The sequence below is a fragment of the Paenibacillus sp. FSL F4-0100 genome (assembly GCF_037993005.1).
GTDB lineage: Bacteria > Bacillota > Bacilli > Paenibacillales > Paenibacillaceae > Paenibacillus_AQ.
Genome location: NZ_CP150303.1, coordinates 2759900 through 2875242 on the forward strand (window position 1 = coordinate 2759900; position 115343 = coordinate 2875242).

General features: G+C 46.3%; 105 protein-coding genes and 3 pseudogenes (2 of these 108 running past the window's edge). 81 read left to right on the forward strand and 27 right to left on the reverse strand.

Features of this window, described 5'->3' with window-relative positions; genetic code table 11:
• Together MHH48_RS12315 and MHH48_RS12320 are read right to left on the reverse strand one after the other, a co-directional pair.
• Positions 1-1987, reverse strand: partial view of a PAS domain S-box protein gene (locus MHH48_RS12315; protein WP_076321044.1) — the 5' portion only. 1028 nt of this gene lie to the left of the window's left edge; the window shows 1987 of its 3015 coding nt (coding positions 1-1987); the start codon lies at positions 1985-1987; its stop codon lies beyond the left edge, outside the window.
• A gap of 214 nt (positions 1988-2201) precedes the next feature.
• Entirely contained in the window at positions 2202-2483 is a 282-nt protein-coding gene (locus MHH48_RS12320; RefSeq protein WP_076321045.1) for a GNAT family N-acetyltransferase, read from the reverse strand.
• 133 nt (positions 2484-2616) lie between these two features.
• Between MHH48_RS12320 and MHH48_RS12325 the strand changes: the two genes are divergently transcribed.
• The 4 genes from MHH48_RS12325 (at position 2617) to MHH48_RS12340 (ending at position 4798) form a co-directional block, all read left to right on the forward strand.
• Complete coding sequence (locus tag MHH48_RS12325; RefSeq protein ID WP_076321046.1) at positions 2617-2937, forward strand: hypothetical protein; 321 nt, start codon at positions 2617-2619, stop codon at positions 2935-2937.
• Positions 2938-3065: 128 nt separating this feature from the next.
• Positions 3066-3521 (forward strand): VOC family protein, encoded by a 456-nt coding sequence (locus MHH48_RS12330; protein WP_076321047.1) that lies wholly within the window; start codon positions 3066-3068, stop codon positions 3519-3521.
• Positions 3522-3546: 25 nt separating this feature from the next.
• Positions 3547-4137, forward strand: coding sequence for a TetR/AcrR family transcriptional regulator (locus MHH48_RS12335; RefSeq protein ID WP_076321048.1), 591 nt, complete (start codon positions 3547-3549; stop codon positions 4135-4137).
• Between the two features lie 121 nt (positions 4138-4258).
• Entirely contained in the window at positions 4259-4798 is a 540-nt protein-coding gene (locus MHH48_RS12340) for a DUF6022 family protein (RefSeq protein WP_076321049.1), read from the forward strand.
• Between the two features lie 151 nt (positions 4799-4949).
• Here MHH48_RS12340 and MHH48_RS12345 read toward each other — a convergent pair whose 3' ends face one another.
• Together MHH48_RS12345 and MHH48_RS12350 are read right to left on the reverse strand one after the other, a co-directional pair.
• A complete protein-coding gene (locus tag MHH48_RS12345; protein ID WP_076321050.1) occupies positions 4950-5897 on the reverse strand; it encodes an aldo/keto reductase in 948 nt (315 codons plus the stop codon).
• 23 nt (positions 5898-5920) lie between these two features.
• Positions 5921-6916, reverse strand: coding sequence for a Gfo/Idh/MocA family oxidoreductase (locus tag MHH48_RS12350; RefSeq protein ID WP_076321051.1), 996 nt, complete (start codon positions 6914-6916; stop codon positions 5921-5923).
• A 122-nt stretch (positions 6917-7038) separates the two neighbouring features.
• Here MHH48_RS12350 and MHH48_RS12355 point away from each other — a divergent pair, with 122 nt between their 5' ends.
• Entirely contained in the window at positions 7039-7875 is an 837-nt protein-coding gene (locus MHH48_RS12355; RefSeq protein WP_076321052.1) for an AraC family transcriptional regulator, read from the forward strand.
• Between the two features lie 173 nt (positions 7876-8048).
• Positions 8049-8639, forward strand: a complete 591-nt coding sequence (locus MHH48_RS12360; protein ID WP_076321053.1) for a hypothetical protein — start codon at positions 8049-8051, stop codon at positions 8637-8639.
• Positions 8640-8727: 88 nt separating this feature from the next.
• Here the strand turns inward: MHH48_RS12360 and MHH48_RS12365 are convergent, their stop codons facing one another.
• The gene (locus MHH48_RS12365) at positions 8728-9426 is read right to left on the reverse strand and encodes a hypothetical protein (protein ID WP_256720400.1); all 699 of its coding nucleotides are present in this window, start codon (positions 9424-9426) and stop codon (positions 8728-8730) included.
• 303 nt (positions 9427-9729) lie between these two features.
• Positions 9730-10350: a DUF1796 family putative cysteine peptidase gene (locus MHH48_RS12370; protein ID WP_076321054.1), complete on the reverse strand. Its 621-nt coding sequence runs from the start codon at positions 10348-10350 to the stop codon at positions 9730-9732.
• Positions 10351-10793: 443 nt separating this feature from the next.
• Between MHH48_RS12370 and MHH48_RS12375 the strand changes: the two genes are divergently transcribed.
• The 4 genes from MHH48_RS12375 to MHH48_RS12390 all read left to right on the forward strand — a co-directional run bounded on the left by MHH48_RS12375 (position 10794) and on the right by MHH48_RS12390 (position 13475).
• On the forward strand, positions 10794-11597 hold the full coding sequence (locus MHH48_RS12375) for an extracellular solute-binding protein (protein ID WP_076321055.1): 804 nt from the start codon (positions 10794-10796) through the stop codon (positions 11595-11597).
• A 38-nt stretch (positions 11598-11635) separates the two neighbouring features.
• Positions 11636-12124: a hypothetical protein gene (locus MHH48_RS12380; RefSeq protein WP_076321056.1), complete on the forward strand. Its 489-nt coding sequence runs from the start codon at positions 11636-11638 to the stop codon at positions 12122-12124.
• An 86-nt stretch (positions 12125-12210) separates the two neighbouring features.
• A complete protein-coding gene (locus MHH48_RS12385; protein WP_076321057.1) occupies positions 12211-12756 on the forward strand; it encodes a sigma-70 family RNA polymerase sigma factor in 546 nt (181 codons plus the stop codon).
• A gap of 59 nt (positions 12757-12815) precedes the next feature.
• Positions 12816-13475, forward strand: a complete 660-nt coding sequence (locus MHH48_RS12390) for an anti-sigma factor (protein WP_256720402.1) — start codon at positions 12816-12818, stop codon at positions 13473-13475.
• 359 nt (positions 13476-13834) lie between these two features.
• Here MHH48_RS12390 and MHH48_RS12395 read toward each other — a convergent pair whose 3' ends face one another.
• Positions 13835-14974, reverse strand: coding sequence for a helix-turn-helix domain-containing protein (locus MHH48_RS12395; RefSeq protein ID WP_144023404.1), 1140 nt, complete (start codon positions 14972-14974; stop codon positions 13835-13837).
• A 208-nt stretch (positions 14975-15182) separates the two neighbouring features.
• Between MHH48_RS12395 and MHH48_RS12400 the strand changes: the two are divergent.
• Positions 15183-16343: pseudogene (locus MHH48_RS12400) on the forward strand (glycoside hydrolase family 3 N-terminal domain-containing protein); the annotation flags it as partial.
• Between the two features lie 6 nt (positions 16344-16349).
• Here MHH48_RS12400 and MHH48_RS12405 read toward each other — a convergent pair.
• Together MHH48_RS12405 and MHH48_RS12410 are read right to left on the reverse strand one after the other, a co-directional pair.
• Positions 16350-17144, reverse strand: coding sequence for a TIM barrel protein (locus MHH48_RS12405; protein ID WP_076321060.1), 795 nt, complete (start codon positions 17142-17144; stop codon positions 16350-16352).
• 29 nt (positions 17145-17173) lie between these two features.
• Positions 17174-17917, reverse strand: a complete 744-nt coding sequence (locus MHH48_RS12410; RefSeq protein WP_076321061.1) for a phytanoyl-CoA dioxygenase family protein — start codon at positions 17915-17917, stop codon at positions 17174-17176.
• A 153-nt stretch (positions 17918-18070) separates the two neighbouring features.
• Between MHH48_RS12410 and MHH48_RS12415 the strand changes: the two genes are divergently transcribed.
• On the forward strand, positions 18071-18901 hold the full coding sequence (locus tag MHH48_RS12415) for an AraC family transcriptional regulator (protein ID WP_076321062.1): 831 nt from the start codon (positions 18071-18073) through the stop codon (positions 18899-18901).
• 136 nt (positions 18902-19037) lie between these two features.
• Here the strand turns inward: MHH48_RS12415 and MHH48_RS12420 are convergent.
• Positions 19038-19130, reverse strand: a pseudogene (locus MHH48_RS12420) (DUF817 domain-containing protein); the annotation flags it as partial.
• 4 nt (positions 19131-19134) lie between these two features.
• Between MHH48_RS12420 and MHH48_RS12425 the strand changes: the two are divergent.
• The 4 genes and pseudogenes from MHH48_RS12425 to MHH48_RS12440 form a co-directional block, all read left to right on the forward strand.
• Positions 19135-19215, forward strand: a pseudogene (locus tag MHH48_RS12425) (GNAT family N-acetyltransferase); the annotation flags it as partial.
• Between the two features lie 154 nt (positions 19216-19369).
• The gene (locus tag MHH48_RS12430) at positions 19370-20773 is read left to right on the forward strand and encodes a hypothetical protein (protein ID WP_076321063.1); all 1404 of its coding nucleotides are present in this window, start codon (positions 19370-19372) and stop codon (positions 20771-20773) included.
• A gap of 98 nt (positions 20774-20871) precedes the next feature.
• Positions 20872-21453: a glycoside hydrolase family 38 C-terminal domain-containing protein gene (locus MHH48_RS12435; RefSeq protein ID WP_083659548.1), complete on the forward strand. Its 582-nt coding sequence runs from the start codon at positions 20872-20874 to the stop codon at positions 21451-21453.
• A gap of 68 nt (positions 21454-21521) precedes the next feature.
• Positions 21522-21902, forward strand: a complete 381-nt coding sequence (locus MHH48_RS12440) for a glycosyl hydrolase-related protein (protein ID WP_076321064.1) — start codon at positions 21522-21524, stop codon at positions 21900-21902.
• 573 nt (positions 21903-22475) lie between these two features.
• On the opposite strand, the gene MHH48_RS12445 is transcribed toward MHH48_RS12440, so the two are convergent.
• Both MHH48_RS12445 and MHH48_RS12450 read right to left on the reverse strand, forming a co-directional pair.
• A complete protein-coding gene (locus tag MHH48_RS12445; RefSeq protein ID WP_076321065.1) occupies positions 22476-24239 on the reverse strand; it encodes a beta-galactosidase family protein in 1764 nt (587 codons plus the stop codon).
• Positions 24240-24260: 21 nt separating this feature from the next.
• Positions 24261-25535, reverse strand: coding sequence for a Gfo/Idh/MocA family oxidoreductase (locus MHH48_RS12450; RefSeq protein ID WP_076321066.1), 1275 nt, complete (start codon positions 25533-25535; stop codon positions 24261-24263).
• A 447-nt stretch (positions 25536-25982) separates the two neighbouring features.
• On the opposite strand from MHH48_RS12450, the gene MHH48_RS12455 reads away from it, so the two are divergent.
• The 14 genes from MHH48_RS12455 to MHH48_RS12520 all read left to right on the forward strand — a co-directional run bounded on the left by MHH48_RS12455 (position 25983) and on the right by MHH48_RS12520 (position 45748).
• Entirely contained in the window at positions 25983-28433 is a 2451-nt protein-coding gene (locus MHH48_RS12455; protein ID WP_076321067.1) for a glycoside hydrolase family 2, read from the forward strand.
• Positions 28434-28526: 93 nt separating this feature from the next.
• On the forward strand, positions 28527-29402 hold the full coding sequence (locus MHH48_RS12460; RefSeq protein ID WP_237566369.1) for an ABC transporter permease subunit: 876 nt from the start codon (positions 28527-28529) through the stop codon (positions 29400-29402).
• Between the two features lie 25 nt (positions 29403-29427).
• The gene (locus tag MHH48_RS12465; RefSeq protein WP_076321069.1) at positions 29428-30321 is read left to right on the forward strand and encodes a carbohydrate ABC transporter permease; all 894 of its coding nucleotides are present in this window, start codon (positions 29428-29430) and stop codon (positions 30319-30321) included.
• A gap of 65 nt (positions 30322-30386) precedes the next feature.
• Positions 30387-32012 (forward strand): extracellular solute-binding protein, encoded by a 1626-nt coding sequence (locus MHH48_RS12470; protein WP_076321070.1) that lies wholly within the window; start codon positions 30387-30389, stop codon positions 32010-32012.
• Positions 32013-32105: 93 nt separating this feature from the next.
• Positions 32106-33692 (forward strand): response regulator, encoded by a 1587-nt coding sequence (locus MHH48_RS12475; RefSeq protein WP_076321071.1) that lies wholly within the window; start codon positions 32106-32108, stop codon positions 33690-33692.
• The gene (locus tag MHH48_RS12480; RefSeq protein ID WP_076321072.1) at positions 33689-35413 is read left to right on the forward strand and encodes a sensor histidine kinase; all 1725 of its coding nucleotides are present in this window, start codon (positions 33689-33691) and stop codon (positions 35411-35413) included. The genes MHH48_RS12475 and MHH48_RS12480 overlap by 4 nt, the downstream gene beginning before the upstream one ends.
• 90 nt (positions 35414-35503) lie before the next feature.
• The gene (locus tag MHH48_RS12485; protein WP_083659549.1) at positions 35504-37819 is read left to right on the forward strand and encodes a family 43 glycosylhydrolase; all 2316 of its coding nucleotides are present in this window, start codon (positions 35504-35506) and stop codon (positions 37817-37819) included.
• 195 nt (positions 37820-38014) lie between these two features.
• On the forward strand, positions 38015-38596 hold the full coding sequence (locus MHH48_RS12490) for a hypothetical protein (protein ID WP_076321073.1): 582 nt from the start codon (positions 38015-38017) through the stop codon (positions 38594-38596).
• 256 nt (positions 38597-38852) lie between these two features.
• The gene (locus MHH48_RS12495) at positions 38853-39356 is read left to right on the forward strand and encodes a sigma-70 family RNA polymerase sigma factor (RefSeq protein WP_076321074.1); all 504 of its coding nucleotides are present in this window, start codon (positions 38853-38855) and stop codon (positions 39354-39356) included.
• A gap of 1 nt (position 39357) precedes the next feature.
• Positions 39358-40227, forward strand: a complete 870-nt coding sequence (locus MHH48_RS12500) for a DUF3298 and DUF4163 domain-containing protein (protein WP_076321075.1) — start codon at positions 39358-39360, stop codon at positions 40225-40227.
• 263 nt (positions 40228-40490) lie between these two features.
• On the forward strand, positions 40491-42281 hold the full coding sequence (locus MHH48_RS12505; RefSeq protein WP_076321076.1) for an acyltransferase family protein: 1791 nt from the start codon (positions 40491-40493) through the stop codon (positions 42279-42281).
• A 215-nt stretch (positions 42282-42496) separates the two neighbouring features.
• The gene (locus MHH48_RS12510) at positions 42497-43921 is read left to right on the forward strand and encodes a polysaccharide deacetylase family protein (protein ID WP_076321077.1); all 1425 of its coding nucleotides are present in this window, start codon (positions 42497-42499) and stop codon (positions 43919-43921) included.
• 565 nt (positions 43922-44486) lie between these two features.
• Positions 44487-44810 carry a hypothetical protein gene (locus MHH48_RS12515; protein ID WP_144023406.1) on the forward strand — a complete coding sequence of 108 codons (324 nt, stop codon included), beginning with the start codon at positions 44487-44489 and terminating at the stop codon, positions 44808-44810.
• Between the two features lie 611 nt (positions 44811-45421).
• Positions 45422-45748: an ATP-binding protein gene (locus tag MHH48_RS12520; protein ID WP_306023784.1), complete on the forward strand. Its 327-nt coding sequence runs from the start codon at positions 45422-45424 to the stop codon at positions 45746-45748.
• A gap of 108 nt (positions 45749-45856) precedes the next feature.
• Here the strand turns inward: MHH48_RS12520 and MHH48_RS12525 are convergent, their stop codons facing one another.
• Complete coding sequence (locus MHH48_RS12525; RefSeq protein WP_076321079.1) at positions 45857-46615, reverse strand: SIS domain-containing protein; 759 nt, start codon at positions 46613-46615, stop codon at positions 45857-45859.
• A gap of 339 nt (positions 46616-46954) precedes the next feature.
• Here MHH48_RS12525 and MHH48_RS12530 point away from each other — a divergent pair, with 339 nt between their 5' ends.
• Genes MHH48_RS12530 through MHH48_RS12545 form a run of 4 tightly spaced genes read left to right on the forward strand, consistent with a single transcriptional unit; the run spans position 46955 to position 52019 of the window.
• Complete coding sequence (locus MHH48_RS12530; RefSeq protein ID WP_144023407.1) at positions 46955-47740, forward strand: SDR family NAD(P)-dependent oxidoreductase; 786 nt, start codon at positions 46955-46957, stop codon at positions 47738-47740.
• A gap of 34 nt (positions 47741-47774) precedes the next feature.
• Positions 47775-49256, forward strand: coding sequence for an FAD-binding oxidoreductase (locus MHH48_RS12535; protein ID WP_076321080.1), 1482 nt, complete (start codon positions 47775-47777; stop codon positions 49254-49256).
• 10 nt (positions 49257-49266) lie between these two features.
• The gene (locus MHH48_RS12540) at positions 49267-50697 is read left to right on the forward strand and encodes an FGGY family carbohydrate kinase (protein WP_076321332.1); all 1431 of its coding nucleotides are present in this window, start codon (positions 49267-49269) and stop codon (positions 50695-50697) included.
• Between the two features lie 14 nt (positions 50698-50711).
• Positions 50712-52019, forward strand: coding sequence for an MFS transporter (locus MHH48_RS12545; RefSeq protein ID WP_076321081.1), 1308 nt, complete (start codon positions 50712-50714; stop codon positions 52017-52019).
• 94 nt (positions 52020-52113) lie between these two features.
• On the opposite strand, the gene MHH48_RS12550 is transcribed toward MHH48_RS12545, so the two are convergent.
• Positions 52114-52248: an ATP-binding protein gene (locus MHH48_RS12550; protein ID WP_256720403.1), complete on the reverse strand. Its 135-nt coding sequence runs from the start codon at positions 52246-52248 to the stop codon at positions 52114-52116.
• Here MHH48_RS12550 and MHH48_RS12555 point away from each other — a divergent pair, their 5' ends adjacent.
• From MHH48_RS12555 to MHH48_RS12590, 8 genes are all read left to right on the forward strand, one after another.
• Entirely contained in the window at positions 52249-52452 is a 204-nt protein-coding gene (locus MHH48_RS12555; protein ID WP_256720404.1) for a hypothetical protein, read from the forward strand.
• Positions 52453-52840: 388 nt separating this feature from the next.
• Positions 52841-54223, forward strand: coding sequence for an MFS transporter (locus MHH48_RS12560; protein ID WP_076321334.1), 1383 nt, complete (start codon positions 52841-52843; stop codon positions 54221-54223).
• A 233-nt stretch (positions 54224-54456) separates the two neighbouring features.
• Positions 54457-56715: a helix-turn-helix domain-containing protein gene (locus MHH48_RS12565; RefSeq protein WP_076321082.1), complete on the forward strand. Its 2259-nt coding sequence runs from the start codon at positions 54457-54459 to the stop codon at positions 56713-56715.
• Between the two features lie 335 nt (positions 56716-57050).
• Complete coding sequence (locus tag MHH48_RS12570) at positions 57051-58004, forward strand: ABC transporter permease subunit (RefSeq protein ID WP_076321083.1); 954 nt, start codon at positions 57051-57053, stop codon at positions 58002-58004.
• A 10-nt stretch (positions 58005-58014) separates the two neighbouring features.
• Positions 58015-58917 (forward strand): carbohydrate ABC transporter permease, encoded by a 903-nt coding sequence (locus MHH48_RS12575; RefSeq protein WP_076321084.1) that lies wholly within the window; start codon positions 58015-58017, stop codon positions 58915-58917.
• 62 nt (positions 58918-58979) lie between these two features.
• Positions 58980-60578: an extracellular solute-binding protein gene (locus MHH48_RS12580; protein ID WP_076321085.1), complete on the forward strand. Its 1599-nt coding sequence runs from the start codon at positions 58980-58982 to the stop codon at positions 60576-60578.
• A 151-nt stretch (positions 60579-60729) separates the two neighbouring features.
• The gene (locus tag MHH48_RS12585) at positions 60730-61122 is read left to right on the forward strand and encodes a DUF302 domain-containing protein (protein ID WP_076321086.1); all 393 of its coding nucleotides are present in this window, start codon (positions 60730-60732) and stop codon (positions 61120-61122) included.
• A 431-nt stretch (positions 61123-61553) separates the two neighbouring features.
• Positions 61554-62939, forward strand: a complete 1386-nt coding sequence (locus tag MHH48_RS12590; protein ID WP_076321087.1) for an MATE family efflux transporter — start codon at positions 61554-61556, stop codon at positions 62937-62939.
• 114 nt (positions 62940-63053) lie between these two features.
• Here MHH48_RS12590 and MHH48_RS12595 read toward each other — a convergent pair whose 3' ends face one another.
• Entirely contained in the window at positions 63054-64706 is a 1653-nt protein-coding gene (locus tag MHH48_RS12595; RefSeq protein WP_076321088.1) for a CoA-disulfide reductase, read from the reverse strand.
• Between the two features lie 258 nt (positions 64707-64964).
• Here MHH48_RS12595 and MHH48_RS12600 point away from each other — a divergent pair, with 258 nt between their 5' ends.
• The 10 genes from MHH48_RS12600 to MHH48_RS12645 all read left to right on the forward strand — a co-directional run bounded on the left by MHH48_RS12600 (position 64965) and on the right by MHH48_RS12645 (position 72565).
• Entirely contained in the window at positions 64965-65225 is a 261-nt protein-coding gene (locus MHH48_RS12600) for a metal-sensitive transcriptional regulator (RefSeq protein WP_076321089.1), read from the forward strand.
• Between the two features lie 138 nt (positions 65226-65363).
• Entirely contained in the window at positions 65364-65591 is a 228-nt protein-coding gene (locus tag MHH48_RS12605; RefSeq protein WP_076321090.1) for a sulfurtransferase TusA family protein, read from the forward strand.
• Between the two features lie 88 nt (positions 65592-65679).
• Entirely contained in the window at positions 65680-66165 is a 486-nt protein-coding gene (locus MHH48_RS12610; RefSeq protein ID WP_076321091.1) for a DsrE/DsrF/DrsH-like family protein, read from the forward strand.
• Positions 66166-66208: 43 nt separating this feature from the next.
• Positions 66209-66568 (forward strand): rhodanese-like domain-containing protein, encoded by a 360-nt coding sequence (locus MHH48_RS12615; protein ID WP_076321092.1) that lies wholly within the window; start codon positions 66209-66211, stop codon positions 66566-66568.
• A gap of 27 nt (positions 66569-66595) precedes the next feature.
• Entirely contained in the window at positions 66596-66892 is a 297-nt protein-coding gene (locus MHH48_RS12620; RefSeq protein ID WP_076321093.1) for a rhodanese-like domain-containing protein, read from the forward strand.
• 109 nt (positions 66893-67001) lie between these two features.
• Positions 67002-67577 (forward strand): sulfurtransferase TusA family protein, encoded by a 576-nt coding sequence (locus MHH48_RS12625; protein ID WP_076321094.1) that lies wholly within the window; start codon positions 67002-67004, stop codon positions 67575-67577.
• A gap of 111 nt (positions 67578-67688) precedes the next feature.
• On the forward strand, positions 67689-68816 hold the full coding sequence (locus MHH48_RS12630; protein WP_076321095.1) for an MBL fold metallo-hydrolase: 1128 nt from the start codon (positions 67689-67691) through the stop codon (positions 68814-68816).
• Between the two features lie 169 nt (positions 68817-68985).
• Entirely contained in the window at positions 68986-69762 is a 777-nt protein-coding gene (locus tag MHH48_RS12635; protein WP_076321335.1) for a sulfite exporter TauE/SafE family protein, read from the forward strand.
• A 198-nt stretch (positions 69763-69960) separates the two neighbouring features.
• Complete coding sequence (shc, locus tag MHH48_RS12640) at positions 69961-71850, forward strand: squalene--hopene cyclase (protein ID WP_076321096.1); 1890 nt, start codon at positions 69961-69963, stop codon at positions 71848-71850.
• A gap of 106 nt (positions 71851-71956) precedes the next feature.
• A complete protein-coding gene (locus tag MHH48_RS12645) occupies positions 71957-72565 on the forward strand; it encodes a class I SAM-dependent methyltransferase (protein ID WP_076321097.1) in 609 nt (202 codons plus the stop codon).
• A 14-nt stretch (positions 72566-72579) separates the two neighbouring features.
• Here MHH48_RS12645 and MHH48_RS12650 read toward each other — a convergent pair whose 3' ends face one another.
• Positions 72580-73383, reverse strand: coding sequence for an AraC family transcriptional regulator (locus tag MHH48_RS12650; protein ID WP_076321098.1), 804 nt, complete (start codon positions 73381-73383; stop codon positions 72580-72582).
• Between the two features lie 255 nt (positions 73384-73638).
• Between MHH48_RS12650 and MHH48_RS12655 the strand changes: the two genes are divergently transcribed.
• The 4 genes from MHH48_RS12655 (at position 73639) to MHH48_RS12670 (ending at position 78193) form a co-directional block, all read left to right on the forward strand.
• Positions 73639-75099, forward strand: coding sequence for a sulfatase (locus tag MHH48_RS12655; RefSeq protein WP_076321099.1), 1461 nt, complete (start codon positions 73639-73641; stop codon positions 75097-75099).
• An 83-nt stretch (positions 75100-75182) separates the two neighbouring features.
• Positions 75183-76166: a formylglycine-generating enzyme family protein gene (locus MHH48_RS12660; protein WP_076321100.1), complete on the forward strand. Its 984-nt coding sequence runs from the start codon at positions 75183-75185 to the stop codon at positions 76164-76166.
• A 184-nt stretch (positions 76167-76350) separates the two neighbouring features.
• Positions 76351-77133: a DeoR/GlpR family DNA-binding transcription regulator gene (locus tag MHH48_RS12665; protein WP_076321336.1), complete on the forward strand. Its 783-nt coding sequence runs from the start codon at positions 76351-76353 to the stop codon at positions 77131-77133.
• Between the two features lie 58 nt (positions 77134-77191).
• Positions 77192-78193, forward strand: a complete 1002-nt coding sequence (locus MHH48_RS12670) for a phosphotransferase (RefSeq protein ID WP_076321101.1) — start codon at positions 77192-77194, stop codon at positions 78191-78193.
• Positions 78194-78301: 108 nt separating this feature from the next.
• Here MHH48_RS12670 and MHH48_RS12675 read toward each other — a convergent pair whose 3' ends face one another.
• Positions 78302-78898: a YjgB family protein gene (locus MHH48_RS12675; RefSeq protein WP_076321102.1), complete on the reverse strand. Its 597-nt coding sequence runs from the start codon at positions 78896-78898 to the stop codon at positions 78302-78304.
• Positions 78899-79169: 271 nt separating this feature from the next.
• Here MHH48_RS12675 and MHH48_RS12680 point away from each other — a divergent pair, with 271 nt between their 5' ends.
• A complete protein-coding gene (locus tag MHH48_RS12680) occupies positions 79170-79967 on the forward strand; it encodes a formate/nitrite transporter family protein (protein WP_076321103.1) in 798 nt (265 codons plus the stop codon).
• 37 nt (positions 79968-80004) lie between these two features.
• On the opposite strand, the gene MHH48_RS12685 is transcribed toward MHH48_RS12680, so the two are convergent.
• Positions 80005-80532: a GNAT family N-acetyltransferase gene (locus tag MHH48_RS12685; protein WP_076321104.1), complete on the reverse strand. Its 528-nt coding sequence runs from the start codon at positions 80530-80532 to the stop codon at positions 80005-80007.
• 243 nt (positions 80533-80775) lie between these two features.
• Here MHH48_RS12685 and MHH48_RS12690 point away from each other — a divergent pair, with 243 nt between their 5' ends.
• Together MHH48_RS12690 and MHH48_RS12695 are read left to right on the forward strand one after the other, a co-directional pair.
• Positions 80776-81783, forward strand: coding sequence for an ABC transporter substrate-binding protein (locus MHH48_RS12690; protein WP_076321337.1), 1008 nt, complete (start codon positions 80776-80778; stop codon positions 81781-81783).
• A 109-nt stretch (positions 81784-81892) separates the two neighbouring features.
• Positions 81893-83521 (forward strand): AraC family transcriptional regulator, encoded by a 1629-nt coding sequence (locus MHH48_RS12695; protein ID WP_076321105.1) that lies wholly within the window; start codon positions 81893-81895, stop codon positions 83519-83521.
• A gap of 163 nt (positions 83522-83684) precedes the next feature.
• On the opposite strand, the gene MHH48_RS12700 is transcribed toward MHH48_RS12695, so the two are convergent.
• Positions 83685-85523: a UbiD family decarboxylase gene (locus MHH48_RS12700; protein ID WP_076321106.1), complete on the reverse strand. Its 1839-nt coding sequence runs from the start codon at positions 85521-85523 to the stop codon at positions 83685-83687.
• A gap of 480 nt (positions 85524-86003) precedes the next feature.
• On the opposite strand from MHH48_RS12700, the gene MHH48_RS12705 reads away from it, so the two are divergent.
• Positions 86004-86543, forward strand: coding sequence for a sigma-70 family RNA polymerase sigma factor (locus tag MHH48_RS12705; protein WP_256720405.1), 540 nt, complete (start codon positions 86004-86006; stop codon positions 86541-86543).
• Positions 86530-87672 carry a DUF4179 domain-containing protein gene (locus tag MHH48_RS12710; RefSeq protein ID WP_076321107.1) on the forward strand — a complete coding sequence of 381 codons (1143 nt, stop codon included), beginning with the start codon at positions 86530-86532 and terminating at the stop codon, positions 87670-87672. The genes MHH48_RS12705 and MHH48_RS12710 overlap by 14 nt, the downstream gene beginning before the upstream one ends.
• A gap of 207 nt (positions 87673-87879) precedes the next feature.
• On the opposite strand, the gene MHH48_RS12715 is transcribed toward MHH48_RS12710, so the two are convergent.
• On the reverse strand, positions 87880-88107 hold the full coding sequence (locus MHH48_RS12715) for a helix-turn-helix transcriptional regulator (protein ID WP_076321108.1): 228 nt from the start codon (positions 88105-88107) through the stop codon (positions 87880-87882).
• Between the two features lie 109 nt (positions 88108-88216).
• Here MHH48_RS12715 and MHH48_RS12720 point away from each other — a divergent pair, with 109 nt between their 5' ends.
• Genes MHH48_RS12720 through MHH48_RS12735 form a run of 4 tightly spaced genes read left to right on the forward strand, consistent with a single transcriptional unit; the run spans position 88217 to position 90509 of the window.
• The gene (locus MHH48_RS12720; protein ID WP_076321109.1) at positions 88217-88504 is read left to right on the forward strand and encodes a hypothetical protein; all 288 of its coding nucleotides are present in this window, start codon (positions 88217-88219) and stop codon (positions 88502-88504) included.
• Positions 88473-88709 (forward strand): bacteriocin immunity protein, encoded by a 237-nt coding sequence (locus MHH48_RS12725; protein WP_076321110.1) that lies wholly within the window; start codon positions 88473-88475, stop codon positions 88707-88709. The genes MHH48_RS12720 and MHH48_RS12725 overlap by 32 nt, the downstream gene beginning before the upstream one ends.
• On the forward strand, positions 88706-90007 hold the full coding sequence (locus tag MHH48_RS12730) for a PQQ-binding-like beta-propeller repeat protein (RefSeq protein WP_076321111.1): 1302 nt from the start codon (positions 88706-88708) through the stop codon (positions 90005-90007). The genes MHH48_RS12725 and MHH48_RS12730 overlap by 4 nt, the downstream gene beginning before the upstream one ends.
• Before the next feature lie 49 nt (positions 90008-90056).
• A complete protein-coding gene (locus tag MHH48_RS12735) occupies positions 90057-90509 on the forward strand; it encodes an immunity 63 family protein (protein WP_076321112.1) in 453 nt (150 codons plus the stop codon).
• Between the two features lie 192 nt (positions 90510-90701).
• On the opposite strand, the gene MHH48_RS12740 is transcribed toward MHH48_RS12735, so the two are convergent.
• The 5 genes from MHH48_RS12740 to MHH48_RS12760 all read right to left on the reverse strand — a co-directional run bounded on the left by MHH48_RS12740 (position 90702) and on the right by MHH48_RS12760 (position 93209).
• On the reverse strand, positions 90702-90980 hold the full coding sequence (locus MHH48_RS12740; protein ID WP_076321113.1) for a YxcD family protein: 279 nt from the start codon (positions 90978-90980) through the stop codon (positions 90702-90704).
• A gap of 3 nt (positions 90981-90983) precedes the next feature.
• The gene (locus MHH48_RS12745) at positions 90984-91430 is read right to left on the reverse strand and encodes a hypothetical protein (RefSeq protein ID WP_076321114.1); all 447 of its coding nucleotides are present in this window, start codon (positions 91428-91430) and stop codon (positions 90984-90986) included.
• A gap of 56 nt (positions 91431-91486) precedes the next feature.
• Positions 91487-92065 (reverse strand): PadR family transcriptional regulator, encoded by a 579-nt coding sequence (locus tag MHH48_RS12750; protein ID WP_076321115.1) that lies wholly within the window; start codon positions 92063-92065, stop codon positions 91487-91489.
• Between the two features lie 204 nt (positions 92066-92269).
• On the reverse strand, positions 92270-92839 hold the full coding sequence (locus MHH48_RS12755; RefSeq protein ID WP_076321116.1) for a carbonic anhydrase: 570 nt from the start codon (positions 92837-92839) through the stop codon (positions 92270-92272).
• A 40-nt stretch (positions 92840-92879) separates the two neighbouring features.
• On the reverse strand, positions 92880-93209 hold the full coding sequence (locus tag MHH48_RS12760) for an iron-sulfur cluster biosynthesis family protein (RefSeq protein WP_076321117.1): 330 nt from the start codon (positions 93207-93209) through the stop codon (positions 92880-92882).
• Positions 93210-93340: 131 nt separating this feature from the next.
• On the opposite strand from MHH48_RS12760, the gene MHH48_RS12765 reads away from it, so the two are divergent.
• The 7 genes from MHH48_RS12765 to MHH48_RS12795 all read left to right on the forward strand — a co-directional run bounded on the left by MHH48_RS12765 (position 93341) and on the right by MHH48_RS12795 (position 101130).
• The gene (locus tag MHH48_RS12765) at positions 93341-94858 is read left to right on the forward strand and encodes a carboxypeptidase M32 (RefSeq protein WP_076321118.1); all 1518 of its coding nucleotides are present in this window, start codon (positions 93341-93343) and stop codon (positions 94856-94858) included.
• A 172-nt stretch (positions 94859-95030) separates the two neighbouring features.
• Complete coding sequence (locus MHH48_RS12770) at positions 95031-96035, forward strand: ABC transporter substrate-binding protein (RefSeq protein WP_076321119.1); 1005 nt, start codon at positions 95031-95033, stop codon at positions 96033-96035.
• Between the two features lie 41 nt (positions 96036-96076).
• A complete protein-coding gene (locus tag MHH48_RS12775) occupies positions 96077-96850 on the forward strand; it encodes an ABC transporter ATP-binding protein (RefSeq protein ID WP_076321120.1) in 774 nt (257 codons plus the stop codon).
• A 5-nt stretch (positions 96851-96855) separates the two neighbouring features.
• Positions 96856-97686: an ABC transporter permease gene (locus tag MHH48_RS12780; protein WP_076321121.1), complete on the forward strand. Its 831-nt coding sequence runs from the start codon at positions 96856-96858 to the stop codon at positions 97684-97686.
• A gap of 310 nt (positions 97687-97996) precedes the next feature.
• Complete coding sequence (locus tag MHH48_RS12785) at positions 97997-99211, forward strand: MFS transporter (protein ID WP_076321122.1); 1215 nt, start codon at positions 97997-97999, stop codon at positions 99209-99211.
• A gap of 262 nt (positions 99212-99473) precedes the next feature.
• Complete coding sequence (locus tag MHH48_RS12790) at positions 99474-100454, forward strand: GNAT family N-acetyltransferase (protein ID WP_076321123.1); 981 nt, start codon at positions 99474-99476, stop codon at positions 100452-100454.
• A gap of 31 nt (positions 100455-100485) precedes the next feature.
• Complete coding sequence (locus MHH48_RS12795; RefSeq protein WP_076321124.1) at positions 100486-101130, forward strand: MBL fold metallo-hydrolase; 645 nt, start codon at positions 100486-100488, stop codon at positions 101128-101130.
• A 238-nt stretch (positions 101131-101368) separates the two neighbouring features.
• On the opposite strand, the gene scfB is transcribed toward MHH48_RS12795, so the two are convergent.
• Complete coding sequence (gene scfB / locus MHH48_RS12800) at positions 101369-102745, reverse strand: thioether cross-link-forming SCIFF peptide maturase (protein WP_076321125.1); 1377 nt, start codon at positions 102743-102745, stop codon at positions 101369-101371.
• Between the two features lie 103 nt (positions 102746-102848).
• A complete protein-coding gene (scfA, locus tag MHH48_RS12805) occupies positions 102849-102998 on the reverse strand; it encodes a six-cysteine ranthipeptide SCIFF (RefSeq protein WP_076321126.1) in 150 nt (49 codons plus the stop codon).
• Between the two features lie 247 nt (positions 102999-103245).
• On the opposite strand from scfA, the gene MHH48_RS12810 reads away from it, so the two are divergent.
• The 9 genes from MHH48_RS12810 to MHH48_RS12850 all read left to right on the forward strand — a co-directional run.
• A complete protein-coding gene (locus MHH48_RS12810) occupies positions 103246-104226 on the forward strand; it encodes an aromatic acid exporter family protein (RefSeq protein WP_076321127.1) in 981 nt (326 codons plus the stop codon).
• 128 nt (positions 104227-104354) lie between these two features.
• A complete protein-coding gene (locus tag MHH48_RS12815) occupies positions 104355-104921 on the forward strand; it encodes an outer spore coat protein CotE (RefSeq protein ID WP_076321128.1) in 567 nt (188 codons plus the stop codon).
• A gap of 107 nt (positions 104922-105028) precedes the next feature.
• On the forward strand, positions 105029-106279 hold the full coding sequence (locus MHH48_RS12820) for a hypothetical protein (RefSeq protein WP_076321129.1): 1251 nt from the start codon (positions 105029-105031) through the stop codon (positions 106277-106279).
• 251 nt (positions 106280-106530) lie between these two features.
• Positions 106531-109299: a DNA mismatch repair protein MutS gene (gene mutS, locus MHH48_RS12825; RefSeq protein ID WP_076321130.1), complete on the forward strand. Its 2769-nt coding sequence runs from the start codon at positions 106531-106533 to the stop codon at positions 109297-109299.
• A gap of 37 nt (positions 109300-109336) precedes the next feature.
• Complete coding sequence (gene mutL, locus MHH48_RS12830; RefSeq protein WP_076321131.1) at positions 109337-111322, forward strand: DNA mismatch repair endonuclease MutL; 1986 nt, start codon at positions 109337-109339, stop codon at positions 111320-111322.
• 17 nt (positions 111323-111339) lie between these two features.
• Complete coding sequence (locus MHH48_RS12835) at positions 111340-112119, forward strand: class I SAM-dependent methyltransferase (RefSeq protein ID WP_076321132.1); 780 nt, start codon at positions 111340-111342, stop codon at positions 112117-112119.
• Positions 112109-113056, forward strand: coding sequence for a tRNA (adenosine(37)-N6)-dimethylallyltransferase MiaA (miaA, locus tag MHH48_RS12840; protein WP_076321133.1), 948 nt, complete (start codon positions 112109-112111; stop codon positions 113054-113056). The genes MHH48_RS12835 and miaA overlap by 11 nt, the downstream gene beginning before the upstream one ends.
• Before the next feature lie 53 nt (positions 113057-113109).
• Positions 113110-113349, forward strand: a complete 240-nt coding sequence (gene hfq / locus MHH48_RS12845) for an RNA chaperone Hfq (RefSeq protein WP_076321134.1) — start codon at positions 113110-113112, stop codon at positions 113347-113349.
• Positions 113350-113533: 184 nt separating this feature from the next.
• Positions 113534-115343, forward strand: the 5' portion of a protein-coding gene (locus tag MHH48_RS12850) for a PBP1A family penicillin-binding protein (protein WP_076321135.1). It continues 875 nt past the right edge of the window; the window shows 1810 of its 2685 coding nt (coding positions 1-1810); it begins with the start codon at positions 113534-113536; its stop codon lies off the right edge, out of view.

Sequence of the window (115343 nt, forward strand, 5' to 3'; positions counted from 1 at the left end):
TCGCTGCGCCTGCCGGATTGATAAAAGCGACCTCTCCGTGAATGTCCAGTCCGATAATGCCTTCGGATACCGTATTCAGCAAAAGAGTGAGCTCGCGGCTAAGTTTCTTAATCTCTTCCATGGTTCGCATGCGCTCGGTAATGTCCCGGGTAATGCCATAGACGCCGACCACTTCGTCATCCACGAAAATCGGTATGTTGATGGTATTGATGTCGATAGGATGTCCATCCTTATGAATTATCGTCAGATCATAGCTCTGCGGTATGCCTTCTGTCGCCTGATTAAAATGATACAACGTTCGAGCCATGTCATTTTCCGCTACAATCGGTCCGAAATACATTCCGATCAACTCGTCCAAGGAATAACCCGTCAGGTCCTGCAAATTTTGATTGGCCGTTAAGTAGTCGCCATCCAAATTCATGGAGTATACCGCCGACGGATTATATTCAAATAGAGAACGATATCGCTGCTCGCTTTCTTTAAGTTTAAATTCCATCAGCTTTCGTTCGGAAATGTCGCGGGCAATCGAAATGATTTCGTTCTTTTGGCCGTCCTGCGTGCTAATGTACCTGCAATTGACTTCAAACCAGATGTGCCTGCCATCCTTATGTATATAACGGAAGGTGATCGGTGTGAGCAATTTGCAGTCCAGGCAATTCTTGAAATAGTCCTGAAGCGGTATGATATCCTCAGCGTATACGTAATCGAATATACTGGTGCCAACCATCTCATCCGGACGATATCCAAGCAGAGAATAACAGGAAGGTGAACAATAAAGAAACGTTGAACAGCCTATGGTGCTACTCGATATGAAATCAAGGGAATTTTCGGTTATGAGCTTGTACTTATTTTCATTCTCCAGCGACTGCTGTTCAATCAGCACCTGCTCGGTGATATCCTGCGCCATGCCAACCATCTCCATGGGTCTGCCTTCATTCGTAACGGAGACTTCCCATTGAGCTCGAATGGTTCGGATTTGCTTGTCCTGAAGCTGGATCCGGTAGATGATTTCATTCGCCTTCCCTTGAATGGCTCTGCTCACCGCCGCCTCCAGCCGCTCGCGGTCCTCCGGAACGACCAATGACAGCAGCGTGTTATGGTTTGGCTCGGTGGCACTGATCTGATATCCGTAAATTCGCCTCATCTCATCGCTGTAGGTTACCGTATGCGTGATCAGGTCCCAACGCCAGGAACCGATCTTGGCAATCCGCTGCGCATGGGCCAGCGTATCCTCATCCGTTTTTCGTTTGGTAATATTTCGTCCAATGGCCAGAACCTTGTTAATCTCACCCTGAGCTCCCCGAATCAGCTGAAAATACGTTTCGAACCATAAATAATGCCCGTCCTTATGGCGAATGCGTCGAACGAAGCTGTTTTCCTCTGAAAATAGTTTGCCCGGTTCTTTTATTTGCTCGGAATCGACTTGATGATAGTAATCGATCCGGCATTGGCCCGTCACTTCCTCTTGGGTGTATCCGAGTATTTCGGTCACAGAAGGTGAGATGTACTCGATGATGCCGTCAGCGTTGCTGATGGATATAAGATCTTGTCCGCTTTTGGAGATAAGTGCAAGCAGCTCATCATTCTTAATGGTCCGCGGCAAAGATAATTCCTCCTGTATGGTTCGGGGTTCAATACAGCACAATATCCATGGAGTCTCTCCAGGGGCAGGATGTTTTAACAGGGAAATAGTCACTGAGACATGGACTTGATTTCCGTCACGGCGGATAAAATAAGAGTTACTTTTGAGCGTGGTCGTTTGGTTATATGTGAATGATTGCAATGTTTGTTGAATCGGTAGGTTGGATAGAATTTGGATTTCGGAAGGTTTGAGCTGAAGCAGGTCTGAACGTTTGGTTTCGCTAAGTTCGCAAAAACGATCATTAACCATCGCCACAGGCTCGTCAACCGCAGAAATCAGGATCGCCCCAATAGGCAATGTATCAAACATTTGTTCCCAGACCCAATGTTCCGCTGTTTGCCTCATGATTATAGTTGCCTCCCTAACTTAAGCTATACCATTCGATCATAGGGGATAAGATCACTCTATCGCAATCGAAAATACCTAAGTATAATTTGAACTTGGAATTAAGGCGCGTAAAAGCCAACCGATAAGAGGAGCATTCTTATGGCTGGCGAGTCTAACTTTACGAGGGGGACATCCGATTATCAATGCCATATGTTATTTTTAGCATCGTTTTTTATTTGTGCAACAGTACACGATCATCGATGTTTTTATCAAAATAATGCCCGGCATAGGAGCAAGCGGGGATAATTTTCAAATCTTCTTCCCGGGCGTATCCTATTACTTTTCGAATGAGCTCGTCGGCGATTCCTTGCCCTCGTAGGCCAGGTGAGATATAGGTATGATCGATACTAATCACTCCGTTTCCTTGAGGCGAGTAGGAGATTTCGGCTACCGTTTTTCTGTCATCTTCAATAAAAAAGCCGCCGGGCTTTGTCTGTATATTTCGTTTGTCCATGGTGTTAAACCCTCCTTCATCTGGTTGTACTATACCCGTATTCGCTATTCATTAAACGGATTTCAGATAGGCGAACACCCTTGACGGGATATTTGCATAGAATGCGAATAGAAGAGAACGAAGGAGGAGCATCATGAACAATTATTCAACTCAACAGCAAATGCTGTTTCAATGCGACCACCAGTTGGTACATTCCATGAAGAAACACAGAGAAAGCGCCCATTCGGCTATGAAAAATGTGGTGAATCGCAAGGTAAGAGTGCATACGATGGATGATGAAGCAATTGAAGGTATCGTCATTAATGTCGACGCAAAGAATGCGTACATTCTTGTAGAGCAAGGCAACAGAGGTTTCTACCCCGGATATCCTTCCTTTGCGCCATACGGGCCTAATCCTAATGTAGTATTGCCACTAGCGTTGTTCAATCTTTTGGCTATCAGCTTGTTGTGGTAGCAAACGAAGAACCTGCAGTCTGGTCTGCCGGTTCTTTTTTTGTGGAAATTATGTTTAAAAATACATTTACATACATACTGTATGTATGTTAAATTGGATTCATCCCAATAGAAGGAGATGTTTTCCATATGAAGCTGCAAGGATTTTATCCCGTGATCATGACAGAGAAGATCGCCGAAAGCGTAGACTTTTACACACGGTTGTTTGGATTTGAGATTATTTTTGAAGCGGATTGGTATATAAGCCTGAAGCAGGGAGACCAGGAACAAGGCGCCTATGAAATGGCCATTTTGTCCAAAGACCATCCGACGGTACCGTCCGCTTTTCAGAAACCTGTACAGGGATTGATTCTTAATTTTGAGGTGGAGGATGTGGATGCCGAGTATCAAAGGCTGATCATCCACGAAAAGCTGCAGCTTCATCAGGATATGCGGGACGAGGAATTTGGTCAGCGGCATTTTATTATCAGTGACCCGAATGGAGTACTGATTGACATGATCAAGATCATACCGCCTTCCCAGGACTTTCTGGAGCAGTATCATGAAGAAGTATGGTCACCTAATGAGGCCGAACCCAGAGAATGATGCATAGGGGAGAACAACGCTAATTATGAGAAGAAGCAAAAGCGAAACCCACGAGACAATACAACTGCTGCTGAAGGTAGCCAGAGCACATTTTACGGAAAAAGGCTATGCCAATGCGGCACTGGAGGAAATTGCCGACGAAGCTAAAGTTACCCGTGGCGCTCTGTATCATCACTTTAAGAATAAACTAGGTTTGTTCCTGGCTGTGCTTGAATTAGTACAATCGGAAATTGCACAGCGCGTGGAAACGGAAGCGGGTAGCTCCGAGGATCCCTGGGAGCAGCTCCTGTTTGGCTGCCGGGCTTTCATTGCTGCTGTGGTAGAGCCGCAGAATAAGCGGATTATGCTCATTGACGGTCCTAGTGTTGTAGGTTGGGAGGCTTGGCGCGAGATGGACGAGTTGCATTCGATGAGTCATTTGCGGGAGCAGTTAACTTTGATGCAGGAGCAGGGAATGATGAAGAAAATCCCTGTTGATGCGATGACCCATGGCTTGTCTGGCGCATTAAATGAATGCTCGCTTTGGGTCGCTCAAATGCCTGCAACCGATAAAGGCATCGAGGAAACGATGGATGTGATTGCCGGCATGTTACAAGGGTTTCGAGTAAGAGACTAAAGTATATGATAAGGTTTACCCCTATTATGGACCGGTTTTCCAACAAACCTTACAATTTGCATGAATGTTGTAAGCTGGAGAGGTACAGCAATAAATCCATGAAATGGGAAAGGGGTTAACCATGACAATGAAACCGTTGAAGGAATTTTTGGAAGAGCATCAAGATCATCCAATCGAAGCCATCGGAAGCTATATTTCCGAGTACCTTGAACATAACTGGCAAACCGTACTTACCGTAAATCAGGAAAAACTGATGAGGGCATACAACGAGGGTGGAGATGCAGCGTATGGGACGTTTTTGAACCTTTTATTCTTGCCCATTCATAGACAATTAAAGGAATTAGGAATACGACCTGAACCGAAATTCCCCGGTGAGTTTGACATCTCAAGAGAATGGGGAAGCCAGGAAGGGACGGACCAACAGCGCTGGATGTGGAGCACGGTTTATTCGCCAGAGCAGGAGCGACTAGGCACCATCGTCACCGTCGTATATCACGATCATACACAGTTTCGCGTCCCAAGGCAGCCTCGCATCATAACTTTGCAGGAGACAGAAAAAGAGGAAGTCGTCGCAGCTCTTTCGCTCAAGTCGCCGAATTTTAAGGAAGCACTCGAATTTACGGTTGAATATGAAGCATATCTTCGGAGTTTGCAGGAGTAGGAAGTAACGATGCAGCGGATGCAGCGCGGATTTTTCTGCCCACCAAGGAGATGTCTTCGTCCTAGTATAAGATTTCAGATGGTTCTCATGAGCCTATAAAAAAGCGCCTTGAGCAGGATGAAAATATCCTGAGACAAGGCGCTTTTAATATTTAGATTGAAGACAGCTGATCAACCGTTAGGTCTAACCAGTCTAATTCCGCCCTTGTCAGCTGGATGGTTGAACCCTCATCACAGGATTTTAATTCTTCGGCTGATTGCGCACCGATCAGCGCACAGGTTGGGAAGGGCTGGTTCAGCACGTAAGCGAGCGCAATCTGAATGGCTGTCACATGTTTAGATGCCGCCAACTGCTTTGCACGCTCTAATCGCTCCCAGTTCTCATCGCTGTAGAACACCCGCACAAGATCCGCATTATCCCGAATTTCAGGCGTGAATCGGCCGGTAAAGAATCCTCTCGCTTGGGAAGACCAGGAGAACAACGGGAACTGCTCGGATTCATGCCACGCAATTGTCTCTGCATCGGCAGACACGCAGCCTTTCCAGAACGGCTCGTTTGGTTTGGCCAGACTGAGATTCGGGCTGCTGAAGGAGAAACCGACCAATCCATTCGCCTCGGCATAGGCATTGGCATCCCGGATGCGCTCCCATGTCCAGTTGGATACCCCAATGGCGCCAACGCTGCCATCGGCAATGTATTCGTTCAGAGCCTCAATAACTTCGCCTGCCGGAACCTCAGGGTCGTCACGGTGAAGCGCGTACAGATCGATGAAATTCGTCTGCAGTCTTTCAAAGCTCGTTGTGATGTCACTCTTGATGTCTTTTTTATTTACGCGCGGGCCATTATGGTCATGATGAGCACCCTTGGTCAGTATGACGATCTGATCCCGGTTACCTCTTTCCTGCATGTATCTGCCGATCACTTCTTCGCTTTGACCTCCAGCGTAGATGTGAGCAGTATCAACCGAATTGCCGCCGATGGCCAGGTATGCATCCATATTCGCGGCTGCTTTCTCATACGAATCATGATAGAAGTAGTCCGTTCCTTTCATTAGCACGGAGACGGGTTTGTTTAATCCCTTGATTGATATATATTTCATTTCCATATCCTCCTTGGGTGAAATTACAACACAATTCGCTTCCGTTCATGGGCAGATTGCAGGCAGGCGTCGATGACCTTCATGTTGTGAATCGCATCCTCTGCAGTGTAGCGGAGAGGTTTGTTGTTCAAAATCGCTTCGGCCATGTGGTCGCCTTGTTCACTGTATGCGTTTGCATGAGGAACCTCGATTTCTTTACGTCCTTCGCCGGTCGTTAAGAAGAAGTTCGCTCCGTCCTCAGGCAGGCTATAGGCGTAGGGGACTTCGATCAAGCCATCCGTTCCCACAATCTCAAGCGGGTTGCGATACGCCGCCCACATTCCGCAATCAAAAGTCAGGGATACATTGCCCTCAAATTCGATTAATCCGGATGCCATCATGTCGACAAAATCATGCTCGGGGGAGAAGAAAGCTTGAACAGTAACAGCTTCCGGTTCTTGACCCAGCAGGATGCGCGCGGCATTGATCGGATAACAGCCGATATCATAAATCGAACCGCCGCCCCAGTCTTTGCGAAAACGGACATTCCCGTGATTGGCGGAGCTGTTGAAGGTAAACGCGCTGCGTATGCCCCGAATGTCCCCGATGGCGCCGGCGACGATCATTTCCTTCATCAAGTCATACCGCGGGTGATAGCGGTACATAAAGGCTTCGGTCAGCACTACCCCGGCTTTAGCCGCTGCTTCTGCCATTTCAGCTGCTTCTGCTTCCGTCAACGCAAGGGGTTTTTCGCATAGAATGTGTTTACCGGCTTCCGCCGCACGGATGCTCCATTCTTTATGTAGATGGTTAGGGAGCGGAATATAGATAGCATCTATAGAAGAATCCTCGAGCAAGGACTCGTAACTGCCGTATGCAGTCGGAATATTCAGTTCCTCTGCCGTTTGCGCTGCCTTTGCCTGGTCGCGGCTCGCAATGGCAACGACATCATTGAGACGGGATTGCTGTAAACCAGGTATGACCGAGCGTTTGGCAATGCTGGCGCAGCCAAGGATTCCCCAACGAAGTTTTTGAGTCATGTTCATCAGCTCCTATGCAACTTATTAAGATTATATTGCGATTATAAAAGACAAGAATTAAAATTGATATAATATTATTTTGTAGTCTAATACAACAATATTGTCATTTGAGGAGTATTATGATGAAACGACAAAGTCATCTGTTAACCCTTCCGCAAATGCCATTCTTCTGCCTGCCCGAATCAGTAGGGATATACCGGGATGAACTGGACCATACCGTTACGCGGGCAGCCGGGTCTCTGAACAATTTTAATATTCATTATGTGGCTTCCGGTAAAGGGTATGTTGAAATCGAAAATGTAGTTCATACGCTTGGCCCAGGGGAAGCCGTGCTATATTTTCCTATGCAGGCTCAGTGTTATTACACAAGCGAGGACGATCCGTGGGATGTGCGGTGGTTCCACTTTTATGGCAGCGGTCTGCAGAACTATTTCATCGAACGTGGATTTCATAAAAGCCAGCTGTGGAGCATTCGGCAGCCGTCAGCCTTTGAGGAAGCGCACGAAGCGCTGTTATGTGAGGCGGAGACCCACCGGATGCTCAAACCAGCGCAGCTGTCCACGCTAACGTATTCCTTGTTAGCCGTATTCGTGGAGCAGGCGTCCGCATTATCGGACAATAAATCGAACAACTCGGCCAACCGGATTCTTGAACTGCTGCCGATCATGCAGCAGGAAGCGGCACAACCGTTTATTTTGGAGGAGTGGGCGGACAGACTTGGCGTCACCACCTACTATTTCTGCAAATTATTCCGCAATGTTATGGAGATGACCCCGATGGATTTTGTGACGCGCTGCCGTCTTCAGATGGCAAAACAGTGGCTGCTCGACCATAAAGAAAAAACCATCGGACAAATTGCAGTGGAAGCGGGCTATCCGAGCGTCAGTTACTTTAACAAGCGATTTATGGAGCATGAAGGTATGACGCCATCTTCCTATCGTCGCTTATATGGGGTATAGTTATGGATATCACGTCGCCAGGTTAGGTGAGAACTCGACTTAGGTCCAGGTCCTATTCACACCTATAGTCGGTTATGGAAACGGCTTGCCTCTACTACAATGGAATTAACGAAGGATTTGACGAAATCCGGATTCAATGAAATATGTAATCAATGTATGTGGGGGAAAGCCAAATGTCCGATAACCAAAATATATATGTTCTACTGACCGATACGGGTACGATGTTTACCAAACTGATTAAACGAATTACTGCCGCGCCCTATAATCATGCTTCGCTGGCGCTGGACGAGAACTTGAATGAAGTGTTCAGCTTTGGGCGCAAATGCGCCAACAATCCCTGGGTTGGGGGATTTGTTGAGGAAGATGTATACGAAGGAACCTTCCGTCACTTTCCAGGTACGCGCTGCGCTCTGCTCCGACTGGAGGTCACAAGGGAGCAATTTGAGGCGGCAAGAAGCGTGATTCAAAATTATAAGGATGAAGAGGATGCTTACGGGTACAATCTCATCGGTATGTTTGGCGTGCTGATGGGACTTGATATTATGAGAGAAAGATCCTACTTCTGTTCACAATTCGTAGCGGAAGCGATGAAGCAAAGCAGAATCCATTTATGGAATCGCCCTTCCTCCGCAGTAACTCCGAATGATTTCTTTCAGCATCCGGCATTCGAAGTTATTTATGAAGGTATGTTATATGACTATCCATTGCTTGATCAATCCAAGTTGGCTGGATTCCAATACCCGTTCCAAACGGCTTCAAGTTGAGTTACTATTGAGTTGATTTGTTGCATATCGAACCATAACTTCTGCCCTCGGCAGAAGTTATTTTTGTATGGTGCGATTCTTGAAAGCGTCATTTTATTTGCGCATTTGCTCGTGCAATGATAGACTCGATTTTTTGTTCGTGACTGTAAATGCTTTTCTTTTTCATCAAGATCTGACCGGAGAGCGTCAGCAGCCTGGAAAGGGTATCGCTGGTTCTGGCCGATTCATTCGCCTTTACTGCTGCTTTGAAATTTTTCCACTCGGTTGTCATCAGTTTATTTGGCGTTGAGATTGCGCTTTTATCGCCCTTGATCTTGCTTTTGTAGGAATCAATCTCGGACAGGATAGAGCGGACCTTTGCCGCTTTGGAAGTTTTCTCTTTCTTGGCTGCCGTAAGTGCCGCCTGCTTATTTCGGATATCCTCACGTCCCAGGGTAACCAGGATCTTCATGCCACCGGCCTGTGACTGCAACATCTTGGAGAGCGTTTTGTCTTTGAGTTTTTTAGCAACGGCGATTTGCTTATTGAGAGCGGTATAGGTATTAAACAGCGGCTGGTACTTGGTTTTGGCTGCTTGGAGCTGATCCTCCAGCTTGCGGATTTTGTCCTTATCGATTTCGCTGATTCTTTTGCGGGTTTCCGAAGTTTTGGATTCATTGGCATAACGAAGGGAAGAGATTCGATCATCCCAATCCATCGCTTGCTTTCGTTCCGATTTAAAATTATCGTACTGATTGATGAGTTTGGTACGTACGGTTCCACCGGCCCGGTCCGCCGTGGCATTCAATTGGGCTTGGACCGCATCGGTGAACTCGATCGCAGCTGCATCCCGAGAGGCATGGGGATGAAAGTGAGAAATAGTGCCATAACAAGGGATGAGGTCAGTAATCTTCTAAACATAAACATCGCTCCTTAACATAACGAATAATCATCATGAGCGGCAGTCGCATCATGACAGGATGGCCGGACTCACGACAAAAAGCACCCGTTAGAAAGGCGCATTCAACGCCAGACTTACGGGTGCTTCCTTCGTAAGAGCTCCGATTCACTTTTTGTAAATATACAGGTAAATTTTGGTTTTGTCAAACACTTATTCCCCTGAAATGAGCGAAAATCCTCCAAGAATGGTCATCCAAGCCTCCAAATCTCCCTCCCATGTAGGCCCTTTCGGTATTTGCTTGATGAGCACCCGATCCGAGAAAGAAGGAAGAGTAACAATACTTGGACTGCTGCTAATCATGACAAATAAGAGGGTTACGTTCGGATTGGAGTAAGTTTCGCGAATAACCTGATCAATCGTCTCAGCATCCTTTTTATGCGGGATGATCCGCACGAGCAGCGTCTTTTGTTCAGAATTCAAGCAGCGGTTAAAGCGTTCGATTCTTCGATCCAGCCGTTCGCGAAAAGCGGGGTAGTCATATAGCGGCTGCTCCTCCGGGTTGTTCTTGAAATCATGGAAGGATAAACAGGAGGATCGTTTGTCGCGTACATAATAACAGTTCACGGATTTACCATAAATGTCCAGGTTATCCCGGAGCATGAAATCACTGATTTGATGTTTAATCACTTTGCAAAATTCACGGGTCGAAGCGAAGTTGAACCAGTCCCACGGACCTGCTGCATGACGCAGCTTGTTTCTTCTTAGCTGGGCGGCAACTTGACAGTTGTGACCCAGACTGAAAATGGCATCAAACTCCATAGGGGTTGTCATGCTACCAGACCTCCTTGAATCTATCATTGGATATCATATGCAAATTGATAGAGTTGGTATGGAGTAGTGACCAAGGAAAGATGTGGGAGAGCTTAGCCACCGTTTAAGCTTAACGGTAGAAGGAAGTGATACTTTGAGAGGAGGGTGCCGCACATGAAAAACGAAGCACGAATATGGATAGCGCTTCGTTTTTCATATATTTATATTTTCGGGAATTGGGTTTGTAAGATTTTTTTGATCAAACTTTATTCCAAAGCCTACATCTAAGTTCGGGAATTAAGAGATTTCCTTAACGTTGTAAATCCGCATTTTCCTGACGCGACCCCCAATAGATTTATGAAACTTTCTAACTATATTTCAATTATAATCAAACCGTTTAGAGCCTCCCTTCGTTTCCTTTTAATAGTACCGGAAAAAATCATGTATGAAATGGAGGAAGAATCATGAAGAAGACCGTGTTCCTTTCAGCTCTACTGCTCTTTGTCATTACGGCTGCCGGATTGTCAGCCTATGCAGAAATGGACCGTAAGCCGGCGTCCCAGTCGACACCAAATTCAAGCCAAACTGATCATGTCATCCGGGTGTACGGACCGGGCGGACCTCTTGGACCGATCAAGGAAGCTGCTGAACTTTTTTCAGCTAAAACGGGAATCGAGGTGGAAGTAACAGCCGGACCAGAGGGCAATTGGATCGGCCAGGCAAAGCAAGATGCAGATATTATTTTCGGTGGCTCCGAGTATATGCTGCAGGACTTCATCTTCAACCACCCCGAAATGATTGACACTAAATCAAGAACGGAGCTTTACCCGCGTGCTGCAGGAATATTGGTGAGGAAAGGAAATCCTAAGAAGATTGAAAGCCTGGAGGATTTAACGAAAAAGGGAGTAAAAATAATCGATGTGAATGGGGCTGGCCAGCTTGGCCTGTGGGAAGACCTGGCAGGCAGAAAAGGGCTGATCGAAGGCATTTCCCAAAATATTAACCTTTCTGTAAAGTCGAGTGCCGAAGCCATTGAACAATGGAAATCGAATTCCGGCCTGGACGCCTGGATTACCTATGAATCGTGGCATTACCGGCTCGAGGATGTGACCGACCTGGTCGAACTGCCCGAAGTAGAAAAGCTCTATCGTGGAACGCCGATCGCCCTGACGAAAATCACCGATCAGAAAAAAGAGGCACAGCAATTTATTGATTATTTAAGAACGAAAGAAACTCACCAAATCTTTCAAAAATGGGGCTGGAAGTAAGGATGCGCCTTGAATCTAAAAAACTGGGAGGAATATACATGAAAAAAGGAATTTTTACCCTCGCGATACTATCGATTATTTTTGCTTTGACTGCCTGCGGAAAAAGCACTGAGGAAAAAACAGAGACGGATCAACCCAATCAAGCCCAAACGGAACAAACGAAATCGGAACAAGCCCCGGCTGACAGCCTCCAGCTTTTGGAGAATGAGACAGCTGGAGAGTACCTGGCGGATCCACAAAGAAGGGCCCTGTATTACTTTAAAAAGGACGAAGCAGGAAAAAGCAATTGCAGCGGAGACTGCCTGGCAAACTGGCCGGCATTTACCCAGGAGGATTTCGCCGTCCCGGATGGTTTTGACAAAAAGGATTTCGATACGATCACAAGAGAAGACAACGGGGAGAAGCAGGTCACGTACAAAGGTTTTCCTCTCTATTATTTTGCAAAAGACCAGCAAGAAGGGGATGTAAACGGACAAGGAGTAAAAGATGTATGGTTTGTCGTAAACAGCGAAACAGAATTTGAATAAGCCTGCCCAGGGAACGATCAGTCGCGGTCGTTCCCATCCTTATTTTTGAAATAGATATATTTTTATCCAATAGCAGGGAGTGCCATATGAAAGAAAAACACGATGCGGAATTAATGAGATTGGTAAACGAAAAACACCGTCACGCATTAGAGGAGCTTTATGATCGATATATAAAGCTTGTTTACAGCTTCGTTATGAAGTTTTGCAATGGGAATGAGGATAAGACGAAAGAGATTATTCAGTTGGTCTTTTTGAGGCTATGGACAACAAACAGCCATTATGATCCCGCTCAAGGCAGCTTTGTCAATTGGCTCCTCACGATTACACGAAATATTTGCATTGACTACCTCCGCAAAGAGAAGAGGCATACACAACATCATCAAGAGGAACATGAAGAGATCGCCGACCCTGCCAATGAAATCGAGCAACGAGTAAATACGAATAATATTGCGATGGCGAAAAACAAATTGCCGACGGCGCAAAGAAAATTAATCGATTTGCTTTATTGGAAAGGGTATTCTCTTTCAGAGATCGCCAAGCTGGAACAAGAGCCGCTCGGCACGATTAAAAGCAGGCTTCATCAGGCTCTTAAAGGATTGAGGAAGCATCTGGAACTGGAGGATATAAAGTGAGAAGAGATTGTGATCATTTAATTCCATATATAGCAAATGAGCTCAAGGAGAGCGAACACATGGCCTTTGTTGAACATTTAAAGAATTGTACGGATTGTAAGAAAGAATATCAGGAATTGTCCCAGGCCTGGCATGCTTTGCCGTTTGATTATACCGAAATCGAGGTGCCTGAATCGCTAAAAGGCGAGGTGTTGGGGTTTGTTTTTGATCACAAAAGGAAAAGCGGTACGGAAACATTCATGGCTAAGATGAGCAAGATTGCCATGATGCTCAAAAGCCAGTTCACTCCTGTTTCAGCCAGTATCGTCGCCGTCTTGTTGCTTGCGATTATTGGCCTTGGAATAGCGGATGTACAGGAAAAAAATCGACATGCCAAAAATATACCCATTGAAATTTTAACGGCCATTCCCTTAAAAGCAGCCAATCAAAGTCAATCAGAAACAAACGGCATCGCCTATATTGTCCAGCAGGGATCAGAGAAAAATTTGGTGGTGCAGGTTCACGAATTGCCCGGCGTCGAAGGTTCACAGGTTTACCAGGTTTGGCTGCTGAAAAATGGCACGAGGGAAAATGGCGGCATATTCAAGCCGGACGAAAACGGATCCGGAATACTGACCTACCAGCTCGCCGAAGGGCAGACTTTTGAACAAATCGGCATCACCGTCGAACCGGACGCCAACAGCAGCCAGCCAAGGGGAGAAAAAATAGCCGGGTCATAGATGGTAACAGAAAAGGATAGATATATTTTGTTCCATCTGTCCTTTTTGTACAGTAGATTGATCTCGTTATTCCATAACTTCAACTAAGAATCCGGATCAATTCATAATTTTGGTATTTTTTGTTGCGTATCTGCAAGCCGTTCTTTGCCAATTCCTCTGCCTGATCAAGTTTTTCATAAATTTTTTATTAGCCATCCGACTATTCTGTTTCAAAAAGAGGGTATCCTTAGGGTCTTTGGACCTTTTGGGACAGCCCCTCTGATTTTATTCGTCCCTAGGATCATAAAGAAAAAGCCTTTACACACATGTGATTCCGAGTGCTTAAAGGTTTTCCCGAAGGATGTCTCTATTCCGTTATATTAACCTTCCGTTTTCAATGTGGATCGGTACTTCTTCGGCGTCATGCCCGTATACTTCTTGAAAACTTTAATAAAATGAGATTGATCATAAAAGTTCAACCGCAATCCGATAGAAGAAATCGTGTCATTGGTCATATTAAGCAGTTTCTTGGCCTCTTCAATCCGCTGTTTCTGTATATAATTCATCAATGTCATGCCTGTCTGTTCTTTGAATAAATTCATCAAGTAGTTGCTGTTCAGTCCAGTCAACTCCGCAAGCTTGTCGAATGTAATCCCTTGATATAAATGGTTGAAAATGTACTCGCAGCAAATTCTGATCGGTTTGGACATACTTTCTTTCCGGCTCTGTTCAACCCGTTCCGTAAAGTCCAATAATGCACGTACTAACGCGGCCTCAACTGCCTTGACATCATTCAGTTCCTCGATTTGCTGAATATGCAGGTCACTGAGAGTAAAGGCCAGTTCTTCATATATTCCTCCATCTACAGCAGCCCTCATCGCAATCGCAACACAGCAAATGGCTAAATTTTTCATATTGCGGAGTTGGCTCCGCTTAGATAAGATCCCCACGCCCTCGTTAGGAAAGGCGATCCACTGTTTCATTAATTCACTTGTATTGCCGGTTCGAATCAATTCTAGCAACCGTTTCTCTATTTTCGAGCTATGATTAGACACCGATAATTCCCGTTTGGCTAGAATTTCAATTTCTATATTACTCTGAAACATGGCGGGCAGCACATATTGATAACTATATTGCAGCACATCCGTAATCTCCAAAGCCTCTTGATTGATCATCCAATGCGCAAGTACGCTGATATGAAGCAGACGGAGACGGCTCACGACGGGAAGGCTGTCCCAATATGCGTTCCAGTGCGGCAGATCGCGATAGGACATTTGATTATCGTTCATAAGGCCATGGATATGTTCATCCGTAGGTACTTGCTGGATTGAAGGACCGATTACAACGAATCCATGCCGCTCTCCACTACGTTTAACAGGCACTATGATAAACTCTCCCCAGGAATTCGCTGTGAGAATCACCGGGTGTTCCATCTCTTTCTCTATAAATGGATGGAATAGCTTTTCGAATTCCATATAAAAAGGCCTATGCTGATCTCCGCTCCCCCAAATCGTTTCCACGCCATGTCCATCCTCGATATAAAAGATCGGAAGTTGGATGCTTTCATATAGCAACTTACATGAATAGGCTACATCTGGTTGATTGTGAACATTGACCACTATGGAATCCCCCTCTTACGTACAATTTTTCTAAGTATTATACCATAAAAGAAAGCGGTTCCATGAAATAATGTGAACTGTACAGATTTATTCAAGGAGGTTATATCTAATGAAACGCGATATTCACGCTCTAATTGCTGAGATGACATTGGAAGAAAAAGCTGACATGTGCTCCGGTTTAGATTTTTGGCGGTTAAAAGGCGTGGAGCGCCTTGGCATTCCTAGCATTATGGTCACCGACGGCCCGCACGGACTGCGCAAGCAGCAGGGAGACACCGACCATTTGGGCGTATTCAAAAGCGTACCCGCTACTTGTTTCCCGTCGGCAGCCGGCATGGCCAGTTCGTGGGACCGGGAGCTGATCGGCAAGGTGGGCGTAGCACTGGGTGAAGAATGCCAGGCGGAAAACATTGCTGTCCTGCTTGGACCAGGCGCCAATATCAAGCGTTCTCCGCTATGTGGGCGTAACTTCGAATATTTCTCAGAGGATCCTTACCTTTCTTCGGAAATGGCGACCAGCCATATTCAAGGTGTGCAAAGTCAAGGCGTTGGCACATCTCTGAAGCATTTCGCGGTTAACAACCAGGAGCATCGACGCATGGGCGTTAATGCCGTTGTCGATGAACGCACGCTGCGGGAAATCTATTTGGCGAGCTTCGAAGGTCCGGTGAGAAATGCCCAGCCATGGACGGTCATGAGTGCTTACAACAAAGTTAACGGAACATTTGCTTCCGAAAATAAGTTTTTGCTTACCGATATTTTGGAGGAAGAATGGGGTCATGAGGGCTTCGTTGTTACGGACTGGGGCGCCAACAATGACCGGGTAGACGGGCTGGCTGCCGGGCAAGAGCTGGAGATGCCTTCAAGCGGCGGCGTGGGCGACCGTAAAATCGTGGAGGCGGTCCAGAACGGCAAGTTGTCCGAAGAGACGCTTAATCATGCTGTTGAACGGATTTTGCGCATCATTTTCATGAGCGTGGACAACAAAAAACCAAACGCCACGTACGATCGGGACGAGCATCATCGTCTGGCGCGCACCGTTGCTGGCGAAACGATGGTGCTGCTGAAGAACGAAGAGAACCTGCTCCCACTAGCAAAAGGTAAGAAGTTGGCGGTCATCGGTCCATTCGCACAAAAACCGAGATACCAAGGCGGCGGCAGCTCGCATATCAATCCCACTCAGATCGACGTACCAATGGATGAAATCAAGAAGCTTGCGGGCGATTCTGCCTCGGTTGTGTACGCGCAAGGCTTCCATTTGGACAGAGACTGCGACCTAGGAGTAAAAACGTTCTCGAAACCGATGACCCATCGCAAGACAGACATCCCATAAATCGACTACAGGTTGGTTCGTAAACGGTAAGGTATGCATATAACCAGGCGGTCCAAATTCCGGTGTAAAAGTTACATAAGGACTGTCTGCAGCGCGATGCCTTAGAATGATTGCTTCCCACCATTGTTCATGCTTTAGCAGCGCATTCTCGTACTCAGGCGCACGAAAATCGGGCACTTGAGGGCCTTGCTCATAGCCGACCCGTGCATGAATGTGGATCGCATGCTGAATCGCCAGCTTAACATTGTCAATCTGGTCGTCCAACATGGATTCACAAACACAACACCAATGACTGAAATCTGCCGCGATATGCAGATCAGGTAAATCTCGCAGCAAACGTGCGGTGCTCCAGGGCGTAAAAGTGGCTCTGCCCCGGTGGGTTTCGTGGGCAATCGGAATACCGATTTGTTTCTCGAGCGCGATTGCACGTTCAAAATAAATGATTTGTTCATCATAAGGCATAGAATCTTTCGCGCTGTGCGCGTTGATGAGGAGCGGCTGAAATGAAGCAGCGAATTGGACTTGCTCTTCAAGCGATGCGGAGTGGTTTCCACCTGTATACACTTGCAGAATAAGATCCAAATTGTATTTTTCTAGCAGCTCCTTAAACAATGTCACATCTTCTGCAGCGGGCATCCAGCTCTCGACCCCTGAATACCCTGCTTCGAAAATTTGCCGGAATTGCAATTCCCAGTTTCCTGTCATTCCCCATATCGCCTTGAACATTTTCAACTCCATGATCATCACCCTAACGTTTCATTTTCCTATTAGTAAAGCGAATATTTCTGACGAAGATCCTCTCGGTGAAGTACATTGGAATCCTCTCGGATATAATGGCAAACATAGGATCGGCGCCAGCGGTCCTTGCTTCGGTTTTTGTTCGAGGAATGGATCAGCAGTTCGCTGAAGAAGAGAATGTCCCCTTTTTCCATGATCACCGGAATTTGACGAGTTGTATCCACGCCCTCCGTTTCCTCTGTCCAGGATTCATGCTCTTCCAAGTTTTTGACCGCACCGTGTGGCAGCAAGCCCAGCTTGTGGGTCCCTGGCATCACCCATAAGCATCCATTCTCTTCGTCGACCGAGTCCTCCATGGCGGTCCATGCTGCGATCATCGTCATGGGATCGTTCTTGATATAGTAATAATCCTGATGCGATGCTTGACCTGGAGACCCCGGTTCTTTATAGAAATACATGCTTTGGACACATACTGCCTCTCTGCCCATTAATTGGGCCAGCGCACCGCGAATGACCGGCAGTTTCATCAATTGGCGGGAGAAACTGTCGTGCTTATGCGGATTGAATAGCCGTACGGAAAATTTTTTGCTCTCCTCGCACCTCGCCCAATCCAGCGTGGGTGATTGGTTGCGAATATCATAAATGTGTCCGTTAAAGGCGTCAATTAAATCTCCGGAGCAGCATTTCTTGAGCAAGATGTACCCGTTTTCTCTGAAGAAATCGATTTGTTCCTCACTGAGTGGTTTCAGCAGCGGCGATTTTACTAATTCCATTTCAAACTCCCCTTTATTAAAATAGGATTCTGCTTATGATTCAACATAACTTATACTCGGTAGTTCAACAATGACTGTAAGTTGCATGTTTGTATCTGGTATTGATATGCCCTATTTATTATCATAAACTGGGGATGGAGGTGCTTAGGCAGCATGCAAGGAGTTTTGTCTTTTCCGTTTGATAATGTTCGATATGCCCATGCAGGATCCATCGTATATCCGCCCGGCGGCCGCTATGGCCCCCGAATTCAACAGGACATTCAACTCGTCTTATTGTACACGGGCGAGATGAATGTAACGATTGACGGCCGTCTGCTGCATGTGCAGCCTGGCCATGCTGTGCTGTTAAAGCCGGGTCACGAGGAAACGTTCATATTCTCCAAGACCGAAGAGACCTGGCACCGCTGGATCTCCGTGAAAGTCTCTCCGATACCGGAAGCAGCGATCCATACGCTATACGAACTTCCAGAATTCCTGCCTCTCTCGGGAGAGATGAACTTGCTGACCGATTTGATGCTGAACATGCTGCGCAATGTCCCTCGTGATGACGCAACGATTCGCAGTCTCGGACTTGCAGCGTTGCATCTTTTTCCAACCGAAACGAAGAGGATTCTCCTTCGGCGGGAGAAACACCCCGCACTATATGCGGTGCTGACATGGATTCATGAGCATTTTGCGGAAGAAATCACACTTCGGGATTTGGCTAACCGTGCAGGTCTTTCGTCCGAGCACTTGGTGCGGTTATTCAAACAGCATGAGCAAACAACTCCAATGCACTATTTATGGAATTATCGAGTCAACCGTGCAGTGGAACTACTTACGAATACCGGATTGACCGTCTCAGAAATCGCTCATCGTTGCGGCTTTAAGACATCGAATCATTTCGCCAGATTGATCAAGCAATTAAAAGGACGGACCGCATCTGAATTCCGGCAATCATCATCGAATTTGGACACAAAAGAAGGAGTACCTCCCCGTGTTTGAATCGCAGGTTCCTTCACCGCCACTTCAAACAAGGTACTCCTTTGTATATTGAGTTAGTTGGACATCTGGCTGGCACATGTATTTTGAACAAGAACGCATCGAGGACGCTGAATTATGCAGCGATGTTACTGTATTTCTATGTCTTGCTTTTAGCAGCTTTCACGTACTTCAACTGCGCCACGATAATGACGCTGATGATGACGAGCAGGAACCACGAGCTGATTTTGCCAAATTCGGATGGTGTGATTACTGGAATTGGATGTGAAGTATGTGTACTACCAAGCTATCAGTCCAAGGGACTCGGCAAAGAAATGTCCATCGGAAGCGAGTATGGTTCACGATCTTATCTTCTCATGATAAACAGCCATGGATCAAAGGTGATCCATGGCTGTTTTGTCTAGTTACTTGGAGTTTATTCTAAAACGAGCTGGGGGAGGGAGATTAAAGCGTTTAAAGACTTGATACAGTGTGGCTCATGCACATATTGATATGAATTGGCAGTGGGGCTTTGATGAAACCGTAAATGTTACTTTAGATACATTTCGAACGATGTTGCAAATCATGAGAGAGTATGATGACTTTACCTTTTCACAATCTCAAGGTTCGTTGTATAAGATTGTAGAATCCTATGATCCGGAAATGTTAGAAGAGATTAAACAAAGAGTGGTCGAAGGCAAATGGGAGATTACAGCATCTACATGGGTTGAAGCAGATAAGAACATGCCGAGTGGAGAGAGTCAAACGAGACAATTGTTATATACCAAAAAATACTTATCTCAACTGTTTAATCAGCCATTAGATTCATACAATATTGATTTTGAACCAGATACATTTGGGCATAGTATCCATACACCGGAAATTCTCACCAAAGCTGGCGTAAAGTATTACTATCATTGTAGAGGGCGAAAAGAGGGACCAACACTTTATAGATGGAGAAGTCCTTCAGGAGCTGAAATCATCGTCAACTGGGAACCCCAATTTTATAATGCGTTTATTCAATCAGACATGTGTCTGTATGTACCAGAAATGGTGGAACGAACAAATATTCCTTATGTATTAAAAGTTTATGGGGTAGGAGATCATGGGGGTGGACCAACAAGAAGAGATATTGAAAGAATCAAAGATGTTTCCAAGTGGCCAATCTATCCCAAAGTGAAATTTTCTACCTATAGAGAGTATTTTGAAATGGTTGAAAAGTATAAAGAGCAACTGCCTATTGAATATCAAGAACAGAATTTCATCTGTGATGGATGCTACAGCTCTCAAAGCCGAATTAAAAAGGGCAATAAAGCTTCTGAAAATGGATTGTACGAAGCAGAGCTCTTTAGTACATGGGCGGCTTTAATACAAGGGGCCCATTATCCAAAGCAAAGATTTGAAAAAGCTTGGCGAGCCGTATTATTTAATCAGTTCCATGATATCTTAACAGGTTCAGGGGTAGATGCCACAAGAGATTATGCCCTAGGCCTTTATCAAGAGGTTGCAGCAACAGTAAACGCCAATAAGAAAATAGCCCTTCAAAAGCTGGCTCAGCAGATTCATACATCTGATCTTGTAGTCAGTGAGGGAGATGATGAGCAATGCTTGGCTTACGGTGCCGGTGCAGGGTCTGCACAGTACGAGAATGGTACAGGAAAAACCCGAATTTATCATGTGTTTAATCCAACGATGCAGGCCCGCCAAGAAGTGATTGAATTGATGATTTGGGAATGGCAGTATGATCACGAGCGTATGTTGTTTACCAATGAAAAAGGTGAAGTCGTTACACATCAGGTATTGGAAAAAGACTTTAATCACTATTGGGGACATCATTATTTAAAATTGGCATTAGAAGTGGATGTCCTGCATGCGGCTATGCAACATACATTTTAACTGAACAAGCAATTGAACAGGTTAAAGTAAGTTATTGGCATGAAAAACGTATCCAAAATGAACCATGCTATACCCTTCAAAATGAGAAGATTAAAGTTATGTTTAATATTTTAGACGGATCGATTGACTTCATGATTGATAAAGCAACCGGGAAGGAAATGATAGACGCTGCGAGAAAATCAGGGATATTTAGATTAGTAGATGAGGCCGATCATAAAGAGATTACAGATGAGGGTACAGGCATGTCTTCTTGGTTTGTTGGACGCTATAAACATATCCAATGGATTCATCAAAATCTTGAAATAACAAGCACCAAAGGTACATTAAGAAGTCAAATTGCTTATGAGTTAAGTTTTAGAAATTCAAAGCTTAAAGTGATGATTTCATTAGATAAAGGCAGCAGTCATCTAGACTTTAAAGTAGAATGTGATTGGCAAGAGGTGGGATGTCTTGGAAAAGGCGTACCCCAACTACAATTCTATATGCCGCTTCATGATTCATGTGCAATGTATCATTATGATGTTCCATTTGGTAGGGTTACGCGACAAGCGCTAGACATAGATCTTCCAGGGAATAACTATATCTATGGAGAAGGTAAGGACGGATCAGCAGGTGTCATGCTCATGTCCAAAGTAGGCTATGGATTTAGAGGAGCAGATAATTTACCCTTACCTTACTAAGAGGCTCTTACGATCCAGATCCATATCAAGAGTATGGAATTAATCATCTAGAATTTGGATTAGGTGTTATGCAATCGAACAATCCTAAAGTGCTAAATGACTATATCCAAAAATATAACCACCCTATGACAGTAGTAACAGGGTTAAGACAACAGGGAAAGCTTAATCCAAGACATACCTTTGTAGCATTTGAGTCTCAGACATCTGTAGTTTCTTGTATAAAAGGAGCAGAAGAAGGAGACAGAAGTTTCATCGTGCGTATTTACGAGATAGAAGGGAAAATAGACACAATCACATTGATCTGCCCCGAACAAATCAAGTATGCCTATTGGACAGATAGCAATGAACAAAAGACAGCATGTGAGGAAGAGCTAAGAGTAGAAGATACAATACTAAAGATGGTCATCCAGCTTTATCAGATAGGCACGGTAAAAATAGTGCTTGAGTAGACAAATACGATTCTAAACAAAGAAGAATCAGCAATTTGAGATTATACAATAAGGCTATACCTGAGATCATATCCGCCTTTAAAACGCTGAGAATGGGAGATCCGTTGGATTTTTATGATGCGATCATCACAGTAGGGCAAGCCTTAGTAAAGGGACAAGCTGGACCATGGGCGAGTTGGCACCAAAGCCTCATCCATGGCTATATCCTAATAAATAAAGCCATTGAAGTTATGCAAACAAATAGAACTATATACGAATGTGGTTTGAGGAGAATATGAAGTATCGTTTTCAGCTGGAATTCAGATCGTTTTTTTAAATGCATCCCATATAGGACCTCGGTTTCGCACCGCAGGTCCTTCTCCATGTCATAGGTGTTGGATCATCGGTTAGTTGACCATCAATTCAATTATGTCTAGTTGACAACTGTTATCTCCCAGAACGTCAAAAAGACCGCCAACCACCTGGCCAAGTTTCAGCCGGATAGGGCGATCTTCTATTTTAGCGTTCACTGGTCTCAGGAGCATTTCAAGCTTTGATTTGATGATTGCCCGTGTTTTCGAAGCCTGTTTTTCGCTAGCGGCTGCTCTTCTTGTCCAATATAGGCGTATCAGATAAATACACGCTCGTTTGGCTGGTACCATGAAGCTCAAACATGATGATTTCATTCTCGCCGGCATGCAGGAAAGGAGCAGGGATATATAACGTTTCTTGAGGTCCTACCTCCCAGTACCTTCCGATGTTGTTTCCGTTCACGTAGGCGACGCCTTTCTTCCATCCGTCAAATTGTAAAAAAGTATCTGCAGGCTGATCAATATGGAATACGGCTTTGTAAAATGCAGGCGTTTCACTTGCTTTTTCCAACCCTTTAAAATTCAATGGGGATAAATCCTTTAATGGAAGCGGATAGATCGTCCAGTGGAATAAAAACTGTCCATTTAACCGTACGCCCTCTGTAATCCCTTTATAATCTTTTAACAACGGGCCATAATTGACTCTTCCCATATTTTCGACCAGAATTCCCAGTCTGGCACCCTGCTTCGGAATATCGATGGACAGGTCTTGCGGATTCCATCTTTCAACGGTTCCAATATATTGGTCATCCAAGAAAATCAATGCACGGTCATGTACATCTTGCAGAACGAGTTTGCAGTCCATTCTTGGCCCGCTGACCGTTGTCTCGTAATAAATAAATCCGTAATCCTGCCCCACAGCCTCCATCGGTTCCGGACAAGTCCGTTCTAGCGGGGAGACAAGCGCTTTTAACGAATCCAAGAGAGCGGCGCATTCCGTGAATCGGATTTCCCCAAACACGTTTACGGGAAGGGGGGCCGGCAAGGCTAACGGCTGCAGCGGTAAATGCTTTTCAAGGACCTTTCTTACGGCAAAATACTTGTCCGTCGGTACGCCATGCTCTGATAACAAAACGTCGTAATCATAACTCGTTATGGTAGGATCATATTTATCGCCATGATTGGCCCCGTTATAAAAACCGAAATTCGTGCCGCCATGGAACATATAAAAATTGACGGATGCATTGCGCTGCAGCATTTGATCCAGCGTATCGGCAACATCCTCAGCGTCTCTGGTGTGATGTTCTTCTCCCCAATGATCGAACCACCCGTTCCAGAACTCCATACACATGAGGGGCTGATTCGGCTGGTATTCTTCTAGTTTGTCGAAATACTTCTCTACACCCGAACCAAAGTTAACCGTTGCAAATACGCCTTCCGTCATTCCCCCTTGAAGCATGTAATCTGTGGGTCCGTCGGAAGTAAACAGTAAACAATCGACACCTCTGCTTGTGAGGCCATCTCTTAAGTACTGCAAATATTTTTGATCGTTCCCATAGCTTCCATATTCATTTTCAATTTGCATGGCGATGATCGGACCACGGTTGGTACATAAGTGAGGAACGAGTTTAGGGATCAGTTTATCATAATAGGCATCCACTTTTTGAAGGAAATCAGGGTCATAGCAGCGCAATCTAATATTCCTGTCTTTCAACAACCAGGAAGGAAGGCCGCCAAACTCCCATTCCGCGCAAATATACGGGCTTGGGCGAATGATGACGAATAAGCCGACCTTTTGGGCAAGAGCGATGAATTGTTCAATATCGGCGATTCCTTCAAAACAAAACTCACCTTTAGCAGGCTCGTGGAGATTCCAAGGCATGTACGTTTCTACGGTATTAAATCCGCATTCTTTCAATTTGCGGAGCCGGTCCTCCCAATATTCAGGTACCACCCTAAAATAATGTATGGCTCCGGATATCAATTGAATGGGCTCCCCATTCAGAATGAATTGATTGCCACGAATCGAAAAGTCAAAGCTGCTCATGTTCAACGTCTCCTCTTTTATTTATTTCACGCTTGAAAAAGCGATCTCTCGGTAAAATTCGTCCAGTTCGATCGACTTGCCTTTTTGCAGGCGAGACTCTTCCGCAGCAAAGGCCATTAAGTGGCTGCGTAAAGATACGCTTGCGGAAGACAGACTTGAACCGCCCTCGTCGTAACGTCTGACTTCATCCAGAAAGTTTCTGACAATCTTCCTATCCCCTCCGCCATGTCCGCCAACAGGCTCAGGAAGACGAACAATGGTTTCATGCTTCGTAAGGAAGTTATACAGGGAGATGTTATTGTCTTCCATATTTCCGCGAATCTCTCCCTTCGTCCCCATAATCTGAACGATCCTTGTCTGTTCTCTAGTAAAACCGCACATGCTGAATGTGGCCGTGACCCCGCCTTCAAATTCCATATTTACGACTTGATGGTCGACCACGTTATTATCCGATCTGTAGACGCATTTCCCGTAATCGGTAGTTTGTAGCGCGGAAATAATCCCCTCATGGGTATAATCCTCGGTAAACTTCCTCGCCCAGCCTTTGCCTGCGCTCAGATAGTATTTTCCGGCATGGAACGGGCAGTCGTTCTCCGCGGGACATCCATCAAGACAGCGCTCAGGCGCGCCCTGTGGAGCGTTGCTCTCTTTAAAATGCATTAACGAACCGTAAGAGCTTACTCGCATACAGGGTTTATCAATAATCCAGGATAGAATATCCATATCATGGCAGGATTTTTGCAGTATCATCGGGCTCGATTCTTCTTTGTTTTTCCAATTTCCGCGGACAAAACTGTGCGACATGTGCATGACTTCAACATTTTCATTCAATTGAACCGATACGACTTCTCCGATTTGTCCATCTTGAATCATCTTTTTAACGTTGGACCAAAATTCGGTGTACCGCAATACGTGGCAAATAGTCAGCAGCCTATTCTGCTCCCGAGCCGTCATTTCCATTTCAATGCATTCCAGCGGGTCCGGCGACATCGGCTTTTCAAGCAGAACATGGTAGCCTGCCTTTAGTGCGGCAATCGTCGGCTCCAAATGCATTCGATCCAATGTACAAATGATGGCGATATCGGCTCTTTGTGTACCATCCAGCAGCTCTTCCCAAGACTCGAAACCGCTGTCCTCCAAAATATGATGCTGCATCATGACCTTTTGTCGTCTTTCCGCATTTGGATCCGCAACAGCAACAATTTCAAGTTCGTGCGGATTTTCAATCGCGAAAGGGGCATAGGCACGCGCTCCTCGGTCTCCCGCACCTATTAAAACAGCAGACATTTTTTTCATATAAGCTTCCGTCCTTTCCAAATGATTCTTGATTGAATCATTTGCGATGAAAACGCTATCATTTCACTGAAAATCAGTTTTGGTTTCAGAAGAGAGATAGCATCACGATTTTTTTGGATCCAAATTCATTGCGTTTTTTTAATATAGTATAGTTGTATTTGGATTGTCAAACGTTGTGTTTTGGATTCATTTGGAGGTATCTAAAATGCATGATTATCGGATTAAAGAGGACGCCGGTTCATTAATCCGGTAACCTAATTCGATCGTTGCATCCTACCATTCCTCTTAACCAATTTGGCTCCAAACATGTTTCGATGCTTGATCATACCATAGTATCGGTCCTAAGACATATCGAGTTCGTTGATAGAATGCAGAAATCGTTGCTGAGCGACGTAGTTTTGCATACTGAATAACCATAAAATAAGGTTAGTCAGGAGGTTAGTATCGATGGAATGTACAAATCTCGGTAGAAACACATTGAATTTTAACAAGGACTGGAAGTTCGTTCTTGGGGATACATCGGGAGCCGAGCTGAGGAACATGACGGATGATGAATGGGAATGCGTTTATTTGCCGCACACGCCCAAAATTGAATCCCTTCATGTTGATCTGCACTATCAAGGTTTTTGTTGGTATCGTAAGCGCTTTACCGCAGACGAAGCATGGAAAGGAATGAAGCTGTTCATTGAATTCGAAGCGGCCATGCAGGAAGCTCATGTTTGGATCAACGGAACATTCAAGCGGATTCATAAAGGCGGTTATTTGCCGTTAATGATCGACATCACTGAGGACGTTGAATTTGGTGTGGAGAATGTGATTGCCGTCCGGCTTGATAACCGTAACAACGGAGCAATACCGCCCGGCAAGCCGCTGGAGAGTCTGGATTTTTCATATTTCGGCGGATTGTATCGTAACGTGAAGCTCCATATTACAGAGAAACTTCACGTTACGGATGCGGTATTTGCGGGGAAACAGGCGGGAGGCGGGGTCTTTGTCAAATATTCCAACGTCTCGAAAGCAGCTGCCACGGTCGAAGTTCAGACCCACGTGCGAAATGAGCACGATCATGCCAAGGATGTCACAGTCGTGACATCGATCCTGGACAAACAAGGCAGATGCGTTGGATCGGCAGAAAGCTTGATCGAGACTGTTACAGCTGGCGGGGATCACACATTTGCACAAATGATTACGCTTACAAATCCTCAGCTTTGGCACCCGGATACTCCATATTTGTACACGTTGTTGACGGAAATTATCGATGGTGACGGTCGAATGGCAGATGAACTTCTCACACGAATCGGAATCCGCACGATTTCGTTCAGCAAGTCGAATGGGTTTATGATCAACGGGGAACTACTGGTCATCCGCGGGACGAACCGCCATCAGCAATATCCTTATATCGGAAATGCGGCTTCGAACAATGCCCAATACCGCGATGCGTTGAAGTTAAAAGAAGGCGGATTCAACTTCGTACGACTTGGCCATTACCCGCAGGCTCCGGCTTTCCTGGATGCTTGTGATGAGCTCGGACTAATGACGGTTGAGCCGGTTCCCGGCTGGCAGTATTGCGAGACAGGAGAATTCTTGGAAATCGCCAAGCAAAATATCCGGGATATGATCCGCCGCGACCGGAATCATCCGTGCATGATTATGTGGGAGGTCAGTTTGAATGAAACGTACAACAAGCGGCAAGGCGCGACGGACGAATTTTTCCGCGAATGCCATCTGATTGCACATGAAGAATATCCCGGAGATCAAATGAATACATCGGGAGATACGATCGGAAGAGAAAACCCTGCCTACGTAAATTATGATGTGCCGTATACGATGTGGGAAGATAGTAATTTGTCCCGACCGCTCGAGGAGACTCTGCCTGACAAAGGAGGCTTTGACAGGGAGTACGGGGATTATGAATTTGGCGGTCATGAAAGTACAAGCCGTATACCGCGCGGCGCAGGAGAACAAAAGCTGCTGATGCAAGCGTGGAATTATCAATGGTCACTGAACCGGAACCGCGGCAACAGATGGTCGCTTGGTGACGCTTCGTGGGTTGGCATTGATCATAACCGAGGGTGCTACCCGCGGCTGTCGGAATGCGGAGCCCTGGATACATTCCGCTTGCCCAAATACGTGTATTACTTCTATCAGAGTCAGAGAAGTCCGGATGTTATACACGAACATATGGATAGCGGACCGATGGTATTCATTGCGAATGAATGGACAGAACGCGTCTCGCCGACCAAGCTAGTCGTTTATTCCAATTGTGATGAAGTAGAACTGTTTGTTAACGGGAAATCGGTGAGGACACAAAAGCCTGACCAAGGACCCGACACGGAATATGGTGAACGCGTGACAGGCTATGAAGTCGATTATTGGCTGACCGACGAGGAGCAGCATAAGGGAAAAGATGGGACAACAGAGTCAGACGATGATACTGGTAAACTGCGGGTCAATCAGCATGACGGAGGAAATTGCCGCAATCTGGAGAGGGCGCCGTTTACGTTTGAAGGCGTGGCCTATGAGCCCGGGGAGCTAAAGGCCATCGGACGAATCGGTGGAATGGATAAGGCTTCGTTTGTCGTGCGTACCCCGCTTGAACCAGAAAGGCTTTCCATTCGGATAGATATGGGCGGCAAAGCACTTGCTGCAGACGGTTCCGATTTTGTCTTTGCCTATGCCGAGATCCAGGATGCCAACGGGACTATCGTAACCTCAGCGAACCACGAAGTGACTTTTGAAGTGGAAGGTTCCGCTGTCATCGTTGGTGAGAATCCGGTTCAGGCAGAAGCGGGCATTGCGACGGTATTGCTGCAATCGCGTCCGGTACCTGGAGAAGTGATTGTGACTTCCCATGCCAAAGGGTTAAACTCTGCTGTCACCCGATTCACAATCGTTTAGGAAATTCAATTTTAATAAGAGAGTAACCTTACAGGAAAGCAGGAGGTGAGGCGCTTGGCTAAACGTTTCTTTCGGCAGTGGGACCTGCAAATTATGGTAATCCCAGCGATCATCATGATTATTATATTTTCATATATCCCCATGTGGGGAGTCCTTACTGCGTTTCAGGACTATAGTCCGGCGAAAGGTTTTTTGGGAAGCGAGTGGGTAGGGTTTAAGCATTTCAGGATGTTTTTTAACGCTCCGGAATTTTGGCAGATCATGCGGAACACGATTGTAATCAGTTTTTTGAAGCTGTTCATTGCGTTTCCTGCACCAATCATTCTGGCATTGATGCTAAATGAGGTGAAAAACGCAGCATTCAAGAGATTCGTGCAGACGGTCAGTTATTTGCCCCATTTCATTTCGTGGGTTATCGTATCGGGATTTGTCATCTCTTTATTGTCGGTTGATAACGGCAGTATGAACATCCTGCTGCAGAAGCTTAACCTCATCGATGAGCCTGTTCATTGGTTATCGATTCCCGAGTATTTCTGGGGAATTCTGATCACGTCAGGGATCTGGAAAGATATTGGTTTCGGCGCGATCGTCTATTTGGCGGCCATTGCGGGAGTCGATCCCAGCATGTACGAAGCGGCTTCGATTGATGGCGCCGGCCGGATGCGGAAGCTGGTATCCATCACTATTCCGTCCATAGCGCCAGTGATTATTATTTTCCTCATTTTGCAGGTTGGACAAATATTGAATGCGGGGTTTGAAGAGATATTGCTGCTTACCAATCAGGGGCAGAACGTCGTATTAAGGCCGGTGTCGGAAACGATCGATACGTATGTCTATCGAGTTGGGATCGAGAACTACCGTTTCTCCTATGCGACGGCGGCTGGTTTGTTCAAGGGCTTGATCAGCGTCGGACTGCTTGTGATCGCTAACTGGATTGCCAGAAAACTGGGGGACTCCAGCTTATGGTAAACGGCTTCAAGAAAGGAGGCGGCTTGTGAAACGCTCACTCGAAGATCATACTATCGATATTGTGGTATACACATGCTTGTTGTTGCTTGCCGTAGTCACTTTGTATCCATTCTGGAATACTTTGGTTATTTCCTTAAATACCGGAAACGATACGGCGGCTGGGGGCATTACCATTTGGCCGAGAGATTTTACATTGGAAAACTACAAATATGTGTTCAAGGACGACCGATTAATCAACGCTTTCTGGATCACGGTTGCAAGAACGGTTACGGGAACCTTCCTGTCGATTCTGTTTACCTCCATGTTTGCCTATGCAATGTCCCGACGCGGATTGATCGGCAAAAAGTTCTATATGATCCTGTGCGTTATTACGATGTATTTTAGCGGCGGTCTCATTCCGAGTTATCTGTTAATTAAGGACCTGCATTTGATGAATACCTTCTGGGTTATGATTATACCCGGTATCATCAGCGTCTGGAATATGATCATCTTCCGAACCTTTTTTATGGGACTCCCGGACGGACTGGAGGAATCGGCCAGAATCGACGGGTGCAATCACATTAATACTTTTTTCAGGATTGTGTTGCCGGTGTCAGGACCGGTCATCGCTACACTATCGCTTTTCACCGCGGTAGGCCATTGGAATTCGTGGTTTGACGCATCAATCTATATTTCGAATCAAGACCTACTGCCATTGCAAGTTGTTCTCAACCAGACCATACAATCGATTTTGTCATTTGAAGCCTCAACGCAGATCAGTGCGACCAAACAGGAATTTCTGCAGAACGCGCAGAGTGTCACGCATAAATCTGTCGTGATGGCGACCACGATGGTAGCAACCATTCCGATTGTGATGGTATATCCTTTTGTGCAGAAGTATTTTGTTAAAGGAGTACTTGTCGGGTCATTGAAAGAATAGGGAGATGTTATACGCCGATAGGTGATAACATAAAAAAAGATTGTACGAGAGGGGTAATCGATGCAATGAACAAGAAAAAATGGCTGACCGGTTTGATGGTCGCGGTTCTATCTGTCAGTACATTGATCGCTGGCTGCGGAAGTGGGGAAGACGAAAACAAAACCACAGTAGGCAATGGAAATGCCGGGGAATCTGCAAAAGACCAACCGCTAGAGTTTACGATGTACAACTTTGATGACGGATGGCAGCCTGCTCCTTGGGGAGAGACGGTTACCACGAAGTGGATTCAGGAAAACAAGAAGGTATCCATCAATTATCTTCCAACGAATGGTAACGCCAAACAAAGGTTCAACGCTATGTATGCCAGCGGTGAGCTGCCAGACGTGATTGCGCTTGGACCAGGGCCCGAGCTGGATCGATTGATCAGTGAAGGCCAATTGGTGGAGCTTGATCCGTATCTCGACAAATATCCGAACCTGAAGAAGTCTGCTGGCGACCAGATTATCAATATTAACCGTTCGGAAGACGGCAAGCTGTATGTCTTTCCGGAATGGTATGTTGGTGGCGATCATATGAACGGGAACGGCGGTTGGGCGATTAACCGGAAAATCTATAAAGAAATGGGCTCGCCGAAGCTGGAGACGTTAACTGAATTAGAGAGCTATCTGCGTGCGGTGAAAGAAAAATATCCGAATGTAATCCCGCTTGAAGTCGGCGGTCCATACGATATCAAGATGATGTATTCCGCGTTTAAAGAAAACGGCACGCCGTATTTTGTGGACAGAATGTTCTATCCAGAAGGCAACACGTTAAAACCAATTACGGAAGACCCTGCTTTCAAAGAGTTTATGCTGTTTGCCAGTCGAATGTATCGCGACAAGCTGATGACTCAGGATGTATTCACTCAAAAGGCCGATCAAATGATAGAGAAGCTGAGCCAAGGGAAAGTGGCTGTTTCCATCAATTCGAACTTATCGGGCAGAGCGCGCGTTCCGAACTCTACTCTCCGCGCCCAAGATCCTGAGGCAGGATACGAATTTATTTGGCCAATTCACAAAGAGGGTTTAGACAAGAACAAAATTTATCCTAACTACACCGGCAGAGAAGGCGGCGGCAAAATCGTCATTACGAAAAATGCGAAAGATCCTGAACGTATTTTCGAATATCTGGATTGGGCTACTAGCAACGAGGGACAGGCGATTCTCTGGTTTGGACCTCCGGGATTCCTGTGGGATGAAAAAGACGAGAACGGGATTCCAATCCCTAACGAGAAATACAAAACGATGGACAAAGCCGAACTGGATAAGCTGCACGTATCCGACAATATGATGGCCGGAAATGCAACCTGGGTCGATCTGGCCAAAGTAGCCAGAGAAAGCCTTCTTCCTGAGGAGCAGCGGGATTTCCAAACGACGCAGCAGATGAACGTCGCTTGGAAGACGTCTATGGATATTACAGCCTTTGCGAATACAGACCCGCAAGGGGATTCTGAAGAAGGCATTATTCTGCAGTCGGTGACGGATATGTTTGATCAAGCGTTCTCCACCATGATTTATGCCAAGAGTGACGAGGAAATTGAGTCTATACTGACGAAGACGAATGAAGACATGCAAAAGCTTGGTTTCCCTAAAGTACTCGAATATGTCCAGAAGAAGTGGCAGGATAATCAAAATAAAATGAACGACAAATAACTTCAGGTTTGCCGGATGTAAGAGTATGATTGCCGGATGTAAGAGTATACTTTTTAGAGTATACTCTATATCTTTTTACAAGGACTGATTGCCATGTATAACGTATTGCTAGTGGATGATGAACAGTTGGATTTGGAAGTATTGCAGCGATTTATGCCTTGGGAACAGCTTGATATGACGATTGTTGGAGCTGTGCACGGGGGAGGGGCCGCCTTGAACCTGTTGCGGGAACAGCACGTGGATATCCTGATCACCGACATCCAAATGCCGATTATGTCCGGGTTGGAGCTTGCCGAGCAGGCCAGAAGCTTGTTGCCCCATTTAAAAATAATTTTTATAAGCGGTCATGAGGATTTCCAATATGCCAAAAGAGCGATTTCGATGAACGCCAGCTCTTATATTCTTAAGCCGGTGGATGATCAAGAGCTTCTGAACACGCTGCAGCTTGTCAGAGAGCAATTGAAGTACGAACGGGAACAAATGAAGAAGGAAGAGCAAATGGACTCATCGATTCCGCTTCTCCAGAATGAAATGATGTATCAATGGCTCCGGGGAACGATTGAATATAACACCCTCTTTAGACTATATGAGAGTGCCGGAATTTTCTGGCATGGAGGACAATGCTGCGTTGCCATTATCGAAATGGATGACATGGCCTGGAAATTGAAGGCGTTTTCAGATGATCAGCGGAAATTCGCCATCGATCATGGATTTCGGTTGATCAGCGATTATCTTCAAGACCGGAAGCTGGGAATATATTGCAAAACGGGAGATGAAAAGGTTGTCATCGTCATCAACGCTGCAGGGCTCAATGCTGCAGAGTCGATGCAGTCCTTGGTTGAACATGTCCGCAGCCATTCCAACTTGACGATTACGGTTGGACTGGGCTCGGAGGTTGACTCCCTTCAGGACGCCCCTGAATCCTACCTGCAAGCCCGCGAGGCGCTTGCAACGAAAATGTTCATCGGCAAATGCCGGGTAATTACGCTGGAGCAAACGGCGGGCGAGATCGTTCAAACATCGTTGGATCTGGAGCAGATCATGGAACGAATGTTTGCGGCCACCGCGAATTACGACCTTGTGCGCATTCACGACAGCTTGGAACAGCTCTTCGAATTGGTGCAGAGCCTGAAGGACAAGTTGTCTGTTTACAATTTTGCGTTATATGTGGTTTCGAAAACGGATTTTTTCCTGCAGTCGCTGAACGTCAGTCTGTATGACCTATTAAGCATAGAGCTAAAAAATTTGAACTTGCTTTACGATTTTGAGACGATTGCCGACATTAAGTCGTGGCTGCGCAAGCAATTGTTTGAGGTTTCCGAGCATCTGCATAACAAAAAGAAAAATCCGAACCGGAAGCTGATTGACGAAATTGAACGATACGTTGAAGCGAATCTGGAGACATCGCTGCAGCTGCGGAATGTAGCCAAGCTGTTCGGCTTTTCGCCCAACTATTTGGGTTATTTGTTTAAAGAGGTGACCGATGAACATTTCAGTGATTTCGTAACGAAGAAACGGATGGAGAAAGCGCGGGAGTTGCTCCAGGACCCGAAGATGAAAATATTTGAGGCGGCACACCGGGTAGGTTATCAGAATCTGACCATGTTCAGCAGGCATTTCAAGCAGAGTTTCGGTCTTCCACCGGTCGATTATCGTAAGCAAGGCAGTGGTCATAAATGAAACGGTTCTCCTTCAGATTTAAACTAATGGCCTCTTACGTGCTGCTGGTTATCGTGCCCGTCATTTCAATTGGTTATTATGCTTATTATACTTCCGTACAATATGTAAAAGAACAAACGATCCAAAATGTGAAAGGCACGTTAAAGCAGGCTAGCGATAACATCGAGGGAAGAATGAAAACGGTGGAGCAGGTCGATAATCAGCTTTATCTCGATCAGTCGCTGCAGCGGGCATTAAGTAAACGGCTCGAGCCCTTGGAAAGCTATCGGACCGTCACTCAAAACATTATTCCAAAGCTGGAATCAGCATTGAATTTGTCATCGAACAACGTCGTGATTGATTTGTTTTTGCATAACGAAGCCTTGCCGGAAATCTATGATACAGAAACCGGCGAGGACCCGCTCTTGCAAGGCAAACGGTATAATCTGACTCATTATCAACGAGCCGAGCAGCTGGATTGGGTGAAAAGGTTTGATGAAATGGCTGTGGAATCCTTGTGGATGCAGGTTGATTCGGATTCGAAGTTCGGTAATGTTTCTTGGCTTAGAAAGATGATGGATTTTCAAACCATCAAGGCGATTGGTATTATGCGGATTACCGTCAAAATGGACGATTTATTCGGAAACCTGAATTACAGTAATAGCGGGGACGGCATCCCTGGATATTTCGCCGTGATCAGCGAGCAGAACGAAACGGTATACGAGAACAGGAGCAATCCGCTCCCTGAGGATTGGCAAGCTGAGGCGGAAGCTTATATGCAAATTCATGAGCCTATCGAAGGCATAAACTGGCGGATTATGGCGCTTGTTCCGCTTCAGGAGCTGGAACAAGCTGCACAGAAAGTAAAAAATGTGACGCTGCTCATCTGCGTTGCGAGTTTTTTGGTACTCGTGGCGATCGGCGCGATGGTTTCCGATACATTTTCAAAGCAAATCCACAGGATTTCCCGTTCCCTCCGAGCATTTCAGGAAGGGAATTTTGCGAAGCGGATCCAATACTCCGGCTCCGATGAGTTTGCGCAAATTGCCACTGCATTCAATGAGATGGCGGAGAATATAGAAGACCTGATTCAGGAGGTCTACATCAGCAACTTGCAGAAAAAAGAAGCCGAGCTGGATGCGCTTCAGGCTCAAATTAAACCGCATTTTTTGTACAATACGTTATCATCGATCAGCAGGCTTGCGCGTTTAGGCGAAACGGAGAAGCTGCACCAAATGGTTAGCGAGCTGGCAACGTTCTACCGTCTGACCTTGAACCAGGGAAGAACGATCATTCCGATTCGCGAGGAAATCCAGCAGGTCCGATCGTACATCGGCATTCAAAAGATTAAGCATGTCGACAGGCTTGATGTCAGCTTTGACATTCAATACTCTGTCTTGGAATACGATACGGTGAAGCTGATTTTGCAGCCGTTTGTTGAAAACGCCCTGGAACATGCCATGTCTGAAGAGCCCCTTCACATCCGGATCGTCGCTTATCAGGAAGAAGGGACCATCGTGATGAAAGTTATCGATAACGGAGTCGGTATGAGTGAGGAAACGATAAGTAAAATATTGGGGTACAAGGATCAAAGCGGTGGTTACGGGATCCGAAATGTAAATGAGCGGATCAAGCTGCAATTCGGAGAATCGTTCGGCGTCACGATGGAGAGCGAATTGGGTTTAGGAACGACGGTTCGTATCGTCATTCCGTTATATCGGGAGTTATCAGTTACAAGGTGAACTACCCACCACCTGCATTTTAGCTGCGGGGTTCTAAGGTAATCGTACCTATCGGCACTAGCTATCAAAAAATTGGAGGTACTATTAACGATGAGAAGAGAAGTTACAGATCTTACAACTCCCACAATTATTCCTACAAATGGATGGATTGCTGACAATGGAAATGGTACCTATACCAATCCGATTATGTGGGGTGACTATCCGGATAATGATATTATAAGAGTTGGTGACACATACTATATGTCTTCAACAAGTATGCATTTATTTCCAGGGTGTCCAATCATGAGTTCAAAAGATTTAGTCAATTGGGAATATGAAAGTTATGCTGTTGATCGAATGGAAGGTGACCCATACGACCTTATCCATGGCGATGTTTATGATGAAGGTCCATGGGCAACGAGTTTAAGATATCATAACAGTAAATTTTACCTTATGTTTAATATCAATGGAGATGCTGCATATGTAAGTATTGCAGATCGGGCAAAGGGTCCTTGGACACTGTATAAACTTGAAGACGAACTTTATGATCCAGGATTATTGTTTGACGATGATGGAAAAATATATGTCGTACATGGACAAGGAGAACTCTATCTTAGTGAGTTAGAGACCGTAGATGAAGAAACAGGCCAATTATCTATAATAACAAAGAGAGAACCTGATGCCAAAAGAAACGGTAAGAAGATATATGCTTATCCAAGTCCCGATCATCCTTACAATGGGTATAATGAGGGTGCCCATGTATATAAAATAAATGGCTATTACTATATTCTGACTACTCCAATTTGGAAGCATGGTTCAAAAAAAGAAGTTGCCATTAGAACAAAAGATTTAGCAAATGGACCGTATGAAGTTGAGGATATTATCACAAGCTTTATGAATTTCTGGGGTAATGGCATTCATCAAGGGGGGATTGTCGATGTTCCTCAGGAAGATGGTTCTTCAGAATGGTGGGCGATTATATTCCAAGATCGATCGAAGCTTGGTAGAGTACCTACCCTTCAGCCCGTGACATGGAAGAATGGCTGGCCGTACATGGGGCAGGTCGATGGCGAAAAAGCTGTTGTTACACATAGAAAGCCTAATATCTCCAATTTGGAGTATGTTGAACCCAAGGCGCCTCCAACTTCGGATGACTTTAGCACGAATACGTTAGGGTTGCAGTGGCAATGGAATCACAATCCGGATAACAGGAAATGGAGTCTTGAAGAAAGACCAGGGTTTATGAGACTTCATACTTCAAGCGTAACGGATAACTTAACCTATGCAAGGAATACGCTTACACAGCGGGTCGTTGGACCAGATTGTAAAGGGATGGTTAAGTTAGATGTGGGTCATATGGCCGATGGTGATTTCGCAGGTCTATGTTTAATGCAAAAAAACTTTACTTTCATTGGGATCAAAAATGAAGAGGGTCATAAATCTATACTTATCAATGATAATGCGACTGAACATGTATGCGTGAATATATCTGCAGGCATGAAGGACGTATGGTTAAGGGCTGAGATTCCAAGACATGAGTATAGAATGGAGTTTTCATATAGTTTAGACGGTATCCATTTTACACGACTTGGCGGAAGATACGATATGCACTATGGAACCTATGTAGGAATGAGGTTCGGTATTTTCAACTATGCAACAACGAATCTTGGCGGATATGTAGATGTAGATTCCTTTGAATTAACAACGACTGAAAATCAAGGTAACCTCTTTGGCATAAATAGAAAAATTGATGCTGAGCGTTACGACGATCAAAAGTTTGTTTCAGATAAGGAGCTGCAAATCAACTCAAAAACAGAATGGACAAACGATGATGTAAACAGTGGATATGATCTGAGTATATCTAATCTAAAAGACGGAGATTGGTTGCAGTACGATCAAGTGGATTTGGGTACCGGTGATGCAGCATGGTTTAATGCACGAGTAGCAAGTTCGTTAACTGGAGGCACCATTGAGGTAAGACTTGAAAGCATTGATGGTGATTTAATAAGCACACTTCATATTTCAAATACAGGCGATATAAATAAATATGTAAATGCTAAGAGTGACCTTACAAAAAAAGTTGCTGGGAAACAAAAGGTATATCTTGTGTTTCATGGCGCGAGTCAAAATATGTGCAAACTTAATTGGTTTATGTTTGGTTCCGGAGAATTTCCTCAAATCCCTCCCGTTCCGGAAAATTTGACGGTTGTGGGTGAGAATGAATCCATTCTAAATATGAAATGGGATGATTCTCCAGGAGCACTGCAATACGACATGATGTTTGATGGCAGCGTTATAAGTAATGTGACTAGTGATTTCTCACAAACTGGTCTCGCACCGCGCTCCAGCCATACTGTAAAGGTAAGGGCTAAAAACTTTGCTGGTTATAGTGAATGGAGTGATGAAGTTACAACCGTAAACCATTGATCAGGCCTTATCTTTTGGGCTGCTAGACCCGATCCACCGGCGAACGTTCCATGAACAATTTAATGATAACCAGAGTAACTTCATGTACTTGCGAAACTTGAGATTATATCTTAATGAAATAAAAATAGACTTTTTAGGGTACCTCGTACGTCTTACATATATAAGGCAAGCATAATACAATTGGAGGTTTATAAAATGAAGAAACAGAATGTGAAGAAAATTACTCTTTTGGCGGCAGGTGTCATTTGTGCAGCGACAATCCTCACACCTCAAGTTTCGCTGGCAAAACAAGCAACCTCAGTTCCGCAAGCGGTAACGAAGCACACTGAGAAAACGTCACCCAAGTTGGAAATTGGGCAAAAATTTAACGTACCCGAACTTAAATTAAAGGAAAATACGTATGTACTTGATTACAAAACTTCAGATGTTAATGGCGATTCTGTTGCTGACCAAGTAATACTGGTAGGCACAAAAGAAAAGATTGATGGAAAATTGGATGCGTATGCCAGCGATTTATCGATCATCGTGCAAGATGGAAAAAAACAAAAATATTTAAAATATGATTGGTTAAACAAAGGAACAGATGGTACTTTGTACGGGGAACTTGGGAGGGAGCCAAACTTAATTATTGGCGACTATACGGGTGACAAAGTGGATGATATCATTGTTACGGCTCCTCAAGGAGGGAATGGGGGATTCGTAGATCATCTTGTTTTATCTTGGCAAGAAAATAAACTTAAGGTTGTTTTTACGGACAATCAGGACACTGTAAAATAATAAAAAATTATTTGTCCGTCTCAAATTTCGTAAATTATAATTTTAACACCACAAAACTCGATTTCCCTAAATAGGGGCATCGAGTTTTTTTGTTTTGAGCAGATGGCCCATAGGATTGAAAGAGTCTAAGCAAAAAACTCAGCAATTCCGTAGCTGCCAAGCTTTTCCTTTAACGTAAATAGACTTTTTGGGTACCTCGCACGTCTTATATATAAGAGGCATGAGAATGATGCGCGCGTATCAAAGGAGAGTTTCTATGAATAACAAGTTAGACAAAAAACTTACTCGTTTTATTACGGAAAACAAGGAGGATATGTATCTTTTTGCGTTCAGTTATGTAAAGAATGCTGAAGACGCGTTGGATATTGTCCAGGATTCCATTCATAAGGCTTTGTTATCTTCAGAAACCTTAAAATCCGAAGGTTCGATGAAAAGCTGGTTTTATAGGATCGTGATGAATACATCGCTCGATTTCCTAAGAAAACATAGGAGAATTCAACTTGTAGACGATCAGACGCTTGAATCGCACATCCCATCAAATGAAGATGTCTACCATGACATTGACCTGGAGAAGGCTTTGGACGAATTACCCTGTGCCTTTCGGACCGTAGTGATACTTAGATATTTTGAAGACATGAAGATTGAGGAAATTGCGGAAGTACTTAACGAAAACATCAGTACCGTAAAATCAAGATTGTATAAGGCCCTTCGTAAACTTCGAATTCGAATGGACAACGAAACGTTGGAGGAGGTCAAGTAAAATGCATGAACAGTTGGAACAATTGAAACAAAAATATAAAAATGTGCCCATCCCTAATGAATTGGATTTTGTCGTGAAGAAAGCTCTCAAGCAGAAAAAGAAAAAACATGCGAACATAATGAAAAGCCTCGCTGCAGTCGGGGTAGCCGCTATTCTGTTTATAACAGGGATTAATACTAGTCCTGCCTTTGCAAAAGCTTTAACAGAAGTTCCCGTGGTTGGCTCGCTTGTCAAGGTACTAACTTTTACAGAATTTAAAGTCGATGAAGAAACTGCCAAAGCCGATATCAAAGTACCTGCCATTACGAACATGGAAAATAAAACGTTAGAAGCCACCCTAAATAACAAATACCTGGAAGAAAATAAAAAGCTGTACAACGATTTTACGGCTGAAATGGAGGAATTAAAGAAAAATGGCGGAGGGCACGTCGGCGTGGAAAGCGGTTATGAAGTCAAAACCGACAATGATCAGATTCTTGCCATTGGCAGATATGTAGTAAATACGGTTGGTTCATCCTCAACAACATTTAAATACGACACTATAGATAAGAAAAATCAACTTTTGATTACCTTGCCTAGTTTATTTAAGGATGACAGCTATGTCAGCCTGATCAGTGAAAATGTTCAAGAACAAATGAGACAGCAAATGAGGTCGGACCGGGACAAAACGTATTGGGTAGACGGTAAAGTAGATTTTGAAAGTTTTAAGAGCATTGCCAAAGATCAGTCCTTCTATATAAACAATGAAGGAAAACTTGTCATCTCCTTTGATAAATACGAAGTCGCTCCGGGGTATATGGGTGTGGTGGAATTTGTTATACCGACCGATGTGATTGCAGATGCACTAGTTAGTAATGAATATATAAAATAAAATTCGAAATCGAGTAGAAGGCGTACGAAAAACGGGCCGACGTACATGTTTCGGTATTCGTCGTACAAGTTTTTCAATGAGTCAATCGCCGGGCTATGTTGAAAACCTAACTTATCGAGATTGAAAGGGCAGAATACAGATGTACAGCATAAAACGAATAAAGCAGAACAGTTGCAGACAGATCACGACGGCGAACCGCATGACAAACGAACGAATCCCGCCATTTACAATGAAAGCTGATATAGATAGGGAAGGCGGCCGATATGCCTAAGCCGCTTAAAGGCAACGGGCGCTATATGCCCGGGCTCGACGGACTGCGGGCACTCGCCGTGTTAGCCGTCATCGTCTATCATCTTGATTCCAGATGGGCACCCGGCGGGTTGCTTGGTGTCGGCGTGTTTTTCGTATTGTCCGGGTACCTTATCACCGACATTCTCATTGCCCAATGGAAAAGAGATGGACGGCTGGACTGGAAAGACTTCTGGTTAAGACGGATAAGGCGGTTGATGCCAGCGTTGTTTGTCATGATTGCAGTCGTCGCGGCGTGGATCACGTTATTCGATCATTCCCAACTGGCGTCGCTGCGTGGAGATGTGCTGTCGGCACTTTTGTATGTCAATAACTGGTGGCGTATTTATCATGAGGTATCGTATTTTTCGAGCTTCGGTCCGCCCTCCCCGTTCGGCCACTTCTGGTCGCTCGCGGTGGAGGAGCAGTTCTACTTGCTCTGGCCGTTGCTACTCGTTATCGGACTTCGCTTCGCGACGCGGCGGAGACGGCTTCTCGGGTTGACTCTCTCGCTCGCGTTTTTGTCGGCGCTCGCGATGGCGCTGATTTACGAGCCGGGCAGCGATCCGAGTCGGGTTTATTACGGTACGGATACGAGAGCGTTTGCCTTGCTCATTGGCGCGGCCCTCGCCATGGTTTGGCCGAGCTGCCAGCTCACTGTAAAGGCTGCGCCGCGAGCACGCCTGATCCTTGATTGTATCGGGGGAGCGGCTCTGATGACGATTGTGGTCATGATCTGGCTTACCGATCAGTACGATAACTTTCTTTACCGGGGCGGATTCGTACTTTTATCCGTCGCCACGGCTATAGTCGTAGCGGTTCTCGCCCATCCCGTAAGCCGGTTGGGCAAAGCGTTGGGTTGGAGACCCCTGCGGTGGCTTGGCGTTCGTTCTTACGGCATCTATCTATGGCACTATCCGGTTATTATACTAACTCGTCCTGAAGTCAACACTGGGGAGACCAGTATTATACGTAGCATATTACAGGTTGGAATTAGCATTGTGCTCGCCGCATTATCGTGGCGGTTTATCGAGGAGCCCATTCGAAAAAGCGGGTTCAAGTATGCATGGATGCAGGTCCGTAGGTGGGGATCAATGCCGATCCTTGGTAGAATGGCTTCCGTATGCATGATGCTCGTACTGACGATATGCGTTATCGGTATGACTGGCTTTACATCCGATACGAAACCAGACTCGGTTTCGTACGAACGCAACGATCTTCAAACAGGAACAATACCTCCAGGGAGCAGACCGAAACCAAACGACTCGAAACAGCCATATGGAACTCTAAAGCCGGATGCGGGACGGAAAGTGACCGCGATTGGCGACTCGGTCTTGCTCGATATTGCCCCTTATCTACAAGAGCATCTCCCCGGCATTACGATCGACGGCAAAGTGGGCCGCCAGATGTCCCAGGCAAAGGGCGTTATTGATCAGCATAAGTCGAATGGTGAGTTAGGTGACGTTGTCATCATCGCACTCGGCACGAATGGTACGTTCTCGGAGAAGACAATCTTTACGCTGCTGGATTCATTAGAAAACGTTCAGCAAATTCTGCTTGTAAACATTCGCGTACCGCGTCCGTGGGAACGCGACGTTAACTTGACCTTGGCGGAGACAGCGAAACAGTTCTCCAACGTGACGCTTGTTGACTGGCACATGGTTAGTTCCGACAAAGATTCATATTTCTCAAGGGACGGCGTACATCTTGGCGAAGAAGGCGCGAAGGCTTATGCTTCACTGGTGGCAGAGGCAATCAAGCCTTAACAAAGAACTCGAGGTCAACTTGTGTGAAATACTACTAGGGTAACGTGATATGAAATGCTTCAAGACATGATCTTGACAGGTAAACACGTGATTGCTGATCGCGCCATACGACGTTTCTTTAAATTATTTTATATTTATTTTGTGTTAAAATGAAACTCGTTTGGTTTGATAGAAATTTCACTTACCAAGGAATAAGACAGCAGGAGTGTGGAATCTTGAAATCAGCAAAAGCAAAAATAACATTTAGTATCTTGTTGATCCTAGGACTTTTTGTAGCGGGATATTTTGTAAATTTTATGTTGCAGACTAATGACGATTATGCCAGTGAAGCTGACAAAGATGAAAAAAAAATAGAAGTTTCCAAATATCCAGGAGTAGATTTAGTTACAGAAATAACAGAGAAAAAGAAATACAACATTGCCATCCACTATCCGAAATTTAAAAGCGAAAAGCTAAATGCGGAAATGGAAGGATATGTATCGTCCATCAAAGAGGATTTCCTAGCGAAAGTCGATGATAATAAGAAGTATATAAAAGACTATGCAGCCGGGCTATCTTTATCTATGGAAATCTATCTCGTAGTGGAGAATATGTATTCCATTGTATTCTCTGAGGAAAGTTATGTCGTAGGTGCAAACGCACAGCAAAAAGCAAAGGTTTATTTAGTAGATACTAAAAAGGGAGATTTTATTCAAACAACAGAAATCTTCAAGGATACGAAACAAAATCGGGAACAGTTATACTCTCTTTTAAATACAGCATTCAAGGAGTCGAAAGAATACAGCCCTTTACTATTTGAAGGTGAGTTAAAGAGATGGGCAGAAGATCCGAACAATAAATTTAAAGGCATGTATTTTACGGATAAGTCAGCTGTTTATCAATTTGATAAATATGAGGTAACTGCCGGAGCGGCCGGTATGCCTAAAATTTCGATTCCACTGGATGAGATGCAAAATCTACTAACCGATGAGTGGAAAGAGAAGTTGCAGATTGAGAATGATAAAAAAGACGAAAAAGACGATTCAAAAAACAATACAAAGGATAAGGACAAACCCCAAGATACACCGGTTAAAGATGATGATTCTCCAAAGGGTGGTAAACGAGTAGCTCTTACTTTTGACGATGGGCCGCATCCTAAAAACACGTTGAAGATTCTTGACTTGCTGGAAAAGTATGATGCGAAAGCGACATTTTTTATGCTGGGTAACCGGGTGGATTTCTATCCGGAGATTGTGAAGGAAGTTGCTGATGAAGGACATGAACTAGGTAACCACACCTGGAACCACAAGGATCTAACGACCCTAAGCAAAGTAGAAGGGATCAAGGAAGTGGAACGAACAAACCAGGCCATCAAGAGCGCCGCAGGAAGAGAATCAACGGCGTTCCGCCCACCTTATGGTGCAGTTAATAAGCAGGTTCAGAGTGCGATCAGCAGTCCCACTGTATTTTGGACCATTGATACCTTGGACTGGAAATCGCGTAATCCGGCTGCCATATTAAATATCGTTCAAGAAAATGTGAGAGATGGTTCAATTATTCTAATGCACGATATTCATGCAACGACCGCAGAAGCCGTAGAACCTATTTTGAAATATTTGAAAAAAGAAGGCTATGAATTCGTGAAAGTCTCTGAATTATAAGGGTTGCGCACCGTCTCCAGGATTGCCTCATCCGACACGGTCCCCCGCACGGCGGTCATGGCAGCCATAATGTTTTCCACGTTATACCACCCCGGAAAACGAATGTCACTGATGGGTAATAGACCGTCGATTACTCCATCGTGGAAATACTTGGTTCTCCCTCGCCCCCGCAGTGCGGCGGTCGCCGGATTGTCGCCGTTTAGGACAGCAAAGTCGTCAACTCTCTGAAAATCCAGCAGGCGACGCTTTACGGAGGTATAGTTCGTTTAAAAGGAACAGATGATTCAAGGATTTTCAGAATGACAGATGGATATGACGAAAGGATTATTCGAAGGATTATTAATTGGATTAATACATCAAGTCCAAGCGAACAGGCAACCGAGTTAGAGGGTGATAAAGTTCCATTACTTTTAAAAATAAACATGATCGACGGTGATCTAATAACTTTAGAACCAGCGTATAACTGTAAGGGTCGTCTTATCAAGACATGCACTGCCGTTGATGGTGAAATTGTACTTACAAAGAACAAGAAAAAAATCCGATTAACTTCGCAAGAACTTTATGATTGGATCAGCATGAACCTGTTGGACCACCTAAAGAAGAACTTCTAGAGGAAACATTGTACACAAGATACTTTTCTGTAATCGAGAAGGAGTTTCCAGATTTTATAATGTGTCCAAGGATAGATAGCATTGAGCGAATTAAAGGCGATACACGAAGACATTTAGTTATTGCAAGTGCATTAAACTATTCAGGACATCACGCTCCTTCATATGATAGAATCATTTTCACATTAATTGATACACCCGAGAATGGAATAAAAATCATTAAAGTTAGAAAAAAAAGCAATGTATCAGAAAGGGAAAGCCTAAAGCAATGTAGATGGTAATACGCATAGTGAAAACAAAATCGCATTAGTGCATTAACCTAACGGGCAGGATAGTTGAATATTAATGCTGGTGAACCGTATCATCGCTAGTGGTAAAGCAGAGAATCGAGCTAAGTGTTGGAGCGCCGATGCTAAAATTGCAAGTTGGAGCTTAAGCTGTCGAGGTATTCGACACACATGGGGTGCGATGTGTCGGTAGTGAGAAAATATTGATTTTTCGATATGAAAAAGATTAAATTGGTCCGTTATGTATTACTCAGATGAATGATTGAGACAACGAATATATAGATTTGGAAGGACCGCGAGGGAGGATTGGACAACATTATACCAATGGAAGGTATCAAACTACAGAAGCTGATGAATGGGCTTACCTATCTCCGGAACAAACGGGCAGGATGAATCGTACCCCTGAAAGCATAGTGATTTGTATGCCTTAGGGATGATTTTCTACGAGATGGCTTGCGGGGAGCTTGCCATTTCGAGCACAGGGTAGGGAAGAATGGGTGCATGCCCATCTTGCGATTCAACCAATTCCGCTGATCGAGGTGCGCCCCTGAAATCGCGGGTCCGGTCGAAGACATCATTATAAAGCAATTTTGTGAATAAGCACTTTGTTTCCGCAGGAAACAGGTGCTTATTCACACCGCTTTGAAAAGTATGATCTGGTTATCGCCGACGAGATGGGATACATCTCTTCCGACAAGGGAGGTTCAGAACTGCTGTTTACACATCTTTCACTCCGAGCGAGCCGCAAATCTACCATTATTACAACAAACAAGTCGTTCGAGCGCTGGGGGGGGGAGATTTTTCAAGACCCTGTTATGACTGAAGCTATGATTGATCTTCTGACGTATCAGTCTTACATCGTCTATATGAGTGTCAACTCATATAGAATAACGGAAACCAAGGAATGGCTGCAAAAACAGCAGCTGCCCTAATGCTATATTTTTTGTTCAAAGTGGTCGGAAATTAAATGACCACGTGGCTGGATTTTCAGTTGAGAAATACAATCTGGGATGCGGCAGCTTTACACCTTATTTATGGTTTCAGTCCTCCTCTTTGTGTCCTCTATTTAAACTAACCTCAGTTGCAGCATTTTGTTCTGCCATTAATCTGGAAATGACTTCCTCTATAAAAATAAAGAAAACAGTCCGAGTTTTTTCGAAAGCTAATAAACTATTACTTTGGGTATATTTAGTTAAATAAAATATATTATCAATATCTAAAGCTAAAGAGTTGTCATACTCCTCTAAAATTAGCATTATTTCAGTCCCGCATGGCTTTACTGAATTGAATAAATCGTTGAAAGAAGCAAACTTTCCGGTTACTGAAAAAACAATTAAAAGGGTTTCTTTATCAACTAAATTTTTGGTATAAGTTTCACTTTGTGATACATATATACTTTTTTCTGAAACAAGAGCGAGCTTATATGAAAAATATTCTGCGCAAATAAATGATGGTCCTAGTCCGTACAGAACAATTTTATTGTATTTATTGTAAATCTTCAAAAAATTATCGATCAAAACTGGATTGAAGTTTTCTATAATTTTTAGAAGTCGTTCAAGCTCAGTTGACTTTTTAATACTTGTTGGAACAATTTGCTGTCCTCCAAAATGCTGCTTATACTGTTTGAAATTTTCAAACCCTAACTTTCTTACAAATTTCGATATTTGGGATGGAGAAACATTACCTAAATGAGCTGCTTCCAATATTTTAAGATTGTTATTTTGTTTAAGAATTTCAGTAATTTTGTTATGGACAGAAAGCTCCAGTGGACTCAATTTGTTTATATTGATATTTAACATATGTCCTTCTTTCCAAATATTCTAAAATTAATATGATGGTATGCCACACTTCTTCTTTTTCAATTTCATCTTATATTGCTTAATTTAAAAGTAGCAGCCATGATTGTCAAGTGAGTAGACAGCTTTTCTTTACTTATATAAGCGATGGATTTTATGCAATTCCCTGACCCTTCGCTCAATGTATAACTTTCACATATTTTCATATTAAACCCCCAATTATATCGAGAAATTTTCTATAAAACAGTAAATTTTATCACTTTATAAGAAAATTTCGTTGATTTCGATTTCCTTATGTGATAATCTGTGTGAGAAATCAAATAACGATGGGTAGGTGTAAACTTGAAGAATGATATTAAGGATTTTTCACTGAATTTTTTTGGCCTAAAAGGAAAGGCTGCAGTTATTACAGGAGGAAATTCAGGACTCGGGCAAGGCTTTGCGCTGGCACTTGCGAAAGCAGGAGCAGATATCTTTGCAGTTAGTATTGCTGATGATAATGATGAAACTAGAAAAATTATTGAAGCAGAGGGCGTTAAGTACCATCTTATGATTGCAGATATTACTCAAGATGGTGTCTGCAACGAAGTTGTGGAAGAGTGTATTAGAACCTTTGGAAAAATAGATATTCTCATGAATAACGCTGGTATTTGTATTAATGAACCAGATGTAACGAAGTTTACAAGAGCTCAATGGGATAAAATGATAGCGCTTAATTTAACAGCTTGTTTTGAATTATCGCATGAGGCAGCTAAGTATATGATTCCACAAAATAGCGGAAAAATTATTAATACCTGTTCTTTGTTCTCTTACCTTGGGGGACAATGGTCACCGGCATACGCTGCAAGTAAGCACGGATTGGCAGGGTTTACTAAAGCCTACTGTGATGAATTAGCTCAATTTAATATACAAGTTAATGGTATTGCTCCTGGATATTTTGCTACTGAACTTACAACGGCGACAAGATCGAACGATGTAGCTAATCAGCGTATTTTAGATCATATCCCTGCAAATAGATGGGGGAATATTTTGGACTTAATGGGTACGGTAGTTTTCCTAGCTTCAGAAGCTTCAAACTATGTAAATGGCACTTTAGTAAATGTTGATGGCGGATACTTGGTGAGATAAGATAAAAGTTTTAAATAAAGGAGAATGAGATACTATGAATAAAGAACAGTTGCTACAAAAGTTGGAGTCTATTATTTCAGTTGAGCAAATAAATACAAAAGATGAAGCGCTTTATGATGCGTCTGCAGATCGTTATAAAAAATATGCAAAAGCTAAAAAAGTTCTTGATGTTCCGATTCCAATAGCGATTGTATATCCTTACTCAACAGAAGAGGTGAAATCACTTCTAATGTTCTGTAATGAGCATCAAATTAATGTTATTCCTAGAAGTGGAAAAACAGCTACAGAAGGCGGGCTTGAAAACTGGAAAGATAAAACTTTAGTAATTGATGGATCGAAAATGAATAATATTATTAAAATTGATCCTTATAATATGCAAGCAACTGTACAAGCTGGTGTAGTCCTGCAAACGTTAGAGGATGAGCTGCGTAAAATTGGTTACACTACAGGTCACTCTCCACAGTCCAAACCGGTAGCACAATATGGTGGATTATTAGCAACTAGAAGTATTGGCCAGTTTTCAACTTTGTACGGCGCTATTGAAGATATGGTTATAGGGTTAGAATGTGTATTTCCTAACGGACACATTTCCAGAATAAAAAATGTTCCAAGAAGAGCTGGCGGGCCAGATATTAGACATATTGCCATTGGTAATGAAGGTACGCTGTGCTATATAACAGAAGTTACAGTCAAAATCTTCAAATATTATCCTGAGAACAATGGTTTCCATGGGTATCTAATAAAAGATGTTGATACAGGTATAAATATTTTGAGAGAAGTGATGGTAAACGGATTTAGACCTTCGGTTGCTCGCGTCTATTCTGAAGAAGATGCAAGACAGCACTTTGCACATTTCTATAAAGATAAGTGTGTTTTGATTTTCATGTCAGAAGGACCACAGAGCATTGTAAAAGCAACTGTAGAGGGAATTGAAGAAGCTGTTTCTAAATTCAAAGATAATGTAATTGAAAAGGTGGAAGACCGTTTAATTGAAAATTGGTTTAATCAATTGAATTGGACGCAACAAACCATTGATAATGAATTCCAGGAAATGATTGATCACAGCAAACATGATGGATTTACAACAGAAGTATCTGCAGACTGGGAAAACATTATTAAGATTTATCACAATGTTATGAATAGAGTGAGAAATGAGTTTGATAGAATTGAAGACATAACAATGCTTGGCGGACACTCCTCCCATAGCTATATTAATGGAACAAATATGTATTTTGTATACAACTATAATATTAACTGTGCGCCGGAAGATGAGCTGAGAGTTTATCATCACCCAATTCATACTATTATTATCGAGGAAACATTAAAGCTCGGAGGTTCAATGTGCCATCATCATGGTATTGGTAAATATCGTACGCAGTGGACTGAAGATGAGCATGGTTCAGCTTACTATATGTTAGAAAAACTAAAAGAAGCATTTGATCCTAATGGCATTATGAATTTCGGTACAATATTCCCTCAAGAGGAAGGTATGAAATTCATTAAGGGAAGAGACTGAGGTGGCTTTTGTGAGTAGATATGTAATGGGAATTGATAATGGATCACAAAGTACTAAAGTGGCTATTTATGATTTGGGTGGAAATGAAGTTGCTTTTGGTTCGTATAAGTTAAGAGAAATTGAATCTCCTGAGCCAGGCGTAGCCTTACATCCTGAGGATGATTTATGGGACAGCGTGTACGGAGGAATCAAAAATTGTCTGGCCAATTTTAAAGGAGATCCTAAATTTATTGTTGGAATTGGTTTATGTACAATAAGATGTTGTCGTGTTTTATTAAATGAAGAGGGCCATCTAGCTTATCCCGTGATAAGCTGGATGGACTCTAGACTAAATCATCCATATGAACATACAGATGATTTAGTCAAATATGTAACGACAACTTCTGGATATCTAGGCTTTAGACTAACAGGTGAATTTAAGGATACAGCTGCAAACTATGAGGTTAATTGGCCATTAAACCGCGAAACATTAGATTGGTTCAATGACGATGAAATCATGAAAGCAAACGGCTTGAAAAGAGAGATGCTATTTGATCTCGTAAAACCGGGGGATAAGCTGGGAGCCTTGCGCCCAGAACTGGCTTCTGAATTTGGTTTGAACAATGACATACCTGTAATAGCGACAGCAAATGATAAGGCAGTTGAGGTTCTGGGCTCCGGAATTAAGGACGAAGGATCCATTATGATTTCACTTGGAACACTTATTTCCTCTATGCTGTATAGAAATGATTACTTTGAAAATGCTCGTAATTTTTTCCCTACACTCGCATCCATTCCATTTAAATATGTTTATGAATCATACGGAATACGACGCGGTATGTGGACAGTAAGTTGGTTTAAAAAGCTAATTGGCGAAGGGCTTGTTACTCATGCCGAGGAAATGGGTGTGTCCGAAGAGGAATATTTGAACGTTAGAGCACAAGATGTGCCTGTAGGCAGTGATGGACTTATTACCATTCTCGACTGGCTGCCATCATCATCTTTCCCATATCGAAAAGGGATTATGATAGGTTTCGATCAACGCCATACAAAATACCATATTTACCGTTCAATATTGGAAGCGATTGCATTCAGTATAAAAAATAATATCGATGAGATGTTAGAGGAAGTAAAGGTCGAGTTAAATGATTTAGTTGTAATAGGCGGTGGCTCTAAGAGCGATTTGCTTATGCAAATTATAGCTGATCTATTTGGTTTACCCGTTTATAGACGTAAAGGCAGCAGCAGTGCATGTCTAGGAGCTGCTATATGTGTGAGCCAATATTTATCCGTTTATAAAGGTTTTGATGAGGCAGCAAGTAAAATGGTTAAAACCGAACGCACTTTTTTGCCTAATGCAAAAAACCACGAATTTTATAATCAAATAAATAATAATATCGTGAAAAATGTGAGAATGCATACCGATGAAATTTTGAAACAAACATATCCAATCTTTAAATAGAAGGGAGTTGCAATATGGAAACGAAAAATTATAGCAGATACTTTCAATTTTTTCTGATTATTTTGGCCGCAGGATCCATTTATCCTTTGATTTATTTAAAAACCAATTATCAAGAAACTATTTTGGAAGTTTTCGGTATATCCCTTGTAGATTTAAATGGTATATTTTCGTTTCTGGGTGTCGCTTTTATTTTGGGATACTTTCCAAGCGGTTGGCTAGCTGACAGATTTTCCTCCAAAAAGCTAATATTCATATCACTTTTGGTTTGTGGACTTACTGGGATTTGGTTTGCACAGGTTCCTAGCTATCCAATAGTTATTGTTATATTTACAATTTGGGGGCTTTTCTCCGTATTCACTTTTTGGTCAGCGCATTTAAAACTTGTTAAGCTTATTTCAAAAAAAGAAGAAGAAGGACGGTTTTTTGGCGCATTAGATGGAGGAAAAGGGATTGTTGAGGCTATTTTGGCTAGCATAGCCATATTAATTTTTTCGAGCATATTGGGCACTAGTACCGAATATATTCATAAAAAAGAAGCACTGCAAGCTGTAGTCTATATGTACTCAGCTGTGCTTATATTGGTCTCCATACTATTTTTAATTTTTGTTAAAGAAGACAAATCGTCTATTAGAAAAGCAGCGTCTTCATCTAATTCAGAGAACAAAACGAAATTTGATATTAGAATTTTTAAACAAATATTTAATAATAAATTTGTATGGTTGCTAGGCGGCATCATATTTACGTCCTATATTGTGGCATGGTCTGTTTATTATCTAGGCGGATTTTTGCAAACTAATATCAATATTGATGCAGCTACAGTAGGTCAAGTGACCGTTATTATGCTTTGGATGCGCCCAGTTGGTGGGTTTTTGGGTGGATTTCTGGGGGATAGGTTTGGGAAGAGCAGCATCTTAATAGCGGCTTTGGGGATGTCCACAATCCTTCTATTTGCGGTAGCGCTTTCACCTATTGCCTTACCTCATATGTATTATTATATTCTGATAGTCACTACTGGCTTATTGGTTTATATCATTAGAGGTCTGTATTGGTCATTACTGGGGGATTGTAATATAAAAGAAGAAGTTTTAGGTCTTTCGATTGGATTTATATCTTTCTTGGGCTATTTACCAGATATTATAATACCATTCGTCAATATTTACTTCTTTAGCACTTACGGAGATAATGGTGGCTATAATGCATACTTTATTTTCTGTGCATTGGCAAGCGTAGCTGCGATCATGATTACAGTAATCTTTAAAATAAATGTGAATAAAAGAAATAAACGTATGATTGGAACAGCAGAATTAAATACTACTGGTTAAAAGAATGTTTACTATAAGCGCTCGCGTAATTGGTCGGTGATAAGTTTACCGTCAATGACGTGAGCGTTTGTACTTTTGACACATTACAGAGTTATTATGCTCGGCTTAATCTCGGAATAATGGAAAAGTGGGCAGCCGTCTCGCCCATCTTCCGATACCCGACCTCGTCGATGATGAGCAGATCCGGCTTGATGAACATCTTGATCTTCTGCTTGATGGTATTCGTCAAATGGAATGCTTGCTGGTCGGGCGGGATCAGTCCAGATTGACGGCCAAGGTAGCGGCGACGGTTGCGGATGTTGTGTATAGCGGAAATTTGCCGCGCGGGGTGTTTCATATTGAACAAGGGTTTGAATTAGCGAGTATGAAGGGGTGGTTGGAGGAAGAGGCAAGCCTAGAGGTATGGCGGGATGGGGTGAAGGGGATTATTTAGGCCACCTTCTAAAGGCACTGATTAGATGTAAAGCCTCTTCTGCTTCTATATATTTGTATTTTTCGTCTACATATTCTTGTCACTTTACCTGCTGATTGTGGCGCTTCCGCTAATCTACATCTTAAGCTCCTATGTGAGTACTAGCAAGCCGTCGTATCGGGGAAGGTATGGCTGTTTCGTTAATAGATATCGGGACTATTTCTAATCAACAATAATATACAAAATTTCCTTATCCGTATGTTATATTAAAATCAGAATATTCAAAGGAGGATTATTGCATGCGGCAAAAAAGATGGATTTGGGTACAAAATTTGAGGGAAATCGCATCATTGACCCTATAAACTGCGTATTCCCCTAAATTTACGGGGGCAACTACCAAGTGGAAGAGATTACTCAACCAAGTCAAAAATTACGGATCACAAATTTGAAAGGCGCGTTTGCCTGGCTGGGATTTTTGGTTTTTTTCAGCGTTTTGAATGAAACGGTGTTTAATGTGGCACTCCCGGATATCGCCAGACAATTTCATGTGGAGCCATCGACAGCCAATTGGGTCAATACAGGCTTTATGCTGTCTTTTGCCATAGGTTCGTTTGTGTACGGAAAAATATCGGATCTGTACGGGATCAAAAAAATGCTCATTATAGGCATCGTAACGTACGGCAGTGGGTCTATGCTGGGATTAGCGGCACATGCCTATTTACCTGCTGTGATTGCGGCAAGATTTATTCAGGGGGCAGGAGCCTCTGCCATCCCTGCGCTGGTCATGGTCATGATTGTGCGTTATTTCGATGCAAAATCTCGTGGAAGAGCTTTTGGTCTTATAGGATCGCTGGTTGCAACGGGCGAAGGAATCGGGCCTGTCATCGGAGGCGTTGTTGCCCATTATGTGCACTGGTCCGTGTTGTTTGTATTTCCTCTTATGACGCTTGCAACGATTCCGTTCTTTTTAAAAGTGCTGCCGGATGAAACCGAACAGAAAGGGAACGTTGATGTTACGGGAGCAGCTCTGCTCTCCGTTGGCGTAGTGCTATTTACCTTGTTTACGACCCATGAACATTGGATGTATTTGTCTGGCTGTTTAGCAGCGCTCGTATTATTCGCCGTACGGATCAAGCGGGCCTCAAATCCATTTATCGAACCCTATTTATTCGTAAGGAAGAAGTTCATCGCCGGAACGATCTCGGGCTGCGTCATTTTGGGCATAGTAGCCGGATTTCTGTCCATGGTTCCTTATCTGATGAGAAGCGTCCATCATTTGTCTACGGACATGATTGGCGCGGGTATTATATTTCCTGGTGCCATGAGCGTCATGCTGTTTGGCATGTTAGGGGGGTTACTCGTCGATAAGAAAGGTCATCATTTTGTGTTCTATATAGGAGCCCTGATGATTATCGGTGGTTTTTTAACCATGGCTGTGCTGGCGGATCAATCACCTTGGATTGTAACAGCTATGCTGATTTTTGTATTTGGAGGCCTTTCATTTGTGAAGACGGTGATTTCAACCGTCGTTTCCGATTCTCTGGAAGAGAAAGAAGCGGGAGCAGGGATGGGAATGCTTAATTTTGCATGCTTCTTATCGGAAGGGATCGGAGTCGCAATTGTAGGAGGCTTGCTTTCCAGGCGATGGCTGGATTTCCCGCTTCTTCCGATGTTATGGAATGCTGAGGCAGACTTGTACAGTAACTTGCTACTTCTGTTTTCGTTGGTTATCGTAGCTGGAAGTATGATCTATACATTGGCTTTTATCGGAAAAAGAAGCAGCCAAATCTGACGCCTAGAAGCACATATGTGATCCAAATCCCGCTCTCTCTTGTAACAACGGAGAGAGCGGGATTTTTGGGTAACAAGCCTTTTATACGTCATGGTTAGCTGCCACTTCTGTATTGACTAACTCACGGATAACACCTATATTGTACGAATAATAAATGGAAGGAGTTGTATTAATTAAAGAAAAACTGCATTCCAGTCTAATTTGCTGCCAGAACTAAATATTGGGGGAGAGCAATGAGGCGTAAACGAACCAATTCTCGCTTATTCTATCAATTTCTACTGTCGCATGTACTGATTTTTGCCATACCGTTCATCATACTTAGCAGTGTCGTGTATTATAATGCGGTCGTACGATTCAAAAGTGAAATTGAGGCATCCAATGTATACAAGCTGAACCAGGTTAAGAATACGTTCGACTTATTGGCACGCGGTCTGGACAACACGGCCTCAAGGATTTCGATTGACTCCGAATTGACTCCATTCGTAGTGAAGAGCGGGAAATACAAGGAAATTGAAGCGGTAGATGAGCTGGGCAAATATAAGGCAAATAATACGATAGTCGATGAAGTCGCGCTTTATTTTCATGGGGATGAGCGGCTGTATACTTCGTCCGGAATCAACTCATTCGATACATTTGCAAAGCGTGTATACGGATTTAGTGACCTGGACGGGATTCGCCTGGACGAGGAAATGAGCCGACTTCAGATCCCAGAAATCCGTCGTATCCAGACTACGGTCACGGGCAGCAGCCAACAGCAAAACGTGCTGATGTATATGTTCCCGATTCCACGCAATAGCCAAGCGCCTTACGGCACGGTTAGCTTCTTCATTCGTGAATCGATGCTGACCGACCTGGTTGGTCCTATTTTAGGGGACTTTAATGGTAGCGTTTACATTTTGGATTCCAAGGACAGCATTCTGGCTTCAAGAAGCCACGAGAACGACCTGACAGAACAGGATGCTAAACAGTTACTTGTTTCCAAGACCCAGGATGGCATTCATGATGCCAAGCTAGGCGGCGAACATTATTCTCTAATGCAGGCTAAATCAAAATGGACGGGTTGGTCTTATGTCATCGTTATGCCAACCGACCAGTTTTTGGGAAGGGTACTGGAAATGCGGACCTTTGTATTGCTCATTTGTGGTGCAGTTGTCGCCTTCGGGATTCTGATCGCCGTCCTGCTCTCGACTAGACAATATCGTCCGATCCGGATCATTGCAGACTATGTACGGACTTTACAAGTATGGACGCATGGAAACGATAACCGCCGCCATAATGAGCTCGACTTGATCCGCGATTCCGTTCAGGCTACGCGCGACCTGATGAAGAGAATCGATGAACAGCGTCCGATTGTGCGTGAGCAGTTTTTCGTCCGACTGATATTAGGTTTGATCAAGGATGAGGAGGAGACGATAGCTTTTTTGTCTCGGGAAAATTTGTCGCTTCCCGAAGAGAACTGCTTTGTGACCGTTATCCCGATGGACGGGAGTGAGTATATATCCACGCAGAACCGGGAAGAGCTGCTGCGGTTGCTGTCCGAGATATCCATGACGGATGCAGTTGGGTATGGAGTGGAACTCATACCAGATCAGTCCCTCGCCATCCTGATTAGCACGGGCTGCAACGAATCATGTCTGCGCCATGTCCAAGAGGAAATTGCAGGCGAAATTGCTCGGCTGTTCGAGCACTGCTGCGGGTTTCGGCCAACCGTGGGCGTGGGCAGCCCGGTATCCGGGCTGATTCATGCGAATCGGTCTTACATTGAAGCTTCAGCTGCTATGGAGCAAAGTGGTCGGATTCGCAAAGGGGAGACCGTATATTTCGCTGATATGTCCGAATGGCAGGAAGGCAGTGAATGGTACCCGATCGAAGAGCAAATCCGCCTTGTGCAAAGCATGAAGCAGGGAAACAATGCAGCAGCCAAAACCGCGCTGGTTAACATCGTGCACGATTTAGAAGGAAAAGAAGTATCCTTGTTTTACTTCCGCTGTATGAGTTTTGATCTGATTAACACGTTCCTTAGAACGATGAATGAACTGAAACTGAGTATTCCTCAAGAGTATCGGAGCCATTTGGCGGAATTTACGACCTTGAAACAACTGGATGCGGGGATGACCGGACTCATTGACCTCATATGCGATTATGTGCAGGCCAATAAAGAAAGCAAGAACACCGCCATGGGAGCAGAGATTTTCCAATACATTGAGCAGCACTACCAGGAATATGACCTGAATTTGGAGAAAATCGCCGATCACTTCCAGATGTCCATTTCCTATTTCAGCCGTTACATGAAGGACCAGACGGGTTATACGTTCACCGAATATGTTACCCATCTTCGCATGGAGGAGGTCAAACGGCTGTTAAAGCACAGCGATCTGGCGATTAAAGATATTGTTGCCAGCGTTGGCTATTCGGACGTCTCCAATTTTATGCGCAAATTTAAAAATACAGAAGGTATAACGCTTGGGCAATACCGGAAACTGTATTCGTGAGTACAAAGCGGTAAATCTTCGTATAGTCTTTCGATAAAACGCGTGTTTCTACTCGAAATTTTCGATTCGAGAGAACGCGCTTTTTTTGTCCATTAGCTTGGGGTCAGGGGAGAGGTAATCCTTAATAAGGAGGGCTGATACAGAATTGTAAAGAATCGACAAGCCACAGCAAGAATAACAAATTTACACGAATCCGCCTTGTCATGGCAGGCAATGTAAAAAGTAACAACCCCAGAACAATATCTACAGATTTACGATTACATCTTCGAACAGATAGCATGAGATTTATTAACTGTGGTTCACAAGTTCAATTTGAGAAAGGGGTTGGTTGGTTCATGACAGCCAAGACACTGCTTGCTGCCAAAAGTGCGGAACGCGGGCTCAGGAAAAGCAGATGGAAGTCGGTTCTCAAAAATTGGGAGTTGTATATATTCGTTCTGCCCACGATGGCCTATTTTATTGTATTTCATTATTTCCCGCTGTATGGCCTGCAGATTGCCTTCAGGGATTATGCCCCCAGTTCGGGGATATGGAACAGCCCATGGGTTGGTCTTGAGCATTTAAGGCGTTTTTTCGATTCTTATTATTTTTGGGATCTGATCGGGAACACGGTTGGCATCAGTTTGTATGAAATGATCGTTGGGTTTCCGATCCCGATTATTATCGCGTTAGCGCTTAATGAGCTGAAGAACGGGGCGTTCAAGAAGTGGGTGCAGACCGTAACGTATGCGCCTCACTTTATATCCGTCGTCGTTATGAGCGGCATGATTATCGCCTTTCTGTCTCCGGGAACCGGTTTAGTCAATTTGGCCATCAAGGCTTTGGGTGGAGAACCTGTACAATTTCTGGGCGAACCGGGCTGGTTCAAGTCTGTGTTTGTACTCTCCGGTGTATGGCAAAGTATGGGCTGGGGGACGATTATTTACCTGGCGGCGCTGGCTGGAGTCGATCCCCAGCAGCATGAAGCGGCGATGATCGACGGTGCCACCCGGATGAAGCGCATATGGCATATCAATCTTCCGAGCATCCTGCCTACGATGGTGATCTTGCTCATTCTGAACGTAGGGAGCTTTATGTCCGTCGGGTTTGAAAAAGTATTCCTGCTGCAAAATCCACTGAATTTGGAGTCGTCAGACGTTATCTCCACATACGTATACCGAAGCGGGCTTGTGCAAGGCCAGTTCAGCTTCTCGGCTGCGATTGGCTTGTTTAACTCGGTCATTAATTTCATACTGCTGCTTACCGTTAACCGGATCGCCAAGAGAGTAAACGAGACAAGTCTATGGTAAAGGAAGGTGGATAACAACCATGAAAAGGAAACTTAGATCGGACAGAGTGTTCGAAATCATCAATTTCATATTTCTGTTCTTCATCCTGATCATCGTCTTATACCCGCTCGTATACGTTATCAGCGCTTCTATCAGTGATCCTGTCTATGTGAATCAGGGGACGATGTGGCTTTATCCCAGAGGCATTACGTTTGAAGGGTATCAGCGGGTGTTTCAAAATCCGGAGATTTGGTCCGGTTACAGAAACACGATTTTGTATACGGTTGCAGGAACAGCCATCAACCTGCTGTTTACCGTTCCAGGAGCCTATGCGCTCTCCCGCAAAGATTTGAAAGGCCGCGGGATTATGATGGGCTTGATCGTGTTCACGATGTTTTTCGGAGGCGGACTGATTCCATCCTTCCTGCTCGTCAGCTGGCTTGGAATGCTGAACACCGTGTGGGCGCTGCTGATTCCTAATGCAGTTGCAGTCTATAACCTGATTATTTGCCGCACATTTTTTCAAACCAATATTCCGAAAGAGCTCCAGGAATCCGCCGAAATCGATGGCTGCTCCAATACCGTTCTGTTTTTGAAAATTGTGCTTCCGCTCTCTGCTCCGATCATCGCGGTCATGGCCCTTTATTATGGGGTGACTCACTGGAACAGTTACTTTAGTGCGATCATTTACTTGAAGGACCGCAGCTTGTATCCGCTTCAATTAATATTGCGTGAAATCCTCGTACAGAATCAGATGAACGATACGATGCTGATGACTGGAGACGACATGGAAGCGATGGCCAAACAGGCCCGGATTGCCGACATCATCAAGTATGCCGTCATGATCGTGTCCAGCTTGCCGATTATCGTCATCTATCCGTTTATGCAGCGCTTTTTCATGAAAGGTGTGCTGATTGGCTCCGTCAAGGGTTAACGGGACATCTGGAATTTCACAATGATCAACAATATAAGCTCATAGAGAGGGGAAATAAAGAAATGAAAAAATGGTTAAAAGGCAGTTTCTGTATCATTATTAGCAGCGCAATTCTGTTAGCTGGGTGCAGCACGGGCAATAAAACGAATCATGCTGGGAATGAAAGTGGGGGAGAACCGAAAAATTTCAATACTAGCGGCTACCCGATTGTAGGTGAGAAAATCACTTTGACGATGATGGGGGCGAAAGCGGCCATTCACGGGCCTTGGGAGGACATGGTATTATTTAAGGAAATGGAAGAAATGACAAATATCCATTTTAATTTCAATACACCTCCAGCAGCTAACTATCAAGAGGCTAAGAATTTGGCGTTCGCAAGCCAGCAATTGCCGGATGTGTTTTTCAACGCTGGTCTTACACCTGACGATGAAGTTACATACGGCAGCCAAGGTTATCTGGTTCCGCTGGAAGGATTGATCGAGGAGTACGCGCCGAATTTCAATAAACTCATGAAGGATAATCCGGATATCAAAAAGTCGATCACCACCGTGGACGGGCATATCTACTCCCTTCCGCTCATTATCGATGAGCCTCGTGCGTTCGTTCCGAGCAGATTGTGGCTGAACGGGGACTGGATGGAGAGTTTGGGGATTACAACGGAGCCAACGACTACGGATGAACTGTATGAGCTGCTGAAGCGGTTCAAGAACGAAGACCCCAACAAGAACGGCAAAAATGACGAAATTCCGATATCCAGTGAGAAACTGGGAGGCTTCCAGAGCGTGCTGCTGCCAGCATTCGGCTTGCTTGGCCGTGAAGTGGAGGTAAAGGACGGGAAGGTCCGCTTTAATCCGGTGCAGGATCAGTACAAGGAATATCTCACTTACTTAAACAAACTGTTCACAGAGAAGCTGATGGATGAGGAAACCTTTGTACAGACGTCCCAGCAAATGACGGCCAAAGGCAATTCGAACCAAATCGGTGCTTTCCCACATTCATCTCCAGATCTCGTCCTGAAGGTGGATAAACCGGAAGACAATTTGAAGCACCCCATGCTTGGGACGCTGACCAGTCCGGTCAACAGCGAGAAGCTGGCGATGAAATCATCGAAAATTCGCCGCGGTACATTCGCGATTACGAGTCAGAATAAGTATCCTGAGGCAACGATGCGGTGGGTCGATTATTTGTACTCCTCCGAAGGCAGCAAGCTCGGGATTTACGGAAACAGCATCAAATGGCTGGATGACGCCAAAACGAAGTGGGAGTTCGATTTTCCTGAAGGAATGAACAGTGAGGAATATCGGGCGAAGTTAACCCCGGACTGTGGCGGACAGCTGCCATTGATCAAGGAAAGAAAATTTGACGCTATGCGTGATAACGGCAAAGGGCCGGATTACAACAAAATGGTGGACGAGAAATTGAACCCTTATGCGGTTCAGGCATACCCCGATGTGTATTTCAGCAATGATGAGCAAAAAAGGCTGAATATCATTAAGACGGACATTAAAACCTATGTCGATCAAATGGAAGCGAAGTTTGTCGTTGGCCAGGAGCCGCTCACGAAGTGGGACGATTATGTGAAGATGATTAACAAGATGGGTCTGGATGAAATGCTGAAGATTTATCAGGATGCCTATGACCGCTGGAACAAGTCGGAATAATTAAGATGAAGAACCGTGATTCATGATTTTATTTCAGGTTAAATTATTTAGTGTCACGGAAGTATTTCCATACCGGATTGGCTACCATAAGGCTAGTCGAGTGCGATCGGCACCCGCATTATAAAATGACTACCATTCTGGGGGGATAAACATGTTTCACTATACGGTAGAAACGGATAAGTCAGTAGACGATGCCATTGCTGCATTGGAACAAGCGTTGGCCGAAGAGAAGTTCGGTTTGCTGTGGCGATTCAGCATTCAGGACAAATTGAATGAGAAAGGCATCGAGTTTGATCAGAAGTACGAAATACTGGAGGTATGCAATCCGGTTGAGGCGAAAAAAGTGTTGAGCGAGAATGACTTGGCCGGGTATTTCCTGCCTTGTAAAATCGCCGTTTATGAGTTGGAAGGGGGAACGAAGATCGGGCTCCCGAGACCCACGGCGCTTATTGGCATGGTGGAGAATGAATCCTTTGAATCCCTGCGGGGCATTGCCCAGGATGTGGAGAAACGGCTTATCGCTTGTATCGATAATAGCAAATAAATTCTCGCATTTGGCGTGAGTGAAAAAGGATGCCGGCACGTTTGTGCTCTGAACGATCAAGTTGATTACATCCATGGCATTTTACAGAAGAGGCCACCTTCTAAAGGCTCTGACAGAAGGTGAAGCCTCTTCTGCTTCTATATAAAGGGTTACAACCTGCAGGCTCACATGTTGCTCCATTTATCAGCGGTTTACGGTCTTTTCCTGTGGCGTACATTCGTTGACAGAACACGGGTCTGGTGGTATCCTCCAATCAAAGACGGGGTTTATCCGGATCAAATGAATCAATCCGTATTTGTCCCCTTGGCGAGGGAGTGAGCTCTCCCAAGCGGAACGGTTACGGCAGCCATTTCTAAATACCGTAAGCCTTTAAGCTCTTCGCATGAAGAGTTTTTTTCTTTTATATTACAACGAAAAGAATGTGATGACAGATGTTGGTTCGATTACGAACCCAAATGAACGGCTTGCTTCAACAGCATTTATCCGGGGAGTCGATGGACTACCGGCAGATTTTCTCTTTATTTTTCCCGATATTGATCGACCAGGCATTCATCATCGGGTTGAACCTGGTCAATACGGCAATGATCAGTTCTTCGGGCGTATCGGCGGTCAGCGCCGTGAACATGGTGGACTCCCTGAACATCTTCCTGATCAATGTGTTCGTAGCGGTGGCAACCGGGGGCACCGTCGTTGTCGCGCAGTATAAGGGAAGCGGCAATGCCTTGATGGTATCCCGCGCTTCTGCGGCCACCGTTACATCGGTGGCGATGATCGCTTTAGCGATCGCGCTGCTGATCATTGGGCTTCACCAGCCGGTGCTGAATCTGCTATTCGGCTCAGCGTCACCCGAGGTGCTGGAGAGTGCGCGGGTTTATCTGATCGGAAGCAGTACTTCCTTCATCGGAATTGCCATCGTGCAGGCCGTTTGCGGCGCGCTGCGGGGGATCGGTAAGACCCGGGCTTCACTGGCGTTGTCGCTGATCATGAACCTGCTCTACGTTCTGCTGAACATCGTTTTCATCACCTTGCTGAATATGGGTGTTATGGGCATGACGCTGGCGATTAACATCGCCCGTTTTGCCGGTGCGGCCTGCGCGCTCTACTATCTGTTCAGAGTGGATGCCACGCTGCATATCCGCCTGCGGGATTTGTTTCACTTTCCTGTATCCATGCTGCGCAAAATTATGTTTATCGGACTTCCGTTTGCAGCTGAGCAGATGTTTTTTAACGGGGGAAAGCTCTTAACTCAAGTGTTTATTGTCAGCTTGGGTACGTACGCCATTGCAACGAATGCGATCGGGTCTTCGCTTGCGGCCGTTTTCCAAATTCCAGCCAGTGCGTTGTCCTTAACAATTGTGACCGTCGTCGGTCAATGCATCGGCCGTGGAAATATAGCGGATGCCCGGAAGTTTATCAAATCTTTTCTATGGCTGGGTGCAATCTCGCTGGCCTTGATGGGTTTGATTTTGATGCCGCTCTACCGGCCGCTGGTTGGGTTGTTCAACCCACCTCCGGAAATCGTGAACGATCTGTTTGTGGTGCTGTTGATTAACACCCTTGTACAGGTTCCACTATGGTCAATAAGCTTTATTCTGCCTTCGGCGCTGCGTGCGGCGGGCGACTCGCGTTTTACGTCGATCACTTCGATGCTGACCATGTGGCTATTCAGGGTGATTCTCGGTTATATTATGGGAATCGTTCTGGGCTGGAGCATTCTCGGAGTATGGCTGGCCATGAACTGTGAATGGGGCGTAAGGGGAGCGGTCTTCCTATGGCGCTTCCGCGGCAAGAAATGGTATGCGCACAAGCTGATTTAAGCCATTATCTATTTCATATAATGCAGAAAAGCCCCGGATTTTCGGGGCTTTTCTGCATGTTTTTTGATGTAACCAGCATGTCCATCGATTCCATACAGATTTAGTTAGGAGCGATTAAGACGGCTTATAAACCGCTGCGTACGTTTTCCAGCCGCCGTCCAGGTTCTTCACCCGGAATCCATGCTCGGCCAAAATACGCGCCGCCAAATATCCGCGCAGCCCAACCTGGCAAGTCACGTACAGCGTTTCATTCTCCGGCAATTCCTTCAGCCGGCTGCGCAGATCGTTAAGCGGAATGTTGATGGAACCTGGGATATAACCGGCTTCTCTTTCCTTAGGCTCACGGACGTCGATCAAGGTTGCACCGTTTCCTACCAGATCGTCGATCTCGTCCCATTGTACGGCTTCAACCAAGCCATCCAGCATGTTGGATGCGACATATCCTGCATAGTTGACAGGGTCCTTGGCAGAGGAATAGGGGGGAGCGTAGGAAAGCTCCAGCTCCGTCAAGTCCCACACGCTGAGATTCCCCTTGATCGCTGTCGCAATCACATCGATACGTTTATCCACGCCATCTGCTCCAACGGCTTGTGCGCCATAGATTTGTCCTGTTTCCGGATGGAATAACAGCTTTAATGATATCGAATACGCCCCGGGGTAGTATCCGGCATGTGACGAAGGATGAACGTGGATAGCCTGGTAAGGTGCATTCATCTGCTTGAGACGTTTTTCATTGGCACCTGTCGCAGCAACCGTCAGATCAAAGATTTTGGCGATTGAGGAACCGAGTGTGCCTTTGTAACGGTTGTTTTTTCCATAAATATGATCTGCAACAAGGCGTCCCTGCCGATTGGCAGGTCCCGCGAGCGGAATGATCGTGGGGCTCTGAAGGATGAAATCCCTCACCTCGATCGCATCTCCGATGGCATAGATGTTCGGATCAGCCGTCTGCAAATACTCGTTCACTCGAATCCCCCCGCGATCATTGACAGGAAGAGCTGCATCTACCGCCAGTACATTCTCGGGACGAACACCAATAGAAAGCAAAATCATATCGGTTCTTATTTGTTTCCCGCTGGAAAGTTCAATTCGTTGTCCGCCGTCATGGAATGCCCGAACACCATCCTCAAGTATTAAACGGACTCCTTTTTCCTTAAGATGCGAATGGACGATAGCAGCCATCTCGTAGTCGAGAGGAGCCATAACCTGATTAGCCATTTCAATGACAGTCACCTGAATGCCGCGATCGGCCAGATTCTCTGCCATCTCAAGTCCGATAAACCCGCCGCCAACAACAACGGCTTCCTTGGGGTTGTCATTATCTACAAATTGTTTGATTCGGTCCGTGTCCGGGATATTGCGCAATGTGAATACGTTGCGAGATTCCGACAGGCCGGGAATATCCGGCACAATCGGCTTCGCTCCGGGCGACAGGATCAGGTAATCATAACTCTCCGTGTAGGTTTCTCCGGTTTTAAGGTTTTTAATCGTAACCATCTTCTCATCACGCTGAATGGAGGTAACTTCACTTAGATTCCGTATATCCAGCTGATATCGGCTGCTGAGGCCGGGTACGGTTTGAACCATTAGTTTATTGCGATCCAGTATAGTTTCTCCTATATAATAGGGCAGGCCGCAGTTGGCAAACGAAATATATTCACCGCGTTCTACTAAAATAATGGTAGAGCTCTCATCCAATCTCCGTAGTCTGGCTGCTGCCGAGGCCCCTCCAGCTACGCCGCCGACAATGACGATTTTTTTGCTCATGGTCTATTCCTCCCTGAATTGGCGTATATTATGAATTGAATTTGTATACCCTATGGGGTATCATAACATATAGCAGCCATGCTGTGTGTGACAAATATCAAACAGGATAAAACAAGTGGTGAACAGACTAGTCGTTATGGATATGTGGCATCACACACTTGACAATATACCCTATGGGGTATATATTAATATCATGTAAAACAATATGGATTCTAGGTTAAATATAATAACAACGTATATGGACAGGAGGGATTCGAGATGGATTACAATGATCAGATGAAGAATCGGGTGAAACGCATCGAAGGTCAGTTGCGCGGCATCCTGAAGATGATGGAGGAGAACAAGGATTGCAAGGACGTGATCACCCAGCTTTCGGCAACACGGACGGCAATAGATCGCACGATAGGCGTCGTAGTCAGCTCAAACCTTGTCGAGTGCGTACAGAAAGCCGAAGAGAGCGGGCAGGACACAGAGAAGCTTGTGGTAGAAGCGGTAAATCTGCTCGTAAGAAGCAGATAATCGAAGGACCTAACGCTTTGATCCATATCAAGATGGAAACTACAACATGATTGACACGACATTCAATATCATTTAATATACCCCTATGGGTATTTAATTTATAATATATTTTTTCATCACTTCTAAGGAGGAATTATAGTGAACGCGGATAAAGTATTGGATGCAACAGGCTTGGCATGTCCTATGCCAATCGTGAAAACGAAGAAAGAGATGAAGGATATGGAACCAGGTCAAGTGCTTGAGATTCATACGACCGATCAAGGCGCGAAGAGCGATCTGGCCGCATGGGCCAAGTCGACAGGCAATGAATTGCTGGATCATCAAGAGGACGGCGGTGTGTTAAAATTTTGGGTTAAAAAGGGCTAAATTTTTTTAAGTTCCATCATACCCCTGGGGGTAAGGGTAAGGTGGATGTCCGAATTTCATTAATCATTTCACAGGGGGAGATCATAACGTGACAGAACCAAAAAAGACAACGATCGTATTATTTAGCGGCGATTATGATAAAGCCATGGCTGCCTATATCATCGCAAACGGCGCTGCCGCGTATGACCATGAGGTAACGATATTCCACACCTTCTGGGGGTTGAACGCACTGCGTAAGGAAGAGGATGTGCTGCTGCCTAAGAAAAAGAGTTTTATGGAGAAAATGTTCGGGAAAATGATGCCGCGCGGGTCCGATAAAATGGGACTCTCCAAAATGAATTTTGCCGGAATGGGTCCCAAAATGATTAAGGGTGTGATTAAGAAGCACAATGCCGTTCCGCTGCCGCAATTGATTGAGATGGCACAGGAGCAAGACGTGAAGCTGGTCGCATGCACCATGACGATGGATCTGTTAGGTTTGCAAAAGGAAGAATTGCTTGACGGCATTGAGTACGCGGGTGTTGCGGCGTATTTGGGTGATGCCCAGAATGGCAATGTGAACTTGTTTATCTAATGGAATAGAGGCGATTATGCCTCTATAAAGAGAGGAATTCAAGATGAATATACTCAATATCATGTTCATTGCACTAATTGTCCTGTTTTTCGTATGGAGAACTCTCCCGGCCAAGGGAGTCAGACAAATTACCGCGTCACAGCTGAAGCATGAGCTGAAGGACACAAACAAACAGTTCATTGATGTCCGTACACCGGGTGAATTCAAGGGAAATCACATTCGGGGTTTTCGAAATATTCCACTGGATCAGCTTCTGCAGTGCAGCGAGTCGCTTTCCAAGGATCAGGAAGTTGTATTGATCTGCCAGAGTGGTATGCGAAGCAAAAAAGCCAGCAAATCATTGAGGAAGTCAGGTTTTGAGAAGGTGACCAATGTCAAAGGCGGCATGAGTGCCTGGTCCTAAATTTGTAATAGGGAGTTGTTTATCAGCATGAGAGAGATTTCTCCAAAAGCAGTTGAGCAGAAGTTGAATGATGGGGTTACTATGAATATTATCGATGTGCGAGAAACGGAAGAAGTCACAGAAGGGAAAATTCCGGGCGCCATCAACATTCCGCTGGGTTTGATTGAATTCCGCAAGCAGGATCTTGATCCATCAAAAGAATATGTCATGGTTTGCCGATCCGGTGGCCGCAGCGGCCGGGCAACGGAATACTTGGAGGGCCAAGGCTATCAAGTTGTCAACATGACGGGCGGCATGCTTGCATGGGAAGGCAAAACAGAGTAGCTGTGTTCACATTTGAGAAAGATTAGGTGTGTTGGGAGCACCTTTTTTTTGAAATAAAATATACCCCAGGTGGTATATAAAAAATAATACGATGGAGGTTCGATATTATATGACAGCAATTGAATCCAATGTAAAGCTTGACGCAAAAGGGCTGGCATGCCCGATGCCCATCGTCCGCACGAGAAAAGTGATGAAGGATCTGGAAGGCGGTCAAGTGCTGGAGGTTGAGGCAACCGACAAAGGGTCCAAGGCCGATATGAAGGCATGGGCTGAAAGCACAGGACACCAATATCTCGGAACGATTGAAGAGGGTGATGTTCTGAAGCACTATTTGCGCAAAGCTTCCGGAGAAGAAACGGCAGAACGAACCTATCCGCATGTAGCGGATCATGCACAGCTGGAGGAGAAACTGCAGTCCGGTGCACCAATCGTTGTTCTGGATGTGAGGGAAGCGGCGGAATTTGCCTTTGAGCATATTCCAAATGCGGTATCCATGCCGCTTGGTGAACTGGATAAACGTATGGATGAACTGAACAAACAGGATGAGATCTACGTCATCTGTCGTACCGGAACCCGCAGTGACATGGCAGCTCAAAAGCTTGCAGCTAACGGCTTTACAGGCATTGTGAACGTAGTGCCGGGCATGAGCGGTTGGGGTGGACAAACGAAGAGCTTGAACGATTGATCAAATGGTTAAGAAGCCCGCCTGTTAAAGCATGCTGCGTGATTCCGAGCTTTAAAACGCAGGTTGAAGCATTTATAGATGATTACTGAACTTACGAGGAGGAATAACAACATGACAGTAAGAGAAATGAAAGCACAAGAGGTGGCCATGAAGGCGATTCAGAAAGAGAGCCTGTTCATATTGGACGTAAGGAACCCTTCGGATTTCGAAGATTGGAAGATTGAAGGCGAACGAATTCAGAATTTGAATATCCCTTACTTTGATTTGATTGACGGGGTGGAAGATATTCTGGATCGGATTCCGTCCGATCAAGAAGTACTCGTAGTATGTGCCAAGGAAGGATCGTCGGTGATGGTGGCTGAGATGTTGGCCGAGCACGGCCGGAATGTCGCGTACTTGAAAGGCGGAATGAAAGCCTGGAGTGAACACCTTGTACCACTGAAAGTCGGCAACTTGGCAGACGGCGGCGCGCTCTATCAGTTCGTTCGAATAGGAAAAGGCTGCTTGTCTTATATGGCGGTATCGAACGGGGAAGCAGCATTGTTTGACCCAACCCGCATGACGGAGGTTTATCTTGAATTTGCTGAGAGCATTGATGCAGAAATTAAACATGTGTTTGATACCCATCTGCATGCGGACCATATTTCCGGTGGTCGAATGATTGCCGAGCAGACGGGGGCAGTTTACTGGCTTCCGCCGAAGGATGCCGGCGAGGTTGTGTATAAGTACGAACCGCTAGAGGATGGTAACGAGGTGATGATTGGCAGCACCAGAATCCGCATTGAGGCGCTTCATTCCCCGGGTCATACCATCGGTTCCACTTCGTTTGTTATCGATGATCAGTACCTGCTGACAGGCGATATTTTGTTTATCGATTCCATTGGCCGCCCGGACCTGGCAGGTCTTGCAGAGGATTGGGTTAGCGATTTGCGGGAGACGCTTTATGCCCGTTATACCGAATTATCGGATGATTTGATCGTGCTGCCAGCCCATTTTATGATCATGGAAGAACTGAATGAGGACGGAACGGTTGCGAAGAAACTTGGGGAACTTTACCGGGAAAACCATGGTCTGAATATAACCGATGAAGCAGAGTTCCGAACGATAGTAACGAAGAATCTGCCGCCACAGCCTAATAGCTATCAGGAAATCCGTCAAACGAACATGGGGAAATTGAATCCTGACACGGACCGGCAGCGCGAGATGGAGATCGGACCGAATCGGTGTGCGGTGCGTTAATTCTGACCAGACAATCCGTTCTTTATAGATGGATTAACAAAATATTCCCGAAGGATGCTCAGTTCAGAAGTCAGAACAAGATGGAGCCTGGAACAACACAGATTATAAAGAGAAGGGGAACCAGTATGGCTTCCCTTTTCTAAAGAAGTAAGGGGGCAACAGGGTGGAACTGAATATAACCTTCATCATCACGATATTTTTAATCGGATTCATTGGCTCATATATTTCCGGAATGGTTGGCATTGGGGGTTCGATAATCAAATACCCGATGCTGCTGTACATCCCGCCGCTGTTCGGTCTTGCGGCATTCACGGCACATGAAGTGTCGGGCATAAGCGCCGTACAGGTATTCTTTGCCACGATCGGCGGCGTTTGGGCGTACCGTAAGGGCGGATATCTGAACAAGACGCTCATTATCTATATGGGGTCAGCCATATTGCTGGGCAGCTTTATCGGCGGCTTCGGCTCCAAGATGATGAGTGAAGGCGGTATCAATCTCATTTACGGAATACTGGCACTTATTGCAGCCGTTATGATGTTCATTCCTAACAAAGGCGTGGACGATATTCCGCTGGACCAGGTCAAGTTCAATAAGTGGCTCGCCGCTGGACTGGCTCTTGCGGTCGGAATCGGAGCCGGTATCGTCGGAGCGGCCGGTGCTTTTCTGCTCGTTCCGATTATGCTGGTTGTATTGAAAATACCAACCCGGATGACCATTGCAACCTCGCTGGCGATCACCTTCATCTCATCCATTGGCTCAACGGTGGGCAAGCTGACCACGGGACAAGTGGATTATATCCCGGCGCTCATTATGGTTGTTGCCAGTCTCATCGCTTCTCCGCTTGGAGCGGCAGCGGGCAAGAAGATGAATACGAAGGTCCTGCAGATCATGCTGGCAGTTTTGATCCTGGCAACCGCCATCAAAATTTGGCTGGACATTCTATGATTGCGGGCTCCAGGTGCTTCCTGACTGTCCCTGATAGAACCACTATATATCACATACAAAGAGGCTATTCCCGAACCATTCGGGGGCCTTTTTGGTGTATTTAAGGAAAAGACACACGTGATGACTCGTAGCACATCATTTCCTCCTCCCGGTGTTCATATAATGTTCATCATGGCGTTTGATGGAGGTACGATAGGAATGGGCAATGTACGGAGCACGGTAGATGTGGAAATCATGAAGCTGACTGACTTCTTCATGCAGCGGCAGCATCAAGACGGGTCATGGCATTTTTGCTTTGAGAACGGAATCACGATGGATGCTTATACGATCATCCTCTTTCGAATATTGGATATTCAGGATGAAGGGCTTATTAGACGTTTGCATGGTCGCATCCTTTCCGAGCAAACGCCTGAGGGCTGCTGGCGATGGTATCGGGACGAAGAAAAAGGTAACTTATCCGCTTCCATCGATGCTTATTATGCACTGCTCTATTCAGGGTATAGTGAACCCACGGACGAGCCGCTGATGCGGGCCAGGCGTTACATTCAATCGAAAGGTGGACTAGGGAAATCCAACAGCATTTTGACGAAGGCGATTCTTGCTGCGACGGGACAGTGCAAATGGCCGGCATCGATCTCGTTCATACCGATGGAAATCATCCTCTTCCCAACGTATTTGCCAATGAATCTCTTTGAGTTCTCGGGTTATTCCCGCGTCCACCTTATTCCTATGCTGATCATGGCTGACCGTAATTTCTCCATATCAACCGATAAAGCACCGGATCTATCCGATTTGTTCGATTCCCGCCAAAATCACGATGAGCCTTCCCCCCAGGAAAATCGGGAGATCGTGGAAAGTATACGACTGGGTCTCAGCAGACTGCTCGGGACTCCCCGTTATATCCATGAAGCCGCTCTGCACAAGGCAGAGCAGTTCATGCTCAATCGGATTGAATCGGATGGCACGCTTTACACTTACGCAAGCAGCACGATCCTCATGTTATTTGCCTTTCTTGCTCTGGGTTATGATAAACGCAATCCGCTCATCATGAACGCTGTTCAAGGGTTGACGGCGATGCAGTATCGCTATGAAGATAAAGCAACGATTCAGAATTCACCTTCCACGATCTGGGATACGGCCTTGATTTCCCATGCGCTGCAGGAGGCCGGTGTTCCCGGTGATCGTAAGTCAGTACAGCGGGCGGGCGCATATCTTGTATCCAGGCAGCAGGACAAAGCGGCCGATTGGAGTGTTCATAACCGGGATACGATTCCCGGCGGTTGGGGATTCTCCGAGACCAACACCCTGAATCCCGATGTAGATGACACAACGGCGGCTTTAAGAGCGATTCACAGCCTATCCCAGACCGATTCTGTATATCAGGATTCATCGGATCGAGGACTGAACTGGGTCCTTTCCATGCAAAACAAGGATGGCGGCTGGCCCGCGTTCGAGAAGAACACCGACAAGGAAATGCTCACATGGCTTGCCATAGACGATGCCCAATCCGCCGCCATTGATCCCTCGGGAGCCGACCTGACCGGCCGCACGCTCGAATACCTCGGGAAGTTTTGCGGATTCGACATGAAATACGATTTCATCAAACGGGGGGCTGACTGGCTTATTTCTCATCAGGAAAAAGACGGATCATGGTATGGGAGATGGGGGATTTGTTACATTTACGGTACCTGGGCAGCGCTGACGGGTCTAAAGGCTGTGCGCCTTCCGGCAGCCCATGAGGCGCTCCAAAAAGGAGCGGAATGGCTCACACGGATTCAGAATCCGGACGGGGGATGGGGAGAATCCTGTACCAGCGACCGAGTGATGCACTACACGCCCTTAGCGGAAAGCACGCCCTCCCAAACCGCATGGGCACTCGATGCACTCATCGCGGTTCTGCCGGAACCGTCTCCTGCCGTGGATAAAGGAATAAACAAGATGATTGAATTGCTGCAACAAGATGGTTGGGCGACTACATACCCAACAGGCGCAGGGCTTCCGGGCAACTTCTATACGCTTTATCACAGCTACCGGTACATTTGGCCGCTCCTGACCCTGAGTCATTACAAGAAGAAATACGGGGCTTGAGGAGTTACACTGCATTTATCTGATAGGAATGGTAATATGGTGTTGTGGAGTTGGGCTTTAGCCCGTACAGAACCATAATGATGTCAAAAAATGAGGTGCTCAAACGATGAATCCATGGAATGAACGGTTTCAGGGGATCGATTACGTATTTGGAACAGACCCGAATGTATTTATAGCGGACATGCATAAGAAATTAGGTTTAACGGGCGACGCACTGGCTATCGCAGAGGGAGAAGGACGGAATGCGGTGTTCCTGGCCCGGGAAGGCATGAACGTAACCGTATGGGATTACGCGGAATCCGGCCTGAACAAAGCCAATCAACTGGCGGAAGCCTGCAATGTGCAGATTCGCACAGAGCTTGTGGATCTGCACGAAGCGCAGTGGAAGCAGGATCAATGGGATGAGATTATTTGTGTGTTTGGACATTTTCCCAAGGCATTGAGAACGAGGACTTTAGAAGGCGTGAAGAGAGCTGTGAAGCCGGGAGGATATTTCCTCACCGAAGTGTATTCACCGTACCAGATTCCTTATCGCAGCGGGGGGCCGCAAGATCAGCAGTTTTTATACGTACCTGAGGATTTCCTCGTGTCCTTTGCGGATTGGCGGATTGTCCACTTTTTTATGGGAGAGGTCGTTCGGCATGAGGGCCAGGGGCATCAAGGCTTGTCTCATGTCATTCAGTTTGCAGGCCAGAAACCGCGAACAACGGAATGAAAGCCAGCGGGGAATTAAGAGAGCAGCATGGAAACATCGGACTGATCGCCTTGCTGCACATAGTCGGAGGGTGACAGGCCGGTGTATTTTTTAAACATCCGATAAAAATAGGACGTGTCATAATAACCCAAATAGTGGGCGATATGGGCGATCGTCATGTCCGAATGTAGCAGCAGGCCGCACGCTTCGAGCACGCGCAGCTGATGCATATACCGAATCGGGGAAAGACCGTACACCTCTTTGAAGAGGGCTGCAGCATAGCTCGGAGAGCGATGGATTAGCTTCGCTAATCCATCGATTTCGATAGGTTCGCGGTAATGCTCCAACAGAAACGATTTGATGGTATCCGCGTAGTTACGTTTGCTGGGTGCCAGCTCGGTTTTCTCAAGTTCACGGGCCAACGTGCCGATGAGCTCCTGCATAATGCCCTGACAAATCATGGTGCGGTAGCTTTTGCCTCCCCGCATTTCCTCGTACAAGCGCTCACAACGATGGTAGGCATACTGGATATGGGATAGATTGAATTTCATGCATCGGCCCGCATCCAAGAATGGAATGCCTGTGGAACCTTGATGATCCAATGTAAAGAGAATGGTATGTTTCTGATGGGGAATGCCATTCCAGTTGCTGCCGCTGCGGCGCGTCGATCGGGGAATAAAGAGCACGTCTTCTTTTTCGGCAATGATTTCTTCCCCGTTGATCTCATATTTCACTTTGCCTTCTCTAACCACAACCAGGACATTGTACTCAATCGTCTCCAGCTGTGTCCGCCAATTCGGAATGTAATCATCAAAATTCACGCTCATCAATTGGATCATAGAACAACACCCCGTAGTGATTTTATACCTATAGCCTAGCACAATAATACTTCTGATGAGTAGCTGTTCATAGCTTTTAATAATCTTCCTAATTGAAAATGGAGTAGAATCGTACAACTTATTTATGAAATGTACATCGACTACGAATAGATGAGTAGCCTATAATTTCAGACAATTGCAGGATTATTGTAAACGCTGACATGAGTCCTAAGGAAGGGTAAGTGAATTCGACAAGAGGAAGGAAACGATGACGATATGAGAGTATTATTACTGGATTTGGATTCGACCAGGCCGGATCATTTAGGCTGTTATGGCTATCATCGGAATACGTCGCCGAATATTGACCGAATCGCGGCGGAAGGCGTGCGTTTTGACAATTACTATACCTCGGATGCTCCATGTTTTCCTTCAAGAACCGCATTAATGACGGGGAAGTTTGGCATTCATAACGGTGTTGTGGGTCATGGAGGCACGGCTGCTGATGTCCGGCATGAAGGCATGACCAGGGACTTCCGCGACAAGCTGGGGTCGGAGAGTTTTCCCGCTATATTCCGCCAGGCCGGCATGAAAACCGCCTTGATCAGTCCGTTTGGAGAACGACATTCCGCCTGGACCTTCTACGCGGGCTTCAATGAAATGTATAATACAGGTAAGGGCGGCTTGGAGTCGGCAGAAGAAGTATCTCCAGTCGTGCTGGATTGGCTGGATCGTAATGCCGATGAAGATAACTGGATGCTCTATGTGAACTTCTGGGATCCGCACACACCATATCGCGCTCCCCAGTCGCTGGGAAATCCTTTCGAACATGAGCCGCTTCCCGATTGGATTACCGAAGAGGTGCTTCAGGAGCATCAGAAGAAGGTTGGCCCGCATGGGGTGAACGAAATTAACATGTATAATAGTGAAGTTTCCCCTGATTTTCCGCGTCATCCCGGAGAGATCAGGACGATGGAGGATTTGCGGACGATGGTGGATGGCTATGATTGCGGCATTCGGCATATGGACGAGCACATCGGCGCCATTTTTGAATTGCTGGAGAACAAGGGAGTAATGGATGATCTCATCGTTATCATTACAGCGGATCATGGCGAGAACATGGGGGAGCTTGGGATTTATGGTGAACATGGCACAGCGGATCAGGGAACCTGCCGCATCCCGATGATTATCCGGGGACCTGGCATCATGAAAGGGATATCGGATCGCAATCTGCACTATCATCTGGATCTTCTGCCTACGATGGCGGAATATTTGAACGTTGCACCGGTTCGAAGCTGGGATGGCATCAGTTATGCGAAGAGCCTGCGAAGCGGAAAAGGCAGCGGCAGGGAGTATTTGGTGGTCTCTCAATGCGCCCATGTCTGTCAGCGAAGTGTGCGGTTTGGAGAATGGCTCTACATTCGAACATATCATGACGGCTTTCATCTGTTTGACAAAGAAATGCTGTTCCATATCACCGAGGATGTCCACGAGCAGGACAATCGGGCAGCTCAAAGACCGGATCTTTGCAGGGAGGCCGTATACCTTCTGAATGAATGGCATGATCTGATGATGTCCACGATGCCGTATGACGTGGACCCGTTGTGGACGGTCATGAAGGAGGGAGGACCTTACCATGCCAAAGGTCATCTGCCCCGGTATATCGAACGTTTGAAGAACACGGGCCGGGGAGAAGCGGTGCCAGAGCTGATGCATCGCCATCCTCGGGAGTTCGTGTAATAGTAATTATAGCAGGTGAAACAGGATAACCGCTCTGGTAGCGGTTATCCTGTTCTCCGTATCAAGCATAGGAGGAACTTAGCATGGGAGAACAACATTCTTGCTGCGCTGGCTCCAGAACGAATCTGCAGTCAGTGGAAACCGATCAGAAGGAACGGCTTGGCATTATTAGAGAAGATGAGGATCATGAACAGTCTCTTCCTGATCTCCATACCGACATGATCATGCTGCCTGGAGGGACGTTTACGATGGGCACGAATTCGAATGAAGGTTTCCCTCGTGACGGCGAGGGGCCGGCTCGCAGCGTAACCGTCTCCGGATTTGAAATCTCACCGTGTGCCGTTACGAATGAACAGTTTCAACGCTTTGCGGAAGCAACCGGTTATGTCACGGAAGCGGAACATTTTGGATGGTCGTTTGTATTTGAACTGCTGGCTTCGGAGGAGACCAAGGCAAGTGTTGCACAAGTTCCGCAAGAAGTGCCTTGGTGGCTAGTGGTTGAAGGCGCATACTGGGCTGCACCTGAGGGGGCGGATTCGAGCATCGAAGACCGAATGGACCATCCGGTTGTACATATATCCTGGAACGATGCGGTTGTTTACTGCCATTGGGCCGGCGTGCGGCTTCCCACAGAAGCGGAATGGGAGTATGCGGCGCGCGGCGGTTTGGAGGGCAGGACCTATCCATGGGGAGATCTGCTGAAACAGGACGGAGAACATCAATGCAACATATGGCAAGGTAAATTTCCAGTTAAAAATAACGCAAGCGACGGATACATCGGTACAGCGCCGGTGGATGCCTATAAACCGAATGGTTACGGACTATATAACATGTCCGGCAACGTATGGGAGTGGTGCGGCGATTGGTTCAGCCCGTCCTATCATCAAGTGACCTCGGCCATCCATCCGTTCTTTGGTGAGTCTACCGGCAGAAGGTCGATGCGCGGCGGTTCGTACCTGTGTCACAGATCCTATTGCAACCGGTACCGAGTCGCGGCACGCAGCGGGAATACTCCGGACAGCTCAACGGGGAATTGCGGTTTCCGTGTTGTGAGGGACAGAACGTAGAATATGCCATCGATTGTACTGTATTATGGAGTATTACACGGAAAGCGCACGCTTTAAAACGCGTATAAATGAATAAAACTGCAGAAAAAGATTGTAAAACGGAATAAAAATGAATATAATCGAGGTGTTAAGTGGAAAAAATGAATGTTCAGGAGGGGAATATATGGTGCAAGATCAATCAGGAATGTTTGCCGAAGAACGTCGTCAGAAAATTCTTGCTTTGCTGCATCAAGATAAACGGGTGATTGCCAAGGACTTGGCTGAGCGATTTGAAATATCGATTGATTCGATTCGTCGGGATTTGACAATGATGGAGGAGCAAGGTTTACTCCAGAAAACGCACGGAGGCGCAATTCCTTCCATGAAAGTCAGGCAGCCGCCCGTGGCTCCGGAACAGCGGTATAGTGAAGGCTCCCCGGAAGGGAACGCCATTGCTCAATTAGCCGTTTCATACGTCCGAGAAAAAGATACGTTATTCATTGGCAGCAGCTCGCTTACCTATTTACTGCTGAAGCATCTTCCGGAGCAAATGCCTTTGACAATTGTGACCAACTGCATGCGTGTAGCAGAAGCTCTGCGCGAACGCGAATGGATTGACACCTATTTGATTGGTGGACGGGTGAAACCTTCCGGAAATATCACAGACGTGCTTGCTAACGAATTTATTCGTCAATTTAAATTTGATATCAGTTTCGTTAGTGGAGGAGGTATTTCCGATGAGGGAATATACATGGCTACTCCTGAAGTTGCCGCTTTTGGACGCGCGGTCTCTGCCGTATCCCGCCGCAGAATTGGCATGGCAACGCATCGGATTCTCGGACAGGATGGCTTTGCCAGAGCTGGCGCCGTCGAAGATCTGGATGTGTTAATTACCGATCAGAAGGCAGATCAGCACGTTATGGATCGGATCCAGGAGCTTGGCGTAAAGGTCATTGTGGCGAAAGCAGAAGAAGCTGCACCAAAATGATGAACCATTCGATATAACTTTATATAACTTAAGATTGAAAGGTAAGAGAGGTAGAAACATGATTCATCTTCTTCTGCAAGCGCACTGGCCAGAGTGGAACGGTGAGCTGGTTAATGGTCCTACGGGCTGGAACAATACGACCTATTTTATTCATAACGAGCAGCGCAGCTCGGTCATGCGCATTTATAATACACATCGAGATAAGGCAAGAATCGAATTTGAGTTTGCCGTTCTGGAATCGCTGCAGAGGGTGCCGCTGAGTTTTAAGATTCCCGCTCCTCTTCCTTCCGTGTCTGGCGATCGGATGGTTCAGGTTCAGGATGGGAGTGATCGTTATGCTTGCCTATTTGCATATATTGAAGGAGAACGTCCGGAAGAAGGCAGCACTCAAGCATCGTATTCTTTCGGGGAGAAGACGGGGGAACTGGTAAATGCCCTTGCGGCTTGTTCAATCGGAATGAGGCCGGTGTATCCGCCTTATTACGAGCTGCTTCAGTCTTATCCTGCATGCAGCGAAGTATTCATTCTAGATTTTTGCAAGCAGCCGCCATTGGAGTTCAAGGATCAAGGAGAGGCACTTCATATACTAAAAGAAGCATACGCCGATATTTGCAGCAGGCTAGAATCTCTAAAAAATCTGCCGCAACAGCTGATTCATGGCGATCTGAACCTTTCGAACCTGCTGGTAGACGCGGAGCACCCCCACACGGTCACCGCTTTACTTGATTTTGAATTTTGCACACGGGATGTGAGAGCGATGGAGCCTGCGGTTGTCATCTCGGGATTTTTGGGAATCGCGGACGAGAGGAAGGCCATAAAGCAGTTTTGCGAAGGATTTGCCAGCCGCGTTCAACTGAGCGCAGAGGAGATTGCCGCGATTCCGGTTCTCATGCGCTTGCGTATGGTGGATGTATTTCTGCATTTTTTGAGCCGCTATCGGGAAGGGACCGATGAGTCTCATGTGTTAAGGGAACAGGTGGATATGCTAGCTGCTGGATTTAAGCGGATGGAATACAGCCAGGAGTGGCTGGATGATATGTTGTTTCAGTATTTGATGTAAGAAATGGGTGCTATATCAGAAAAACCCGGCTCTCTAAGAGACCGGGCCTTTCCGATGTTTTTGGACAGGTTAACCATAAATTAGGAAAGTGAGAGTTTCTAATCACGGTTATTTTTTCAGCAGATTAATATGGTCAAGCTCTGTGCTGCTGTTAAAGATGAACTCCAATTTGTAATCTCCCCGGTTGTAAGTGAGCTTGGTTTGCTTGATTTTTCCGGTTTTGAAAGTGGTTGTGGCATTCGGTGCAAACCAGTTCTGTTTCAGCATTTTCATCGTGATGCCGCCGATATTTGTTTGTCGTTCCACGTTCGTGCCAAAGTATCGCATCTCGCGGATTTTGTTCAGTTTATAGGAAAAGGCGTAGCCTGGATTCCCCATGTTGGCCCCGTATACATCGAAGGCATCGGCATCCTTGCCTGCCACGGAAGGCTCGCCAATTGCTTTATAAACGTCCTGCTTTGTGCTTTTACCGATCGTTAAACCGCTGACGGCACCAGGGAATTGTCCCTTTAATGCAGGTTTATAGAAGCTGTTGAGTGTCTTAAGCGCGTGCTCTGCAGCATAATCGCCGGTATTTGCTGCCGTGGCAGCTTCTGCTTGCTGCAGCGGAAAAACAGCATGATTTACGCCGATAGCACTTACGCCGAGGACTCCTGCCATAGTCAAGGTGATGATTGCTTTTTTTGCTGGTTGTTTCAAGTTCATGTTGTATCCTCTCCTTTGTAACAACTAATTACCACATGCGCTGTGCATCAAACAAGTGTGCCAGACTTATCTTCCCATGATAGTGGAAGCTAAGCGGCATTGGGTTACGATTCTGTGAAGATGAAATATCAGATTTGATACCGGGACCGAAATCGAGTTCTGCTCACCATGAATGTTTCGTCGGGGAAAATGGGGTAATGATGCATGAGGTGATATGAATTATTGGAAAAATCGTGTAATCTATATAGAACCGACTTTTTCAGGAGGAATTATGGAAACCGAATCATTACTCAAGGTGGAGCAGCTAGCTCTCAAAAAACACAAAATCTTCAAACAAAGCCATCTTCGTTACATCGCCCGCTCCATGCTCGCCAGCATGTTTATCGGCTTTGGCGTCATTGTTGCGTTTAAGACAGGCAACTTCTTTTATCTGGAGCATTCCCCTCTGACTTACCCGATGGCCGCCATTACGTTTGGCGCGGCGATCATTCTGATCGCGTATGGGGGAGGGGACTTGTTTACGGGGAATACGTTCTACTACACGTATGCCGCTCTGCGCAAGAAATTAAGGTGGCTGGAGGTCGTCAAGCTGTGGGTCTTCAGCTACGCAGGGAATATCTTGGGGGCGTGCACGTTTGCGCTGCTGATTTTCTTAACGGGACTATTCATGGATTCATCCGTGAACGGATTCCTGCTCGATGTGGTTGAGCACAAAATGACCACCCCGACAGTGCAGCTGTTTTTCAGGGCAATTCTGTGCAACTGGCTCGTATGCCTTGCCTTTTTCATCCCGATGTCGCTGAAGGGCGACGGCGCCAAAATGTTTGCCATGATGCTGTTTGTATTCTGCTTCTTCATTTCCGGATATGAGCACAGCGTTGCGAATATGTGCACCTTTGCCATTGCGCTCGTGCTGAATCATCCCGGCACGATTTCACTGGAGGGCGTACTGCATAACCTGATCCCGGTAACGATTGGCAATTTGGTTGGCGGCGTGCTCTTGATGGGCTTTATGTATTATTTTGTGAACAAACCGTTTCTGGATGCCAAGGAATCTCCGGGTGAATGAAGCTTAGAGGTTTATGTAGAACCCCTAACGCAAGTGGTTAGTTTTTTAATAATGAGTACACCCGCGTATCGTGTGCCACGCCGTTTTGATATATATATTGGCGAAGGATACCTTCCGCTTCAAAACCGAGTTTGGTCAGCAGCGCGTGGGAAGCCTGGTTCTCCATAAAAACAACGGCACCGATACGCGTCAGGCCAAGCTCCTGAAAACCATATGCGATGACGGCGGAAGCAGCTTCGCTTGCATAACCTTGCCCCCAGAATTCAGGATGTAATTCATATCCGATTTCGGCCCTCTTATGCCGCGGAGACCATACGTTATACCCAATCGTGCCAATGAGACCTTGCGCGTCTTTCCTTTCGATGCCCCATCGAATCCCGCGTTTCTCCTTGTAGTTGTTTGCGAAGAGCTCAACGATTTGATGAGCCTGCTCGAGGGTAGTCAACGTGTCTTGTCCGTAATATCGAGTGACCTCATCATTCGAGAAGCAGCTATAGATAGCCTCAGCGTCCTGATGTTGGATTTCCCGCAGCGTTAAACGATTAGTCTCTAGTATTGGAAACATGTTCTTCCTCCCAGGTAGATATAGTAATCATTATATTGAGATTTATTTAGGAAGAGAAGAGGGCTCCTGACAGGGAGCTCTTATTTCGCGTTTGTATAAGAAATGATTTGAGAAAATGTATTGTTTGATCACATGGAGTGAGATACAATGTTCCTGAACGAAATGAGAATGATTATCATAATCAGTATAAACAAAAGAATCTCTTTCGTACCTTTTAACAACAGGCAAGGGGAGAAACGATTTATGGCAAGGTCATATCCTAAGAATACCCGATGGATGATAGCATTACTTGTACTGGTGATTGCTCTGGCTGGATGCGGAACACCGCAGGACAAGGAGGGTGCAGCACCTTCCGGGCAATTCACGGAAAAGGTTGGGGAGCAGGTCGCTCAGGACGAGACAAAACAAGGGGCTGTTGAAACCAAAATGATGAAGGATGAGTTCGGTGAGGTCGAAATACCAGTAAATCCGAAGAGGGTAGTAGGGATCTATCTGGAGGACTATCTGCTGGCTCTAGGAGTTACACCTGTTGTACAGTGGTATCATCCAAGCTGGGGGAAACAGGATTACTTGGGGCTGGAAGTCCCGACCTTTGATATAACGGGAAGTATAGAATCGCTGCTGGAGGCAAGTCCGGATTTGATCATTGTCGACGGAGCAGCAGATTCGGCAAAATATGAGCTTTATTCCAAAATAGCTCCTACGTATCGGCTGCCAGAGTCCATCCTGCAGAGCCCAGCAGAAATTCTTGAGACGATTGGTGATGTTCTTGGCATTCCTGAAGAGGCCAAACATGTACATAACGAATACACCAAGAAGATGGCTGATACCAAGGAAAAACTGGAACAGGCTGTTGGTGATGAGACAGTAGCCGTGCTCCGGTTAAATGTTGGGGATAAAACGCTCGCCCTTTTTGGCATTGATAACCGGTATACCGGCAATATCTACAAAGAAATGGGCTTGACTCCGCATCCGTTTGCGAAAGATATGACGGAATTTCATGCCATACTATCCGAAGAGAAAATCCCTGAGCTGGATGCTGATCATATCATTATCTTTCCATCCAACGGCAATTGGGACTCGGAGGAGAATCAAGAAGCGATGCAAGTATTCGGCAGCCCGCTTTGGAAGTCGGTTCCCGCTGTTAAAAATGGACATGTGTACAGGGCGGACAGAACTCATTGGCAATCGGGTGCCGTCACAGCCAATATGATGAAAGCCGACGATCTCTTGAAGTGGTTTGTCCAATAAGGAGATGATCTCCGTATTGGAATAGAAACAGGAAGCTGTCAACGGCGTTGACGAGCTTTCTGTTTCTTTGCACTATGTATGAATAGATTCTCGGGTAGGGGTAGATGAAATGAAGGCGGAAACCAGCTCGCTTAACCGAGCTTCTTTATTTTATGTATTGAAGGATATTCAGCTTCATACGCAATCTACGGGTTGGCAGCAAGAAATTCTGGTTGACAACGAGCACACACTGCTGATTTTGACGGCCGGCACGGGGCGACTGCACTTGGAGGAAACGGAGTTTCACATGCGGCAAGGTCGAAGTTATCACATAACCCCCGGCTCAACAGCACGTATTCATTCTGAAACGGAGGGCATGGGTTTCTATCTGTTAACCTATGAACTTTGGAGGATGGAGGGAACTCCCTCTGGACAGGCATTGCCTGTACGAAACCCTCAATTTGCTCCGTACCAGCATCAGGCCGAATGGTCATGTCTCCCGTTCTCTCAATGTATTGAATACCTGGAGGGCATTTATCGGCAGCGCGATACCTATAGCGAGTTGGAATCCTTCGACATTCATGTGCGTTTTCAGGCGTTCATGCTGTTTTTATTTCGGCAGAATCAGAACGCTGCTCACCATACGAATATGCGCCAGGCTGTTGAGAAATCGATTCAACATCTACAAGAGCACTATCGAAATAATTGGACTGTGGAGCAGTTGGCAGAGCTTGCGAACGTTGCACGCTGGCAATATACTCGGATTTTTAAAAAGATCACGACCAAGTACCCCCTTGATTATCTGAACGGGGTCCGGATTGACCGGGCAAAACAGTTGCTGCTGGCGACAGATGATCGGCTGCTGGATATTGCACAATTTGTTGGTTTTAACAACGAATATTATTTTAATCGTCGATTCAAACAAACCGTGGGGATTTCTCCCGGACAATATCGCCGTCAACGTCATCAGGAGAAGATGCGGGTATTTGCGCCATTCCTTGAAGATTTTCTGGTAGCCCTCGGCATAACACCGGTCGTGCAATGCGCTCACTACAGATGGGGGAGACAGGATTACCTTGGTCTGCATGATGTCCCTGTAATTGATATTGAGCAGGAGGATATCGATGAACTTGCTCGTCACAAGCCGGACTTAATTATGATGGATAGGGGGTTCAGGCGCTGGATGTCTGACGACGGCTTGGGACGGCTAGCTCCAACGTATGAGTTCCCGCATGCGAGTGAGGATTGGCGCATGACACTGCGTAAATCGGCGGACCTGCTGGGTAGGAAGGACCGAGTGCAGGATGTCATCTCACAATACGAATATAGAGCTAGTGAAGCCAGGAGACTCCTTAAGCGCTCTGTCCATGCCCAAACCGTGGCCTGTCTTCGTATATCGGCGCTTGGAATCAGTTTATATTCGGGTCCGTATCACGGGTATACGGGGCCAATCCTGTACGGGGATCTGGGTCTGACCCCGCATCCACTTGTTCAGCAGTTGTCCAGGGATGCCCGGAATGCGATCCTGTCCAGGAAATGTCTGAAGCTGCTGGATGTCGATCATCTGTTTATTACGTTCGACAAGCGTCATTCTTCCTGGGAAGGCGAGGAACGTTGTTTGCTCGATGCCCCAGAATGGCAATCACTTCCGGCAGTTAGGAGCGGCTGCGTGTATGAGGTTGATTTTCTGACCTGGATGAATTATGGGGTGATCTCTCATGGGAAAAAGATTGAGGACGTGCTGAGGGTGCTGACATAGGACGCTTTTAATAGATTGCGCATGATGAACCAACTATCATCCATATAACGTTCCGTATAAGAAAAACAAAGGCTGATCCCAAAGTCAATATGACTAAGGACCAGCCCTTTTTTATTTCATCCTATAGGCGGCTGCAAGAAGAACTCTAAAAGCTCGTTTGGGTTTAACGTAACTGAATCCGACTTAAACTGCCTCCGTCCGCAAATAAACGCTTGATGCTGCGTTCAACCTCTTCATCCGGTATTAATGGCGGAGCCTGATGCGGTTTTGTACGGGCATCGATAATGACCGTATCACAGCCCCAATGCTTATGCTCATAGCGGCTGTTCAAGCCGTGAATGTCATGGGAAGGATTGCTGCGCGTAAAGGTTGCCCACAGGAAATTACTTACTGTCGCACTCATGAATTCACTGTCATCGCACAGAATGATCATCGGACAGGAGGAGATGGAACCTCTCGCACGGATCACCTCGTTTAGACGCTCCATTTCCTGCCGCACTTCGGCATAACTCGTAAAAGGGGCTCCCTGGATCGCGACAATGCCGGGCATGATCCATTTGGCTGGCGAGTATCCGGGCAGATCCGTCAAGGCTTCAGGCACCTCTTGGCACAAATCTCTTTTTTTATCCCCGACCGCCGCGAATACGACCTTGCTCCCGGTGTTAAGCCCGGTCCCGGAATAATCGAGTGTATCGATCGTAGTATTGGTCTGAAAATGGATATCCCGGTGCAGATCGATTCGTTCCAATATATAGGCCAAGAAATCCTCGATCTGATGCGTGTCTAAGGTTTGGTTCTCCTCGGCCGCTATGAACAGATACTTGGCTAAACTCAATTGGCCCGTGCCCAATATCCGATTGGCAATCGTGAGAAGCTCAGCCGGCTGTTTCACTTGTTGATAAGGGGTATAGCGTTCGCTGCCGATGGCAAAGAGCAAGGGGTGTACCCCAGCAGCGTCCACCGCATGAACCTCTTTGACCCCCGGGATTTCTTGCCGGATGGCCCCGCCGGTCAGCTCATGAATCAGTTCGCCGAAGGACGTATCTTCCTGCGGAGGTCTTCCAACGACCGTAAATGGATAGATCGCCTGTTGTTTGGCGTAGACCTTGTGCACTCGCATGACGGGAAACGGATGGACAAGGCTGTAATAGCCCAGATGATCACCAAAAGGACCTTCCGGCTTGGTTTCACCCGGGTAGATTTCCCCTGTAATGACGAAATCCGCATCGTGGCTAATGCAGTAGCCGTCAACATAGCTGTACCGGAAATGGCGTCCGGACAGCAAACCGGCAAAGGTCAGCTCGCTCATGCCTTCCGGCAGCGGCATAACCGCTGAAATCGTATGCGCAGGGGGACCCCCGATGAAACAGCTTACTTTAAGTGGTTGCCCCAATTTATTGGCCTTCGCTTGATGGATGCCGATGCCCCGGTGGATCTGGTAATGGATGCCAACTTCCTTGTTTATTTCATATTCGTTGCCTGTGAGCTGCACCCGATACATGCCCAGATTGGAATTCATGACGCCCGGCTTCTCCGGATCTTCCGAATAGACTTGAGGCAGCGTGACAAAAGCACCGCCATCATCCTTCCAGTGCTTAATTAACGGCATATCGGAAATTTGGATTTCCTGAAATCCGGGTGGCAATGCCCCCGTTTTTTTGATAGGTAACGCGGTTTTAGCTGCTAATCCCGTCCCGATATATTTGAACGGATTTTTGAGCGCCTTCATCGGATCGTTGCGCAGCGCGATCACGTCTTGTGTGGATTCGAAGGTTTCCCGAAAAATGAATTTGCTACGCTCGATCGTACCGAACAGGTTGGAGACCGCGCGGAACCTTGAACCTTTAACATTTTCAAATAACAGCGCCGGGCCGCCTGCGGCATAGACCTTAATATGTATGGCTGCCATTTCCAAATGTGGATCAACCTCTTCATGTATACGAACCAAATGGCCATGTTTCTCCAGATCTATGATGCATTCTTCCAGATTATGATATTTCATTACATAGCTCCAATCCCTTGAAGATAGTGAATTTATTCTACTATCTACTATTATCGACAATCTCACAGCACAGGTCAATGATACCTAATATAGACGGGACGAATGGACATATCATAAAAAATTACCCTGTCCCAGAGTGTGAAGCAAACGACAAGGCGATCTCATCATTTCAATCGAGCTCTTTATTTATTTTGTTTGAACCAGCTAACAATCATTGTTCTTGTCGCGTTCTCTGTTGTATAGCAGCTCAGTTCCTTCCGTAATAAGGTCACATCCATAGGCGGCCCCAATGCTAACAAAATTTAAATTATATCAAAAAGGGCCACATTTACTTAATTTACTACTGTAATGTCATGTATTCCTGCAATCCCTTCGCAACATGAAAACCCGTGTAATTAGAATCTAACCTTTGGTCTAGATTCGCGATCTAATAAATATAAGCAAACTGAAAAAATCATAGAAGAAAGAGGCGAGGTTCAATTGTTATCAGAAATGGAGCAAGAGGTCGTATCGGCCCAAGCGGGTGACCGTGAAGCGTTTATTCGACTCTTGCAAGGAGTAGAATCAACCCTCTATTCCATTGCCCGCTCAATGCTCAGACAAGACGAGGATTGTGCGGATGCGATTCAGGAAACGATGCTGAAAGCCTACAAAGCCATATATGGCTTGAAAAAACCTGCTTATTTCAAAACGTGGATATGTCACATACTGATCAACCAATGCAACGAGATATTACGACAGAGAGCTCGTACCCAAACGATGGCAGACATACATGTCCTATCTTCCGATGTCAAAGAGTATGAAAAAATCGATTTGCGCGAAGCAGTTGATCAGCTGGATGAATCCCTTCGAATTGTCGTCGTACTGCACTATCTACAGGATATCCCAATCAAGGATGTCGCACATATCCTGGACATATCGGTAAACGCCGTAAAAAATCGCCTGTATCGGGCTCGCAATATCCTTCTTGCATCGTTAGATCAATCTCGGGAAAGGAAGTTGAATTATGGAGCGTTTTGAAGTCGAAATGGATACCTTGAAACGGAAGGAACAAAGTCAAATGCCCGAAATGGTTCGAAACCGGATCGACGAGACGTACCATACCATCGTCAATATGGAGATGCCTGCAAGACGCCGCTATATAAGGAGAGAAAGAGGCCGGGGAGTTAAAATCGCTTTGTTATCCGTTCTGACCGTTGCCGTTCTGGGTTCGTCCATCATCGCGTCCGGACTCATTTCACCAGCCCTTGCCCAATCTCTCCGGCAAATCCCCTTGATCGGCAGTATATTTCAAAATCAGGATGCCGGCTTGCAGACTGCTGAAAGTCAGGGGTTCGTTACGCCGGTCGACATCAAGGATACGCATGATGGCGTTACCATGAAAATTACGAATGTCATATATGACGGAGTACGGGTAGCAATGGTGGCCACCCGTGAATCGAGCAAGAACTTCGAAGAGCCTTTGTATGAACCCATAAGGCCTGAGGGTCATTTTTATTCATCTCGGGGGATTGAATATTATTACATGGAATATCAAGGAGAGCCTCTACCCGCTGGAATGAGCGCTACAGGAGAAAAAGATTCTGTACTGATCTTTACGGATGATTCGAGTTACGCCGAGGAAAACGCCCCATTCCCCGATACGTTCCATTTGTCTGTAACATTGATAATTAAAGGAATCAAAGAACCTTTCAATTTCAACGTGCCTGTCGTTAAGAACACATCGAATACCTTTTATGTCGAGGACCCGGGTTTATCCAAAACACATGACAATCTGAAGTTAACGATCGAAAAAATTGGACTTACTCCCATTACGACTGAAGTAGTTATCAATGTAAAGGCTGACCTAAATCTTGTTCCTGAAAAATATTTGACTACAGGTTTTCTGAATATGGAATATGAACTGGTGGATGATCAAGGTATTTCCATGAAACCAATCGGTGCCAGAGGCAGCTCTAAGGACCCGAAGAAATACGGCATCTATTCAAAATCAATGTATGAGCCGTTTACACACATCCCGAAGGCAATAACCATAAAGCCTTATATCAGCAACACAAAAAACGGGTTTAAGAAGGAATATATTAAGGAATTAGAAATAACCGTGCCTATTGAAACCAAAGCTGTAGGCAAAAAATTGAACAATTATTAGCATTTGAATAAATGCAAAACGAAAGAAAGGCCGGTCTACTAGACTCGGCTTTTTCTGTTTTTAACTATACTTGAAATTCCCTTGCAACGGGGGGGATAATCCGAGCATTCGATATGGTGCTCATCTTTGTTGGAATAAGCAAAGTCGCACCACGAACAGCGTCGATATGTTTATAATGAGAAATAGCCCCCACCCATGATCTTGGTGTTACTTTTCTTTCTTGCTGTGATTACGCTTTGCAATGTCAGTCTGGCCAAGTATGTAATCAATGCTTACGTCATGGAAATCCGCTAGTTTGATCAATACTGAGCTAGGTACATCCAAATTTCCACTTTCGTATCGAGAGTATGTTGTTTGAGAAATGTGCAAATAATTCGCCATCTGCTGTTGTGTCAGATCTCTGTCTTCGCGTAGTCCTCGAATTCGTTTATACATCATATATCACCCATGCAAAGTTTAGTTTATGCGAAAATTGCATATTGATATTTATGCGTTTTTCGCATAAAATTTATGAAACAATGGTTGAGGAGTAAAGAAATCTTAGATGGAGAAAAAAACGAAGGCAGCTGATCCCGAAGGGAAGTTAATGATTGATGTTATTCTAAGTTCAGAAATTATCGTAGATAGTTATGGGAAACTAACGTATGCAATTAAGGAAGCTATCTCTGTTGGCGAAATAGAGAAGCTAAAACAATTTCATTCCAAGTATCTGTATTTTTTTGAAAAATCGTTTAAGCGGTTGAATAAGTCTGAGAAGGAATTTATTCGGCGCTGGATCGATGACAAGAAAGGAGCCGTACATGAGCGAATTAACGAGAGCGCAGATCGTTGATCTGGTAACAAGACTGTATAATGGGGATGGTAGCGAAGAAGAGGTGGAGGAATGGATAGAATTGCTGCAGCGGAATGTTCCTCACCCTGACATTAGCAATTTGATTTTTTGGCCGGAAAAAGATCTGACGCCGGAGGAAATCGTTAAAGAAGCTTTCCATTACAAACCGATATACATAAGTACAAACAGGGGGGACCGCGAATGAGTTGGTTGGACCGGAAAACAGCGGAAGCGTGGCGCGCGGAAGGCAAACGTTATGCCGCCGACGTTAATGAATATGTACGCATAGGGATGGAGACCAATTGGCAGGAGGAACCGCCTGCGATCGAAGAGGATCGGCGCCAGGCCATGGCCCAAGAAGTGGTTAAGATGATCGCTTCCGCCAATGAAGCCGGTGAAACGGCTCTGCTTCGCGAAGAGCTGCCGCCCGCGTCCTGGCCATTGACAGGAGAGTTCAAGGAGGAGACACAGGCGGTGAAGCCCGTATATTCATGGGAAGATGGTCACGTGCTGCTGCAAACTGGAGCTTCATGGGAGCGACGGTTCGCCTATGTCGTAGGTAATGATGGCATAACCGAGTTAACGGGAATCGGCTGTGCAGGAAGTTCCGCAGATGGACAGTACTTGGCAGTAGCCGATGAGAATGGGGTGCGGACGATATTTTTGCCGGATACTTCCTTGAACGGGCAATTGGTTGCGAAGTTTACATGGCAGGATATTTGCAGCCGCCTGAAGGCTGATCTCAAAGATCTTGAATCACTGGCTGATGAAGAGAGACCTTATGATATTCTCGATGAAATCATTCCGTTCAACGATGGGCGGCAGGTTCTGCTCGTTGGCGAGTATGGCATTTACCTGCTGGGAGACTCCAGCGTGCAATTAATGCATCCGGACGCTGCTGAACTTCGGGAAGATGAGCTTGAGGACACGAGAATCGCCATGGCGCATGGCGCTGTCTCGAGGGATGGCAGGTGGCTGGCATATGGCAGCCAGTCCAGCGAGCATCTGCTGATGGACCTGGATGGGAAGCAGTTGTACAGAATAGAGCCGCATTCCAGTTATCCGCATTATAGCCTGTTTACGCAGGATGGTCGTTCCGTATGGTTTAATGCTTGCCATTTTTACAACGGGGATACGATATCCGTACCGTTGTATGCTGTAGAAACGGGAGCCTTTGCAGAAGGACTGCCGATAAATGAAGAAATGCGCGTGTACGCCGGCGTAGCGCTGAAGGAGGGAGGCATTCTTGGCGATGCCTATGGATACCTCCGTTATATCAATTATGAGGGTAAAGAAATATGGCGTTACTTTGTAGGAAGTACAATTTCAGGGCTGATCGCGACGCCGGATGAGAATTTCCTGCTGGTCGGTACCTATGGCGGTATGCTGCACCGGATTAACCTGGCAAGCGGCGTCCGGGATGAGTACAGTATTGGCACAGCCCCGATTTGTGAAACCAACCGCTGGATATTCTGGAAGAACTCAGAGCCCTTGTCTTGGTAAAACCGTAAACAATCCTGCGTCATTTACGCGACTCCTAAAGGGGGAAGAGATGTCCATTATGCTTACAAAACAAGAAATGATTGATCGAATTCTTCATCTGCTTCATAATACTTCCATGTATGATTCTGAATACGAGAGAGTGGCCACTCTACCTTTTGAAGAAGGTTATATAGGTGATTTGAGTCCGGTTGTTCGGGTTGGAGAGCAGGACTATGAGCTCGCTATGTATGAAAGAGGCGTGCAGATGCTCAGCAAGAGGACCAAGGATACCGATGAAGTGATCTTCTGGATCCTGGAGGATACCATTCATACGATTGCCCATATTAAGCTTCTGCAAAAATACAAGGTGGATAATGTAAACACCCATTTGAAATATACCAAGGACGAAATCCAAGAAATGACGGACATGATCCATGAATCCTTCCTTCAGATCGGTGGACAGTATGAGGAATGGCATAAGGCGGGCAAACGTAAAGAGCTGGAGACGCCGAATTCGGGATAGCACGCAGGCACGGGCACTGTATGAAGCTAATGATGACCGTATTGCTCGTATATAGGAGAGGTGCGCCGATATGGTTGAAGCGCTTTTCTTGGACGGAACCTTTGCGCGCTGTACGAACTGATCCTATTGTTTGTAATCAAAGAGCAGCCGCTTCGCATGGTAGCGAAGCGGCTGCTTTATCGATTCATCAGGTTATTGCTGAACGATGGCGATAATTTCGTCTTCCAGCTCAAGTCGTACTTGTTCGCTGTAAGCGCGGATATTGTACTCGGAGTACAGGTAGCGGAGAATGGCTTCGATGAGGTTAGCCTCAATCAAATATTGATTCCTACCGCTGACCCATACTTCACCTGTATATCCGGTATCTTCATCCCAGCTAAGCTCAAGCGATACATCGGTTGGTTTGACGCCTCTGCGCTCCGCCTGATGAAGGCAGACTGCATTGACGATTTCGTCCATGCTCAAAATCATGGATTAGTACCGATTGTTGTTATTGTTGTTGTCGCGAGGTTCGTTTTGTTTACGACGATTCTTCACGGAGCGTACAACAGCCATAACGATCATAATCAAAGCCCAAATTGCGATCAGGTTAATGAGCAGTCCCATGATTTCGCCCATGAAGCCCATACCCCCGAACATGCTGCCGAAGAGCAAACCAGCTAGACCACCGATCATAAGTCCTTTCATCAAGCTGCCGCCGCTGAAGAATCCGCGTTTTGCCGTGCTGCCGGCCGCCCCTGTAGTATTGGAACGGTTGTTCGATTGTTGAACATTATTGTTATTATTCTTTTTCGGAGTGCTGTTGTATGTCTTGGTCCCGGATTTGAAACCTCCGCCGCCTCTGCGGGCATCTGCGGAATCAGGTGTCAGTGCTACAAAGAACAATGTAATCGCTACAAGAATAGTCAATACTTTTTTCATCGTGTTCTGTCGAACCTCCCAGTAAATTTAGAGTAATAAAGAGTAATACGGACGAGTCACGATAAGGTTTCAAAATTTGTACGACCATGTTTTGAGGCTGTTGTGTGCTGCTGCTGTCTCAGTAATTCCAGTACCCAATCACACCATTTCAGCTCGGTTTCAGCCATCATCAACCCTTTGGTAGCGAGTACATAATTGCTGAAAGCCTTGCTTCCAATCTCGCGGGTATCCTCCGGAATTCCCTCTAAAATCTGCTCATAATAACGTTTTTTCTCCAAATACCCAATTCTGCGGTCCTCGAAAATATCGACGGCGATGCCGATCTCCGTCAGCCACAGGCAAAAGGTCCGAAGAGAAAGCTCATCCTTGGTGACTGCAGGCGCGATAGGTTGGTACATCCATTCACGCAGCTTCTGCATGCCTTTGTCTGTAATCGCATAGATTTTCTTGTCCGGTTTATCACTTTGCTGGACCCAGTGCGAGGACAATAGCTGCTTCTCCTCCATGCTGGACAGCAAGGGATAGATTTGACTGTGTTTGGCTTGCCAAAAGGGCTGTATTCGAAGCATCAAATCATATCCTGATGATTCTTTTCTTGCTAGTAATCCTAACAAGCCGTATGACAACGTATTCATGGACATAACTCCCTTTGAAACGCATATCGTGGACGCTAAAGCGAGGATGGTCATTCGCCTATCGGTCCGGTTGTTAAAAAGTGTACACTGAAACTGTATGGTTTGACAACCGGGGGAGGGGGCTTTCTCTCTGCTTTTGGCAAAATTGTGACTAAAAAAGCACAAACGCGTAAGCGCTTGTGCTTCCATTTGACTTTGATTGATTTATTCGTTCTCGTAACCTTCTACGACCAGATCCAGCGCGCCGGTGTTAGGGTCGATAACCATACCATGAACGGGTACGTTTGGAGGAAGAAGAGGGTGGTTTTTGATCAGGCTCACCGTATTTTTTACGCCGTCCGTAATGTTATCGAAACCGCGAAGCCATCTGGATAACCGGATGCCGGAGTTTTCGAGCGTGGATAACACTTCATCGGATATGCCGCGGTCTCTCATATGCTGGATCATCTCATCGGCGTTCAAGGAAGCCATGCCGCATTCGTAGTGACCCACAACGATGACTTCTTCGGCGTGCAGCTCGTACAGTGCAACCATGACGCTTCGCATAACACTTCCGAAGGGCTGTGAAATGATCGCGCCGGCGTTTTTAATGATTTTGACATCGCCATTCTTGAAATTCATCGCTTTAGGGAGCAGTTCAACCAATCGTGTATCCATACAAGTGATAATGACGAGTTTCTTCTCAGGAAAACGCCCTGTCAGGTAGGATTCGTACTCTTTATTCTCTACAAAGCTGCGATTGTGTTCCAGAATGCTGTTAAGGTGTTTTTCCATCGATTTTCTCTCCTTTGTATCTATTGTTTATTTGTTGTTCTTATGCTCTGGCATCTAATACTTGAATGTTGGTACCGTAGTTCTGTCCGCTGCTGTCCAGGCGAAAGGAGTAGGTGGCTGGATCGGCGTCGAGCCTCATCTTCTCTTCGAAAAAAACGGCCTGCTTGCGGTTCATGATAAACGGCACCGGGCTGCCTGTCTCGACAGCGATATCTTCCATCGTCGGCTCATCTACAATACGCAGGCCTGGGAAGCCGTTGACGGCACATCCGCATCCCTCCGTGTCATAGATCAGCCTGATTGCGCCCGGTTTGTCCCCAAGTTTCTCCTTCAGCTTCAGCTCTGCTTGCGGGGTGAGTTGAATATTCACGGCATCCTGACACTCCTTTATATGTATATTGTTATTTATTCTTTCTGGAAGTTGATTATATACCTTGTAAAAAGTATCATCAATAGAGTATAGAAGAATCCTATTATTAAAAAAAAAGAAGGTGTGCCGGAATGGCAGTACAACATTTACCACAATGGGAACAATTTGATCGATTGGTTCACAAAATCATGAGTTATTACGAAGCTATTGGCCTACTTCACTGGGATTTACGGACGGGTGCTCCGCGCAAGGGAACCGAGATCCGTTCGGAAACGATCGGGGTTCTATCCACAGAGGCATTTAAGCTGCAAATATCGGAAGAGATGGGTCAGCTGTTATCATTTTTTTCGGAGCCGAAACAGGCAGAACAGCTGGATGATCGCAAACGCCGCATGATTGCGGAAGCCCGCAAGGTGTACGATCAGAGCAAATCCATCCCGCCTGAACGCTTTCAGGAGTATTCCATTCTCGCCGCCCAATCGGAAACGAAGTGGGAGGAAGCGAAGAAGAACAGCGATTTTGAAGGCTTCGAACCTTACTTAACGAAGATTGTTGCGTTCAAGCAAGAGTTTATTGAATATTGGGGCGTGAAAAATACCAGATACGACACACTCCTTGACATGTACGAGCCGGATTTAACAGTGGAAAAGGTGGATGCCATCTTCGAGCGCCTGAAAGCACGTCTGGTCCCGCTAGTTCACGCGATTCAGGAATCGCCCTTCAAGCCGAAAACGGACTTCTTGAAACAGCTGTTCCCGAAAGAACAGCAGGAGAAATTCAGCTTGTTCCTGCTGGAGCAAATGGGCTACGACTTTGAAGCGGGACGTTTGGACGAGAGTGTGCACCCGTTTGCGACGGGCCTGAATCCAGGTGACGTACGCATCACGACCATGTATCTTCCGGATGATGTGTTAAGTGCGGTATTCAGCTCTTTGCATGAGGGAGGGCATGCCCTTTACGAGCAAAATATCGATAAGGAGCTTGCAGGTACGCCGCTCTCCGGTGGTACCTCGATGGGCATCCATGAATCTCAATCGCGTCTGTGGGAAAATATGATTGGTCGCAGCCGTCCATTCTGGCGCCGTTATTTCGCGGATCTGCAGCAGCATTTCCCTGAACAATTGCAGGACGTGGACATCGAGGATTTCTATTTGGCCGCGAACAAGGTAGAGAACTCTCTGATCCGAATTGAGGCGGATGAGCTTACTTATAACCTGCACATCATCATTCGTTATGAGATTGAGAAAATGCTCTTTAACGAAGGGTTGGCGGTGAAGGATCTTCCGGAGACCTGGAACGCGAAGTATAAGGAATACCTCGGCATTATGCCGCCGAACGACGGAATGGGCGTTCTGCAGGACGTTCACTGGTCCGGAGGGGATTTCGGATATTTTGCTTCGTACTCCCTCGGCAACATGTATGCGGCTCAGATGCTTCATACGATGCGCAAAGAACTGCCGAACCTCGATCAGCTCATCGAGGAGGGGAATCTGGCTCCGATAAAGGAATGGTTGACAGACAAGGTTTACAAGTACGGAAAGAGCGAGAAGCCGTCCGAGATTATCGTACGCGTCACCGGAGAAGAACTGAATCCGGACTATCTGGCCGATTATCTCGAAGAGAAGTATAAAGAGATTTACAAACTTTAATTATCACTATAAACGACAAACGCAGCCCAAGTGGCTGCGTTTTTTTGTAGGTAGGACTATCCATAATGCCATTCAACATCCGCCAGCATACTCTATCAGGCGTTTAACCTTTGGGCAGGCGCTTGCATATGCTGAAAAGAAACATTGGGTTAATGGGAAATGGAGGGTTACGATGAAGCGTCAAAAATGGTGGGGGCTGGCGTTAACCATGCTGCTTGTTTGCGGAGTGGCGCTTGCCGGGTGCGGTGGCGGCGGATCGGCTACGAAGGTCAAGATTGGCGAAGTGACGCGCTCGATCTTCTATGCGCCGCAGTATGTCGCATTGGAAAAGGGATTTTTTAAGGAAGAGGGGCTTGATGTGGAGCTGCAGACGACCCCTGGCGGAGACAAAACGATGACGGCCCTGTTGTCGGGAGCCATCGATGTGGCACTTGTCGGCTCGGAAACTTCGATTTATGTGTATCAACAAGGCTCTGAAGATCCGGTCATTAACTTCGGACAGGTGACGCAGACGGACGGGACATTTCTGATGGCAAGAGACGGATCGGGTGCTTTTGACTGGAACAACCTGAAGGGTAAAGTATTCCTCGGTCAGCGTAAAGGCGGAATGCCGCAGATGGCAGGCGAGTTTACCTTGAATAAAAAAGGAATCGATCCGCACGCGGATCTGGAGCTGATTCAAAATATCGATTTTGCGAATATCGCCTCTGCCTATGCTTCCGGTACAGGTGAATTTGTTCAGCTCTTTGAGCCGCAGGCATCCATATTTGAAACAGAAGGCCGGGGCAAGGTGGTCGCGTCCTTTGGCGTAGAAAGCGGACGTTTGCCATATACCGTATTCATGACAAAGCAGAGCTATATCGACAAAAACGATGCAACGGTGCAGAAGTTTACGAATGCCCTTTACAAGGCACAGCAATGGGTGGATGCAAGCAGCCCGGAAGATATCGCGGATGCGATCATGCCTTATTTCAAGGATAGCGACCGCGACATCGTGGTGTCCTCCGTTAAACGCTACAAGGAGCAAGGCAGCTATGCAACCGATCCGATCGTGGACGAGGCGGAATGGAACAATCTGCTGGACGTGATGGAGAAAGCCGGGGAACTGAAAGAACGGGTTGCGCCTGACACAATTGTCAACAACAGCTTTGCCGAGAAAGCGAAACAAGCTAAATAATGAAGTACTCCTAATCCATAGAACGAAAGGAGAGAGCACCAATGGTACCGGTAGTTGAATTGAACGATATCGCTCACGCATATGTCACGGATCGGGAAGCCTCTCTGGCTGTGGAAGGAATTCAATTGAAGGTGGAACCGGGGGAGTTCATCAGCCTGGTTGGGCCTAGCGGCTGCGGCAAGACCACCATCTTGTCTGTCATTGCCGGCTTGCTGCAGCCATCCAAAGGAGTCGCCTACGTGAACGGCAAACCGGTAAACGGACCGTCGCCGGAAGTTGGGTACATGCTGCAGCAGGACTATTTATTTCCTTGGCGCACCATTATGGATAACGCCTTGATCGGCTTGGAACTGACGGAGCGGTTGAATCCAGAAAGCCGAGGCGTGGTACAGAGTTTGCTCAAGGAGATGGGTCTTGCGGACAGCGGTAATCTCTATCCCGCCCAGCTGTCAGGCGGAATGAGACAACGGGTTGCACTCGTAAGGACCTTGGCGACAGACCCGGGCCTGCTGCTGCTGGATGAACCTTTCTCCGCACTGGATTATCAGACGAAGCTGCAGCTTGAGGATCTGATCGTGGAGACCTTGAAGGAGCGGGGGAAAACCGCCATTCTGGTCACCCATGATTTGTCTGAAGCGATTGCGATGAGTGATCGTGTCATTCTCCTGAACCGCAACCCGGGGAGGGTTCACCGCATGTTCAATATTCCCGAGAACATACGCCGGGTGCAGCCTTTTTATGCTCGTAAGGAGCCAGGGTTCAACGAATTGTTTCATGAGATCTGGGGCGAAATGCAAACGATCGGGAAGGAGTGAAGCTTATGACAACAAGGGATGAGCCTTCTGCTTCTTCTTCGAAGGGCTGGCTCCAGGATATTTATGTTCAGCATATAAAGCGAAAGAAAAGTATGCGCACACGCGTGCTGACCGTCCAGCTTAGCTTGCTGCTGCTATTCTTTATCTGGTGGGAAGCGGCAGGCAGATTCAAATGGATAGACGTGCTGCTCTTCAGCTATCCGACCAAAATTTTTGCCAACATATGGGGGAATATGATCAGCGGCGAGTTATGGGGGCACTTGGGGGTCACGGTAGGAGAGACGGTTGTCGGATTCCTGCTCGGCACGCTGGTAGGCACGCTGCTGGCCGTATTCATCTGGTGGTCACCGTTTCTTAACAAGGTTCTGGATCCCTACATGGTTGTGTTCAACAGTATGCCGAAAGTGGCGCTGGGACCCATATTTATCGTGATGTTTGGCGCGGGTTTTACCGCTATTGTCGTCACTACGTTATCCATCACGGTCATCGTGACCACGCTTGTTGTTTACAACAGTTTTCATGAGGTGGATTCCAATCTGATCAAGGTCGTCCGGACCTTTGGCGGAACCAAGCGCCAGGTGTTTCAGCGAGTTATTTTGCCGGCTTCCTATCCGACGATCGTGTCAACGCTTAAGGTCAACGTGGGCATGGCGTGGGTCGGCGTCATCGTCGGGGAATTCCTGGTCGCCAAATCGGGTCTCGGTTACTTGATTATGTACGGCTTTCAGGTATTCAATTTTACGCTTGTGTTGTCGAGTCTGCTCATTATCGCCGTTGTAGCTACAGCTATGTATCAAATGGTGGTATATATAGAACGGATCCTGATGCGAGGCTAACTGAACTGGGTATTCAAGGAGGTTGACATGATCTGCACTATTTTGCTAGTATGTATCACGAAATAAATTTTCCTTTAATACAGTCCAGAGAGGCTGAAAAGGGCTACGTGATATTTTTAGGCTAATAATATCTATGTCTTCGCATGCCCTTTTGCCCTCTGTGCAAGAAGGGCTTTTTATTTTGCTTAAGTACCTCTTTTAAAGGGAGTCCTGTGAGGCTTCAAAAGAGAATGGAAAAGTCTTGTGTAATCCATTCCCTCAAACACGCTAAAAGAGAATTTTATCATCAAGAATTTGGAGGAACGCTAGAATGGATTATCGTAAGAAGACAGTAGTAGCTTCAGTAGCTGGTTTAACGTTGGAAGGAATGGACATTATGTTTGTTTCCTTTGCGATGACAATGATTATTTCAGAATTTAACATTGACTTCGCAACGGGTGGACTGATTTCTTCCATAACGAATATCGGCATGCTGCTAGGCGGTATTATTTTTGGGATTTTAGCTGATAAGTTTGGGCGGGTAAAGGTGTTTGCGAATACCGTCTTGTTGTTTGCAATTGGAACGGCTTTAACGGGATTAGCAGCGAATATTGAACAAGTATATATTTTCAGATTTATCGCAGGTCTTGGCGCAGGGGGCGAATATGGAATTGGTATGGCTCTCGTTGCTGAGGCTTGGCCGAAAAACAAACAAGGAAGAGCTTCCTCGTATGTGAGTGTAGGTGCACAGTACGGAGTTATTTTAGCAGCGTTGCTAAGTGCTGTCATTCTTCCGTTCTTGGGATGGAGAGCTTTATTCTTTGTTGGAGTGGTACCTGTCATTTTCGCCGTTATTGTGCGAAAGAACCTTGAAGAATCTCCAGAGTGGCTGGCTGCCCAAAAAAATAAAGAAACCAACAAACAACATGAAAAAGGCAAGCTGGCTCAACTATTTGAAACGCCTAGAACATCGCTGACAACAATTTCATTGATTATTATGGCAACGGTGCAAATTGCCGGCTACAATGGTTTGATGATTTGGCTGCCATCCATGCTGCAGAAATCTCAAGGTTTATCCGTTTCAAGTTCTGCTCTTTGGACCATTAGTACAGCGGTTGGCATGATTATTGGGATGCTTGCGTTCGGCCTGTTTATGGACCGATTTGGTGCAAAGCGTGCTTTTGGCATCTTCTTGCTTGCCTCTGCATGTGCTGTGTTTTTATACTCCTATGCTGCTGGAAGTGTTGCCATTTTAATCGGTGGCGCGATTGTCGGTTTCTTCTCGAATGGCATGTTTGCCGGGTATGGAGCTTTAATTAGCAGCTTCTATCCTGTGCAAATTCGAAGTACGGCGACAAATACGATTTTTAACTTCGGTAGAGCCATTGGAGGGTTTTCGCCAATCTTTGTCGGCTATATTCTTCAAAGTTATGATATGACGGTCGTCATGATCTACTTAGCCGCCTTATACTGCATTTCCCTTATCGTCATGTTGACTCTAAAAAAAGAGCCAAGTGAGGTTTTGCAACCCGTTGAAGTTAAATAAATTAAAGCATGAAAGAACGAATTCCACACCGTAGGGATTCGTTCTTTTTTATGTAAGCCCGGTATGCATATGTACTCCCCTTACCCACCAGATTTATACGGAGAAGAATTTATCTGTGCTAATTGAAGAACTTCTTAACTTATGTGGCTAGGAAATCGGCTGTGAATTTTTCAATAAATCCATATTTTACCCTGAAAGAAGCCTCGGGGTATGGGATAATGTCTTTGGGATGGGTTAGGAAAACTTGGAGGAAATGATAGCGATGAAATTTATAATTCGAAAGATGAGAGAGCCCGACGATTATGCTGCGGTTGCGTCGCTGCTCAATACGGTTTGGCCGGAACCGATAACGGCAGAACTTTTGAAGGAAGAGGAGGACCAAATCCCTCCGGGAAAGCTGGATTACAATGAGAAGGGCGAACTGACAGGATGGGATCGTCCCAAATGGGTAGCGGAAGATGAGTCGGGGCAAGTTGTTGCTTACGCTATCGTTTGGAGGGCACCTTGGACGGAGCCGGGTGAATTATTCCTCACCCTTGTCGTACACCCGGAAAGCCGTGGGAACATGGTGGGCAAGGCGATGTACGATACGCTTCACCAATGGGCGGCAGAGGTTAAAGCCTCTCAGCTGACCGTTATTTTGAGAGAAACGGACGCTTCGTCGGCAGCTTTTGCCGAACGTCGAGGTTACGTACAGGAGCGCCATATCTTCGAATCCGTTTTGGATCTGGCATCGTTTGACGACGACAACCTGTTTGTTGCGGTTGAAGAGGCAGAGCGGGCCGGAATTCAGTTCATTACATTAGCCGATGAGCCGGGAGAAGACGGGGAAAGAAAGCTCTATGAGCTGTACAAGGTTACGCAGCCGGATATACCGGGTTTTTCCGGCGATTTCCCTTGGTTTGAAGAATGGAAGAAATGGAGCATTGGACACAGCCGAGTGCGCCCGGAATGGATCCATATCGCCAAGGACGGCGACCGCTACATCGGTGTCGTCACATTGCAACAGAACGAGCAGACGCAGGCGATGTATCATGAATATACCGGTGTTCTGCCGGAGTACCGGGGCCGCCGCATCGCGCTTGCCTTAAAGCTGCTCGGCATTCAAACAGCACGTGCATGCGGAGTCCCTTATTTGAGAACGCATAACGATTCCATGAACGTCCCGATGCTTCGAATTAACCGTGATCTTATCGGTTTCCGGGCGGAGCCCGGGAATTACAAGATGGTGCATAAGCTGTAAACATCAACAATTGGAGAAAGAGGAAATAGAAATGGAAATAAAAAAAATCAGGAATAGAAATATTCTGTTTACGTATCGGCAGCCTGCTGGTTGGGATTTAAATGTTCAGCTTATACTCGGCAATCGATACAATTACATCATCGATACAGGCTTGGGCTCTGTGAGCATGGAGCCTGTCAAAGAATACATAAAGCATGATACCAAGCCCATCATCGTCATCAACACCCATTACCATTGGGATCACATCTGGGGAAACAGCTCGTTTCGAAACTGCAGGATTATATCTCACACGAGCTGCAGGGACATGATCGAGATACATTGGGAAGAGATGATGCAGAAATACGGGCATTTTGTTGACGGTGAAGCCGAAAAACTTCTTCCCGATCTAACTTTCGAACAAGAGATCTACTTTCCCGATGACCAAATAAGAATCATGTATACACCCGGGCATACCGCGGACTCCATCAGCATTATGGATGAATTGGAAAAGGTCATTCATGTAGGCGATAATATCGGTGATTCGATGGAGGAGCTGGTTCCAAGCCTCTATGGTGAAAAAGATGACTATATCAAGACTCTTTTAAAGTATAAAGAAATGGATATGGAACTTTGTGTGTCAGGGCATAATACGGTTACGGAAAAGCAAGTCTTTGACAAAATCCTGGATCTCTTATAAGGGGTTCCACCAACATTTTAACGGAAGTAGACACTAAATACTATTTAATAGTTATCCAAAAAGCCGGTTTTCCTCTCTAAGGAATCCGGCTTTTCATATTCAATGGACACTTGTACGTTATGTCTAACGAGAATTTATTCATAGCATCTAAGGATGCGGAAAATGCTCATAGCAGTCGACTAGAAGGATGTACTAAATTTGAAATAGCAAAGAGGGGCGAGGCCCCTCTTTCATTTAACTACACTTCACTCTCTTCCATCGCTCGGATTGACTCGGCGACCTTGGCCATCATCGAGCATTCGATCCGTTTGCGGAACACGTCACAACTAAACTCGTAAATTCCGTTGATGGAACCCGTCGCATGCAAAGCATTGGCAGGGCAGCCGCCACTGCAGTAGAGTTTAGCCCAGCACCCCTTACACTCCGGCTTCGTGTAGCAATTGCTCTCTTGGAATTGGCATTGCAGCTCAGGCCGCGTGATGCCATCCCAGATGTTGCCCATGCTGTACGCTTCATCCCCGACAAACTGGTGGCAAGGGAACAGTTCGCCCCATGGTGTGACAGCGAGATATTCTGTGCCTGATCCACAGCCCGTGATCCGCTTCTGAATGCACGGTCCCTCTGAGAGATCAAGCATGTAATGATAGAAGGTAAACCCTTTGCCATGTTTGCTGCGCTCAATCATTTCCTTGGCGAGAATTTCGTACTGATTGTATATCTCCGGGAGATCCTTCTCGGTAAGCGCATAAGGTTCCCGTGGATCACAGATGACCGGCTCCATCGAGATTTTGTCAAAACCCAGATCTGCGATATGGAAGATGTCGTTGGTGAAGTCGACATTGTTCCGCGTATACGTTCCCCGTACATAGTATTCTTGATCTCCGCGCTTCTGGATGAATTCCTTGAACTTCGGCACGATAGAATCATAGCTGCCCTTACCGGTAACGGTTGTGCGCAGCCGATCATGTACCTCTTTTCTTCCATCCAAGCTCAAGACGACATTGTACATTTCCTGATTTAAAAACTCGGTAACTTCATCGTTGAGCAGCATGCCGTTCGTGGTGAAGGTGAAGCGGAATTTTTTCTTCCATTCCTTCTCTTTGCTTCGTGCGTATTTTACAATCTCTTTGACGACTTTCCAAGCCATAAGCGGTTCCCCGCCGAAGAAGTCGATATCAAGGTTTCGGTGATGGCCAGAATTTTCGAGCAGATAATCGATAGCTCTTTGCCCAACCTCTACGCTCATAATTGCTCGATCACCATTGTATTTCCCTTGGCTGGCGAAGCAATACTCGCACGACAGATTGCAGGTATGTGCGACATTGAGACAGAGCGCCTTTACATACGTTTTACGTGTTTTTAAATGAATAGATAGGTCCTCATAGGCATCCTCTGTAAAAAGCTGCTCATTCTTAATAAGTTCCTCGACCGCTGAGATTGTCTCCTGAATGCTTTCCTCTGTATATTGTTTTTCCATGAACGTCAGGATTTGTTCGGGTGTTACATGTTCATAAAGCGCAATAACTTCATATGCCAGGTCATCAACAACATGTACAGAGCCACTATAGGTGTCGATTACGATATTGTATCCGTTCAGTTGATATTGATGAATCATACTGCGAATCAAGCTCCTTTTTACTACAAATTGCAGGCGGCTATTCAGCAGAAACAACTTCGCCGTCCTTGTAAGGACGGCGGCGAGTTTCTTTGCCCATTTGTTATTTGTTCATTGCGTTCTCACAACGCTGATTAGCTACGCCGCAGGAAGTCTTGCAAGCAGATTGGCAAGATGTCTGGCATGCGCCGCATCCGCCGTGTTTTGCAGTGTCCATTAGTTTGCGTGTGCTTAGTGTTACGATTCTTTTCATCATGAATAACTCCTCTACCATTTCGTGAATTCGAATAAACTCGCTACGTTGAACTATGGTAACAACAACTTGGAATACTCAACAATCAAAAAGGTCACACTAATTGGAAAATCTAATGGTCGAGGCCACCCAGGCATGGTTGTTTATGGCATTAAAATAAGCTAGGATGAAGATACCTTATAATATGTAGTCACATGAAAGGTAACATATATAGTCATCATCAACTCGCCTGGAGGCTCTTCATCACATGGGATTTCGTGTCATCAAAACGGCTGCGGCAAGCCTGCTTGCCATCTTAATTACAGATGCCTTGAACATACCGGGGGCTACGTCCGCCGGTCTTCTTGCTATACTCGGCGTTGACGTCACGAGAAAACGGAGTGTGCGCTCCATATCGTCCAGATTGTTCGCTTCATTGCTGGGCCTGGTGCTGGCGTGTATTCTATTTTATTTTCTCGGTTTTCATTATTGGGTACTAGCCATATACATATTGCTTGCATTTCCCGCGATTTCAAAAGCGAACTTTAAGGAAGGCATCGTAACCAGCTCGGTCGTGGTGTTTCGGGTGTTTCAGGGGAAAGAGATCGGAATGGACATTTTGCTAACCCAAATTGAACTGTTGATTATCGGTCTCGGATCGGCCATGCTTGTGAACTTGGTTTATATGCCGAACAGCGAGGGAGCGATGATGGAGATTCGCCGGAAGGTGGATGGGCTCTTCTCTGTCATTTTCCATCATTTCTCGCTTACGCTTCGAGATCCCGAGCATATATGGGACGGTAAAGAGTTAATTGAGGCTAACCGGCAGATTGAAAGAGGAATTGAGGAAGCGAAGCGGGCATCGGAGAATCAGATGATTCATCCGGACGGCTCCTGGAACATCTACTTTTATATGCGGAAGGAACAGATGGAGAATATCCAGAGCATGATGCATCAGATATCCCAGGTGTATGAGAGGCTTCCTCATGGCGTGCTGACGGCGGAAATATTCGATCAGTTAAGCAAGGATGTCATTGCCGAAGGATATACGGGCAAGTCCGAAGGACTGCTGATTGAGCTGGAGGACTTGTTTAAAGAGATGGAGCTGCCGACGACCCGCGAAGAATTCGAGGTCCGGTCCGCCATCCTGCAGTTATGCCATGAGCTGGAATACTATTTGAATATTTCAAAGAAGTATAAGGCACCCACGGCGAAAAAACCGCAGAAGCGCGCGGATTCGGCCGTATAGCTTAGGGATTTGCAAAAAAAAATCTGATATTTTTAGCATCATATGAATTTATTTGGACCACTTCATTCAACATTCGCCCATGTCTTGCATACACATGTATGGAATGATTGTATGGAGGAGGTTCGAAGATGTCATTGAGTCATAAACACCAATGTAGAGAAATCATCACGAAGGCGATCTGCGGCAAGGGTCGTAAATTCTCTACCGTAACACATACCGTGACTCCGCCTAATAATCCGACCAGTATTTTGGGGGCTTGGATTATAAACCATCAATACGAGGCGGTTGCCGCCGGAGACGGAATTGAAGTTATTGGTACTTACGATGTTAACATCTGGTATTCCTATGACAAAAATTCACAGACCGATGTGGCGAAAGAAACGGTATCGTATGTAGAACGCGTGCCTCTTTCTTATCTGGATCCGAAGCATCGTGCATCCACGGTGGAAGTGTCGGCTGAAGCGACACAGGAGCCGAGCTGCGTTGAGGCCAGCGTATCCTCGAATGGCACGAGTGTCATTCTGCGGGTAGAGAGAGAGTACGCGGTGGAGCTGATTGCGGAAACCAAGGTCGTTGTCAAAGTATGCAGCCATCACCATGGCGACTACGAAGACAAAGAATTCGATTACGTCCTGGGAGACGAAGGCGATGATTACGAAGACCTTGATTACGAAGGTCTGGAGGATGAACTGTAAGATAACCCTCCTGTAGGAATGATTCTAATCTTAACATATGCAGTGAGGGCAGCTTTGCGGAGGGCGGATGCCCTCTTTTTTATTTTTTTTTACAGGGGGACTAGGAGATGGCTCAATTTAAAGTAGAACCAGTTGCTGTAAAAGAATATGTACCATTGAAGGGAGCTGCTGTGCTCCTCGCGCAAGCACGTCTGATCAGATCCGGAATACCATGCTCTCTGGGTTTGAGTACAGTTGAGGAGAAGCATTTCACGGCCAGGTACGCGGTTCATGTCGAGGGGTTGTCCGCAGTCTCGATCCGCTCTTATCAGCTTGGCGGCAGCGAAGTGATATTTGAGCCCGATCCCGAGAACGGGAGGTATGAAGACGGCCTGCATCGGAGATTGGAGAAAGCAGCCCTGCGGTCGCTGTATACGCTGGGTGTGGATGAAGGAGAGGTCATCATCACGGCCCGGCCCGGGCGAAGATATGTAGTCGAAGGTGTCCGCATGAAAGCGGGCCGGAATAAAACCGTTATGAGTGCCAAAGGCCAACAGGCGGCAGGTTTTCACGCGCATAACGAAGACAGTGAGTTTCCTTTGACTCCTCCGCTGCTCATGGGGATGGATCCCGAATTTGTGCTGATGAAGGATAACGGAGATATTGTGTATGCATCCGAATTTATGGAGCGTGGCGGGTCAGTCGGCAGTGACGCCGTTCGTTATCGGGGTGAGGTCATATACCCCATTGCCGAGCTGAGGCCGTTACCGAGAGCAAGGCCAAAGGAGTTAGTGATTGAAATGCAAAAAGCTCTGCGTCAAGCCCAGAGCCTAATTACCGATCATTCATTAACATGGAGGGCAGGAGCTCTGCCTTATGGTGATTTCCCGTTGGGCGGCCATATTCATTTCAGTGGGGTACCGCTTTCCCTGTCTCTTCTTCAGACCCTGGATAATTATTTGGCTCTGCCGCTGGCGCTGCTGGAAGACCCCAAGGGGCGTCTTCGTAGGCCCCGTTATGGATATCTGGGGGATTTTCGGAGACAGCCATATGGTGGGTTTGAATACCGTACGCTTCCCAGCTTTCTCGTTTCGCCGCTTGTCGCGAAGGTGTCACTCTATGTTGCCTATCTGGCAGCTCGGTACAGCGACCGCTTGCTAGCGAGGCCATTCAATACGGAACGTTACCATCGCGCCTATTATGAAGGCGACAAGTCCGTGCTTCAAGAATGTATTGCAGGCTGGCATAGGGATTTGTCAGCACTGCCGGAATATTCGGACTTTGCTCGTGAAATCGAACTGGCTCTTGCACACATGGAGGCGGGGCGCGTTTGGGATGAAAGCAGAGATATCAGGCCGCTGTGGAATATTCCCGTTTAAGAGGTTGTTCAAAAAGTCCGATTTTGATCACGAAGTGAATCAAGAAGCAACTCGGCATCGAATCTTGAATTCAGCCGGGCCTTCCGGTGCTCACGTACAAACTACGTACGCTCCGCTCCTCACTCCCTAGCTTCATCCAACCTTCTCGGTGCTGAAAACCGACCTTTTTGAACGCGCACGTTAAACCGTGATGCCTTGCGATCAATTTCTGTTATAATGGAGGTCAAGCTAGAAGGTAATGGAGGTACGTCATGGCTAAATATACGCCGATGATTGAACAATATTTGAAGGTCAAAGAACAAGCGCGCGATGCGTTTCTTTTTTTCCGCTTAGGCGATTTTTACGAAATGTTTTTTGATGATGCGATCCTCGCATCGAAGGAATTGGAGATTACGCTGACCGGCCGCGAAGGCGGCGGTGCAGAGAAAATACCGATGTGTGGAGTGCCCTATCATTCCGCGGAGGGTTACATCCAGCGGTTGATTGAGAAAGGGTACAAAGTCGCCATCTGCGAGCAGATGGAAGATGCTTCTGTCACCAAAGGCATGGTGCGGCGGGAAATCGTTCGGGTCGTCACGCCGGGGACCATCATGGACGGCAAGGTCGTGCACGACAAATCGAACAATTACATGGTGTGCGTTACGGAAGCGGGCGGATTGATGTCTTTATCGGCATGCGATCTGTCCACAGGTGAGCTTTATGTGACATCAGTGCCATCTTCGGAGGAATGGCTGCGGGATGAGATTGGCCTTTATGAGCCTTCCGAGATCATTGGGGACGCTTCCCTTCTTGATATCATCTCTTCTCAGGCGCTTCCAGGCAGCCGCAACATTGTCTATACGGCTTGGGATCGTAGGGAGGACGCATTGGTTCGCTCCCAATTCGGAGAACCGGCCTGGGCCCGCCTGGAAGAGGAGCGAAGAGCCTGCATATCCCTGCTGATCTCGTATTTAAGCGAGACGCAGAAGCGGTCACTGGGACAGCTGACGCAGATTGCTTCCTACGAACCGGGACAATACATGGTTCTGGATCCATTCACCAGACGCAACCTGGAGCTGGTTGAGACAGTTCGTGAGCGTTCAAAGAAAGGTTCGCTCCTGTGGCTTCTGGATCGCACGGAAACCTCGATGGGAGCCAGACTCCTGCGGCGGAGAATCGATAAACCGCTGCTGTCCCGCAGCCGGATTGAAGAGCGGCTGGAGGCTGTTGAGCATTTGTATAACCAGTACATACTGCGTGAAGATCTGCGGATGGCGCTTAAAGAGATATACGATCTGGAACGGTTGGTCGGCCGGATTGCGTTTGGCAGCGCGAACGGACGGGATTTGAACGCGCTCAAGCTGTCGTTAAGACAAATTCCTTCCCTGAAAGAGCTGTGTGCCCATTCGGCTTCCGAGACGCTGCGGCGGGTGGCTGCGGATACGGATATTTGTGACGATCTGTGTGAACTGATCGAGAATGCGATTGTTGATGAACCGCCGGTGTCCGTGCGTGACGGAGGCATCATCAAGCCGGGCTATCACGAGCGGCTGGATGAGTTTCGTGAAGCGAGCACCAGCGGCAAACGCTGGATCGCCGAGCTGGAAGCGAAGGAACGCGCGGCTACGGGGATCAAGTCGCTGAAGATCGGTTACAACAAGGTGTTTGGCTATTATATCGAGGTGACCAAGTCCAATCTGTCGTCCCTGCCGGAAGGCCGGTACGAACGCAAGCAAACCCTGGCGAACGCGGAGCGTTATGTCACGCCCGAGCTGAAGGAGAAGGAAGGTCTGATCCTGGAGGCGCAGGAAAAGATGGTGGATATGGAGTACGCCCTCTTTACCGAGCTCAGGGACAAGCTGAATACCCAAGTAAGCCGGTTGCAGAAGCTCGCTGAGCGCATTGCAGAGATCGACGTCTACCAATCGTTGGCTGCGGTCAGTGCGGAATATCGGTTCGTGAAGCCGGAACTGAGCGAAGGTTATGATTATATCGTTGAAGGCGGTCGTCATCCTGTTGTAGAAGCCGTCATGAAGGATTCATCGTTTATCGCGAACGGAACGGATTTGCGCAAGGACGGCTCCTCGATCCTGCTTATTACCGGTCCGAATATGGCTGGAAAAAGCACGTACATGCGCCAGGTTGCCTTATTATCGATTCTGGCCCAGATGGGCTGTTTTGTCCCGGCAGAGCGTGCGGTTGTCCCGCTGGTCGACCGGATCTTTACCCGCATCGGGGCGGCTGACGATCTGATCGGCGGTCAGAGCACCTTCATGGTGGAGATGGCGGATATTCAGGTCATGACGGAAAAAGCGACGCCCCGCAGCCTGATCATCATTGATGAGCTTGGACGCGGTACGTCGACGAGTGAAGGCATGGCAATCGCACAAGCCGTGATTGAGTATGTGCATGACCATATCGGCTGCAAGGCATTGGTATCAACGCATTTCCATGAGCTTGCCCATCTACAGGAAAGCCTTGGCGGTCTTAAAAATTATTCCATGGCGGTTCAGGAAAGCGGAGACAAAGTGCATTTCCTCCGCAAGCTGATCCCTGGCGCAGCCGACAGCAGCTACGGCATTTACTGTGCGAGATTGGCCGGCTTGCCCGGCAGTATCATTGACCGCGCCTATGGGCTGCTGCAGGGCCTGGAGATGGCTTCGCTGGCCGCGGTGGCATCAGAGCAAGGGGCTGTGATGCAGCGCGAGCAGCCAACTGCCGCACCTCAGTCCGATGAAAGACGAAGCGGACCGGAAGCTGTGTATGAGCATCGAGAAGATACAACGCTGTATACTGAAGGCTTGGGCGGTGCTGACCAGAAAGGCGGCGTGGTACAGCTCTCCATTTTTGGCGAGGAGGAAGTGCCTGAATCGAGTGCTAAGCCTGGTAAGGATCAGCACTCGATGCCGCAGGAAGCCTCTCAAGATCCTGCGATCAAGAGCCTCATTGATGCTGTTAAGGGCGCGGACGTGATGAATATGACGCCGCTTCAGGCCATGCAGTTCCTGAATGACCTGAAGCTTCAAGCGAAGGATATGTGATTTAGCATAGGAATGAAATGAAACGGAGGTAGGAACGATGGGGATTATTCGGATTTTGGACGAGCATATTGCAAACCAGATTGCTGCCGGTGAGGTGGTGGAGCGACCTGCCTCCGTTGTGAAGGAGCTAGTCGAGAACGCCATTGATGCCGGGAGCACCAAGATTGACGTAACGGTTGAAGAAGGCGGACTGGACAGCATTCGCGTGACGGATAACGGTGCCGGCATTGATCCGGAGGATTGCGAGACGGCCTTTTATCGTCATGCAACGAGCAAAATCGCTGAAGGCCGCGATTTGTTCCAAATCACCAGCCTTGGATTCAGGGGCGAAGCCTTGCCATCCATTGCGGCTGTATCCAAGGTACGTCTGGTTACCTCCAATGCTCAGGATGGGCGCGGACGTGTGATCGAGATCGAAGGCGGTCATCTGCGCGTGAACGAAGAGACGGCCGCACCCAGAGGAACGGATTTCCTCGTGAAGGAATTGTTCTTTAATACGCCGGCAAGGCTGAAATATATGAAAACAATCCAAACGGAGCTGGGGCACATATCCGACTATCTGTACCGTCTGGCCCTCTCCCGGCCGGATATTGCCTTTACGCTTAGGCACAATGGAAACTCGCTGCTGCAGACGCTGGGCAATGGCGATGCCCTTCAGGTCATTGCGGCCATATACGGTACCCAATCGGCCAAAGCGATGCTGCCGTTCGAAGCGGAGAATATGGATTATACGTTAAGCGGATATATCAGCCGCCCGGATTATACGCGGGCAAACCGTAACGGCATGTCGCTCATCATTAACGGGCGGTATGTTCGGAATTACGGCTTAATGCAGGCGATTTTGAGGGGTTATCATACGCTGCTGCCGATCAACCGGTTTCCGCTCGTTGTCATCCAGCTGTCCATGCACCCCTCGTTGATCGATGTGAATGTGCATCCATCCAAGCTGGAGGTGCGGTTCAGTAAAGAGCAGGAGCTGTTCGCTTTTGTGGAGGAAGAGATTCGCAAGGTGCTGCAGCAGGAAATCCTTATTCCACGTCCGGCCAAACAAAATATTGGCAAAAGCGACAACGCCTATATCCAGGAACAACTGCAATTTTCTTCTGCGCAAGGTCGTGTCTCTGCGATCGGTAGCGGTAATGAACGGGATATCGCGATCCCAGGAAGCGGCGAGCTTTCCACTGGTGGAAACATGCCTCTCCATGCGTCGCCTGCGTCGACACGGCCGGAGGGTCAGGTATTCACTCAGTCTGAGTCCAATATCAAGCAGACTTATGGGGCCGGAGCAGCGGGAACAGCTGCCACCTCGCAAATGCGGGAAACGGCAGCAGCTTCTTCTTACCGCAATGATTACCGCAATGAGACCAGGGGGAATGCCGGAATTCCTGCCATAACGAAGGAGTGGCTGCAGGCGGCCTCAGGACCGGCTCCCGAAATTCCGCCATTTCCGGAGCTTACGCTGATCGGCCAGCATCACGGCACCTATCTTATAGCGCAGAATGATACCGGGCTGTACCTGATTGATCAGCATGCCGCACATGAGCGGATTAACTACGAGTATTACTATGAACAGTTTGGCAACCCGGCAGACGCATCCCAGGAGCTGCTGCTGCCGATTACGCTCGAATTCACGCCCTCGGAATCGGAGAAGGTGAAGGAACGGCTGCATTGGTTTGAGAAGGTTGGCGTTTATATGGAGTTTTTTGGCGGCCATACCTTTCTGGTTCGTTCCCATCCGTTCTGGTTCCCTAAGGGCGACGAGAAGGCCATTATCGAAGAGATGGCTGAATGGGTGCTGAGCGAACGCAATATTGATATCGCCAAGCTGAGAGAAACCTCGTCGATCATGTGTTCCTGCAAGGCTTCCATCAAAGCCAATCAGAAGCTGACGGAGCAGGAGGCGATGACGTTGATTCAGCGTTTGGGCGCCTGCCGGCAGCCATACACATGTCCGCATGGACGACCGATCGTGGTTTCGTTCTCAGCCTATGATTTGGAGAAAATGTTTAAACGCGTGATGTAACAGCAAGGAGGACCTTCATGATTATAACAACTGGAGAAGCGGAAGCGCCGGACATTGTGGAGCGGGCGAGATGTTTAGCCCAAGAAATCGGCTGCCGTTATGTCCAGCGCGGCGGTCATTCATTGCGAAAATTAGCCCGCAGGTTCGGAGACGATGACGTGCTGGTCGTACTGAACGGACATGTACGCCTAAGCGGACCGGATGGGGCGGTCATGGAATTTCATCCGAGTATGGGGTTTGTCCGATTGAAACGCGTGCTGAGCGGAAAACCCGATCCCATGCTGGAGGCTTCCGGAATGGAGGAAGGGGATTCCGTACTGGACTGTACGGCCGGGCTTGGAGCCGATTCCCTGGTATTCTCGGGCAAGGGCGGGGCGAGCAGTCAAATCACTGCCCTGGAGAGCTCACTGCCCGTGTATGCGCTGCTGAAAGAAGGGCTGCGGACCTATGAAAGCCATCTGGAGGCCAGTGATCAGGCGATGAGGCGAATCGAGGTCAGGCACAGCCATCACCTGGATTATTTGAAGTCGCTGCCGGACCGGAGCGTAGACATTGTTTATTTTGATCCGATGTTCCGTGAACCGATCGCCGAATCGGCTTCGATCCATCCTCTAAGACATTATGCAAATGGGGAGCCGCTGGAAATGGAAAGTGTGAGAGAAGCGGTTAGGGTCGCGCGCAAAACCGTCGTGATGAAGGAAGCGCGATCCAGCGGAGAGTTTGAGCGGCTTGGCTTTACATTGCCTGAACGGGGAAAATCGAAAATAACGTACGGAGTGATTTCCATTGACAGATGAAACCAAACCTAAACTGCTTGTTCTCATCGGACCAACAGCTGTAGGTAAAACCAAAATGAGCATTGAGATCGCGAAGAAATTCGGATGTGAGATTATCTCCGGCGATTCGATGCAGGTATACCGGGGCATGGATATCGGAACGGCCAAAATTTCCGTGGAGGAAATGGAAGGCGTTCCTCACCATCTCATTGATATTCACGAGCCCGATCACCCCTATTCGGTAGCCGAATTTCAGGAGCAGAGCCAGAGGCTCATTACGGAGATTACGCAGCGGGGGAAACTTCCTTTTATTGTTGGGGGAACCGGGCTTTACGTGGAGTCGGTGTGTTACGGCTATCAGTTTAGCGAGACGGGAGCGGATGAAGTTTTTCGGGAAGAGCAGTTCCGCTATGCCAACGAACATGGAGCCGAGGCTCTTCATCAAAAATTGGCAGAGGTTGATCCTGAAACGGCCGAGCGGCTTCACCCTAATGACCTACGTCGGGTCGTTCGTGCTTTAGAAGTATTTCATGTGACCGGCGTCCCACTTTCGACCCAACTGGCACCTCAAACCAAGCAATCTCCCTATGACTTATGCTTGGTCGGTTTGACAATGGACAGGCAAATGCTATATAACCGTATTGAAGAGCGAATTGATCTTATGCTGAGCCAGGGACTTGTTGATGAGGTGGCGGCGCTCATGAACAAAGGGTTCGCTCCGGGGCTTGTATCCATGCAAGGGCTGGGTTACAAGGAAATCGTTTCGTACCTTAGCGGGGAGTTCAGCTACGAGGAGGCCGTCGTGCTGCTTAAGCGCGATACACGCCGTTTCGCTAAGCGGCAGCTATCTTGGTTTCGCCACATGAAGGACATCGAGTGGGTAGACGTCACCGACTCGGGAAATTTTTCTGCGAACTATCAAAAAATCCGTGCTATAATAGCAGGAAAGTTTCACTGAAATCTTGAATATATTTTCAAAACAATCTAAATGAACCATTGGGGGTACGGCTAATGAACAAGTCCATTAACATCCAAGACACGTTCTTGAACCAACTGCGCAAAGAGAACATTCCGGCCACGGTATACCTTACAAACGGCTTTCAGATCCGTGGAACGATCAAAGCTTTTGACAATTTTACCATCGTGATTGACAGCGACGGCCGTCAGCAAATGGTGTACAAGCATGCTATCTCCACGTTCATGCCGCAGCGTAATGTGTCCCTGATGCAGGATAACAGCAGCGAACAATAGATTTTAGAATGGATTCATAAAGAGCAGAATTATACCGTAAATGATTAATTTGAAACTTTTTGGCTTATATTTCGTTTAGCTTATAAGGAGTGCAGAGAGCAACCTGAGAAGGTTGTTCTTTTCTTTCCGAGGCATGACTTGAGTCAGAAGGCTTGATCCCGCAAGGGAGTAAGGAGGGGGACAAATGGCTGGAAAAGATAATCAGATGTCACGGTTGAACAAAAACAAAGACAACCCGAAGACATCCAAAACCACGAAACCGAATGCGAAGAAGAAAAAAGGCAAAGGAAAGCGAATTGCATGGGCATTGTTTTTTACGGCCGTCATTGCGATCTTCTGTGCGCTTGCAGGTTATTTGTTCATCTTGATCAGCGGTGAAAAGCTGCTGGAGCAGAATCAGGATAAGCTGACCGCTTACGGAACTTCCAAAGTATATGACCGTAATGGCACGCTGATGGGCGAACTGTCCCTTCAGAAGAGTGATCCTGTGAAGTACGAGGATATTCCGGAGCTATTGGTACAAGCATTTATTGCAACAGAAGATAAACGGTTCATGGAGCATAACGGCGTAGACATGTGGTCGATCGGCCGCGCAGCGGTAAAGGATGTCATGGCCCGTTCCATGGTCGAAGGCGGAAGTACGATCACGCAGCAACTGGCGAAGAACATATTCCTGACAAGGGATAAAACATTCTTCCGGAAGGCGACTGAAATGTCGATCGCGCTGGCGCTTGAGCGTAAGCACAGTAAACAGGAAATTATTGAGATGTACTTGAACCGGATTAACTTCGGTGGGCCTTATTACGGCATTAAAGCCGCGTCCGAGCGTTATTTTGGCAAATCGGATCTGAAAAAACTGGAGATATGGGAAATAGCAACACTGGCGGCAATGCCGAAGGGACCGTCCCGATATAATCCGCTCAAGAACCCTGAGCTCTCCAAAGAGCGTCGTGCGGTGGTATTGACTTTGATGGAACAGCAGGGTTATATCACAGCCGAAGAGGCGGCGAAAGCCAAGAAAGTGGACTATGCGTATACACCGCCTGAAAGACAACAGAAATATACAGCGTTTATCGACTATGTAATGGAAGAAGCCGAAGAAAAATGGGGCCTCACCGAGGACGATGTTAATATTGGCGGTTATCAGATTTACACAACGATGGACGTGAATGCTCAGACGGCAATGGAAGAAGAGTTCAAGAATCCGGAAAACTTTGAAAAAGGTCCTGATGACGTACCCGTTGAGGGCTCCATGGTCATCATTAACCAGGAGACCGGCGGGATCGTAGCCATGTCCGGTGGACGGGAATATACGCGCGGCGGGTTTAGCCGGGCTACCGACAGCCGTCGTCAGCCGGGCTCCGCCTTGAAGCCGATTGTATCGTATGCACCGGCGCTGGAATCCGGGAAGTTTACGAAGGACTCCAGATTGAGTAATAAACAGCAATGTTTTGGCACCAACTATTGCCCAAGAAACTTGCACGGATATTCAGAGACGATTGGTATGCCGGAAGCGATTCAGCGTTCCGAGAACATTCCGGCCGTATGGCTGTTGAACCAAATCGGCGTAAAAACAGGATTCGAGTTCGCTCAGAGTCTCGGCATCAAGATGACCGAAGGCGACGCGAACTTATCCCTGGCCCTCGGCGGAATGAATACCGGTACGAACACATTCGAGATGGCACAAGCTTTCAGCGCCTTTGCTAATGGCGGAGAATTTAAAGAGGCTTTTGCAATCAAACAGATTAAAGATAACAAAGGCAAGGTTGTGCATGAGAACAAAGGCAGCAAAGGGAAGCGCGTGATGAGCGCTTCGACGGCTTCGCAAATGACAGACATGATGAAGCGCGTTGTAGAGGACGGAACGGGTAGAAATGCCCGGATCAGTCGTCCGGTAGCCGGTAAGACCGGAACCACGCAGAGCGGCTATAAGGGCGTCAGCTCAAACCGCGACGTATGGTTTGTCGGATATACGCCGGAGTTAACCGCAGCTG

Excerpts from the sequence above, each read along its gene's own strand:
- MHH48_RS12320 (WP_076321045.1), bottom strand. The coding sequence starts at position 2,483 with ATGGACAAACGAAATATACAGACAAAGCCCGGCGGCTTTTTTATTGAA.
- MHH48_RS12325 (WP_076321046.1), top strand. The coding sequence starts at position 2,617 with ATGAACAATTATTCAACTCAACAGCAAATGCTGTTTCAATGCGACCAC.
- MHH48_RS12330 (WP_076321047.1), top strand. The coding sequence starts at position 3,066 with ATGAAGCTGCAAGGATTTTATCCCGTGATCATGACAGAGAAGATCGCC.
- MHH48_RS12335 (WP_076321048.1), top strand. The coding sequence starts at position 3,547 with ATGAGAAGAAGCAAAAGCGAAACCCACGAGACAATACAACTGCTGCTG.
- MHH48_RS12340 (WP_076321049.1), top strand. The coding sequence starts at position 4,259 with ATGACAATGAAACCGTTGAAGGAATTTTTGGAAGAGCATCAAGATCAT.
- MHH48_RS12345 (WP_076321050.1), bottom strand. The coding sequence starts at position 5,897 with ATGAAATATATATCAATCAAGGGATTAAACAAACCCGTCTCCGTGCTA.
- MHH48_RS12350 (WP_076321051.1), bottom strand. The coding sequence starts at position 6,916 with ATGACTCAAAAACTTCGTTGGGGAATCCTTGGCTGCGCCAGCATTGCC.
- MHH48_RS12355 (WP_076321052.1), top strand. The coding sequence starts at position 7,039 with ATGAAACGACAAAGTCATCTGTTAACCCTTCCGCAAATGCCATTCTTC.
- MHH48_RS12360 (WP_076321053.1), top strand. The coding sequence starts at position 8,049 with ATGTCCGATAACCAAAATATATATGTTCTACTGACCGATACGGGTACG.
- MHH48_RS12370 (WP_076321054.1), bottom strand. The coding sequence starts at position 10,350 with ATGACAACCCCTATGGAGTTTGATGCCATTTTCAGTCTGGGTCACAAC.
- MHH48_RS12375 (WP_076321055.1), top strand. The coding sequence starts at position 10,794 with ATGAAGAAGACCGTGTTCCTTTCAGCTCTACTGCTCTTTGTCATTACG.
- MHH48_RS12380 (WP_076321056.1), top strand. The coding sequence starts at position 11,636 with ATGAAAAAAGGAATTTTTACCCTCGCGATACTATCGATTATTTTTGCT.
- MHH48_RS12385 (WP_076321057.1), top strand. The coding sequence starts at position 12,211 with ATGAAAGAAAAACACGATGCGGAATTAATGAGATTGGTAAACGAAAAA.
- MHH48_RS12390 (WP_256720402.1), top strand. The coding sequence starts at position 12,816 with ATGGCCTTTGTTGAACATTTAAAGAATTGTACGGATTGTAAGAAAGAA.
- MHH48_RS12405 (WP_076321060.1), bottom strand. The coding sequence starts at position 17,144 with ATGGAGTTGAAAATGTTCAAGGCGATATGGGGAATGACAGGAAACTGG.
- MHH48_RS12410 (WP_076321061.1), bottom strand. The coding sequence starts at position 17,917 with ATGGAATTAGTAAAATCGCCGCTGCTGAAACCACTCAGTGAGGAACAA.
- MHH48_RS12415 (WP_076321062.1), top strand. The coding sequence starts at position 18,071 with ATGCAAGGAGTTTTGTCTTTTCCGTTTGATAATGTTCGATATGCCCAT.
- MHH48_RS12435 (WP_083659548.1), top strand. The coding sequence starts at position 20,872 with ATGTTTAATATTTTAGACGGATCGATTGACTTCATGATTGATAAAGCA.
- MHH48_RS12440 (WP_076321064.1), top strand. The coding sequence starts at position 21,522 with ATGCAATCGAACAATCCTAAAGTGCTAAATGACTATATCCAAAAATAT.
- MHH48_RS12445 (WP_076321065.1), bottom strand. The coding sequence starts at position 24,239 with ATGAGCAGCTTTGACTTTTCGATTCGTGGCAATCAATTCATTCTGAAT.
- MHH48_RS12450 (WP_076321066.1), bottom strand. The coding sequence starts at position 25,535 with ATGAAAAAAATGTCTGCTGTTTTAATAGGTGCGGGAGACCGAGGAGCG.
- MHH48_RS12455 (WP_076321067.1), top strand. The coding sequence starts at position 25,983 with ATGGAATGTACAAATCTCGGTAGAAACACATTGAATTTTAACAAGGAC.
- MHH48_RS12460 (WP_237566369.1), top strand. The coding sequence starts at position 28,527 with ATGGTAATCCCAGCGATCATCATGATTATTATATTTTCATATATCCCC.
- MHH48_RS12470 (WP_076321070.1), top strand. The coding sequence starts at position 30,387 with ATGAACAAGAAAAAATGGCTGACCGGTTTGATGGTCGCGGTTCTATCT.
- MHH48_RS12475 (WP_076321071.1), top strand. The coding sequence starts at position 32,106 with ATGTATAACGTATTGCTAGTGGATGATGAACAGTTGGATTTGGAAGTA.
- MHH48_RS12480 (WP_076321072.1), top strand. The coding sequence starts at position 33,689 with ATGAAACGGTTCTCCTTCAGATTTAAACTAATGGCCTCTTACGTGCTG.
- MHH48_RS12485 (WP_083659549.1), top strand. The coding sequence starts at position 35,504 with ATGAGAAGAGAAGTTACAGATCTTACAACTCCCACAATTATTCCTACA.
- MHH48_RS12490 (WP_076321073.1), top strand. The coding sequence starts at position 38,015 with ATGAAGAAACAGAATGTGAAGAAAATTACTCTTTTGGCGGCAGGTGTC.
- MHH48_RS12495 (WP_076321074.1), top strand. The coding sequence starts at position 38,853 with ATGAATAACAAGTTAGACAAAAAACTTACTCGTTTTATTACGGAAAAC.
- MHH48_RS12500 (WP_076321075.1), top strand. The coding sequence starts at position 39,358 with ATGCATGAACAGTTGGAACAATTGAAACAAAAATATAAAAATGTGCCC.
- MHH48_RS12505 (WP_076321076.1), top strand. The coding sequence starts at position 40,491 with ATGCCTAAGCCGCTTAAAGGCAACGGGCGCTATATGCCCGGGCTCGAC.
- MHH48_RS12525 (WP_076321079.1), bottom strand. The coding sequence starts at position 46,615 with ATGTTAAATATCAATATAAACAAATTGAGTCCACTGGAGCTTTCTGTC.
- MHH48_RS12535 (WP_076321080.1), top strand. The coding sequence starts at position 47,775 with ATGAATAAAGAACAGTTGCTACAAAAGTTGGAGTCTATTATTTCAGTT.
- MHH48_RS12545 (WP_076321081.1), top strand. The coding sequence starts at position 50,712 with ATGGAAACGAAAAATTATAGCAGATACTTTCAATTTTTTCTGATTATT.
- MHH48_RS12555 (WP_256720404.1), top strand. The coding sequence starts at position 52,249 with ATGGAATGCTTGCTGGTCGGGCGGGATCAGTCCAGATTGACGGCCAAG.
- MHH48_RS12565 (WP_076321082.1), top strand. The coding sequence starts at position 54,457 with ATGAGGCGTAAACGAACCAATTCTCGCTTATTCTATCAATTTCTACTG.
- MHH48_RS12570 (WP_076321083.1), top strand. The coding sequence starts at position 57,051 with ATGACAGCCAAGACACTGCTTGCTGCCAAAAGTGCGGAACGCGGGCTC.
- MHH48_RS12580 (WP_076321085.1), top strand. The coding sequence starts at position 58,980 with ATGAAAAAATGGTTAAAAGGCAGTTTCTGTATCATTATTAGCAGCGCA.
- MHH48_RS12585 (WP_076321086.1), top strand. The coding sequence starts at position 60,730 with ATGTTTCACTATACGGTAGAAACGGATAAGTCAGTAGACGATGCCATT.
- MHH48_RS12590 (WP_076321087.1), top strand. The coding sequence starts at position 61,554 with ATGTTGGTTCGATTACGAACCCAAATGAACGGCTTGCTTCAACAGCAT.
- MHH48_RS12595 (WP_076321088.1), bottom strand. The coding sequence starts at position 64,706 with ATGAGCAAAAAAATCGTCATTGTCGGCGGCGTAGCTGGAGGGGCCTCG.
- MHH48_RS12600 (WP_076321089.1), top strand. The coding sequence starts at position 64,965 with ATGGATTACAATGATCAGATGAAGAATCGGGTGAAACGCATCGAAGGT.
- MHH48_RS12615 (WP_076321092.1), top strand. The coding sequence starts at position 66,209 with ATGAATATACTCAATATCATGTTCATTGCACTAATTGTCCTGTTTTTC.
- MHH48_RS12620 (WP_076321093.1), top strand. The coding sequence starts at position 66,596 with ATGAGAGAGATTTCTCCAAAAGCAGTTGAGCAGAAGTTGAATGATGGG.
- MHH48_RS12625 (WP_076321094.1), top strand. The coding sequence starts at position 67,002 with ATGACAGCAATTGAATCCAATGTAAAGCTTGACGCAAAAGGGCTGGCA.
- MHH48_RS12630 (WP_076321095.1), top strand. The coding sequence starts at position 67,689 with ATGACAGTAAGAGAAATGAAAGCACAAGAGGTGGCCATGAAGGCGATT.
- shc (WP_076321096.1), top strand. The coding sequence starts at position 69,961 with ATGGGCAATGTACGGAGCACGGTAGATGTGGAAATCATGAAGCTGACT.
- MHH48_RS12645 (WP_076321097.1), top strand. The coding sequence starts at position 71,957 with ATGAATCCATGGAATGAACGGTTTCAGGGGATCGATTACGTATTTGGA.
- MHH48_RS12650 (WP_076321098.1), bottom strand. The coding sequence starts at position 73,383 with ATGATCCAATTGATGAGCGTGAATTTTGATGATTACATTCCGAATTGG.
- MHH48_RS12655 (WP_076321099.1), top strand. The coding sequence starts at position 73,639 with ATGAGAGTATTATTACTGGATTTGGATTCGACCAGGCCGGATCATTTA.
- MHH48_RS12660 (WP_076321100.1), top strand. The coding sequence starts at position 75,183 with ATGGGAGAACAACATTCTTGCTGCGCTGGCTCCAGAACGAATCTGCAG.
- MHH48_RS12665 (WP_076321336.1), top strand. The coding sequence starts at position 76,351 with ATGTTTGCCGAAGAACGTCGTCAGAAAATTCTTGCTTTGCTGCATCAA.
- MHH48_RS12670 (WP_076321101.1), top strand. The coding sequence starts at position 77,192 with ATGATTCATCTTCTTCTGCAAGCGCACTGGCCAGAGTGGAACGGTGAG.
- MHH48_RS12675 (WP_076321102.1), bottom strand. The coding sequence starts at position 78,898 with ATGAACTTGAAACAACCAGCAAAAAAAGCAATCATCACCTTGACTATG.
- MHH48_RS12680 (WP_076321103.1), top strand. The coding sequence starts at position 79,170 with ATGGAAACCGAATCATTACTCAAGGTGGAGCAGCTAGCTCTCAAAAAA.
- MHH48_RS12685 (WP_076321104.1), bottom strand. The coding sequence starts at position 80,532 with ATGTTTCCAATACTAGAGACTAATCGTTTAACGCTGCGGGAAATCCAA.
- MHH48_RS12690 (WP_076321337.1), top strand. The coding sequence starts at position 80,776 with ATGGCAAGGTCATATCCTAAGAATACCCGATGGATGATAGCATTACTT.
- MHH48_RS12695 (WP_076321105.1), top strand. The coding sequence starts at position 81,893 with ATGAAGGCGGAAACCAGCTCGCTTAACCGAGCTTCTTTATTTTATGTA.
- MHH48_RS12700 (WP_076321106.1), bottom strand. The coding sequence starts at position 85,523 with ATGAAATATCATAATCTGGAAGAATGCATCATAGATCTGGAGAAACAT.
- MHH48_RS12710 (WP_076321107.1), top strand. The coding sequence starts at position 86,530 with ATGGAGCGTTTTGAAGTCGAAATGGATACCTTGAAACGGAAGGAACAA.
- MHH48_RS12715 (WP_076321108.1), bottom strand. The coding sequence starts at position 88,107 with ATGTATAAACGAATTCGAGGACTACGCGAAGACAGAGATCTGACACAA.
- MHH48_RS12720 (WP_076321109.1), top strand. The coding sequence starts at position 88,217 with ATGGAGAAAAAAACGAAGGCAGCTGATCCCGAAGGGAAGTTAATGATT.
- MHH48_RS12725 (WP_076321110.1), top strand. The coding sequence starts at position 88,473 with ATGAGCGAATTAACGAGAGCGCAGATCGTTGATCTGGTAACAAGACTG.
- MHH48_RS12730 (WP_076321111.1), top strand. The coding sequence starts at position 88,706 with ATGAGTTGGTTGGACCGGAAAACAGCGGAAGCGTGGCGCGCGGAAGGC.
- MHH48_RS12735 (WP_076321112.1), top strand. The coding sequence starts at position 90,057 with ATGTCCATTATGCTTACAAAACAAGAAATGATTGATCGAATTCTTCAT.
- MHH48_RS12740 (WP_076321113.1), bottom strand. The coding sequence starts at position 90,980 with ATGATTTTGAGCATGGACGAAATCGTCAATGCAGTCTGCCTTCATCAG.
- MHH48_RS12745 (WP_076321114.1), bottom strand. The coding sequence starts at position 91,430 with ATGAAAAAAGTATTGACTATTCTTGTAGCGATTACATTGTTCTTTGTA.
- MHH48_RS12750 (WP_076321115.1), bottom strand. The coding sequence starts at position 92,065 with ATGAATACGTTGTCATACGGCTTGTTAGGATTACTAGCAAGAAAAGAA.
- MHH48_RS12755 (WP_076321116.1), bottom strand. The coding sequence starts at position 92,839 with ATGGAAAAACACCTTAACAGCATTCTGGAACACAATCGCAGCTTTGTA.
- MHH48_RS12765 (WP_076321118.1), top strand. The coding sequence starts at position 93,341 with ATGGCAGTACAACATTTACCACAATGGGAACAATTTGATCGATTGGTT.
- MHH48_RS12770 (WP_076321119.1), top strand. The coding sequence starts at position 95,031 with ATGAAGCGTCAAAAATGGTGGGGGCTGGCGTTAACCATGCTGCTTGTT.
- MHH48_RS12775 (WP_076321120.1), top strand. The coding sequence starts at position 96,077 with ATGGTACCGGTAGTTGAATTGAACGATATCGCTCACGCATATGTCACG.
- MHH48_RS12780 (WP_076321121.1), top strand. The coding sequence starts at position 96,856 with ATGACAACAAGGGATGAGCCTTCTGCTTCTTCTTCGAAGGGCTGGCTC.
- MHH48_RS12785 (WP_076321122.1), top strand. The coding sequence starts at position 97,997 with ATGGATTATCGTAAGAAGACAGTAGTAGCTTCAGTAGCTGGTTTAACG.
- MHH48_RS12790 (WP_076321123.1), top strand. The coding sequence starts at position 99,474 with ATGAAATTTATAATTCGAAAGATGAGAGAGCCCGACGATTATGCTGCG.
- MHH48_RS12795 (WP_076321124.1), top strand. The coding sequence starts at position 100,486 with ATGGAAATAAAAAAAATCAGGAATAGAAATATTCTGTTTACGTATCGG.
- scfB (WP_076321125.1), bottom strand. The coding sequence starts at position 102,745 with ATGATTCATCAATATCAACTGAACGGATACAATATCGTAATCGACACC.
- scfA (WP_076321126.1), bottom strand. The coding sequence starts at position 102,998 with ATGAAAAGAATCGTAACACTAAGCACACGCAAACTAATGGACACTGCA.
- MHH48_RS12810 (WP_076321127.1), top strand. The coding sequence starts at position 103,246 with ATGGGATTTCGTGTCATCAAAACGGCTGCGGCAAGCCTGCTTGCCATC.
- MHH48_RS12815 (WP_076321128.1), top strand. The coding sequence starts at position 104,355 with ATGTCATTGAGTCATAAACACCAATGTAGAGAAATCATCACGAAGGCG.
- MHH48_RS12820 (WP_076321129.1), top strand. The coding sequence starts at position 105,029 with ATGGCTCAATTTAAAGTAGAACCAGTTGCTGTAAAAGAATATGTACCA.
- mutS (WP_076321130.1), top strand. The coding sequence starts at position 106,531 with ATGGCTAAATATACGCCGATGATTGAACAATATTTGAAGGTCAAAGAA.
- mutL (WP_076321131.1), top strand. The coding sequence starts at position 109,337 with ATGGGGATTATTCGGATTTTGGACGAGCATATTGCAAACCAGATTGCT.
- MHH48_RS12835 (WP_076321132.1), top strand. The coding sequence starts at position 111,340 with ATGATTATAACAACTGGAGAAGCGGAAGCGCCGGACATTGTGGAGCGG.
- hfq (WP_076321134.1), top strand. The coding sequence starts at position 113,110 with ATGAACAAGTCCATTAACATCCAAGACACGTTCTTGAACCAACTGCGC.